At 41.9% G+C, this 80775-nt stretch carries 56 protein-coding genes and 1 pseudogene; 35 read left to right on the top strand and 22 right to left on the bottom strand.

The genetic code is table 11. The features are described 5' to 3' along the window. From ettA to Q1W14_RS18905, 5 genes are all read left to right on the top strand, one after another. Positions 1 to 1205, top strand: a 1205-nt coding sequence (gene ettA / locus Q1W14_RS18925; protein WP_300704238.1) for an energy-dependent translational throttle protein EttA, incomplete at its 5' end; no start/stop codon positions are given. 225 nt (positions 1206 to 1430) lie between these two features. Then, complete coding sequence (locus Q1W14_RS18920; RefSeq protein WP_300704237.1) at positions 1431 to 4151, top strand: TonB-dependent receptor; 2721 nt, start codon at positions 1431 to 1433, stop codon at positions 4149 to 4151. Between the two features lie 23 nt (positions 4152 to 4174). After that, positions 4175 to 5497 (top strand): hypothetical protein, encoded by a 1323-nt coding sequence (locus Q1W14_RS18915; protein WP_300704236.1) that lies wholly within the window; start codon positions 4175 to 4177, stop codon positions 5495 to 5497. Between the two features lie 401 nt (positions 5498 to 5898). Then, positions 5899 to 8169, top strand: coding sequence for a HAMP domain-containing sensor histidine kinase (locus Q1W14_RS18910; RefSeq protein WP_300704235.1), 2271 nt, complete (start codon positions 5899 to 5901; stop codon positions 8167 to 8169). A 127-nt stretch (positions 8170 to 8296) separates the two neighbouring features. Further along, positions 8297 to 11686 (top strand): TonB-dependent receptor, encoded by a 3390-nt coding sequence (locus Q1W14_RS18905; protein WP_300704234.1) that lies wholly within the window; start codon positions 8297 to 8299, stop codon positions 11684 to 11686. 520 nt (positions 11687 to 12206) lie between these two features. On the opposite strand, the gene Q1W14_RS18900 is transcribed toward Q1W14_RS18905, so the two are convergent. The 5 genes from Q1W14_RS18900 to Q1W14_RS18880 form a co-directional block, all read right to left on the bottom strand. Further along, on the bottom strand, positions 12207 to 13292 hold the full coding sequence (locus Q1W14_RS18900; RefSeq protein WP_300704233.1) for an endonuclease/exonuclease/phosphatase family protein: 1086 nt from the start codon (positions 13290 to 13292) through the stop codon (positions 12207 to 12209). A 5-nt stretch (positions 13293 to 13297) separates the two neighbouring features. Next, positions 13298 to 14254: a D-2-hydroxyacid dehydrogenase gene (locus Q1W14_RS18895; protein WP_300704232.1), complete on the bottom strand. Its 957-nt coding sequence runs from the start codon at positions 14252 to 14254 to the stop codon at positions 13298 to 13300. Between the two features lie 36 nt (positions 14255 to 14290). Next, the gene (locus tag Q1W14_RS18890) at positions 14291 to 15553 is read right to left on the bottom strand and encodes a replication-associated recombination protein A (RefSeq protein WP_300704231.1); all 1263 of its coding nucleotides are present in this window, start codon (positions 15551 to 15553) and stop codon (positions 14291 to 14293) included. 27 nt (positions 15554 to 15580) lie between these two features. Beyond that, positions 15581 to 18166, bottom strand: coding sequence for a DUF5686 and carboxypeptidase-like regulatory domain-containing protein (locus Q1W14_RS18885; RefSeq protein WP_300704230.1), 2586 nt, complete (start codon positions 18164 to 18166; stop codon positions 15581 to 15583). Between the two features lie 247 nt (positions 18167 to 18413). Then, positions 18414 to 19496, bottom strand: coding sequence for a UDP-N-acetyl glucosamine 2-epimerase (locus Q1W14_RS18880; protein ID WP_300704229.1), 1083 nt, complete (start codon positions 19494 to 19496; stop codon positions 18414 to 18416). Between the two features lie 81 nt (positions 19497 to 19577). On the opposite strand from Q1W14_RS18880, the gene Q1W14_RS18875 reads away from it, so the two are divergent. The 7 genes from Q1W14_RS18875 to Q1W14_RS18845 all read left to right on the top strand — a co-directional run bounded on the left by Q1W14_RS18875 (position 19578) and on the right by Q1W14_RS18845 (position 29217). Further along, the gene (locus tag Q1W14_RS18875) at positions 19578 to 20204 is read left to right on the top strand and encodes a trimeric intracellular cation channel family protein (protein ID WP_300704228.1); all 627 of its coding nucleotides are present in this window, start codon (positions 19578 to 19580) and stop codon (positions 20202 to 20204) included. A gap of 350 nt (positions 20205 to 20554) precedes the next feature. After that, entirely contained in the window at positions 20555 to 21061 is a 507-nt protein-coding gene (locus Q1W14_RS18870) for an RNA polymerase sigma factor (RefSeq protein WP_300704227.1), read from the top strand. Positions 21062 to 21256: 195 nt separating this feature from the next. Further along, complete coding sequence (locus Q1W14_RS18865; protein WP_300704239.1) at positions 21257 to 23029, top strand: oxaloacetate decarboxylase; 1773 nt, start codon at positions 21257 to 21259, stop codon at positions 23027 to 23029. Positions 23030 to 23214: 185 nt separating this feature from the next. Then, complete coding sequence (locus tag Q1W14_RS18860; protein ID WP_300704226.1) at positions 23215 to 23901, top strand: response regulator transcription factor; 687 nt, start codon at positions 23215 to 23217, stop codon at positions 23899 to 23901. After that, complete coding sequence (locus Q1W14_RS18855) at positions 23898 to 25265, top strand: HAMP domain-containing sensor histidine kinase (protein ID WP_300704225.1); 1368 nt, start codon at positions 23898 to 23900, stop codon at positions 25263 to 25265. The genes Q1W14_RS18860 and Q1W14_RS18855 overlap by 4 nt, the downstream gene beginning before the upstream one ends. 205 nt (positions 25266 to 25470) lie before the next feature. Continuing rightward, the gene (mgtA, locus tag Q1W14_RS18850; RefSeq protein ID WP_300704224.1) at positions 25471 to 28119 is read left to right on the top strand and encodes a magnesium-translocating P-type ATPase; all 2649 of its coding nucleotides are present in this window, start codon (positions 25471 to 25473) and stop codon (positions 28117 to 28119) included. A 24-nt stretch (positions 28120 to 28143) separates the two neighbouring features. Next, entirely contained in the window at positions 28144 to 29217 is a 1074-nt protein-coding gene (locus tag Q1W14_RS18845) for a carbohydrate porin (protein WP_300704223.1), read from the top strand. 68 nt (positions 29218 to 29285) lie between these two features. Here the strand turns inward: Q1W14_RS18845 and Q1W14_RS18840 are convergent, their stop codons facing one another. The 3 genes from Q1W14_RS18840 to Q1W14_RS18830 all read right to left on the bottom strand — a co-directional run bounded on the left by Q1W14_RS18840 (position 29286) and on the right by Q1W14_RS18830 (position 34484). Continuing rightward, positions 29286 to 31952, bottom strand: a complete 2667-nt coding sequence (locus Q1W14_RS18840) for an ATP-binding protein (RefSeq protein ID WP_300704222.1) — start codon at positions 31950 to 31952, stop codon at positions 29286 to 29288. 20 nt (positions 31953 to 31972) lie between these two features. Further along, entirely contained in the window at positions 31973 to 33163 is a 1191-nt protein-coding gene (locus Q1W14_RS18835) for a glycosyltransferase family 2 protein (protein ID WP_300704221.1), read from the bottom strand. A 127-nt stretch (positions 33164 to 33290) separates the two neighbouring features. Further along, the gene (locus Q1W14_RS18830) at positions 33291 to 34484 is read right to left on the bottom strand and encodes a BamA/TamA family outer membrane protein (protein WP_300704220.1); all 1194 of its coding nucleotides are present in this window, start codon (positions 34482 to 34484) and stop codon (positions 33291 to 33293) included. Positions 34485 to 34634: 150 nt separating this feature from the next. On the opposite strand from Q1W14_RS18830, the gene Q1W14_RS18825 reads away from it, so the two are divergent. The 7 genes from Q1W14_RS18825 to nqrF all read left to right on the top strand — a co-directional run bounded on the left by Q1W14_RS18825 (position 34635) and on the right by nqrF (position 42257). Then, the gene (locus Q1W14_RS18825) at positions 34635 to 36035 is read left to right on the top strand and encodes a C1 family peptidase (RefSeq protein ID WP_300704219.1); all 1401 of its coding nucleotides are present in this window, start codon (positions 34635 to 34637) and stop codon (positions 36033 to 36035) included. Between the two features lie 334 nt (positions 36036 to 36369). Beyond that, a complete protein-coding gene (locus tag Q1W14_RS18820; protein ID WP_300704218.1) occupies positions 36370 to 37719 on the top strand; it encodes a Na(+)-translocating NADH-quinone reductase subunit A in 1350 nt (449 codons plus the stop codon). Between the two features lie 32 nt (positions 37720 to 37751). Continuing rightward, complete coding sequence (locus Q1W14_RS18815) at positions 37752 to 38936, top strand: NADH:ubiquinone reductase (Na(+)-transporting) subunit B (protein WP_300704217.1); 1185 nt, start codon at positions 37752 to 37754, stop codon at positions 38934 to 38936. Positions 38937 to 38950: 14 nt separating this feature from the next. Beyond that, the gene (locus Q1W14_RS18810) at positions 38951 to 39640 is read left to right on the top strand and encodes a Na(+)-translocating NADH-quinone reductase subunit C (protein ID WP_300704216.1); all 690 of its coding nucleotides are present in this window, start codon (positions 38951 to 38953) and stop codon (positions 39638 to 39640) included. A gap of 4 nt (positions 39641 to 39644) precedes the next feature. After that, the gene (locus tag Q1W14_RS18805; protein ID WP_300704215.1) at positions 39645 to 40283 is read left to right on the top strand and encodes an NADH:ubiquinone reductase (Na(+)-transporting) subunit D; all 639 of its coding nucleotides are present in this window, start codon (positions 39645 to 39647) and stop codon (positions 40281 to 40283) included. 56 nt (positions 40284 to 40339) lie between these two features. Further along, complete coding sequence (gene nqrE / locus Q1W14_RS18800; protein ID WP_300704214.1) at positions 40340 to 40966, top strand: NADH:ubiquinone reductase (Na(+)-transporting) subunit E; 627 nt, start codon at positions 40340 to 40342, stop codon at positions 40964 to 40966. Positions 40967 to 40985: 19 nt separating this feature from the next. Continuing rightward, positions 40986 to 42257: an NADH:ubiquinone reductase (Na(+)-transporting) subunit F gene (gene nqrF / locus Q1W14_RS18795; RefSeq protein ID WP_300704213.1), complete on the top strand. Its 1272-nt coding sequence runs from the start codon at positions 40986 to 40988 to the stop codon at positions 42255 to 42257. A gap of 105 nt (positions 42258 to 42362) precedes the next feature. Here nqrF and Q1W14_RS18790 read toward each other — a convergent pair whose 3' ends face one another. Then, on the bottom strand, positions 42363 to 42863 hold the full coding sequence (locus tag Q1W14_RS18790; protein ID WP_300704212.1) for a DNA-binding domain-containing protein: 501 nt from the start codon (positions 42861 to 42863) through the stop codon (positions 42363 to 42365). A 281-nt stretch (positions 42864 to 43144) separates the two neighbouring features. On the opposite strand from Q1W14_RS18790, the gene Q1W14_RS18785 reads away from it, so the two are divergent. The 9 genes and pseudogenes from Q1W14_RS18785 to Q1W14_RS18745 all read left to right on the top strand — a co-directional run bounded on the left by Q1W14_RS18785 (position 43145) and on the right by Q1W14_RS18745 (position 62057). Beyond that, a complete protein-coding gene (locus tag Q1W14_RS18785) occupies positions 43145 to 45007 on the top strand; it encodes a tetratricopeptide repeat protein (RefSeq protein ID WP_300704211.1) in 1863 nt (620 codons plus the stop codon). A 306-nt stretch (positions 45008 to 45313) separates the two neighbouring features. Continuing rightward, positions 45314 to 46081: pseudogene (locus Q1W14_RS18780) on the top strand (transposase); the annotation flags it as partial. 654 nt (positions 46082 to 46735) lie between these two features. Continuing rightward, a complete protein-coding gene (locus tag Q1W14_RS18775; protein WP_300704210.1) occupies positions 46736 to 48163 on the top strand; it encodes an SIR2 family protein in 1428 nt (475 codons plus the stop codon). A 7-nt stretch (positions 48164 to 48170) separates the two neighbouring features. Continuing rightward, a complete protein-coding gene (locus tag Q1W14_RS18770; protein WP_300704209.1) occupies positions 48171 to 53174 on the top strand; it encodes a leucine-rich repeat protein in 5004 nt (1667 codons plus the stop codon). A gap of 108 nt (positions 53175 to 53282) precedes the next feature. Continuing rightward, on the top strand, positions 53283 to 54638 hold the full coding sequence (locus Q1W14_RS18765; RefSeq protein WP_300704208.1) for a DEAD/DEAH box helicase: 1356 nt from the start codon (positions 53283 to 53285) through the stop codon (positions 54636 to 54638). 274 nt (positions 54639 to 54912) lie between these two features. After that, positions 54913 to 55980 carry a 3-phosphoserine/phosphohydroxythreonine transaminase gene (gene serC, locus Q1W14_RS18760; protein ID WP_300704207.1) on the top strand — a complete coding sequence of 356 codons (1068 nt, stop codon included), beginning with the start codon at positions 54913 to 54915 and terminating at the stop codon, positions 55978 to 55980. Between the two features lie 114 nt (positions 55981 to 56094). Next, positions 56095 to 57018, top strand: coding sequence for an NAD(P)-dependent oxidoreductase (locus tag Q1W14_RS18755; protein ID WP_300704206.1), 924 nt, complete (start codon positions 56095 to 56097; stop codon positions 57016 to 57018). Positions 57019 to 57039: 21 nt separating this feature from the next. Further along, entirely contained in the window at positions 57040 to 58287 is a 1248-nt protein-coding gene (locus Q1W14_RS18750) for a DUF1015 domain-containing protein (RefSeq protein ID WP_300704205.1), read from the top strand. A gap of 83 nt (positions 58288 to 58370) precedes the next feature. Further along, on the top strand, positions 58371 to 62057 hold the full coding sequence (locus Q1W14_RS18745) for a DUF4062 domain-containing protein (RefSeq protein WP_300704204.1): 3687 nt from the start codon (positions 58371 to 58373) through the stop codon (positions 62055 to 62057). Positions 62058 to 62061: 4 nt separating this feature from the next. Here Q1W14_RS18745 and Q1W14_RS18740 read toward each other — a convergent pair whose 3' ends face one another. Together Q1W14_RS18740 and Q1W14_RS18735 are read right to left on the bottom strand one after the other, a co-directional pair. Further along, positions 62062 to 62433: a hypothetical protein gene (locus tag Q1W14_RS18740; RefSeq protein ID WP_300704203.1), complete on the bottom strand. Its 372-nt coding sequence runs from the start codon at positions 62431 to 62433 to the stop codon at positions 62062 to 62064. Next, positions 62430 to 62978, bottom strand: coding sequence for a sigma-70 family RNA polymerase sigma factor (locus tag Q1W14_RS18735; protein WP_300704202.1), 549 nt, complete (start codon positions 62976 to 62978; stop codon positions 62430 to 62432). The genes Q1W14_RS18740 and Q1W14_RS18735 overlap by 4 nt, the downstream gene beginning before the upstream one ends. 142 nt (positions 62979 to 63120) lie before the next feature. Between Q1W14_RS18735 and Q1W14_RS18730 the strand changes: the two genes are divergently transcribed. From Q1W14_RS18730 to Q1W14_RS18720, 3 genes are all read left to right on the top strand, one after another. Next, positions 63121 to 63516 (top strand): DUF6249 domain-containing protein, encoded by a 396-nt coding sequence (locus tag Q1W14_RS18730; RefSeq protein WP_300704201.1) that lies wholly within the window; start codon positions 63121 to 63123, stop codon positions 63514 to 63516. Between the two features lie 131 nt (positions 63517 to 63647). Continuing rightward, positions 63648 to 64049: an FKBP-type peptidyl-prolyl cis-trans isomerase gene (locus Q1W14_RS18725; RefSeq protein ID WP_300704200.1), complete on the top strand. Its 402-nt coding sequence runs from the start codon at positions 63648 to 63650 to the stop codon at positions 64047 to 64049. A gap of 57 nt (positions 64050 to 64106) precedes the next feature. After that, complete coding sequence (locus Q1W14_RS18720) at positions 64107 to 64301, top strand: hypothetical protein (protein WP_300704199.1); 195 nt, start codon at positions 64107 to 64109, stop codon at positions 64299 to 64301. Here Q1W14_RS18720 and Q1W14_RS18715 read toward each other — a convergent pair. Then, positions 64298 to 65455 carry a glycerate kinase gene (locus Q1W14_RS18715; RefSeq protein WP_300704198.1) on the bottom strand — a complete coding sequence of 386 codons (1158 nt, stop codon included), beginning with the start codon at positions 65453 to 65455 and terminating at the stop codon, positions 64298 to 64300. The two genes, Q1W14_RS18720 and Q1W14_RS18715, sit on opposite strands and share 4 nt — an antisense overlap. Before the next feature lie 95 nt (positions 65456 to 65550). Here Q1W14_RS18715 and Q1W14_RS18710 point away from each other — a divergent pair, with 95 nt between their 5' ends. Further along, positions 65551 to 66153 (top strand): YigZ family protein, encoded by a 603-nt coding sequence (locus Q1W14_RS18710; protein ID WP_300704197.1) that lies wholly within the window; start codon positions 65551 to 65553, stop codon positions 66151 to 66153. Between the two features lie 20 nt (positions 66154 to 66173). On the opposite strand, the gene Q1W14_RS18705 is transcribed toward Q1W14_RS18710, so the two are convergent. Continuing rightward, on the bottom strand, positions 66174 to 66392 hold the full coding sequence (locus Q1W14_RS18705) for a CDGSH iron-sulfur domain-containing protein (protein WP_294589836.1): 219 nt from the start codon (positions 66390 to 66392) through the stop codon (positions 66174 to 66176). Positions 66393 to 66515: 123 nt separating this feature from the next. On the opposite strand from Q1W14_RS18705, the gene Q1W14_RS18700 reads away from it, so the two are divergent. Further along, the gene (locus Q1W14_RS18700; protein WP_300704196.1) at positions 66516 to 67640 is read left to right on the top strand and encodes an HpaII family restriction endonuclease; all 1125 of its coding nucleotides are present in this window, start codon (positions 66516 to 66518) and stop codon (positions 67638 to 67640) included. A 152-nt stretch (positions 67641 to 67792) separates the two neighbouring features. Here the strand turns inward: Q1W14_RS18700 and Q1W14_RS18695 are convergent, their stop codons facing one another. From Q1W14_RS18695 to Q1W14_RS18675, 5 genes are all read right to left on the bottom strand, one after another. After that, positions 67793 to 70123 (bottom strand): TonB-dependent receptor, encoded by a 2331-nt coding sequence (locus Q1W14_RS18695; RefSeq protein WP_300704195.1) that lies wholly within the window; start codon positions 70121 to 70123, stop codon positions 67793 to 67795. A gap of 231 nt (positions 70124 to 70354) precedes the next feature. After that, entirely contained in the window at positions 70355 to 70723 is a 369-nt protein-coding gene (locus Q1W14_RS18690) for a GntR family transcriptional regulator (protein WP_300704194.1), read from the bottom strand. A 3-nt stretch (positions 70724 to 70726) separates the two neighbouring features. Continuing rightward, positions 70727 to 71494 carry a hypothetical protein gene (locus tag Q1W14_RS18685; RefSeq protein ID WP_300704193.1) on the bottom strand — a complete coding sequence of 256 codons (768 nt, stop codon included), beginning with the start codon at positions 71492 to 71494 and terminating at the stop codon, positions 70727 to 70729. 20 nt (positions 71495 to 71514) lie between these two features. Continuing rightward, positions 71515 to 72339: an ATP-binding cassette domain-containing protein gene (locus Q1W14_RS18680; RefSeq protein WP_300704192.1), complete on the bottom strand. Its 825-nt coding sequence runs from the start codon at positions 72337 to 72339 to the stop codon at positions 71515 to 71517. A 132-nt stretch (positions 72340 to 72471) separates the two neighbouring features. Continuing rightward, positions 72472 to 73125, bottom strand: a complete 654-nt coding sequence (locus Q1W14_RS18675; protein WP_300704191.1) for a hemolysin III family protein — start codon at positions 73123 to 73125, stop codon at positions 72472 to 72474. Between the two features lie 145 nt (positions 73126 to 73270). Between Q1W14_RS18675 and Q1W14_RS18670 the strand changes: the two genes are divergently transcribed. Beyond that, complete coding sequence (locus Q1W14_RS18670; protein ID WP_300704190.1) at positions 73271 to 75016, top strand: thiamine pyrophosphate-dependent enzyme; 1746 nt, start codon at positions 73271 to 73273, stop codon at positions 75014 to 75016. Positions 75017 to 75246: 230 nt separating this feature from the next. Here the strand turns inward: Q1W14_RS18670 and gcvP are convergent, their stop codons facing one another. The 4 genes from gcvP to Q1W14_RS18650 all read right to left on the bottom strand — a co-directional run bounded on the left by gcvP (position 75247) and on the right by Q1W14_RS18650 (position 80345). After that, entirely contained in the window at positions 75247 to 78093 is a 2847-nt protein-coding gene (gcvP, locus tag Q1W14_RS18665; RefSeq protein ID WP_300704189.1) for an aminomethyl-transferring glycine dehydrogenase, read from the bottom strand. Between the two features lie 30 nt (positions 78094 to 78123). Then, the gene (locus tag Q1W14_RS18660; RefSeq protein ID WP_300704188.1) at positions 78124 to 78762 is read right to left on the bottom strand and encodes an MBL fold metallo-hydrolase; all 639 of its coding nucleotides are present in this window, start codon (positions 78760 to 78762) and stop codon (positions 78124 to 78126) included. Positions 78763 to 78823: 61 nt separating this feature from the next. Next, complete coding sequence (gene rsmG / locus Q1W14_RS18655) at positions 78824 to 79444, bottom strand: 16S rRNA (guanine(527)-N(7))-methyltransferase RsmG (RefSeq protein WP_300704187.1); 621 nt, start codon at positions 79442 to 79444, stop codon at positions 78824 to 78826. A 43-nt stretch (positions 79445 to 79487) separates the two neighbouring features. Continuing rightward, positions 79488 to 80345: a DUF3298 and DUF4163 domain-containing protein gene (locus Q1W14_RS18650; protein WP_300704186.1), complete on the bottom strand. Its 858-nt coding sequence runs from the start codon at positions 80343 to 80345 to the stop codon at positions 79488 to 79490. 147 nt (positions 80346 to 80492) lie between these two features. Between Q1W14_RS18650 and Q1W14_RS18645 the strand changes: the two genes are divergently transcribed. Further along, positions 80493 to 80775 (top strand): hypothetical protein (locus Q1W14_RS18645; protein WP_300704185.1); only part of this gene is annotated, 283 nt, incomplete at its 3' end.

Below are 80775 nucleotides of genomic sequence, written 5' to 3'. Positions count from 1 at the left end.
CGCCCGAAGATCAGTCGGTAGAACATCTCTCCGGTGGTGAGCGTCGTCGTGTAGCTCTATGCCGATTGTTGTTGCAAAAGCCTGATGTACTTCTTTTGGATGAGCCTACCAACCACCTCGATGCCGAATCTATCGACTGGTTGGAACAACACTTGCAACAGTACGAAGGTACGGTAATTGCCGTAACCCACGACCGTTACTTCCTCGATCACGTAGCCGGATGGATTCTTGAATTGGACCGTGGCGAAGGCATTCCTTGGAAAGGCAACTATTCCAGCTGGTTGGAACAGAAGACCAAACGTATGGAGATGGAAGAGAAGACTGCCAGCAAGCGTCGTAAAACCCTTGAACGAGAGTTAGACTGGGTGCGTATGGCTCCTAAAGCTCGTCAGGCTAAAGGTAAAGCTCGTTTGAATTCATACGATAAGTTGATGAACGAAGACATCAAGGAGAAAGAAGAGAAACTGGAAATCTTCATCCCCAACGGTCCGCGTCTAGGTAACAAGGTGATCGAGGCTAAGCATGTGGCTAAAGCATTTGGAGACAAGCTACTCTTTGATGATCTCAACTTCATGCTTCCGCCTAACGGTATTGTAGGTATCATCGGTCCTAACGGTGCCGGTAAGACTACTCTTTTCCGTCTTATCATGGGATTGGAGAACGTGGATAAAGGTGAGTTTGAAGTAGGAGAGACTGTAAAGGTGGCTTACGTAGACCAACAGCATAAAGATATTGACCCTAACAAGAGCGTTTATCAAGTTATCTCCGGTGGTACGGAACTCATCCGCATGGGTGGACGTGACATCAATGCCCGTGCTTACTTGTCACGTTTCAACTTCTCGGGTGGCGATCAGGAAAAACTTTGTGGAGTACTTTCCGGTGGTGAACGCAACCGCTTGCACTTGGCACTCTGCCTGAAAGAAGAAGGAAATGTGCTTCTGCTGGACGAACCTACCAATGATATTGACGTGAATACCCTTCGTGCTCTCGAAGAAGGTTTGGAAGATTTTGCCGGATGTGCCGTAGTAATTAGCCATGACCGCTGGTTCCTCGACCGTATTTGCACACATATTCTAGCTTTTGAAGGGGACTCAAATGTCTTTTTCTTTGAAGGTTCTTATTCTGAATATGAGGAAAATAAACAGAAACGTTTGGGTAAGGAAGAACCCACCCGTGTGCGTTACAGAAAGCTTATGAACGATTAATTTTCGTGAAATACGGAAGTTAGGCTATTTGAACATATTGACAAAACGAAAGCTCCGCATGAAAATGCGGGGCTTTTTTTGTTTAAAAAAGTTTCAAAGATGCTTCAAAGCGCTAAAAAAATGTAGCATATTTGTAATATATATGTGGTTTATATTAACTATATTTGCGACTCGAAACATAATTTAATCTTTAATTAACACTATCTATTAACAAAAAACAGAATTATGAGAAAAAATCTAATTCAATTCCTGTTGGTTGCTGTATTGTCGGTATTTTGTACCGCTGCAATTGCGCAGACAGCAGTGAGAGGTCAGCTTGTTGATTCAGAAACGGGAGAACCGTTAGTGGGTGCTGCTGTAATGGTAGACGGTACTTCACAAGGATCGGTGACCGATATTGATGGCTATTTCAAGCAAAGTGTTGCTCCAAATAGCACATTGGTATTTAGGTATGTAGGTTATAAAGACCTTAAACAAAAGGTAGCACAGAAGGGCGCTTCTGTAGATTTGGGCGTAATCAAAATGCAGCCCGATGCGGTAATGTTAGCGGACGTTACAATTACTTCTTCAGTAGCTGTTGCTCGTAAAACTCCGGTGGCTGTATCTACAGTAGATCCGGTATTCATTGAAGAAAAGTTGGGTACAAAAGAATTTCCTGAAATCTTGAAATCTACTCCGGGTGTACACAGTACGAAAGATGGTGGTGGTTTTGGTGACTCTAAGACTGTAATCCGTGGTTTCAAGCAGGAAAATGTAGCCGTGATGATTAACGGTGTGCCGATGAACGGTATGGAGAATAATAAGGTGTATTGGTCCAACTGGGCTGGTTTGTCTGATGTTACTCGCTCTATGCAGGTACAACGTGGTTTGGGAGCTTCCAAAGTTGCCTCTCCGGCTGTAGGTGGATCTATCAATGTTATCACGAAGGGAGTAGAAGCCAATAAAGGTGGTTTTGCTTCTTACGGCATGGGTAACGACGGTTATAACAAGATTCTGTTCGGTGTATCTTCTGGTCTGAGCAAAGACGGATGGGCATTCACTTTGATGGGTGGAAAGACTTGGGGTGACGGTTATATTCAAGGAACCGAGTTCGAAGGTTATAACTGGTTTGTAAGCATTGCCAAGCGCTTCAACGATAATCATCAGTTGACTTTGAGCGCTTTTGGTGCTCCGCAGAGTCACTATCAACGCAGCAGTTACGATGGTCTTACTATTAAAGGATGGCAGCAAGTTAAAAACTATATGGGAGGAGACAGTCCTTATAAATATAATGCTACCTATGGTTTCGGCAAGAACGGCGAACGCAAAACTTCGGGCTATAATGAATATCATAAGCCTCAGATTTCATTGAACCACTTGTGGCAGATTGATAGTAAATCAAGTTTGAGTACAGCTCTGTATATGTCTATCGGTCGTGGTAACGGTTATTCCGGTCAGGGCGACGCGGCACACTCAAGTGGTTGGTATGGCTCTTCAAATGGTATGTTAAATACGACTTATCGTAATGCTGACGGTACATTTGCTTACGATCAGATTCAAGAGATGAATGAGCAGAGTACTACCGGTTCGAAAATGGTGATGAGTAAGAACCTGAACAACCATATATGGTATGGTTTGCTCTCTACTTATACCACTAAGATTGGTGAACACTTAGACTTCTATGGCGGTATTGACTTCCGTTACTACAAAGGTTTGCATCAGAATAAGATTATCGATCTTTACAATGGTGCCTACTACATTGACCGCAATCGCGCCATGGTAAAAGACGAAAACTTTGCAGGTGCAGGAACCAATGAATTTAAATACAAGAAACTGGGTGTGGGCGATGTGGTATATCGTGATTACGATGGTTTCGTTATGTCCGAAGGAGTTTTTGCGCAATTGGAGTACAATCAAGACAAATTGAATGCATTCGTTTCCGGTTCTATCTCTAATACTGGTTATTGGCGTTATGATCGCTTCTACTACGACAAGGCACATGCTAAGTCAGATACAAATAACTATTTAGGCTTTAATGTCAAAGGTGGTGCGAATTACAATTTGACAGAAAATCACAATGTTTTCTTCAACTTGGGTTATATTACCCGTGCTCCGATGTTTGAAGCGGCTTTCATTAACTCTCAAAACAGTCATGCATTGAATCCCGATGCAAAGAATGAAAAGATTTTGTCGTTCGAATTAGGATATGGCTATCGCAGCCGTTTCTTTACAGCCAATGTGAATGCATACTACACCACTTGGATGGATAAGACCATGTTCAAGCCGGGAGATTTTGACTATACTGATGAAAGCGGACAGAAGATTCAAGACCGATGGACGGTGAATATGCAGGGTGTAGACGCACGTCACATGGGTATAGAACTAGATTTTGCGGTGAAACCTTTCAACTGGTTGGATATTACTGGTATGTTCTCTATTGGTGACTGGCGTTGGGACTGTGATGCTAACGGTTATTTCTATAACACAGCAGGCGAGCCGATGAAAGACCTGAATGGTGGTATTGCTTCCGCTGCCGGAGCCGAAGATCACATGAAGGCGAATATAAAATTGGATGACATCCACGTAGGTGGAGCCGCACAAACAACAGCTGCTTTAGGTCTTAATGTACGTCCTATGAAGGGTGTGCGTGTTGGATTGGATTGGAACTTCTACGGTCGTAACTATGCCGACTATAATATTAATGCCTCTGATTTGTCACCAACTAAGCCATTGGTAATTAACGAACCTTGGAGAATTCCCTCTTATAGTACAGTAGACTTGAACGCCGGATATACTTTCGACTTCGGCAAAGTACGTGCTACTTTGAGTGGTAACATAGATAACCTCTTCGATCAGGAATATATTGCCGATGCTTTCGATGGTTCGGGCAGCAATTGGGAAACAGCTTACCGTGTGCTCTATGGCTTTGGCCGTACCTATTCTGTAAGATTGAAGTTCAATTTCTAAACCTTATTTAAAGAAGTACGATTATGAATAGAAAAATGATATTTAGTTTGTTTGCGCTGATGCTTCTTTTGGCAGGTTGCGACTATAATGATAAGTATTTTGATGGTTACGATGATAACCCGATAGCTGATATTATTCAGTATGAAGGTGAATTTACAGGAAAGTATCCTGCTGAAGGGTATTTCAGCGATCGGGCTGCGCTTCAGACTGAGTTAAACAGCATGCTGAAAGGAATTTATCCTTATTGCGATAAAGGTTCTACAGCTAAAGTGAATGTGCAATACGGAGATATTACGCAAGACTATGCACCGGTTGCAGCCGATGAAGAATATACATTAGTTAAGGAAGATTACGATTCAATGGGTACAGAACCTGGTCAGCCGGGCAAGTATGATAACTTCGATGCCAACATGGATGTAGATGCTTTTCTGACAGCGTTCTGTGATGTGAAGTATGCTAGCCTTGCCGCTGGTAAGATTGTCAGCGTTACTTATAAGTTTTATGGTGGTGGAAAAACTTCCGACTTAGTGAAAACTTATAAGAAAGTGTCTGACGGATGGGAAGAGTATAGCAGTTTTGCACCCGACAAGGAACTTACATTAGCTACCGAAGACTACGACGCTATGGGCACTGAAAGCGGTCAGCCGGGTAAATACGATAATTTCGATGCCAATATGGATGCAGATTTCATCTTAGGCATTTTCTTGAAGCAGAAATATGCATACGCTAAAGCGGGAACTACTTGTGAGGTGACTTATAAGTATTATGCTAATAAGGTGACTTCGGATGTAAGTGCATTGTATAAGTACGACGGAAATGCGTGGACTGCATACGATCCTTTTGCTGAAATCCTGACGGTATCTACAAAGATTGCAGAGCTTTCTTTCGATGGTACTGCTTGGACTGTACTTCGTTTATTGGGTGGTACAAAGACTATTACTTTTGCTGCTGCTGACTATCAGGCATTGGTGGACTGGGTTATTGCAAACAAACCGGCTTTCTTGAGTGACCAGAATCCTACTCAGGAGGAATATTACTTCGGTTCATCCGGTAAGTATGGTAATATCAACAATAAGTATAGCACATGGAAGAGTTTTTATAATGTCGACGGTTATCTGACTGGTAAGTCTGATGAAGAGATACAGGCTATTATGGATGAACATTTGGCTTTCGGTATTGCTGAAGTTCTCCTTCCTACTTGGATTGACAAACCAGATTCGGGCTTGAGCTATGTGGTAGTTTACAAAATGTACAGTGGACGTGGTGATGGTAACTACGCTATGTCCTTCATGTTCAATGAAGAACTAGGTAAGTTTGAAAAAACGGGAGGTCCGGTAGCTCGATAAGAGTAGTTGGATTTTATAATAAAATAAATTAGGAGAGGGGCGTCATCCGGCAAGGATTGACGTCCCTCTTTATTTAGTGGTTTTACCTCATTCAATAGTATCTTAATTATAAATAAACATCCCGTATATTTTTCAAAACGATAAAAGCGGTCTTGATGAAAATAAATGGTATCTTGTCATTTAATAGCTTTTCTATGCTTTCTTCTTTTTGATATAGGTACAATGAAAGGAAAACCATGTTGCTATAGATTACATCGTTTTAAATCGATTATCAAATTTTATAATCAGTGCTTTTAAATAAGATTTCTTTAACACCGTGCAATCAGTGATGATTTTTGCAGCATATTTTTCCAAACATTCCTATCTTTGTCTTTGTTTATGGCAAACACAATTTAAATATAATGAAGACATCTTGCGCTGTAATATTTACCCTTATCGTTTTACTCTGCCTTGCCGGTTGGGTTTGTCCGACTTATGCGGGGCGATATACTAAGATTGCTTTGGTGCACTCTTATGAAGAAGGAAATGTAGACGCTGAAAGGACACTTAAAATATTGAAGAAGGAACTGCAAAATGTAGGTGTGAATAGTGAAATTCGGGAGTATTACCTTGATTGCGATGAATATGGTGCAAAGTCTGAAGAAGAACGTGCTTCGCTCATCATAGATGATCTTACGGAATGGGGTGCGGTGCTGGTGGCGGTGCTTGACGATCAGGCTACTTATTCGATAATGGCATGTAACAATCCTCTAATTCGTGATATACCGGTGGTTTTCAGTGGTGTGAATTATCCCAATGAAGAATTGTTGCAACAATATCCTAACGTAACGGGTTACGTAGATATACCAGACTATCTGAACACCGTGCGCATGGTGGAACGTATTATGGGCAAATCGCGTATTTGCGTACTAAATGGGCAGACGTTTCTCGACCATATTATCTGGCAATCGTTGTGCGAACAATGTGCCGGTCATGGTTACGAAATTTGTGATGGAGGTTTAGACCTGCATGTGTATAATCACCGAACGGTGAGAGGAGGAATCGTTTCGCTTTCTATGAAGAGCATACTGGAGAATGAAAAACTGGATACTACTGCAATCGTTAGATTGGAAACAAATGCCTTGTCTTTGCAGAAAGTTACTTGGGCAGGACGTGGCAGTCGTACGCTGTTTCTTTTTACCAAACGCGATTTTACTACAGTAAATTCTGCCGCACTTTTTCGGAATCCTTGTTTTGAAACAATCAACGAGGGTTTTGGAGTACTCGATCATAAGATGGGTGGTTACTTTGCACCGCTCGAAACACAGTTGAAAGATATGGCGGGAGCCATTGTACAGCGGCTTCATGGGCAAATGCCGGAGTGGCAGGTGCAGCAATCCGCCAAGCAGTATGTGCTGAATTGGCACACTTTGCACCGCTATAATATCCCTCTTGGCAATATCCCGTCGGAATATATCGTTATGTATATTCCCTTCACGGAGCGTTATCATTATCATATTCTGTTCATTTCCTTTTTTGGCGGTGCCGTACTGTTGGCGCTTATCTTCTATCTGTTTCGCAGTCTCAGACTGGAACGCCGTCGTAAGCGCGAGGCGCAACGAAACCTGCGATATGAGCATGAGACGTTATCTCTTGCCATTGAAGGTGCAGCCACGTATGCTTGGCGAATGGATGGGGAGGATATTATATTCGATTCCCAGTTCAATGACCTGATACATCATCCGCATAAGCTTATCGAATTGAATGAAATTCTCCGCTTCATTCATCCCGACGACCGCTCGGAATTCCTTCATAGCTTTAAGAGGATTCAGTATACATCACGCCATAAGGGACAATACCGTTGCAATTTTACCGGTAAGTATCAGTGGTGGGAGTTCCGTTATAATACTATCCATACGGACAGCAAGCCGGTTATCACCGGTCTGTTGCAGAACATACAGGATGTGAAGGATTGGGAAGATGAGTTGATACAAGCCCGTAAGCTGGCCGAACATGCAGAATTGAAACAATCGTTCCTCAACAATATGAGCCACGAAATCCGTACGCCGCTCAATGCCATCGCCGGATTCTCCAATATGCTGGTTTCCGATGTGGAACTTTCCGGAGAAGAGAAGCAGGAATTTGTGGACATCATTAACCTGAATACCCGTTTATTATTAAAGCTTGTAGACGATGTGTTAGAGTTAGCGCGTATTGAGTCAGGCACTCTTCCCTTTAATTTGCAGGATGAAGATGTGCGTACGATGCTTGAGAACATTTACCTGACTCACCAGCTGTTAATTCATTCACCTTTGCAATTCCTCAAGGACTTTCCCGATGAGAACGTCAGCGTGTATGTTGATTCCATGCGCCTGACTCAGGTACTTACCAACTTCCTGAACAATGCCAATAAGTTTACGTCCGCAGGTTATATCAAGATAGGGTATTCCTACGTGCCCCAATTACATGAAGTACGTATCTATATAGAAGATACGGGAATCGGTATTTCTGCTGAAGAACAGAAAATTATCTTTGAACGTTTTTATAAGCATAGCGAATTTTCGCAAGGGGTAGGATTGGGTCTATCCATCTGTATGCTTATTGTCGACAAGATGGAGGGACGTATTGAAGTAGAGTCGGAAGTGGGCAAAGGCAGCCGTTTTACTGTGATCCTACCATGTGCTGATAGATAGCAGATTGTAATGTTTACTCTAATCTTAAATATTGTAATATATATGTAACATAAATACATTTTATTTTGCGTATCTTTGTGTCGGTTTTGAGAAAAATAACATATAAGAAAACTAATTAAAAGGTATTATGTTAAAAAGAGTAAGACTCATACTTACGGTTGCATTACTTCTAATGGCCGTAGGTGTAAATGCGCAAATTACCACAGCTTCTTTAGCTGGTAAGGTGACAGATGCTAGCAAAGAGCCGATTATTGGTGCGACTGTTCAGGCTATTCACATGCCTTCAGGTTCGCAGTATGGTACAGTGACTAACGTTGACGGACGCTATTCAATTCAGGGTATGCGTACAGGTGGTCCTTATAAGGTTACTATATCCTACATCGGTTATCAAACAGTGGTATATCAAGATATCACCCTCCAATTGGGTGAAGTTTACAACTTGGATGTAGAGATGACTGAATCTTCCGAACTTTTGGGTGAAGTAGTTGTAACGGGTACCAAAACAAAATTCTCAGCAGAAAAGACGGGTGCTACAACCAATATCAATTCTGCACAGATCAATCAGCTTCCTACTGTAAACCGCAGTATCAGTGACATTGCCCGCCTTTCTCCGTATGCTAATGGCATGAGCTTTGCCGGTGGTGACGGACGTTCTACAAACTTCACTATTGACGGTGCAAACTTCAATAATAACTTCGGTTTGAGTTCTAACCTTCCGGGTGGTGGTAACCCCATCTCTATGGATGCTATCGAAGAAGTACAGGTAGTTGTTGCTCCGTTCGATGTACGCCAGACGAACTTTATCGGTGGTGGTATCAATGCCATTACCAAATCGGGTACAAACTCTTTCAGAGGTACTGCTTATACTTATTACCGTAATCAAGATATGCGTGGTAATCGTATCAATGGCGAAGACTTGGGCGCACGTGCCGATGAGTCCAAAACGACCTACGGTTTTACACTGGGTGGTCCGATTATCAAGAACAAGCTGTTCTTCTTTGTGAATTATGAAAAAGAGACAACTCCGGGTGAGGTTATTAAGTATCGCGCACGCGAGGCTGGCGAAAAAGTGGATGGTATGGTATCTCGTACTTTGAAGTCGGATATGGAGAAAGTATCCAAACACCTGATGGATAAATACGGTTACAATACAGGTTCTTACACGAGTTTCCCTGCCGACGAAGAGAATACGAAACTGCTGGCTCGCATCGACTGGAACATTACAGACCGTCACAGACTGAGTCTACGCTATAACAATACGAAGAACATCGCTTGGAATGCTCCTAATGGTAATTCTTCCGATACAGGTAAACGATTGAGTGACAATCGTGTGGGACCTAATTCTATGTCATTTGCCAACAGTATGTACTCTCAGGATAATAAGGTACAATCTTGGGCAGCCGACTTGAACAGCCGCTTCACGGATAAAATTTCTAATCAGTTGCTGTTTACTTACACCAGCATTGAAGATATGCGTGGCACAAACTCTTCTCCCTTCCCCTTTATTGACATTATGGCAGGTAAAGGAGAAGACGGTAAACAATTGATGGAATCTTATATTAGTGCCGGTTATGAGTTGTTTACCTACAATAACGGTGTAAACAACAAGGTTACGAGTATCATTGATAACTTCACTTTCTTCACCGGAAACCATAAGATTACTGCCGGTATTAGCTACGAACACCAGTTTGCCAATAATGCCTATATGCGTAATGGTACAGGATATTATCGCTACAACAGCCTTGACGACTTCTTGAATGGTGCCGCTCCTGAATCTTTTGCCCTTACATACGGTTTCAATGGCAATGCTAATCCCAAAGCACAGGTAACCTTCAACCAGCTAGGTTTCTATGCTCAGGATGAATGGAACGTGAACAATCGCTTGAAACTGACTTACGGTATCCGCTTTGACAACTTGATGTTCGACGATAAAGACATCCAACGCAATGACGCCATTTACGCTCTAGACTTCGGCGGCAAGAAGATTGATACTGGCAAATGGCCCGGTAGCAACATGCAGTTCTCACCGCGTATAGGTTTCTCTTGGGATATATTAGGTGACAAATCTCTGAAAATGCGTGGAGGTACGGGTGTATTCACTGGTCGCCTTCCATTGGTATTCTTCACCAATATGCCTACCAACTCTAACATGTTGCAGAATTCAGTGACCTTCATTACTGATTATGGAAAAGGTATCGTGGATCCTCGTTTGGCTCAACTGGCTGGTGGTATGATTACAGATATGAATCAGGTTATTGAAAAATTCAATCTGCCTACTACAATAGAGAAACACGTGGCAGGTAGCAAAATCTCCGGTGTTGTTGAAGACTTCAAGATGCCGCAAGTATGGAAGTCATCCATTGCGCTCGACTATCAAGTGCCGGTATCTTTCCCTCTGACTGTGACGGGTGAATTTATGTTTACTAAGAACATCAATGCCGTAACCATCAATAACATTAATATACAGAATCCGGATGCTTGGAAGTATAACAAAGTAACTACTACTAAGGGGCCTGATGGAAAGGATGTGAATACGACGGAACTACTACATACGGGTATGCAGCGCTTCAATGGTGCGGACAATCGTATGATTTATTCTTATTCACCTATTAGCAATACAGATAAAAATGTAAAATACACTGGTGACTATGTTTATTACAGTGGTAAGAATGCAGTTGTAATGGACAATACATCCAAAGGATATGGTTATACGGCAAACATTACAGTGAATGCCCAACCCGTTGATAATTTGATGGCAATGTTGGCCTATACACATACTGAATCTAAAGAGCTTTCCGGTTTGCCGGGTAGCGACCCTGTTTCTACATGGACAAACTTGAATACGATTGATGGTCCTAATTTTGTGGATGCACAGCGTTCACAGTACGTAGTGCCCGATAAGGTGATTGCATCTGTTAGCTATTATATTCCTTTCAGACATAAAGGTCTGCTTCGAGGTACACACTTGAATTTGTTCTATGCAGGCTACTCTAGCAATGGTTACAGCTTTATGTACTCCAATGATATGAATGGTGATGGTAGTGCCAACGACTTGATGTACATTCCGAAAGATGATAGCGAAATCAAATTCAAGACTGATGATGACCGTGTTGCTTTCTGGAATTTCGTAGAACAAGACTCTTACTTGAAGAACCACAAAGGAGAGTATGCCGAAGCATACGCTGCCCGCGCTCCGTGGGTACATCGCTTTGACTTCCGTCTGATGGAAGACTTTGAATTCAAGATTGGAAAAACTAAGCATAATATCCAGTTGAGTTTTGATATTATGAACGTAGGTAACTTGATTAATTCAAAATGGGGTATTTCCAAAACTAACACTGTTTCTAACAATAATAGAATCCTGAAGTATGAGGGAGTAACCAGCGATAAGGATTTGACTCCGGTATACTCTATGTATAAAGTGAATGGTGAATATCCTACTAAAACATACGATACTTATCAGAACTACAGCGAATGCTGGAAGCTGCAAGTAGGTATCCGCTATATTTTTAATTAATAATTCTCGAAACACTTGACATCGCTTTCGCAATGTTGTATATTTGTAAAGTGAATTTATAGATACTTCAATTTTAAATTAGGATAAACGGAGAGGCTTTGCTTCTCCGTTTCTTTTGTCTCTCCACGTCTTCTTATTTGAAATACCTCATGTTTGCTCTCCTAATGCTGCACTTTAGCTCCCTAAACCTCAGGTTTAAGCAGGTGAAATGGCTGGCATTTGCCTTGAAAACCTCTGTGGTTTTGGCGAAAAGCCCCGGCATTTCGGACGTTGAGGTGTGGCAAAATGGATGGTCTGTTCAGAGTAAACAGATGATGCGTTTGAGGTAAACAGACGGTCTGTTTTGGGTAAACGCATCATGCGTTCCGATAACACAAATGAGAGGCTCTAGCCTCCCGTCCGTTAATCTTCCGTAAATCTGCTCTTGACAAGGAATATGACAAGGGCTGTTCTGAAATTGTTTCGGAACAGCCCTTAGTGTTTTGTGCTTCTCTTCGGTATTATGATTAATTATTTGGATTTATTGAATTTCCACCTCCATTATTGCCGGATTATGGTCACTGCAAAATTCCTGAGTGGGAGAGTAGTAACTCATTCCTTTTAGATCAGGAGAATGGAATATATAGTCGATGCGCAATAACTTCTTGCCGTAGCGGTATGTATACATATACCCGTTTCCTGCTGTACGGAAACCGTCTTTAAGGAAATCATTCAGGTAATGATACGTATAAGAAGAAGGGATGGAGTTGAAGTCACCGCAAACCAGCACCGGATAAGGACTGTTCTTTGCAAAATAACCGATGGTATAGGTTTGTGAAGCACGTTTCACGAAGTTTTCATGCAATGTTTCAGCTGCATCTTTGGCTACTTGGGCTTCGCGGCGTGTATCGTCCGTTGCCATTTCACGTTCCCATTTGCTGCGCTTTTGGCTGACGCTGGTAGTCTGTAGGTGATTGTTAATCAGGCGTACGGTATCTGCCCCCAACACAACATCGCACAACATGCTACAGTTTGCACTGTTCGGATAAGAAATGAAACGTTCGTGTATCAACGGATAACGGCTGAATACGGCAATGGGTAATACCCCTTTGATAGAATCTTCGGTCGGAATAAGGGAATATTGCCAATGTGAGAGCGCTTTGCGTATACTATCAATCGGGAAGTATTGATTAGCTCCGAACTCTTGGAAACAGAGTACATCCACCTGTTCTTGCTGCATGTATTTGGCAATCTCCTTGCAGGAATATCCGGTGATTTCATTGCCGAAGCTATGGATGTTGTAAGTGGCAATCTTCAAATACTTGCCGTTAGGCGTTCTTTCTTTGCTGGAATGGAATTGGATGACGGAAGTCAGGTAATTCCAGTTGCAGAAGAATGCTATCAAAGGGACAAATGCCCAGCACTTGCGAGCCAAGCCCCAGCACAGAGCTACGATCAGGTTGCAGATTAATAGTACCGGAACAGCCAATCCCAGCAATGGCATTAAGACCGAATCAAGCGGCGCTACGCTCCCTGAGAATGCTGCTACTATGGTGATAATTGCCAGGATGAAGGTGGCAATTATCAAACAAATCTGAAACAGGCCTTTAACTGCTGACTTTCCCATGTCTTTTACTTGGCAACATTATTGATTGTTTTTCCTCCCAGATAGGCTTTGATATTTTCAAGCATGATAAGCATCAGGCGTTCGCGTGCAGCGGTACTTGCCCAGGCAATGTGTGGGGTGATGTAGCAGTTGCGTGCACTCAATAGAGGATTATCGGCACGAGGAGGCTCTTGGGAGAGTACATCCAGTCCGGCAGCATAGATTTCGCCATTGTTCAGGGCATCGGCAAGGTCTTGTTCGTTGATAAGCGGGCCACGTCCGGTATTAATGAGAATGGCGGTATGCTTCATCATTTTAAGGCGCTCTGCATTCACCAGTTCACGGGTGGAGTCGGTGAGGGGGCAGTGCAGGCTGATGATATCACATTCACGAAAGAGTTCGTCCAACTCCATTTTGCGAACTTCGGGCGGTAACTGGAAGTTGGTCTTTGAAGTGTAAGCACAAACTTGCATGCCAAAGCCAATAGCGATACGTGCGGTAGTGAAACCGGTATGTCCTAAACCGACAATACCAATCTTCTTACCACGCAGTTCAATGAGCGGAGTATCCCAGAAACAGAAGTCCTTATTGCTGGACCAGCGTCCTTTGCGTACTTCCTCAGAATGGTGTTGTACTTGTTGGGTTATGTTCAGTATATGAGCAAAAACCATCTGTGCCACAGAGTCTGTACTATATGCGGGAATATTGGTGACAACGATGCCTCGTTCTTTGGCAGCGTTCACATCTACAATATTGTAGCCGGTAGCAAGTACGCCGATGTACTTCAGTTCGGGCAAGGCAGCCATATGTTCGGCTGTAAGCACTGTCTTGTTGGTAAGCAGAATCTCTGCACCGGATGAACGTTCTAATACTTCTGCAGGGGCGGTACGGTCGTAGATGACACACTCGCCCATGGATTGCAGTTCGTCCCAACGAAGGTCGCCGGGATTGGCGGCGTAACCGTCTAATACTACTATTCTCATCAGTTATATATTATTAGTTATGAGTTATTCGTTTAGTTATTCCCTTCCCCAAAGCTGCTGCATCCGTTCTTTATGTTTTTGTTCGGCAGCATTTAGTTGAGGTTCCCAGATACGTCGGTCTTTCAACTCATCAGGCAAGAATTGTTGCTTGACGAAGTTGCCCGGATAATCATGGGCATATTTGTAATTCTCGCCATATCCCAATTGTTTCATCAACTTGGTGGGAGAATTGCGTAGATGCAGAGGTACGGGAAGATTGCCCGTTTCGCGTACAAGAGCCAACGCACTGTCGATGGCAAGGTATGCCGAGTTGCTTTTGGGACTGGTAGCAAGATATATAGTTGCTTCTGCCAAGGGGATACGTCCTTCGGGCCAACCTATCTTCATCAGGGTATCGAAACAGGCATTAGCTATGAGCATTGCATTAGGATTTGCCAGTCCGATGTCTTCGGAAGCGGAGATTACCAGTCGGCGGGCTATGAAAGCAGGATCTTCACCGCCTTCTACCATTCGAGCCAGCCAATAGATGGCACCATCCGGATCACTTCCACGAATGGATTTTATGAATGCAGAGACAATGTCGTAATGCATTTCTCCGTCTTTATCGTAGGCGAGGGGATTCTGTTGCAAGCGCTCAGTTACCATTTCGTCGGTAATGACCACTGTGTTCTCTGTTTCAGATTCTACTACCAGTTCGAGGATGTTCAGTAACTTGCGTGCATCTCCTCCACTAAAGCGGAGCATGGCGGTAGTTTCTTTCAACTCTATCTTTCTCTCCTTCAATACGATATCGGTAGTAATAGCCCGTTGCAACAAATCCAGCAAATCATCTTTCTCCAAAGACTTCAGCACATAGAGTTGGCAGCGTGACAATAGCGGACGAATGACTTCGAATGAAGGGTTTTCGGTAGTTGCACCTATCAACGTCACTACCCCTTGTTCCACCGCCCCCAGCAAAGAGTCTTGTTGCGACTTACTGAAGCGGTGTATTTCATCAATGAACATGATAGGACTCGATTGCGAAAAGAAGCGGTTGCTCTTGGCTCGCTCTATCACATCGCGTACATCCTTCACCCCACTGGTAACTGCACTAAGCGTATAGAAAGGAGTCTCCAACTTATTAGCAATGATCTGTGCCAACGTCGTTTTTCCAACTCCCGGAGGTCCCCACAGAATGAATGATGAGATTCGTCCTGCATCAATCATCTTGCGTAACACCGCATTCGGTCCCACTAAGTGTTTCTGACCGATATACTCATCTAATGTCTTGGGCCGAAGCCGCTCTGCTAATGGAGGCATGGGATTTAGTGATTAGTTATAACTATTTTAGAATATCATCATTATCATAAACCGTATACCGTCATTCTTCACACCGGGAATATCGGTGTAAGTCAGTCTTCGTACATATTCGATGTGCAATAGTTTGAAGATGTTGTAGATACCTACGCTGGCTTCGATATAGGGTGTCTTGCCCATTATATAACTGGTAGGCATGCCATCGCGCATGGGGAAGAGGAATAAATCGGGATTGCTACTCTTGTAGGGATTGTTCTTATCGGTCAGTGTACCCCAAAGGCCGCGGATGCGGAACATTTCGCGCCATTTCAATTTCTTGATAAGCGGAATGCGGTTGAACAACTTACCATTCATGTCGTAGCTCAAGTTGAGGGAGGCATAACGGTCGTTGAGGAACTCCATATTATTAATAAGATTGAAAGATTCGTTGTTCTGCGAGATGTACGAAAGATTTGCCATGGGCAGGTTCAGCAAGGGGAAGGGAACGGTGTTCCACTGGGCACCGGCACGAGCCGTAACATCCAGTTTACCCCAAGAGCCAAACCAGAAACGCTTGCGTATGCTGGCTTCCGTCAGGTTGAAATTGTATTCTCCTCCCAACACGCCTTTGAAACCGGCCGTGTGAGAGAGACTAAATATAGGCGCATCCAGTGATACCGGTACACGCCGTTGCTTGGTGTTGACGTATGTTTCACCCGGAGCATAACGCAAAGTTACTCCCAGCTCGGTGGTGGTGATGTCGTGCACCAACGTATTCTTTTCTCCCCATTCGCCGGGTGTCGTGCCATTGTTCTTCCAATATTGCAATTTACCCGCAGGCTGATCGTTACGGTGGCGTGCCATGGCTTGAACGGAGAATCCGGTATTGGTTTCCAATTCATACGTAAGGGTAGCGTCGCGCATGTAGGACATCTGGTCGACCGTAGTCCACTTCCAGCCGACAAACAAGTTGTCCTTGTCCGTAGCCAGATACTTGTCCATGGGCGACATGACGTCGTAAGTATATTTAAAGGCGATATAATGCTTCGGGAACTCCCACAAAACGTATTCACGCTTATTGAAAGAGTAAGCTACTTGGCCCGAATAGAACCATTTCTTGTCCTTTGTACCGTAAGCGCCATAGCCACTCATACTCCAGTGCGGGTCAAGATTACCGGTAGTCATACCGCTAAGACGGAAACGGGTACCATTGACGTAATTGCTGGTAATGGCTGTATTGATAGGTCCGAAGTCAAACTTGCTTGGATGCTTCTTGGAACCTGTTTCTACAAAGTTTTCAATCAATGCCTTAGCGCCAAAGATAACGTATTTGAAACCCGGTATCTGTTCAATACGGTTCATAAATACGTCCATATTGCTTTCTTTCTTGGTTAGCGGCACTTGGCGTACTTTTGCCCAGTATTCATCGCCTTTGTTGAGCATGTTTGCGTCCTTAATGACGTTTCCTTTCAGACGGAAAAGCCGTGGCTCTATATCATCGAATTGATAATCGGTGTATTTGGTACTTCGTTGTACTTCCAAACCTTGGATACCTTTCACGAAAGCCAGTTCTACAGTCATATCGTCGTCGGTCAATACCCAGTTACCGTCGGGCATTTCTTCGAATTGTTGCACAATGTCGAGGTTTTCTACAAAGTTGACTCCTGTCTTTTTGGGCAGGTTCATCGTAGCTTTTTTCACGGCGTATGTAGAATCCTTCACCACGTAAAGATGCCCCGTAAACCCGAAATCCTGTGGGTTCTGAGGTACGAAGGTGAGGTGCACGCACTCTTGCTTGTCTACCATCAAGGTATCCATGAGGTAGTATTTGTAGAAACTGATGGCTCCGCGTCCGATGGGACTGACAAAGCGGCGTTGTAACAGACGGATGTCGTCGTCATATATGTTAACCTCTGAGAATACGTCCGTCAGGATAGTCCCCAGCATATCACCTGTACTGAAAAACTCTTCAATACCTGAGGAATTCATACCTTCAACAATGGTCTTTTCGCTTTTGGGACTTTTACGATAGATGGTTTTGGAGGCTGTTTCCTTGATGGAGATGGGGAGAATCATCTTGTTGGTCTTGGGAGACAACTCCACTTGGTCTTTGAAGAACGAGAATTTTTTGTAGATGCCTTTTTCCATCTTCTCAGGAGTTACATCGTTGATGGACATCTTCATCTTTTCGTACTTCTGGTACTGATAGTAATCGTTTTCCTGCAATTTAAGGGCCTTCTTGTTCTCAATGACCTTCTTCATAAACTCCACAGCAGGATTGTTCTTGCGTGAATATTTCTCCTTTTGTGGTTTTACTATGACTTCGGAAAGCATGATATCGTCGGATATCATTTTTACATTGAGCACTTTAGTGCCGGGTGCGAACTTTACTTTCTTGGTAATATAACCTACTGCTGAAAAGGTCAATTCATCCCACCCTTTACGGGTTTCAACCTGATATTCTCCTTTAGCATTTGAAATTCCACCTACTCCTTTACCCTCGTATTGTACGGTAATATACATCAATGGCTCGTGGGTGAGAGAGTCTGTTATGACCCCTTTTATCTGTGCAGATACGCCGATAGAGGCGAATAAGGAGAGCAGAAAGAGAATGAAAAATATATATTGTCGCTTCATAAATTATTCGTAAATGAGGTTGCAAAGTTAACAAATTACTGTGAATCAAGAAGCAAATATAAATTAAAGAAAGATGATAAGTTCTTAAGCCTGTATGTAGAAGGGGTATTTATAAGCTATTAATATCGTGCAAACACGAAGTTAACATTGCGTTTACACGATATTAATAGCTTGTGATACACGAAGTTAATTCTTTGTTTGAGGTAAATGCATTACTCTGAATCAACTTCGTGTAAAGGCTTGTTTGTCATCCCAGCAAGGTTTGTACGATGCGTTCCGCAGTCCGTCCATCCCAACGGTCGGGCAGGGTAGTGTGTTTCCAATTGCCTTGAAACAAATTATCCAATGCGGCAGAAAGGGCGAAGGAATTTTCTCCTACCAGTTCGTTGGTTCCGATACGCCAAGTTTCCGGATGTTCGGCGTATGTGTTGAGCGTAATGCAAGGCACATCGAGGAAGGTGGCTTCTTCGGCAATGTTACCGGAGTCTGTAACAATTCCTTTCGCCTGGTTTATAAGAAATCCGAAGTGTAGATAACTCTGTGGAGGCAGAATGTGCAGGTTGGGAGCATTCAGTTCCAATGATTTCACGGCTTTCTCCACGTAAGGATGCAGCGGGGCAACAATAGGCATGCCATTCGCTTTATCCAATAATGTTTGCATCAGAGAGTGCAGCACTGCTTTTTTCTCTAACAGGTCGCGGCGGTTGAGGGTAAGCAATAAGTAGTTGCCTTTGCGCAAACCAAGAGTGGAGAACCACATCGGTTGTATCAATCTATGGCGGTTATAACGGATGGTATCTATCAGAATATTGCCTACATAATGGATATACTCCGGTATCATGCCTTCCTGATTGAGGTTACGATTGGCTACCATACCGGCTGTAAAAAGATAATCGGATATAGCATCTACGATGGTGCGGTTTACCTCACGCGGCATATTCATATCAAAAGAACGGGTTCCGGCTATGACATGTGCTACTTTCAAACCCCGTTTCTTGGCTACGATGGCACAACTCATGGTTGCTGTCATATCATCCACCACCAAAACAACCTGTGCCGGATTAAGATCCAGCTCTTTTTCGAAAGCAAGCATAATGGAAGCCGCCACCTGTGAATGATCATGTCCGCTTATACCTAAATAAGCATCCGGTTTTCTCATAGAAAGATCAGAGAATAGAGAAGCATCCAAACTTGCATCATCTTCCCGTCCGGTATAGACCAGACGGTATGAAACATTTTTTCCTGCATCTTTGGCCAAATCGATGGCACGGCAGATGGGGGCTATTTTCATAAAGTTGGGGCGTGCGCCCGATACGATGGTTATTTTCATTGTTGACGGTTTAAAAGATGAGACAAAAATACGTTTTCTTAAGGAAATTATTTGTTACTTTGCCAATAAATTAACTTAGATATGCCAACATTTGTTCAGATACTCGATTTCATTGGTACGTTTGCGTTCGCTATCAGCGGTATACGTTTGGCTTCGGCAAAACGGTTCGATTGGTTTGGAGCCTATGTCGTAGGTTTTGTGGTAGCTATAGGTGGCGGTACGATACGTGATGTGCTGCTGGATGTTACTCCCGGCTGGATGACCGATCCTATTTACCTTATTTGTACCGGGCTTGCTCTGCTTTGGGTTATCCTCTTCGGCAAGTATCTTATTCATTTAAATAATACGTTCTTTATTTTCGATAGTATCGGTTTAGCGCTATTTACGGTGGTTGGTGTGGGTAAGAGCATTGCCCTGGGGTATCCGTTTTGGGTAGCTATCATTATGGGTAGTATTACCGGCGCCGCGGGTGGTGTAATCCGTGACGTTCTTATCAATGAAATTCCGTTGATCTTCCGAAAAGAGATTTATGCCATGGCGTGTGTGGTAGGTGGAACAGTCTATTGGTTTTGCGATTTTATAGGACTGGAATCATTCTTATGTCAGACTATCGGCGGTGCATCCGTGTTTGTTGTGCGCATTTTGGCAGTAAAATACAATATCTGTCTACCCATACTTGCCGGGCATGAGGATGAATCATCGTCCTGATGGTAAACCTCAGTCATTTCAAATAGAACCCCCTGGCATTTCAAACGAATATTCCGGGCATCATAACTGAAAATCCCAAGCATTTTAATAACAAATGCTTGGGATTTTCGTTTAAATTTTACCGAATTATTTAAATTAAGTGTTTTCATCTAATTCACATATTATTAGAAAAAGATCGCTTTTATTTAAAAATAAGACCTAAAAACTATCAATATGAGGGGGGAAATCTATCAAATGATAGTTTTTGCCCTCAAGAAAAACCGTAATCCGTCCCCCTGATAGTGAAATCTTCCTTATACTTGCAACCGAGAAACCTAAACCATTATTAACTATTAAAAAACGAGACAAGTATGAATACTTACAGTTTTAGAAAAGATTTGCTTGCAGTGCAAGAAGAACTGCTTCGATTTGCATACAAGTTGACCGCCGACCGCGAAGAAGCGAATGATTTGTTGCAGGAAACGTCTCTAAAGGCTTTAGATAATGAAGATAAATATGAACCCGATACTAATTTCAAGGGTTGGATGTATACCATTATGCGCAATATCTTTATTAATAATTATCGTAAAATAGTTCGCGAACAAACTTTTGTTGACCAAACTGATAACTTATATCATTTGAGTATGCCCCAAGATTCCGGTCTGGCAACTACCGAAGGTGCATACGATTTAAAAGAGATGCACCGTATTGTTAATTCTCTACCACGTGATTATAAAGTTCCTTTTTCCATGCATGTTTCAGGTTTTAAATACCGCGAAATTGCCGAACGCCTTGATTTACCTCTCGGAACCGTAAAAAGTCGCATCTTCTTTACTCGACAAAAATTGCAAGAAGAATTGAGAGATTTCGTATTATAATTAATGTATTACATTATAATGCTACATAGTATTAAACACTAAGTATAAAATATTGTTTTAATTATCAATATGATATAAAACATATCTTTAGTGCTAAATATTTAAGGATTGTTCTTGACTATATGTCAGAATAATCCTTTATATTTGTATATGTTAAGTTAACCGAAATGAAAGAATCACTTATTACTGACTATGATGAAAAAGGAAATTAAATTCAGTCTTGTATACCGGGACATGTGGCAGTCTTCCGGTAAGTATCAGCCTAGAGTAGACCAGTTAGAACGTATTGCTCCGCTGATTATTGAAATGGGCTGTTTTGCTCGGGTAGAAACGAATGGAGGTGCATTTGAACAAGTGAACCTGTTGTACGGCGAGAACCCCAATAAAGCCGTTCGAGCCTTTACTAAACCTTTCAATGAAGCGGGTATTCAGACGCACATGCTGGATCGTGGTTTGAATGCGTTGCGTATGTTCCCCGTTCCTGCCGATGTCCGTCGGTTGATGTATAAAGTAAAGCATGCGCAAGGTGTTGATATCACCCGTATATTCTGCGGACTGAATGAGACGCGAAATATTATTCCTTCCATCAAGTATGCCCTCGAAGCAGGTATGATTCCTCAGGCAACGCTGTGTATTACCTATTCTCCTGTTCATACGGTGGAATATTACACCCGCATTGCCGAGAAACTGATAGAAGCCGGAGCACCCGAAATCTGTTTGAAAGATATGGCAGGTATTGGTCGTCCGGGAATGTTGGGCGAATTAGTCAAGGCTATTAAAGAGAAGCACCCCGAAGTGCTGATACAATATCACGGACATAGCGGTCCCGGACTTTCCATGGCTTCTATCCTCGAAGTCTGCGAGAATGGTGCCGATATCATAGATGTGGCTATGGAACCTCTGTCTTGGGGTAAAGTCCATCCGGACGTAATCTCTGTGCAAGCCATGTTGAGAGACAAAGGTTTCCAAGTACCCGATATCAATATGAAGGCTTATATGAAAGCCCGTGCCATGACGCAGGAATTTATTGACGACTTCCTGGGCTATTTCATTGATCCTACCAACAAGCACATGTCTTCACTTCTGCTGAAGTGCGGTCTTCCAGGTGGTATGATGGGCTCCATGATGGCCGACTTGAAAGGTGTTCACTCCGGCATCAATATGATATTGCGAGGAAAGAACGAGCCCGAACTCAGCATTGACGATTTGCTTGTGATGCTTTTCGACGAAGTAGAGTATGTATGGCCTAAACTGGGATATCCTCCTTTGGTAACTCCTTTCAGCCAGTACGTCAAGAACGTAGCGTTGATGAACGTCATGCAACTGGTGAAAGGTGAGGAGCGTTGGACCATGATCGATAACCATACCTGGGACATGATTCTCGGTAAGAGCGGACGTCTGCCCGGAACACTTGCACCGGAGATCGTAGAGTTGGCTAAATCCAAAGGATATGAGTTTGTCGATACCGACCCGCAGTTGAATTATCCCGATGCATTGGATACATTCCGTAAGGAAATGGATGATAACGGTTGGGATTATGGAGAGGATGATGAAGAACTTTTCGAACTGGCTATGCACGACCGCCAGTATCGTGATTATAAATCGGGCGTTGCCAAGCAGCGTTTCGAAGAAGAGCTTCAACGGGCCAAAGATGCGGCTATGGTAAAGGGTGGTTATTCGGATGAAGAGATCAAAAAACTGAAGCGTGCCAAGGCCGATCCGATCATTGCTCCTGCCAAGGGGCAAGTACTTTGGGAAGTATCTGTTGAAGGTCCTTCAGTTGCACCTTTTATAGGACGCAGGTATCTGCACGACGAAGTGTTCTGCTACTTGTCCACTCCGTGGGGAGAATACGATAAGGTGTTGACCGGATTTACAGGTCGGGTAGTTGAAATCTGTGCTCAGCAAGGAACTAACGTTAATAAAGGAGAAGTAATAGCCTATATTCAACGCTGCGACATCTTCTGATAATCCTCTTTATAAAAATAGGAAAGAGGCTGAACTTTGAAGATTCTTCTCAAGGTTCAGCCTCCTGTTTTATGGACTTCTTGCAATAGAATTTCATGATTCTTTTTTGTGCGGGCATCTTTTTTTCATACATTTGTTGAGTTGAATATTTAGGTTCCGCAAATCAATTTGTAATCCAAGGCGTTATGTATCAGATATTAGTAGTAGAAGACGAGCAAAGAGTAGCCAACCTTATCAAGATGGGGCTGGAAGAAATCGGTTATCAGGCAGAGGTGGCATTCGATGGCTTATTGGGCTTGCGTTTATTTAAGTCCCATCATTTTGATTTAGTCATTTCAGATGTCATCCTCCCCAAACTGAATGGCTTTGAAATGAGCAAGGAGATACGGAAAATTAATCCCGGTGTTCCCATTCTGATGCTTACAGCCCTGGGTACTACTGACGATAAACTCGAAGGATTCGATGCCGGAGCCGATGACTATATGGTGAAACCGTTTGACTTCAGAGAACTGAATGCCCGCATCAGCGTATTGCTGAAACGTAGTCAGGAAATTGTTCGCCAACAACCGGAAAAGCTCACTTATGCCGATTTGGAGATTGATTTGAATTCAAAGAGCGTATGGCGTAGCGGTCAAGCCATCAAGCTTTCTCCTAAAGAATACAATCTGCTGGTCTATATGGTTGAAAATGCAGAAAGAGTGCTGAATCGTATCGAAATTGCCGATAAAGTATGGAACACACATTTCGATACCGGTACTAATTTTATTGATGTCTACATCAACTATTTACGAAAGAAGATAGATAAAGATTTCGAAACGAAGCTGATTCATACCAAGACTGGCATGGGGTTCATGCTGACAGATAAGCCATGAAGATTCGCACCAAACTGACTATACGCTATACAGCGGTGACTGCTGTATTGTTTTTACTCTCCATGTTGGCGGTATACTGCTTTAGTGAGCATACCCGTAGCGATACCTTCTTTCGTACACTGCGCAAAGAGGCGATTACCAAAGCCCATCTGTTTCTCAATAACCAGGTGGATGCCAAGACTATGCAATCCATTTACTGGAATAATCGCAACTTTATCGACGAAGTAGAAGTGGCGGTCTATACTCCCCGGTTCGATATGCTCTATCATGACGCTTTGCAGAGTGATATCATAAAGGAAAACAAAGAAATGATAGATAAAATCAGGACGAAAAAGGCCATCGAATTCTACATCAACGATTATCAGGGCATTGGTATGGTATACACTTTCCAAGGCAAAGACTATGTAGTTACAGCCGCTGCCTATGATGGACATGGATATATGGCACAGGCGGCATTGAAAGAAGTCTTGTTCGCCTTGTCACTGATTGTTCTGAGTGTATTGGTTATAGTCGGCTATCTGCTTGCCCGTAGTTCGTTGGCTCCGGTGGCATCTATCGTGAAGAAGGCAGAGGAGATCACTGCCTCCCGGATAGACAAACGCCTTCCGGTAGAGAATGAAACAGACGAACTGGGCGAACTCAGCATTGCCTTCAATGCACTGTTGGACAGACTGGAGAAAGCTTTTTCTTCCCAAAAGATGTTTGTCAGCAATGTGTCCCACGAACTGCGCACGCCAATGGCTGCCTTGACTGCCGAGTTGGAACTTATTCTGCTAAAGGAACGTACTCCGCAGCGGTACGAGGAAGCTATTCGCAACGTACTACAAGATGCCCATCGCATTGTGAAGCTGATTGAAGGATTGTTGAATCTGATGAAAGCCGATTATCTGCCCGAACAAATCAAGATGGACGAAGTCCGTTTGGATGAGTTGCTCCTCGATGCCCGTGAGGTAGTTCTCCGTGCCAATCCGAACTATAAAGTTGATTTGATTTTTGAACAGGAAGCTGATGACGATTCTGTGCTTACCGTATCGGGCAATACTTACCTGTTGATAACTTCTTTTGTAAATCTCATAGAGAATAACTGCAAATATTCCGATAATCATTTTTCGCAAATTCATATATCCTATTGGCAAGATATGTCTGTACTTCGCTTCTCTGATACCGGAATAGGTATGACCGAAGAAGACAAGAAGCGGCTTTTCGAACCTTTCTACCGAGGTGCGAATAAGCAGTCTGTACAAGGATATGGCATTGGCATGACACTGACTCAGAAGATAATATCCCTGCACCGGGGGATGATAGAAGTTTATTCCCATCCGGGTGAAGGAACCATATTTATAGTAAAGCTGCCACATGTGTGATCAATGATTAATGTTTAATGTTATGTTGCCGTAATGCGCAGCCCATTAAACATTAATCATTATTTCTAATCCTTTTCTAATATTACTCTAATAATTCTCTAACGTTCTTTCCGGAGGACACCTCCTACCTTTGCAGCGCTTAAAGGTAAAGAGAGTACTAACTATTAGAATGTGAACGTATGTTCGCAAAAGAAAGGAGGAGACAATGATGTGGAAGAAGAAAAAAACGAATGCCCATTATCTTTTTAATGCTGAAAAGGTATTTCTGGCTGCAACACAAACTAAAGAATCCGTTTATTCTTATTTTCAGACTACAGCTTGCGGCTTATTACCCGAAGATGTAAAGAGCAGGAGGGAGCAGTATGGATTAAATGAAGTTGTTCACGAACAAAAGAAGCGTCCTATACTTCTTTTTATTAAGGCTTTTATCAATCCATTTATCGGAGTGCTGACAGCTCTAGCCATCATATCGCTGGTTATTGACGTGGGAATGGCCGACCCGGGCGAGAAGGAATGGACGGGTGTCATTATTATTGCCTCCATGGTCATATTCAGTTCCATACTAAGATTCTGGCAAGAATGGAAAGCAGGTGAAGCCACCGATTCGCTTATGAAAATGGTAAAGAACACCTGTAGCGTCAAGCGGGTGGGGCAGCAAGAAGAAATAGATATCCGCGAACTGGTTCCGGGCGATATTGTCTACATAGCTGCCGGTGATATGATTCCTGCCGATATACGTATCATCGAATCCAAAGATCTGTTTATCAGCCAATCGTCCCTAACCGGAGAATCCGAACCTATTGAAAAATACCCCGAGATACACGATAAGCTGAATCGCAAAGGTAGTGTAGTCGAACTGGATAATATCTGCTTTATGGGTTCAACTGTAATCAGCGGTTCGGCTTTGGGTATAGTATTTGCAACGGGTGGTTACACTTATTTAGGCACAATAGCACGGAGTATTACTGGTGTAAGGGCTACCACCGCTTTTGACAAAGGTATCAGTAAAGTCAGTTTCCTACTGATTCGCTTCATGTTGGTCATGGTACCGTTTGTCTTTCTGGTGAATGGATTTACTAAAGGAGACTGGTTCGAAGCATTTATCTTTGCTGTATCGGTGGCCGTTGGTTTGACTCCCGAAATGCTTCCTATGATTGTTACAGCCAATCTCTCGAAAGGAGCGGTGGCCATGTCGAAGAAGAAAACGATTGTCAAGAACTTGAATGCCATTCAGAACTTCGGAGCAATGAATATTCTCTGTACCGATAAGACGGGAACTATAACCTGTGACAATATTGTTCTCGAAAAGTATATCAATGCCGATGGAACTTCCGATTCGGGCAAGCGCATACTGCGTCATGCCTTTTACAACAGCTACTTCCAGACAGGATTGAAGAATCTGATGGACAAAGCCATCCTGTCTCATGTACGCGAACTGCAACTGGAGCATCTGAAGGACGATTATTTCAAAGTAGACGAAATACCTTTTGATTTTTCCCGCCGCAGAATGTCTGTTGTGGTGGAAGATAAGCAGTCTAAAAAGCAGATTATCACCAAAGGAGCCGTAGAAGAAGTGCTCGCTATTTGTTCGTTTGCCGAGTTTAACGGTGAAGTTCACCTTTTGACAGACGAATTGCGTATACAAGCTACAGCCATCAGTGAAGAAATGAATCGCGAAGGCATGCGTGTATTGGCCATTGCCCAGAAAAGTTTTATTGATAAAGATCATGATTTCGAGGTAGGCGATGAAAAAGAGATGGTATTAATAGGCTATCTTGCTTTTCTTGATCCTCCCAAACCATCGGCTTCGCAGGCTATCAAGCAGTTACACGAGAATGGGGTGGAGGTGAAGATTCTTTCGGGCGATAACGATGCCATTGTTAAGACAATTGCCCGCCAGGTAGGTATCAATGCAGCCTCTTCATTGACAGGGTCGGAAATAGAACGTATGACTGATGAAGAGTTGATACCTTTGGTAAACCGTACCACCCTGTTCTCCAAACTGACACCTTTACAGAAGACGCGTATCATACAAGTATTGCAGGGACAGGGCAATACGGTCGGTTTTCTCGGCGATGGCATTAATGATGCATCCGCTTTGCGTCAGTCCGATATCGGCATTTCAGTCGATTCGGCTGTTGACATTGCCAAGGAAAGTGCTGACATCATCTTGCTCGAAAAAGATCTTATGGTACTGGAAGATGGTGTGATCGAAGGACGGAAAACATTTGGAAATATTACCAAATACATCAAGATGACAGCGAGTTCCAATTTTGGGAATATGTTCAGTGTGATAGCGGCCAGTGCGTTCTTGCCTTTTTTGCCGATGCTGCCTATTCATCTGTTGATTCAGAATCTGCTGTACGATGTGTCACAAACCACGATACCTTTCGACCGTATGGACCCGGAATATCTGAAGAAGCCTCGTGTTTGGGATGCTTCCGATTTAAGCCGGTTCATGATTTATATTGGACCCATCAGCTCCATCTTCGATATTGTTACTTATTTGGTGATGTGGTATGTGTTTAGCTGTAATAGTCCGGAACACCAAACCTTGTTTCAGACGGGATGGTTTGTGGAAGGATTACTGTCGCAAACATTGATTGTGCACATGATCCGCACCCGTAAAATTCCGTTTATCCAGAGTCGTGCCACTTGGCCTGTGATGGGTTTGACTTTCCTTATCATGGGTATAGGCATAGCTATTCCGTTTACTGCTTTCGGGCGTTCAATTGGATTGGAACCGTTGCCACTCAGTTATTTCCCTTGGTTAGTCGGTATTCTGCTTGCTTACTGCGTGTTGACGCAATTCGTGAAACAATGGTACATGAAAAGATTTACAAGATGGTTGTAGAAATAGTGGAAGGGAGTTGTAAACATGCTCAAGAAATGGATTTTATATCTGAGTTTTGCAGGGGGAAATCTCTGCGGCTCAGCACAAGTAGTTGATGCTATATATACTACAGAGGTACAATATGCAGGAGATAATAAATATAACTGGGTCAATCTTCTTCGTGTAGAAGCCTCTTTGCCGGTAAAGAATGGCTCGTTTGATCTTGTATCTCAGCATATCTATAAGCTGAGAAAAGAAAATGTAGCCGATGATTGGCAGGTGTTTTCAAATATAGAGGAGGATAACCTTCCATTTGCTATTGCTGTATTAGGATATAGGCAGAATTGGCGGAACATGTCACTGTTTGTAGGAGTGCGTAATGTTAACGAGGACTACTTCGATTCATCTGTCACTTCTTTGTTTACAAATAGTTCTTGTGGGATATTTCCTACCTTGTCTGCCAACTATCCATTGCCCAATTATCCGTTATCGGCACTATGTCTGGATTATAAGTTACAGGCGGGTAATTGGTCTTTAGAGAGTTCTTTGTACAATGGAGTGGCACATTCAGCCTTTTGTGGTGATGGCGGTGTTTTTGCGCTTAATCCCCGAAGGGATGGAGTTTTTAGTATTTCATCTTTAAGTTATCAATCGAATGTTGGGAATTATTTTTTCGGTTTTGCTCTACATAATAGGATGTATTCTAGTAATGTGGATGGAAATCCGATTCAAAATCCGCCGATACAGGCGGAAGAAGTGAACCATCAGATGAATGTAATGTGGTGGTGGTATGCAGAACAGCTGCTTTACAAAGTTGAAAATAAGCGCATTGATTTGTTGGCGCAGTATTCGGAAAACCGCTCTGTTACTATTGGGTGCAGGCAGTATGCAGGCTTAGGAGCAACTTATTCTGCAACCACTTTGGAAGGTAAGAAACGGGAAGCAGGAGTGATTGTAGATTATGCGCGTTTTACTTATGGCTATGAAGTAGCTTGTGAAGTTACTTATAAATGGCACTTGACAGATCGTTTGTCTTTGCAACCTGCATTATATTGGATTAAGAATTCTCAAAGAACCTATTGCATTGGTATGCTTCGGGCTAGTTGGATGATAAAGTAATTCGTTCGAATGGAAAGCTTTTCTAGAGGCTGATATCTATTTTGTTGATACAGCCTCTTCACTTTTTTCTATTTCAACCATTTCTTTAAAGCCTCTTTCAGTACTTCCTGAGTGAAAGGTTTGGTCAGGAAATCGCTGCAACCTACTTCAAATGCGGCTTGTTTGTCATGCTCATAAGCATAGGCGGTAAGGGCTATGATAGGAATGTCCGGTGAGAGTTCACGGATAATCCGTGTGGCATCCAGTCCGCCGAGGTTGGGCATTTTCATATCCATCAGGATGAGGTCGGGCTGTAACTCTTCGAACATGGTGACGGCTTCCATACCATCATTGGCACGTTTCAGATTATAGCTGTGGCCTAGTATGGCTTTTATCAAGGTATAATTGCTGTCTGTATCTTCGGCTACCAGAATGGTTTTGCAAGAAGAATTCTCATCTTGTTCTTCAATTTTGTTATCTGGCTGGGTGGAAATACCTTCAGCGCTATCGATAGTGGGATTCATCTTTTCTTCATCCTCACTTTTCGATTTGTTACCTTCCTTTTTATCTGCTGGAAGGGTGAAAGTGAATGTTGTTCCCACTCCGTATTCCGAACTGACTGATATAGTTCCTCCTAAACGTTCGATGATTGTTTTGCAGATCGACAATCCCAATCCTGTGCCTTGTGCAAAGCTGTTTACTTTAACAAAACGTTCGAATACACGGCCTACCTTGTCCGCTGCAATACCTATACCTGTATCGGTGACGTGGAATACAATATTGTTTCCATCTTGATGATACCCGTAACTTACCTTTCCGGTGGTAGTAAATTTAAAAGCATTTCCAATTAAATTGGAGATTACCTGGAAAATGCGGTTTTTGTCTCCCTCGATAACAATGTCTTCGTCCGAAGGTTCGTAGATGAGTTCTACTCCGTTAGGGCAACGGAAGATATGTGCATCGTGTATTTCTTTGCAAAGAGGATGCAAACGTACCGGAGTAATTGTAAACTCAACGATTCCCGATTCTATTTTTGACAAGTCGAGAATCTCATTGATGAGCTTTAGCAGACGTTCGTTATTTGCTTCTACGATATCATAATAGCCTAGGCGCTCTTCGGTATCATCACTTTCGGCAATGATGCGCGAGAAACCAACGATGGCATTGAGTGGAGTTCGTATTTCATGGCTCATATTAGCTAGGAAGGCAGATTTCAGTTGATCGGAAGTCTCGGCTTTTTCCTTGGCAATGAGTAACTCACGTTTCATGCTTTCAATTTCAGTAATGTCCCATTCAATGCTAAGTAGGATGGGAGGAAAATCACTACTCTCAATCTTTATTTTACGCTTATCAAGGAAGATGGACTTGTCGTTTATATCCCGTTCTTCTGATACCCAGTGCATTTCTTTACCGTTTTCGGCTATTTCGACGTCTTGTGCTCTTTTTTCTTGTGCTATTTCCAAAGGATAGAAGTCGAAATCGTCTTTCCCTAATACCTCATGTATGGTGGAGATATTGCGGTTATACGATTCGCGGTTACGATATAAATACTTAAAACCATTTTCTATGTCTTTCACTACGATACCAGCCGGAAGATGTTCAATGATTTTGTCCAGAACCTGATTGAAGCGCTTGATTTGCTGTTCATGATTGATGCGTTGGGATATATCCCGTCCAAATACCCACATCGTTTCTATACCTTCATCGCTGGTTACCCAATAGGCATTTCCTTCGTATGCCAGTATTTTGGGATAATCCTCCAAAGGGTGGTAAATGATGTAATTATTGTTTTCCGTATCTTTTCTGGCGGAAGAGATCATCTCTTTCCATACTCTTTCACCTTGGTATGGATCGATAGTATATAGATTAGCGAATTTCAGTTGAGTAATGTCTTCGGTATTTCCTATACGATGATGTTCCTTAAAGCTACGATTGGCAAAAACCAACGTTCCGTCTTCGCGAGCGGCAAAGATGTCTTCGATGGAGTTGTTGATGGCATGTGTCAACAGGTTGATATCGTTGCGTCTTTGTTGAATATCAGTTATATTCTGTATGTATCCTTCGAGAATGATATTTCCATTTTTGTGCCGTTCGCGTGAGAAAGCTTGCAAGCGAACATAAAAAATCTGATTATCAAAATGGATGCGATAGTCTACAGAATCTTCAATATCCCCTTTCAGGTTCCGTTCGAGCCAATTATTAAAGGTATCCCAATCTTCGCGGAGAATGTGTTGCAGATACATATCCATTGCGATATTTTGCTCAAATTCACTGCACATGATGCCGGTATGCCCTTGATAACTGAACATGTGAGTGGCGGATTCGTACTTCCATCTTCCTATGAGGGCTGCTTTTTGAATCTCGTTAAGTTCGTGGTTTTTCTTTTCGAGTTCCAGTTTACGTTGGCTACGTTCGGTGATGTCGCGGTATTGGCAAAGTACCATATCATCGTAGGGGTACATGATGCATTTGAAATAATAGATTCGTTTCCCTAAGAACAATTCATAATTCTGGGTGGAGCGGACTTTACGAGTCAATACTTTTTTGAATTCAGGATATATTTGTTGGTAAGTAGAAGGAGGTATTAACTCGAAAAGATTCTTTCCCAGTAAATTATCTTCTTTCAAGAACCAAAGATCTACATTGTAGACTGCGATATCCACGCAGATTCCCTCTTTATTCAAGAGAATCATTGTATCTGAGGTTAGCGTTAACAGCCTCTCGGCGTTATTTGCATTTTTCAGAATATTTTCCATTTTGCTTTAAGGTATTAAATTTATGCCCTTTTAGCCTTCTCCCATGCTCCGCTTTTATTGCCTTTTCGTTTTCGCAGGTAGTTGAATCCTCTTATGACATTGATATTCATAAAGAGGAAATAGTAAGGTATAAAGAGTATTTTGTTTTTTATTTGCTTCGTTGAAAGGTAGTAGCCCCAACTTCCCATGAGGTAAAAAATCGCTTGTAGTAGCCAGATAACAGCGTACAGTAAAGGAGTGTTTGTCGTGAAGATGAGAATTGTGTTGAGGGGAAGCAATAGAAACAGTAATATGGGTGTGAGCGACCAGCGCAGTACCCGGTGTGATATATATTGGAAACTGAATATTCCGTAACGGAAAATATTTAAGAGAGGACGTAGTCGCCAGATGGATTGCAAGCCACCGGCAGCAATACGTACTTTGCGCTTTTCTTCTTCGCGCATATCCGCCGAACCGCTTTCAACGGCGTATGCACCGGCACAATAAGCTATGGTGTAACCATGCATCACAATGCGCAGCGATAGGATGAAATCATCAAGTAAAGTGTCTGTTTTCATCTTCTCGAACAATTCGCGGCGGATGGCAAATAGTTCACCTGCTGCACCTACTGCCGAGTATAAACGTGCATCCAATGCTTTGAGAGTGGATTCGTATTTCCAATACATTCCTTCACCACCGGAGGCGGCATTGTCTTTGGTTTGCATGGCAATACGTTTTTCGCCTGCTACACACCCTACTTTAGGGTCGGTAAAGGCATATACTATTTCCCGTAAAGCTTCGGGGTTCAAGTGAGTATTGGCATCGGTAAACACCACTAGCGGAGTTTTCACGAATTCCACGCCCCGGTTAAGAGCAGCTGTTTTGCCTTGGCGTTCGGGTTGATGAAGAACGGTAGCTTGCGCCCAACGTGCAAGATACTCGTTGGTGTGGTCATTGCTGCCATCGGTTACCCATAAGATATGAAGTTTGTCCGCAGGATAGTCCAGTTCAAGGCAGTTGCGCATTTTTTCATCTACAACTGCTTCTTCATTATATGCTGCTATAAATAGGGTTAGTTCTGGTAAGTCTGCATCAGCAGGCATAGGACGACAAGAAGGTTTGCGAAAAGATTCTTTTATCTTAACGAGGATGTATAACAGAATTCCATATCCTATGTAGGTATAGAAAACTATAAAGACACTTACCCAAAAGAGTATCTCACAGACTTTCATTGTATCAGATTATATTGTTTTTTGGTGCTATAAATAATTATTGCTCGCCAAAAGTATGGATAATCTTTTTCTGATGCAAGAAAATGTTTGAAAAAACTTTGCAAATCGGTGCAAACCTTTGCGTATGTTAAAAAGCTTCAGTCATATTGAAATAGAATAGCGTTTGGTTGTTGACGGTATTCTTTCCTAAATCCAGACGAACATTCATGCGGGGCTGTACCTCAATACGTAGTCCAACGCCATAGTTGGGCAATACTCCTTCTATTTTTCCCGGTGTGGGACCCATAAAACCACAGCCCGTCCAGGCTACGAAACCAACATGATTGAGCATACGTTTTATCCAGGTACTCTTGTCAGTGTTAATCATCTGGCGGTATTCCGCCATTACTATGTGCGAAGACTTGTCGCGATATTGTCCCATGTAATAACCGCGAAGGTCGAAAGGAGTGCCTGTGAGGGCGTATTGATTCAGAGGGATGTCACCAAATACATTTTTAGACTGTGCAGTCCAGGCAATCACTTTACGCTTTCCTACGGATTTGTATTGACGGTAATCTAATTCCAATCGGTAGAAATTATTATTACTGCCGATGATTTTGGAATACATCATTCCTCGGAAATCGAGATAAAGCCCCTTGTAGGCGTTTGCCGGAAGGTCACGACTATCGTACGTCAGCAGGAAACCGACACCGGAATTGAAATTCTTATATCCTTTGTCCGTTCCTCCGGCTTCCTGATAGAAAGGTTGCTCTATCAAATGCTTGGCAGGGTCTGTGATATGGTCATAATTGATGTCGATCTGAGGTCCTGCAAAAAAGTTGCTGTGCCCTAAACGGAACAAGAACGACGGGTTTATTTGAACGCCACTGTATCGGTATTGGCTGGTGGTATCGCTACGGACATAATCTTTGTTGGTAGAATAACCAATTCCATAGATGTTTTCTTGTGTATTCTTATAACTGAATTTTCCGAAAATACGGAAGCGGTCATCTTTGAAGAACAGTTGAGGTTTTGCCATCAGATTGATTCCTCCATTAAACATCAATGCGATGGCAACGGGTACAACAGAACGCAATTGGGTTGTATCGCTCGGATTCATACGGAAAGTCATCAATGAACTTCCGCCTATCAACACTCCAAAGTCCGGAGTATAACTGGGACCACCTAAAATGTTATAATGGAAATTTCGTTTGGCTACTTTCTGCTTACGTAATTCGCTTTTAGTCAATGTGCGAGTCGTGTCGTTTGTTTCTGAAACTTGGGCAGAAACGGTGGTTGCTACTATTAGCAACGCAATCATACCTATTATATATCTTTTCATATTCGCTTGAATGTGGGTGCAAAGAAAACTATTATTTTTGAATTAGTTTTCAACTTGATGTACAATAAATCTAAAGATTTTACTAAAAGTTTCAAAAAAGCAACTAATTTTGCACATTGTCAAATTACATTTCTAAACATTTTATCTAATATGAATAAACGAATAATCTCAGTAATTGTTTTTAGTGTCACTCTGTTTTCTATGTACGCGCAAGGCGGAAAAGGGGGGATCAGTGACGCGATGCTGAAACAGATTCAGCAAAGTTATCAGGGTACAGCATCCGATAAAGCTATTCGTAATGCTATTTCTAATAATGACATCCGTAAGTTGGCTGTAAACTTGGATAATCAGAAAGGAATGGATACTAATTTTTCTATTAAAGTAGACTCAAAAGGCATTACAGACCAGAAATCTTCCGGTCGTTGCTGGTTGTTTACAGGGCTGAATGTAATGCGTGCCAAGGCATTGGCTAGTTATGGTTTCCCGACTTTCGAGTTTTCTCAGATATATCCGTTCTTTTGGGATCAATTGGAAAAGTCCAACCTTTTCTTGCAAGGCATTATCGATACGAGTGATAAACCATTGAGCGATAAAACCGTTGAATGGTTGTTTAAGAACCCATTGAGTGATGGCGGTACATTTACGGGAGTTGCCGATATTGTAACGAAATACGGTTTGGTACCTAAGGAGGCGATGCCTGAAACCAATAGTAGCGAAAGTACTTCTCGTATGGCAAATCTTATTTCTCTGAAATTGAAAGAGTATGGTTTGCAACTGCGTGAACTGGCAGCTAAGGGCATTAAAACCGCAGCTTTGGAGAAAGAGAAAACGGCTATGCTCGGTACTATCTATCGTATGCTGGCGTTAAATCTTGGCGTACCTCCTACGGAGTTCGAATTTGTTCGTAAGGACGCCAAAGGCAATCCTGTTGAAACGGAACATCATACCCCGATGTCCTTTCTCGATAAGTATGGCGACAAACAATTATTGACCAACTACGTAATGCTTATGAACGATCCCAGTCGTGAGTATTACAAATGTTATGAGATAGATTACGACCGCCACCGCTACGATGGCAAGAACTGGACATACGTCAATCTTCCCATTGAAGATATTAAGGAAATGGCGATTGCTTCTTTGAAAGATAGTACCATGATGTATTTTTCTTGCGATGTAGGCAAGTTCTTGGATTCGGATCGTGGACTGCTCGATGTGAAAAACTATGATTATGAATCATTGATGGGTACATCCTTCGGAATGGACAAGAAACAACGTATTGAAACCTTCTCCAGTGGCTCGTCACATGCAATGACGCTGATGGCTGTAGACTTAAATAAAGAAGGAAAACCCGTGAAGTGGATGGTTGAAAATAGTTGGGGAGCCGGAAGCGGTTTTCAGGGCCACCTCATTATGACTGATGAATGGTTCAATGAATACATGTTCCGTCTGGTAGTGGAAAATAAATATGTCCCTGCCAAGATTATGGAATTATTCAAACAAAAGCCTATACGTCTGCCGGCATGGGACCCTATGTTTGCGGAAGAAAAATAAGAGAATATCAATCGGGGAAGAAAACCCCTGGATTCACCTTTAGAAATGCCTCGCGTTTGCTTCGGAAACGTGAGGCATTTCCGTTTAAAATCCCTGAGGTTTGTGGGATAAATGCGAGGCATTTTAGTTGCAAACATGAGGCGTTTTACCTGCAAACATGAGGCTTTTCAGTAGCAAATACGAGCCCTCAGAAGGCGGTATTTACTTTCCGTGCTCGCAAACGGTGTGAATTGCGGAAATTTATCCGTAATTCCTTTCTTTTTTCCTCTTTATTCACATTATTATTTATTACTTTTGCGGGCAAATTAATGAAACCATTATTTTATATAAACGCATGGCAAATGTAATTAAGTTACGCAAAGGCCTTGACATTAACCTGAAAGGCGCTGCTGCCCAAGAGTTTATGTCTGTAGAAGAACCGGGATTTTATGCATTGATTCCCGATGATTTTACAGGTGTCACTCCGAAAGTGGTGGTGAAAGAGCAGGAGTATGTGATGGCTGGGGGACCCTTGTTTATCGACAAGAATCATCCTGAATTGAAATTTGTTTCGCCCGTAAGCGGCGTAGTGACAAGCGTAGAACGTGGTGCCCGTCGCAAGGTGCTGAACATCGTCGTAGAAGCTGCCGCTGAGCAAGACTATGAAGAATTCGGCAAGATGGACCCGTCTAAGATGAGCGCTCAACAGGTGAAAGAAGCACTGCTGCAAACCGGTATGTTCGCTTTTATCCGCCAACGTCCGTACGACGTAGTTGCTGATCCGACGGTAACCCCGAAAGCAATTTTTATCTCTGCTTTCGACAGCAACCCGCTGGCTCCCGATTTCGAATTCGCTCTGAAAGGTGAAGAAGCAAACTTCCAAACAGGACTCGACGCTTTGTCCAAAATGGCAAAGACGTACTTAGGTATTAGTGTAAAACAAAAAGCAGCCGCTCTGACGCAGGCAAAGAACGTTACTATCACTGCTTTCGACGGACCTAATCCGGCAGGTAACGTAGGTGTACAAATCAATCACATTTCTCCTATTGTAAAGGGTGAAACGGTATGGACTATCAGTCCGGAAGCCGTTATTTTCATCGGAAGACTGATGAATACCGGTCGTGTAAACATGACTCGTACAGTGGCTGTAACCGGTTCTGAGGTGTTGAAACCTGCTTACTGCAAACTTCAGGTTGGTGCATTGGTAACAAACGTGTTCAAAGGTAATGTAACTACCGACAAAGATCTCCGTTACATCAGTGGTAACGTGCTGACCGGTAAAAAGATTGCTGCGAATGGTTTCCTTGGCGCTTTCGATAGTCAACTGACGGTGATTCCCGAAGGAGATGAAATTCATGAAATGCTGGGTTGGATTATGCCACGTTTCAATCAGTTCAGTGTCAATCGCTCTTATTTCAGCTGGTTGATGGGTAAGAAAGAATATGTGATCGATGCCCGTATCAAAGGTGGCGAGCGTCACATGATTATGTCTAACGAATACGATCGTGTATTCCCGATGGACATCTTCCCCGAATATCTGGTGAAAGCAATCATTGCAGGCGATATCGACCGTATGGAAGCTCTGGGTATCTACGAAGTAGCTCCCGAAGACTTTGCACTTTGCGAGTTTGTGTGCTCTTCTAAAGTAGAAGTACAACGCATCGTACGTGCCGGACTTGATATGCTTCGTGCTGAAATGGCGTAATTCAATTAAAAATATTAGAATTAAAATTAATAATGAAAGCGTTAAGAAATTATATCGATAAGATAAAGCCGAACTTTGAAGAGGGCGGCAAATTCCACGCATTTCAGTCTGTGTTCGACGGATTTGAGACATTCCTGTTCGTCCCCAACAAGACTTCGAAATCGGGAGCGCATATTCACGACTCCATTGACAGCAAACGCATCATGTCAATCGTGGTTATTGCGTTGATACCGGCATTGTTGTTCGGTATGTATAACGTAGGTTACCAGCATTTCCACGCTACCGGTGCTGCCGGCGGCTTTGTAGAAATGTTTGCGTACGGTTTTCTGGCAGTATTGCCTAAAATTATAGTATCATACGTAGTGGGTCTCGGCATTGAGTTCGTAATTGCTCAATGGAAGAAAGAAGAAATTCAAGAAGGTTTCTTGGTTTCGGGTATCTTGATTCCGATGATCGTTCCCGTTGATTGTCCGTTGTGGATTCTGGCGGTTGCTACTGCATTTGCTGTAATCTTTGCGAAAGAAGTATTCGGTGGTACTGGTATGAACGTGTTCAACGTTGCTTTGATTACCCGTGCATTCTTGTTCTTCGCTTATCCTACAAAGATGTCCGGTGATGCCGTATGGATTCCGGGTGATACTATTTTCGGTTTGGGTGGTGAAACATTCGTGGATGGTTTTTCCGGGGCTACTGCACTTGGAGTGGCGTCTACGGCTACCGATCCTAATGGGTATCTACCATTTTCCTGGGATATGGTGACTGGCTTGATTCCGGGCTCAATCGGTGAAACTAGTGTGATTGCTATTGCCTTGGGTGCTATTCTGTTGTTATGGACAGGTATTGCAAGCTGGAAGACCATGTTCTCCGTATTCGTAGGCGGTGCATTCATGGCATTTATATTCAACACTATCGGTCCTAATACTGCTATGGCTCACATGCCTTGGTACGAACATCTCGTGCTGGGTGGTTTCTGCTTCGGTGCTGTATTTATGGCTACCGACCCTGTAACTTCAGCTCGTACAGAGACAGGTAAATACATCTTCGGATTCCTGATCGGTGCAATGGCTATCATTATCCGTGTACTGAACCCCGGTTATCCCGAAGGTATGATGCTTGCCATCTTGCTGATGAACATCTTCGCTCCGCTAATTGACTACTGTGTAGTACAGAGCAACATCGGTCGTCGCGAAAAACGTGCAATCAAGTCTAACAATTAAAATACCGGAAAGAAATGAATACCAATAGTAATAGTTATACTATCATTTATGCTTCGGTAATGGTTGTTATCGTTGCATTCTTGCTGGCATTCGTAAGCTCTTCTTTGCGTTCCATTCAGAACAAGAATGTAGAACTCGACACGAAGAAGCAAATTCTTGCTGCCTTGAACATCAAGGACGTGAAGGATGCCGAAGCAGAATATAATAAATATGTAAAGGGCGATATGCTGATGAACGTTGACGGTACATTGGCTGAAAACACAGGAGCTTTTGCCACTGGTTATGAAAAAGAAGCCAAAGAATACCAACGCCTGCATGTATTTGTAGCAGAGGTAAATGGTGAAACTAAATATGTATTCCCTGTTTATGGTGCCGGTCTTTGGGGTGCAATCTGGGGATATATTGCTCTGAATGCTGATAAAGATACAGTATATGGTGTATACTTCTCGCATGCAAGTGAAACTCCGGGTCTGGGTGCTGAAATTGCAGGTGCACAATTCCAAAATGAATTCTTAGGTAAGAAAACATTGGAGAATGGCGAAGTTGCTCTCGGCGTTGTAAAGAATGGAAAAGTAGATAAACCTGAATATCAGGTGGACGGAATCTCGGGTGGTACCATCACTTCTGTAGGTGTTGATGCTATGTTGAAGGTTTGTCTAAGTAACTACAAGAATTTTTTAACTAATAATGATGAGGAGAAATAAGAATATGGGATCATTGTTTTCAAAGAAGAATAAAGAAGTATTCTCAACTCCGCTTGGATTGAATAACCCCGTTACCGTACAGGTACTGGGTATTTGTTCTGCCTTGGCTGTTACTGCTAAACTGGAGCCTGCTATCGTGATGGGTCTTTCGGTAACTGTGATTACAGCATTCTCTAATGTAGTGATTTCATTACTGCGCAAGACAATTCCTAACCGCATCCGTATCATCGTTCAGTTGGTAGTGGTTGCTGCGTTGGTAACTATTGTAAGTGAGATTTTGAAAGCATTTGCTTACGACGTGAGTGTACAGCTTTCTGTTTACGTAGGTCTGATTATTACCAACTGTATCCTGATGGGACGTCTCGAAGCGTTTGCTATGCAGAATGGTCCTTGGGAGTCTTGTCTCGATGGTATCGGTAACGGTTTGGGTTATGCCAAGATTTTGATTATTGTAGCTTTCTTCCGCGAGCTTTTCGGTTCAGGTACATTGCTTGGTTTCAATATCTTGAACTATGAACCATTGCAGAAGATAGGTTATGTGAACAACGGCTTGATGTTGATGCCTCCTATGGCGTTGATTATCTGCGCTTGCTACATTTGGTATCAGCGTGCTCATCACAAAGAGTTGCAAGAAAAGAACTAATCAGTAGTCAAGAATTCAGTAATTTAACTACTTGCTACTTTAACTACTTAAATAGTATGGAACATTTATTAAGTTTATTCGTCCGCTCCATCTTTGTGGACAACATGATATTCGCTTTCTTCCTCGGCATGTGTTCTTACCTTGCCGTATCGAAGAATGTGAAGACTGCTGTAGGACTGGGTATTGCTGTAACCTTCGTATTGGTGGTTACTCTTCCGGTCAACTACTTGTTGCAGACCAAGGTGCTTGCTGCTAACGCAATTATTGAAGGCGTTGACCTCAGCTTCTTGAGTTTTATTCTTTTCATTGCCGTTATTGCCGGTATCGTGCAGTTGGTGGAAATGGCTGTTGAACGTTTCAGCCCTTCACTTTATGCTTCATTGGGTATCTTCTTGCCGTTGATTGCTGTAAACTGTGCCATCATGGGTGCATCTCTGTTTATGCAACAACGTATCAATGTAGGCGAAAGCGATCCGAAATACATCGGTGACGTATGGGATTCAATTTCTTACGCATTAGGTTCAGGTATCGGTTGGTTACTGGCTATTGTCGGTCTGGCTGCTATCCGTGAGAAGATGGCTTATTCTGACGTACCCGATGCACTGAAAGGTTTGGGAATCACATTCATTACTGTAGGTCTGATGGCTATTGCGTTCATGTGTTTCTCTGGTTTGAACATCTAATAAAGAAAGGAATAAGACAATGGATATGAATTTGATATTAGCGAGCGTTGCGGTATTCCTTGTGGTTATCGTTTTGCTTGTTGTTATCCTGTTGGTTGCCAAGAAATTCTTGGTTCCGTCGGGTAATGTAAAAGTGACTATGAACGGCGATACTGTACTGGATGTAGAATCCGGTTCTACGCTGCTCAATACGCTGTCTGTAAATGGTGTATTCCTTTCTTCCGCTTGTGGTGGTAAAGGTTCTTGCGGACAGTGCAAATGCCAGATTTTGGATGGTGGTGGCGAAATCCTACCTTCCGAAACTCCTCACTTCAGCCGTAAGCAAGTCCAGGATCACTGGCGTTTGGGTTGTCAGGTGAAGGTGAAAGGCGACATGGATATTAAGATTGACGAATCAATCTTGGGTGTAAAAGAGTGGGAGTGCGAGGTTATCTCCAACAAGAACGTAGCTACGTTTATCAAGGAGTTCATCGTTGCGTTGCCTAAAGGCGAACACATGGACTTCATTCCCGGTTCTTACGCACAAATCAAGATTCCTAAATTCAAAATGGATTATGATAAGGATATTGATAAGAGCTTGATTGGCGACGAATATCTGCCTGCATGGAAAAACTTCGGTTTATTCGGCTTGAAGTGTACAAATGACGAAGAAACCATCCGTGCATATTCTATGGCTAACTATCCTGCTGAGGGAGACCGTATCATGTTAACAGTACGTATTGCTACGCCTCCTTTCAAACCGAAAGATCAAGGTCCTGGTTTTGTTGACGTAAATCCGGGTATTGCTTCTTCTTACATCTTCACACTGAAACCGGGTGATAAGGTAATGATGAGTGGTCCTTACGGAGACTTCCATCCTATCTTCGATTCTCAGAGAGAGATGATGTGGGTAGGTGGTGGTGCCGGTATGGCTCCGCTGCGTGCACAAATCATGCACTTGACTAAGACGTTGCATACCACCGACCGTAAGATGTCTTACTTCTATGGTGCACGTGCGCTGAATGAAGTATTCTATCTGGAAGATTTCTTGCAGATTGAAAAAGACTTCCCGAACTTTACATTCCATCTTGCATTAGACCGTCCGGATCCGGCAGCCGATGCAGCAGGTGTGAAATATACGGCAGGTTTCGTTCATCAGGTAATCTACGAGACTTACTTGAAGAATCACGAAGCTCCCGAAGATATTGAATATTATATGTGTGGTCCTGGCCCCATGTCGAAAGCAGTTGAGAAAATGCTCGATGATCTCGGTGTTCCAGCACAGAACCTGATGTTTGACAACTTCGGTTAAGCGACGATTGTTTTCGCTTAATTTTTAGAAATAGAAGCGGCAGTTGATGAGAATCAACTGCCGCTTTGCTCTTTTTATAAAGTAGACTCTTTTTTTAGAAACAGTTTACTTGTCACTACCTCCTTTTTTATTCGTACTATTGGAGTTAACCATGTCATCAACTTCTTCAATAATATTATCTGCAGCCTGAGATGTTTGGAGGGGAGTGTTTTTAAACCCTAACACTTTTACTTCTATAAAGCCCATAGCACGTTGCATTTCAGGCGATAGAGTACATTGTGCGGAACATTTATATTTGGTAGAATCGAACTCCAGAGAGTCTATAGACCAATCTTCAGAGAGCTCAGGAGTGAAGAGTACATTATTGGTCTTTACTGTATAGCCTTCACATATCAAGTCACGTACGGTTCGATCGTACTGGTCTATGATATAAGTTAGTTTGCCATAACTTATTTCTACCCCTTCTTTTATAAGTCGTTCGGCTATGTCCTTATGGCTTTTTACGATCTCTTGAGTAGATAGCTCTGCGGATTGTTTTGTCGTACTCTCTTTTTCGGACTGGTTTATCCACAGCCATATTTTCCAAAAATAATAGGATGCGCCCATTTGTTTGTTTTTAATTTAGTATTAGTAAAATCTGTTTATATCAAATTTTCCTTCTCAGAGGAATCTTCTTTCTTTAAAAAACGCTGTGCAAAAATAGCATATCATTGTTTATCAAGACTAAATATAGGAGGGGACAAAAAGTGGACATTTGGATATATTTGGGGGGACATGAAGTAAGACGTTGATTTACAAGAGCTCGTGATATATAGATTCTGAAGATATTTATGTATGTTTGTCTCCGTTTTATTAAAAACACTTATTTTTAATATATAAATATGTGTATGAACCTGATGAAAGTAAAGAAAATACTACTGCTATTTATTTTGTTGCTTCCTGTCTTGGCAGGAGCAAATACTCAGCAACATGAAGTTGATAGCCTTGAAAGTATCTTAAAAAAACATACTACTGAAGATACAACTAAAATAAATCTACTTAATAAAATTGCCTGTGTACTTTCCAATCATAATGCAAAGAAATCGAGAAGTTATGCTGAACAATCCGAAGGACTATCTAAAAAACTTCATTATCAGAAAGGAGAAGCCGAAAGTCTTTGGATAATAGGACTTGCCATTCGAAAAAGTGACAGAAAAAGAGCACTTGAGTATTTTGGAAATGCTATTGAAATAGCCAGAAATACAAAAAATGATGAACTAATAATGAAGTTGCTATATAATGTCACCCGAGAACTGAGTAATGATGGTGGTGACTCCGAAGATATGCGACGGCTTCATGAAGTTGTTGATCTTGCAAAGAAAAACGGAGATAATGCAATGCTTGGGGCCGCATACAGGCAGTTAGGGTTCATTCATGGCCGTCAGAATAATTTTCCTGCTGCAGCCGAATATTATCTATCTGCTCTGAAAATCAATGAACAAATAAAAAATCAAACAGGCATATTTTATAGTCTTCTAAATGTTGCTGCTGTTCAAGCCGATCAGAAAGACTTGGATGCAGCTGTCCAAACAAGTCTGAAAGCATATCTACTGGCCAAGAAAGAAAATAACCGGAAATGGATAATTCTTAGTCATATACGACTTGGGGGATTATATATAGGTAGAAACCCCTCTTATGCACTTCAGCACCATCAGAAGGCTTTAGCCTTGACCAATGATAGTGATGTTTCCGACCGTGCTATTATTCTCACGAAAATAGGAAGGATCTATATTAATAAAGGTGACTATGATAAAGCCATGACTGTTTTCGACGATGCTTTAACCTTGGCTACTAAGAAAGGTCTAAAGCGCACTTGTAGCGAGTTATGGCATGCTATGGGAGTTATCTATTTAAAACAGAAAGACTATGATAAGGCGATAAGTTATACACTTAAATCACTTGCATTGGCTGAAAAGACGAAGCTCCCGGATCTTGAAATCAAATGTTACGAACAACTATCCACTCTCTATGCCGAAACAGGAGCATTCAACAAGGCTTATCAAAATCAGGTACTGCTTAAAGCGTTAAATGACAGTATCTTCAATGAAAAAAACACTCGGAAAATAGCTTTTCTGGAAAGTTCGTACAAATATGACAAAGAGCGACAAACTTATGAAATGGAGAAGGCAAGCCAGAGTATGGCAATCAGGAATCAAAAGCAAATTATACTTTTTCTTATCATCGTTTCAAGCCTTATACTTTTTCTGGCATTTGCTATTTATTGGTTCAATAAGTTGAAGAAGAAAGTACTTCAACTCAAAATTGAGAATATCAATCATGAACTTGAAATGAATCAGAAGGCAATGGCTGCTGCTACGCTCAAGCTGGTCCAGAATTCTGAGCGCGATGCTAATTCCATTAAGATACTGGAGAATGTAGAAAAGAATACAGTAGAAGAGAGTCAGAAGGAAATCAAATCATTGATAGCCGATTATAAATTTAAATCCTATAATTCGAATTGGGAAGAGTTTGAAATCATGTTCGAGAAGATTAACACCTCATTTTATGAGAAACTTAACACAAGATATCCAACGCTCACACCTAATGAGAGAAAACTGTGTGTGTTCCTTAAATTGAATATGAGCAATAATCATATATCCCAAATTACTTTCCAATCGGAGGAAGCTCTTAAGAAGGCACGTTTACGACTACGGAAGAAACTAGAGATAGATCGTGATGTAAACCTGACTGCATTTATACAAAGCTTATAAAGAATGAAGAATACTGGATAACTTTTTTCGTGCAAGCATGAAAGTTCTGCGTTCTATTTGTGTTATCTTTGCCGTAAATCAGATTATTCAAGTTTCGCAAGTTAAAAAGAAGAGTTCACATGCGGGCATAAAAAAGGCATAGGGATTTCTGTATGTTGCAGAAAATGAGTATCTTTAAAGTGCTCAAACAATACAATACTCAGCCCTATGCCGTTGCACAAAGTTACAGACTTTCTTTCAGAAATTAGCACATTCTTTAAAAATAATGATGCGCATAAAGCAATGTATTCCATGAAAAAGACGGATCTCATGATTGACATGATCAGAAGAGCCATCAAAAGGGGCATCAAGTTCAGATATGTTCTGGCTGACAGTTGGTTTGCCAATAAAGAGATCATCCGTTTCATTCATTCCCGTCACATTAAGTGTGATTATTTGGGTATGATAAAGATAGGTGAGAAAGGAAAGACCACTTACGTTTTTGAACGAAAGTGTTTTACTGCTCCTGCATTGATCAAATTGCTTGTCAAGCGCGGTCAGAAAAAGTACAGCAGAAAACTTCGTTGTTATTACATAACCGCTGATGTGACTTTTGCCGATACTCCCGTACGTCTGTTCTTTGTAAAAAGAAGCAAGAACGGTGTATGGAACGGCTTGATTACAACCGATACTGTACTTGGCTTTTTTGAAGCTTACAGAATTTATTCCCAAAGATGGGCTTTGGAAGTCGTATTTAAGGAATACAAAGGGTTGCTTGGGCTGGGCAAATGTCAAGCCAACAACTTTGCTTCGCAGATTGCAGCCACTTCCCTGATCGTATTGCAGTATAACATTCTCTCTATTGCAAAGAGATTTACAGCATACGAGACAATGGGAAAACTCTTTGAAGCTGTTTCCAAGGATTCCTTGGAACTGTCCATTACTGATCGCATTTGGGGTGTTCTGCAAGAAGTCATCATAGCAATAGCCACACTCTTCGGATTGACTGATGAGGACATCTATGAGGCTATTATCAACAGATCGGAAGAGATGAAACATATTTGTGATATTTACAAATTAAAACTTGCAAGTTGAACTTGCGAAACTTGAATCAGATTACATTATGAAACCTGCAGATATTCTTCGCAATTTAAAGACCATCCTTATCTGTAGTCTGCGCCAATCCATGACGGGGCGTTACATCATTTGATAGAAACAGTTTTTGCCAACATGTAGTAAACCATAAAATGTTGATTGTAAGAACTGAAGATACTGGTATTATTTATACGAAAAAGACAGAGGGAGAGGATGAGTGTGACTGTACTTACACCAATATGCTTCTCCAAAGAAAGGTGGTGGAGCAAGTTCCTCATACTGAATTGACTGAACGAGGTACTAGGTTATCATTCGTTACATCTTTATCACTTAAAACTTTTGTCGTCTCACTTAAATTCTCTATTTTTGCTTCCATAATCATCTCCTTTTGATTATTGTATATTAGTCTTTTAGCGATAGCTAATATATGAATAATTATCGAGAAACTATTGTTTACGTCTTCTATTTAGGGGTGAAAAACTTTAGTAGCTATATTGATATCAGGCTTGAGTTTGAAAAAGTATAGAATAATATAGAAAGAGTGAAATGGAAATACACAAGATAATTACCAAACTGGGTTTTGAAATGCAAAATAAGTAGTGGATTACTCGTGAGAGGTAGTAGGTTGTATTACGTATAATTAAGAAATAGCATATGGAAAATTGGGCGAAACAGATGGCTTACCCGATTGATGATATCATTCAAGAAGTCTATCAGAATATAGCAAATAAGAATGTAATTCCTGTGATTGGTGATGAGATGGTCTATGTGGTCAATGCGAAGGGTAAAGGAGAAGCACAATCTTTTCAGACGGCATTAGTCGATTGGCTCTTTAACAAGTTCCCAATGCTTTGTGATAAGGCTCATCAAGAAGATTATCGTAGCATATGCAAAATGGGCTTGAAAGGTATGTCCTTTCTAAATAAATTGTTTAGCAAATGCAATGATAACCTCAAAACGGGTATTCGTGCTTTCCTAAATGAAAAAGGAAATTTACTTCGGCTGCACCCTCAGGTGGAGCAATTGCTTTTGCATGCCGATTTTCCATTGATTATCACTACCTCTTATACTAATGCTATTGAGCAACTGTTGGAAAATAGATACGAATCGCTTTCTTATTATAAAGAGAAGTCGAAACAGGATATTGGTAATATTGTCATCAACCAAGATGATTGTGAAGTGATTGATAAACGAACTATTTATCATTTGTTTGGAAAAATCAACTCCAATCTGCCTTGTGTAATCACTGAAATTGATTTTCTTTCTTATCTTCACTGCCTTCACGACAAACAGACACAACCAGAACGTTTGATGAACTATCTAAAGAATCGTTATTTGGTGGCATTGGGATGTAATATGCCTGATTGGACGTTTCGTTTTCTGCTTTGTTCGTTTAAAAATCTGACCAAAACTAATTCTGAAAGTAAAAGCAACAAGTATAATGGCGGGGTACTACAACCAAAGATTGATGAGGATATGGTAGAATTTCTGTCCAATATCGATTACTATTCCGGTTGTCAGATTGATAACTTCTTGGAAAAGTTGAATCAGAAACTCTCTGAACGTGTTAAAGTCAGCGTGTTCCTTTCTTATAGCGAGAGTCCACAAGCTACTACTTATCAAGCCATTTTAAATGCCAAACAGCAGTTGGAAAATTATTTTGATGTTTACTTCTTTCCGGATCGTCCTAGTGAGTTGACCCAACAATATTGGAATGACATCCGGAATGGATTGGAAAAGGCGAGGTATATTATCCCCGTGATCACTCCTAAGTTATTGCGTGTTATTGAGCGTTCACCCAGGCTTGCTGTAGAGCCCCAGCCCGATGATAAGCAGGAGAAAGGCATTATCACAGAGTGGAAATATGCTATGGAGATTTATGAGAAGAAATACAAACCTACTCTTTATAGTTTACCCCTTTTGCTGGATGGTTTGACTGTTGATGATACGAAGGATACTTTTATGGATTCTAACAATCCCGGTATTGTACGAATTAGAGAACTTATTTTTCCCTTAGGAGGTAGTCAGCAAGCTGATTCTATCGACCAAATAATAAAAGTGATTCAAAATATTAGTAGATAGTTATACTATGAACGCTCTTGATTCTAATACAAATCCTTGGAAAGATATAGCCGCCTATACAGTGGCAGATGCTGCGAGTTTTAAAGGAAGAGACTTTGATATTATTCGTTTTGCTGAATTGATAGAAAGGAATGTCTGTTCCACACTGTATGCGGAATCGGGTATCGGTAAGACTTCGTTTCTACATGCGGGTATTGTACCTCGTTATATTAAGAAGAACTATTTAGTTAAAACCATTGTCTTTAACGATAGTTTTTGGAGTATGATGCACCAGACTTCAATGGAGTGCCAGAAGCTAGAAAGTGAGCCTACGAAGAGTAGGGAGGTGTTGAAACTGCAAGTACTGAAGCATAAAGCCGAGCTGTGGATGATAGAGCAACTGTTGGGATTCCCTGATTTAAAGCTTTCATATCGTTATCAGAAAGAGGTGGATGAAGAATGGGTATTGCCATTTCGGAAGCAATCGCTTTGGTGGTTGTTGCATGCTTACACTTTCCGTAGCGGGAGTGACAAGCAGAGTAAGGAGCAGATGTGGTTGTTGCTCTTCGATCAGTTTGAAGAAGTATTTGTCAAAACTAGCGATGAATTGATTCATCAAGCTCTTTTTCAAATCTTTGATGAACTTGCCAGTACCTTGCCGCCTGCTGAAGTGATTTATAAGTTAGAGGAGTTGGAGAAGCAGCATCAATATCTGGAAATAGATACAACCCCTAACTACCGTATCGTTTTTTCGATGCGCAAAGAGTATCTTGCAGACTTTGACTATTGGACCAATCAATTCTATTCCATCCCCGAACTACTTTATAGTCGCATGCTACTTCTACCCTTTACGGTAGAACAGGCATTGGAAGTAGTGACGGAACAACAGCAAGGCGGACGGCGTGTGGTCACATTCGATGATATTGCTGAACAGGTTGTTATGCGTCTGCAAAGTCACAACCAACGGCAGAAGTCCGGTGATGGTAGTACTAATGTAGTGGAACCGTTTATGCTTTCAGTAATCTGTAGCCGCCTCTATGCCTATGCGAATAAACAACAGAAGGCGATGTTGCATCAGGATGATTTGGAGGCAATAGACATCTCTAACCTGCTTTTTGATTTCTATTTGGAACGTACCGGTCGTTTGAAAATATCTGCTCGCCATCTGCGTAAGATAGAGCATGAGTTGGTAGATGAGCAGGGGGCTCGCAATCGTGTGAAGCCTGATACAGGAGCACTCCGTAAGATAAATTTTAAACAGCGTTATCAACAGTCGTTGGAGAATGAACATCTGATTCGTGGTGTGGATGGTTATGTGGAGTTGATTCATGACCGCATAGTGGAGGTCATTGCTCGCAAGCGAAAGACTGAGGAGGAACATAAACGAAAGCTTGGGTGGCGCAGCCTGCTTGTAGGAGTGATTGGTTTGTTCATCGCTTTTACAATCGGTAATGAGTTGTTCACTTTCAATTCGTCTGATCCGCGACCTATGTTGAAGAAGTATATTCATCTGGATGAGTATTGGAATTGGAAGCGGGATTTGGAGGATAATAAAGAAATCTATAAGGATTTGGTTGTCCGGATGGTGGTGGATTCGGTAGGTGATGATCGTTATGTCTCAATCAATGGTTATCCCAACCTGGAGCATCTGATTGTGCGGAGCCGTAAACAGATAAGATTGGGTATTGGTAATTGTCCACAACTTAAGACCCTTACATTGTCTGATTCTATCCGAGGGCTTAGATTGTCTGATTGTCCCCAATTGCATCATTTGCGTTTACCCTCCAAACTGCAGGATTTTTGGAGAACAAGTGGCTTGGAGTTGACATCTATAGATGTAGGTGATAATCCTTGCTTTGCTTGGGAAAATGGTCTCTTGTGGGAGCTTGACCGTAGGATAGAGAGGGGTAGAATTATAAATGATGCTATAGTTTATGCACTTCCTCAAACAGATACTATAGTGCCTTTTCCTGCAGTCTATCAGGAGGTGGATGTCGCGGAATATGGAGGACAGCGTTATCACAATGCCTTAAAAGGAGTGGACAACTATCGCCTTGTGCAACGGGATGGTATTTTGGAGAAGATTTGGTTTAAGCACTGGGTTGATACGCTTGATTTGAGCCAAGAGCTTCTTATTGATTCGATAGCAGACGATGCGGTGCGTCAGTCCAACTATTTCCGAGTACTGTTGCTACCTCCCCATCTGAGAGGGATAGGCAGAAATGCCTTCGCGGCTTGTGACAGTTTGCGGGAAGTACGTTTTCCGTATTCACTTCGGACTATCGGCTATTGTGCCTTTGCGGCTTGTCATCAGTTGCAGGAGATAACACTTCCCAGCCGACTGCAGCAATTAGGAGATCGTGCCTTTGCCGATTGTACCGGCTTGCAGCAGGTGGGATTGCATGGAGTATCTAAATCCTTCTATTTCCATAACAGTCCTTTTTATGGAGCGGATAATATCAGAGAGTTTATTACGCCGGCTGATTCTTCCTGCTATAGGGTAGAGAATAATGTAGTTTATTATAGAGACGTGCCTGTGGTAGGCCACCTACCGTTACCTCTTGAACGTACTGATACTATTGCCCGGCGGGGCAGTGTTGCCTATTACTATCAGAAAGGTCGTATATGGGAAGAGGGGGATGATTATAAAGGCATTCTGTGTAATTCGCAGACCTCACTTCGTACTTCATTGACATCGTATCGAGGTGGGTATTATCTAAAAGGTTATGCTAGTTTAATTTGTAACCGGACAGGCCAAGCTTTAGAGTGTCTCTACCTTGTACCATACAGGAATAATTTTGCTATTGATTATTATTTTGAGAAGACTCCTTGCGGATTGCGGGAGATTCACTCTCCTTTTGTTTTTCCAAATAATAAGATATTATTGGATGATTCGTTGAAAGCTCAGATCACACTCTATGTACCTTCCGGATGTAGTCAATACTATTTAGAGAAGAAAGCCTATCAGGGATTCAAAGAAATCAGAGAGGATGGTTGTATGGAGCGGTTATGGACTTTGGTCCATTTTTATGCTATTAGTCCTCTGAACTTTTTTGTGCTCTATCCATTGTGGGGTACAGCTATAATCATTGGTGTCTGTATCGCTATTATTGTTGTGTTTGGGTTGATTAGAAGAAATTTGATGCGGAGAACAGATCAATCCTTGGAATTTAATCGTCGAAAAATCAATCGGTATGCCTTTTTCACAACTCTCTGCTTGCCTGTTTGTTGGTTCATCTTTTACTGGACTGCTCTTTTAACTTTGAATTTGGGATGCATTGGTGCGAATATCATAGCTATTCCGTTGACATTTTTCTTTACTTGGGAGCTGATTTACAGCAAACATGCCAATGTGCTCCAAGATATACAATTGGTTTTCAAACGTTTGTCCCATTTCTATAGAGATTTACGTAAACGGGAGTTTCGTCAGCAACTCTATCATCATTGGAAAGTCAGTTTGTTGCATCGAATAAAAAGATGGCATCTTTTAACAGCTTTGGGATTGTTTTTGTTGATTGGTGGCAGTTATGAACTTTATCAGATACGCAAGACTTATCGGCAAACTATTGCCTCGGCTACTGTATGTCGGGATAAAGGAGATAATGAGCGTTTGCATGCTGCGCGCACTTTAACCACTTTACGTCCGTCATTCTTATTCCTGTTGCCCGATGCAGAGGTGCATTTGTTGGATAGCCTTTGTACGGATTATATCGATCAGTTCGACAATGGCAAACCGATTACCTATAGGGATGTCAAGACTTTCGATGTCAGCGAGGATGAACAAACCCTGGTGACGGTTTCCGCCAATGGTGATGAACGGATGTTATGTGTTTGGTCATCAAAGGATGTTTCGGTAAAGCATCAGATGTATTGTGGTTCATCGAACCGTTCCATTACTTCTGTCCGTTTGAACTCCTCTGGAGATAAGCTGTTGGCACTATCGGATGATGCGGTTCTACAATGGGACATAGCCACTGAAACCTTATTGACGCAATTGACGCAGAAGGATGCTAAATTTAAGACGGCAGTTTATACTCAGCGAGGAGCTCGGGTAGTTTCTGTGGCGGATAGTCTCTATCTGTGGGATGTCGATCGAAAACAACATAGAGGTATCTTGCGCATAGCGGATAAGGATAAAGTACGGGGAGTAACGATCTCGCCCGATGCCAGCTTGCTGTTTGTGGCTTTTGAAGATCAACCCGCTATACTTTGTGAAGTAGAGAGCGGTCACTGCTCCGCTTTGTCCGATGCCTTGGATATAACAAAGGCAGTCTTTAGTCCCGAAGGTGGGATGTTGGTTACTCTCGGGAAAAGCGGCACTGTGCAGATTCGTAACCTCTATACCGGCAAGATAGAGAAAGAGGTGGATGACGTGCAGGCATATAGTGAGCGTTTTGGATCATTTAATCGGTCAGGGGATAAATTGGTTTTGCAGCGTAGTAATAAAGGAGTTAAGATCGTGGATTTGATGTCATACAATGTATATTTTCATTATATTCCAGAATATACCAATGAGCCTGTTTTGGGTCGTAACTCCGACGTGATTTATCTGCAGATAGGACGGAAACTCGCTAAGTATAGCCTTTCCAAACAGAAAGTTTTGCAAAGCTATGAGTCTGGTGGGCATGGAAGTTATACTCTGCAGAGTGTAGATGTCAGCAAGGATGCTCGATGGCTTGTAACCACCTCAGGGGATAAAAAGGCACGCTTCTTTGATCTGCAAAAAGGAGTGTATATTGATGAGACAGAACAAGCAGACAGTATTACAGATAGGTTCGCGGTCTTTTCGAAAGTCCCCAAACCACAACTTACCTGTGATGATGGAAAAATGGTTTATATAGCTTTAGATTCGGTCAATAGAAAACCATTGCGACGTATTACTCAAAGTCAACCTAATTCTATGGCTCTATCTCCTGATGGAAAGTGGCTTTTTACTTGTTCTGGTTTGGATGTATTCCAATGGTACCTTCCACATACTTTGAAAGAGAAACTTCTCTTTTTGCGAAAGATTGTGGAAAAGGAAGAGCCCTAAGTGTCTCTCTGAATAAAATGTTCCTCGGAATATAGAATGCCGAATTGTCGTGGAAAGGTAATAGCCATTCTTGCAGGAATACCTATATTTGCAACAAAAAAAATGATTATGCTGGAAATAAAGACAATTCTTCAATCTTTGAACATTGAGCAGCTTACTCCCATGCAGGAAGCCACTTACAAGGCTTACACTAAACAGTGTGACCTAGTATTGCTCTCACCTACAGGTTCGGGCAAGACACTTGCGTTCCTGCTTCCGCTGGTACAAACATTAAAAACAGATGTGCAAGGTGTGCAGGCTGTAGTATTAGTTCCCTCTCGTGAGCTTGCTTTACAGATTGAAACTGTATTCAAAACTATGAATACCCCCTTTAAAGCTATAAGTTGTTATGGAGGTCGTCCTGCCATGGAAGAACATCGTACAATGCGAGGTGTCAATCCTGCAGTCATTATAGGTACTCCGGGACGAATGAACGATCATTTGAAGAAAGAAAATTTCAATGCTCATACAGTAACTACATTGGTTATTGACGAGTTTGATAAATGCCTTGAGTTTGGATTCCACGATGAAATGTCTGAGGTAATCGGGCAATTGCCCTCATTGAGAAAACGCATACTGCTTTCTGCTACAGATGCTGAAGAAATTCCACGGTTTGCAGGCATTGGCAGGAAGGACGAGTCTTCGGATGTTGATTCTTCACAAGCCAATTTGATAAAATTGAACTTTCTTTCTACAGAACCCGTTTCTTCACGATTGAATTTGCAGAAGGTTATTTCACCTGAAAAAGATAAACTCGAAACACTATATCGTCTGTTGTGTACATTGGGAGAGTCTTCGACTTTGGTATTCGTCAACTACCGCGAGAGTGTGGAACGAGTAACTGACTATCTGAAATCAAAGAAATTCCCCTGCGATGCCTTTCATGGAGGTATGGAGCAACCCGACCGCGAACGTGCCCTTTATAAGTTTCGTAATGGTAGCTGCCCCGTATTGGTATCTACCGATCTTGCTGCTCGCGGATTGGATATTCCCGGCATAGACAACATTGTTCATTATCATCTTCCCGTAAACGAAGAAGCCTTTACTCATCGTAACGGGCGTACTGCGCGTTGGGAAGCAAGAGGCTCTTCTTTTCTTCTTCTGCATTTCGAAGAACAGTTGCCCGATTATATAGCCGAAGATACTCCTGTCTTTGAATTGCCGGAACAAACCCCGAAACCTACCAAATCCCATTGGACTACTATATATATAGGTAAGGGCAAAAAGGATAAACTAAACAAAATAGATATTGTAGGTTTCTTATATAAGAAAGGTGGTTTGGCAAAAGAAGATATCGGGCAGGTAGATGTAAAAGAGCACTATGCTTTTGTGGCAATTCGGCGTGGCAAAGTAAATCAACTTCTTACCTTGATCCGCAATGAGAAAATCAAAGGAATGAAGACCATTATAGAGGAGGCAAAATGACTTTTCTTATAAATATTCATTTTTATTTCACTTTTTCTACCGAATAAAAAGCAATCAATCTTATTAGCTTTCAATTTACCTTTTATTATGGTTCATGATAAGTAAAGATAACAATTTGGTGTATATTTCTTGTATATACCAATAAAAAGTAAGGTAAATGAGTGTGAATAGTAGAATTTAATAGGGAAAGATTTGTAATGCAGAAATATTTCCGTAATTTCGCCAAGTCGAAAGACACAAACTAACGAAATTGTATAACCAAAACAAACTTCAAATGAAAAAGCATAATTTCAATGCAGGACCTTCAATTCTTCCGCGTGAGGTGATAGAGGATACAGCGAAGGCTATTTTAGATTTCAATGGATCCGGTCTTTCTCTCATGGAGATTAGCCACCGTGCTAAAGACTTCCAGCCCGTAGTGGACGAAGCCGTAGCATTATTTAAAGAACTACTCAACATACCCGAAGGTTATTCGGTACTGTTCTTGGGTGGTGGTGCTAGTCTGGAGTTTTGCATGATACCTTTCAACTTCCTTGAAAAGAAAGCTGCTTATCTGAACACTGGCGTATGGGCCAAAAAAGCGATGAAAGAAGCCAAAGGATTAGGAGAAGTTGTAGAAGTTGCCTCTTCTGCTGAAGCCAACTATACATATATTCCTAAAGACTATACTGTTCCGGCTGATGTAGATTATTTCCATATTACAACAAACAATACAATTTATGGTACTGAGTTGAAGAGTGATCTTGACGTAAATGTACCGATGATTGCCGATATGTCTTCTGATATATTCTCACGTCCGATTGACGTTTCCAAATATATTTGTATCTACGGTGGTGCTCAGAAAAATCTGGCTCCCGCAGGTGTTACATTCGTTATCGTGAAGAATGATGCACTGGGTAAGATGTCACGTTACATTCCTTCCATGCTGAACTATCAGACACATGTAGATAACGGTTCTATGTTCAATACTCCTCCGGTTGTTCCTATTTATACTGCTTTGCAGACTTTACGCTGGATCAAGAAAGAAGGTGGTGTGAAGGAAATGGAACGCCGTGCTATTGAAAAAGCTGATATGCTGTATGCTGAGATCGATCGTAACAAGATGTTTGTAGGAACTGCTGTCGAAGAAGACCGTTCACGTATGAATATCTGTTTCGTTATGGCTCCCGAATATAAAGAACTTGAAGCTGACTTCATGAAGTTTGCTCAGGAAAGAGGCATGGTAGGTATCAAAGGACACCGTTCAGTAGGTGGTTTCCGTGCATCCTGCTACAATGCGATGCCAAAAGAAAGTGTACAGGCTTTGATAGATTGTATGCAAGAATTTGAGAAACTCCATTAATAATTAATTTTTCGCCACAGATTACACAGATTATAACAGAGTGTTTTTTAGATAAAAACCTGTGTTCATCTGCGTAATCTGTGGTGAGTCGTTTTTAATAATACCATAAGAAATATGAAAATATTAATTGCAACAGACAAACCGTTTGCTAAAGTAGCTGTAGACGGTATTCGCAAAGAGGTTGAAGCAGCAGGTTATGAACTTGCCTTATTAGAAAAATATACAGAAAAAGCACAATTGCTGGATGCTGTGAAAGATGCTAATGCTATTATTATCCGCAGTGATATTATAGATGCAGCAGTGTTGGACGCAGCCAAAGAATTGAAGATTGTAGTTCGTGCAGGTGCCGGCTATGATAACGTAGATCTGGAGGCAGCCACTGCTCATGGAGTGTGTGTGATGAATACTCCCGGACAAAACTCTAATGCTGTGGCAGAACTAGCTTTCGGTATGATGGTTATGGCAGTTCGCAACATGTATAACGGAACTTCCGGTACAGAATTGATGGGCAAGAAGCTTGGTATTCACGCCTATGGTAACGTAGGTCGTAATGTAGCTCGTATTGCAAAAGGTTTCGGTATGGAAATTTATGCTTTCGATGCCTTCTGCCCGAAGGAAGTGATAGAGAAAGACGGTGTAAAAGCTGTAGCTTCTGCCGATGAACTTTACTCTACTTGTAACGTAGTATCTTTGCATATTCCTGCAACTGCCGAGACTAAGAATTCTATCAACTATGCTTTGGTGAACAAAATGCCAAAGGGTGGCCTTTTGGTAAACACAGCTCGTAAGGAAGTAATCAACGAAGCCGAGTTGATCCAATTGATGGAAGAACGTCCTGACTTGAAGTACATGACTGATATCATGCCTGCTGCTAATGAAACTTTTGCAGCTAAATTTGTAGGCCGCTATTTCTCTACACCGAAGAAGATGGGTGCACAAACTGCGGAAGCTAATATCAATGCAGGTATTGCAGCAGCTCAACAGATTGTTAGCTTTTTCAAAGACGGTTGCGAAAAGTTCCGTGTGAATAAGAAATAATTTCTTCATAATCTAATTACCATGGCAATAATTAAACCTTTCAAGGGCGTTCGCCCTCCTCAAGACTTAGTAGAACAAGTTGCTTCTCGTCCGTACGATGTACTCAATTCTGAGGAAGCCCGCGAAGAAGCAGCAGGAAATGAAAAGTCATTATACCATATTATTAAACCTGAAATTGATTTTCCCGTAGGTACTGACGAACATGATGAAAGTGTTTATCGGAAAGCTGCTGAGAACTTTAAAATGTTTCAGGAAAAAGGCTGGTTAGTGCAGGATGAAAAAGAAAACTATTACGTATATGCCCAAACAATGAATAGCAAGACGCAATATGGTTTGGTAGTAGGAGCTTACGTTCCCGATTATATGAATGGCATCATCAAGAAGCATGAATTGACCCGCCGCGACAAGGAGGAAGACCGTATGAAACATGTTCGTGTGAACAACGCCAACATTGAACCGGTATTCTTTGCTTACCCCGATAATGCTACACTTGATAGTATCATTGCACGTTACACCGCTGTAAAACCCCTATATGATTTTATAGCTCCGGGCGATGGTTTCGGTCATACTTTTTGGATTATCGACCAGCAGGCAGATATAGATATTATCACCCAAGAATTTGCTAAAATGCCGGCTCTTTATATTGCCGACGGCCATCATCGTAGTGCCGCCGCTGCTTTAGTGGGCGCAGAGAAAGCCAAACAAAACGCTAATCACAAAGGTGATGAAGAATACAATTACTTCATGGCTGTTTGTTTCCCGGCTAACCAATTGACTATTATCGACTACAATCGTGTTGTGAAGGATTTGAATGGCCTGACTCCCGAACAGTTTTTAGCTGCTGTCAGCCAAAACTTTACCGTGAAAGAAGAAGGTACAGAAATATATAAACCAACTGGCTTACATAATTTCTCCCTATATCTGGATAGTAAATGGTATAGCCTGACTGCTAAACCGGGTACCTACAACGATAATGATCCTATCGGAGTATTGGATGTAACCATCTCTTCTAATTTGATATTGGATGAAATTCTGGGTATCAAAGATCTTCGTTCTGATAAGCGAATTGATTTTGTGGGTGGTATTCGTGGTCTTGGCGAACTGAAGAAGCGTGTAGATAGTGGTGAAATGAAAGTTGCTTTAGCTCTCTATCCAGTCTCTATGAAGCAGTTAATGAATATTGCTGATACCGGTAACATCATGCCTCCAAAGACTACTTGGTTTGAGCCAAAGCTGCGCTCGGGACTGGTGATCCACAAACTTGACTAAATAAATTATTTATTTTAATAATAAATTCCCTTATTTCATTTCTTAGCAATAAAGATGAAATAAGGGCTTTTTTCTTTAATACTATGAGACTAGAACCCTGGAAAGTCATATCGATATTTGTGAGTAGTACTTTTGTTGATATGGAGGCAGAGCGTGATTATCTTCAACGAGTAGTAATCCCGGAACTAAATGAGTATTTCGCTCTGCGGCAAGTACAACTGAATATCATTGACCTTCGTTGGGGAGTTAAGACCAATGATCTCAAAGCTTTAGAAGAAAGAGAAAAGCTTGTATTGAAAGTTTGCTTGAATGAGATAAAGCGAAGCCGTCCATTCTTTATTGCTATGTTGGGAGATAGATATGGATGGATTCCATCTGTCAACCGCTTTCACTCCATTTGTGATTCCCTCTCGGAAAAAGAAAGAAACTTCCTCAGCTGTGGAGAAAACAAAAGTGTTACCGAACTGGAAATCTTCTTTGGAGCTATAAAGGCTGAAATCCCTGTTTCACATTGCCTGTTCTATTATCGAAGTGAGGCCTCTTATCAGAATATGGATATTGAAACAGCCTCCAAGTATAGAGATGTATGCTCTTCCTTACCTGACGAGGAAAAAAGAAACCGTATCAGACAATTGGCGGAGCTGAAGACAAATATACGTAGCTTCTGTGATGCCAATGATTTGAAAAATAACATCAATGAATATACTATCTCTTGGAACAATGACCATTTCGAAGGTCTTGAAAGATGGGGAAATATAATAAAGGAGCAACTTAGAAAAGAGATTGAGGCAGAGTTGCAGACGCACGAAGCTGTCGATTCATCGGAATGGAATTGGTATGATGATGAAGAAAAAGCGTTATCAGCATTTGTATCAGCCAATGCACAAAGATTTGAAGGCAGAAAGAAGTTAATTTCTTCTTTAAAGTCATTTGCCCTTTCGGAAGATTCGGATACGGATTCTCGGGTTAAAATCCTTACTGCATTTTCTGGTGCTGGAAAGAGTGCTGTGATGTGCCGCCTGTATGCTGAGTTATTGCAAGAATCAGCAGATGATACCATCTTTTTATTCGCTAGTGCCGGCATAACCCCTATTTCCACGAACATAGTACACATTCTTCAGCGTTGGAGTTTGCAGCTTTGTAGTAAGTTGGAGATTGAATATAGAGAGGAGCCTGAAGTAAGTCCCGGTCAGGAACCTTGGGCGGAACGGGTCAGGAAGCAATTTCTTTATTTAGCGACTGTAGCTCAATCTCAAGAATTGAAGATAGTTATTCTGCTCGATTCTTTAGATTCGCTATTGTATACTTCTATGTTGGCTCATCTCACTTTTTTGCCTAAGGAAGCCACCACCCTCATAACTTCCTTACCCGAACATCTGGATGAGTATCGGCAACTGGGATATGAAGTAGAAGACATGGACATTTTTTCTGTTGACGACGCTACCTCTATGATTCAAGCCACTTGCCGTATGAATTACAAAGATTTGCATCAGAGTGTTCTTTGTAGGTTACTGGAGAAAAGGAAGAAAAAATATTTTGCTCATAGTTCTCCTCTTTGGTTATCATTGGCTACCCAAGTACTTTTCTCATTAGATACAGATGATTTTGAGGCAATACGTAAAAGAAGTGAGGATAATAATGAAGACAAGATAGAGAATTACCTATGCAGTTTAATTGATTCATTTCCGGTAGATGCCGGTGAGCTATTTCTGTTTTTAGTAGAGAAGGCTGCGGCTTACTTTGGCGAAGACTTAACGAATTTAAGCCTGCAATACATTGCATCCTCTCAAAATGGATTGAGAGAAAAAGATTTATCTGCACTGTTGGGCGACAAGTGGGACGAACTGAAGTTTGCTTCGCTACGCCGTTGGTTGGGAAGCCTTATGCGTGAGCAAGGACATGATAAACGATGGAACTTCACACATCGCTTGTTATCTAAGGTATTGGATCAAGGGATTGCTAATCATCGCACTATAAGTAGCTATTTGTTCTCTTTGCCAGAAAATGATCCGTTGAGAGTGAATGAACTTATGTATCATCTGCTGAAAGGAAATGATAGAAAAGGAGCAGCCGATTACTATTCAAGGTTATCAGGAGCAGCGTTGATACAGGCATCAGAAGATTTGGCTGAGTATATGCTGGCTAATGAGGAGCAGAAGAAGTGGGTTATGACCATGTTGGAACAAAACATCGGTCAGAAAGCTTTCTTGCAACGTAATGTAAGCGAAGGTTTGGTTCGCGCATTGAATAGTAAGGGAGAATTGTCAACCAGTTCTGAAATATTGAAGTCGTATCTTGATAAAATAGAAAAGAAAGAACAGCTCGAAAAAGAAGAGGTCAAAGAAGCATATAAGATATGTAAGTTATTAATAGATAACGGACTTCACGAGGGACTAATTTCATCTATTCCGTATATCAGTCATTTGCCTATTTTAATAGCCCAATGTATTGCGGTACAAGATTCTTATCTATGGTTGCTTATGCAGCAACTCCGTATTCATGCGAGTTTGGCTACGGGGAATTTGAAGGATTTATCCAAGAATATCGTAAGTCTGTTTGAGAAGAGCAAAGAACTGCATAATAATGGTGTTGAAGCAGAAGGGACTGAGTTGCTTTATATAGATGCCTATTATTGTATGGCCCAACTAGGTCGGAAGCAAGAAGCTTGGGACAATGTTCTGGCAAATTATGTCCATTATATGAAAGCGGCAGTAAACTATATTCAGCGTGTACCGGATAACAAGGTTTTCTTTGTCCAACTACTTGAAGTGTATAGTAAGTCTGCACGTATTTACCTCTCTCAAAAAGAAGATGTGGAGAAAGCTAAAATATGTGCTAATCAATGCGTTAATTGGGCTTCTAAACTTTATGTGGAAGACGCTCGCAATATTGAGTGGATACATGCTTTGTCCGAGGCTTACTTGATTTTGGGAGATTGTGCATTGCGTAATGGCAATATTGATGAAATGATAGAGCACTGGAATATAGCTTTCAAGTACTATAAGATGGTGGAAACTGTTACGGCTTTAAAATTCCATATGTTGGCATTGCGCAATAAACGTAATCAGGCAGCATTACTATTTATGGAAGACTATAAGAAAGGATTGGCTGCTTATGATAAATTCCGTTTTCTTTCTCTTGCGTTAGCAACGCAGTGCATGGATGTGGAATTGTATGCATTGGTTATGGAAATTCAGGAAGGCTTACTGAACTTCTATAAAGAAAATCAATTGTATGGAAAAGCTTTTTCGTGCATTAGTAATATCGTTGTGTGCTTGCAGGGAATGGGTGTGATGACGAGACAATTGAGCAAATGGAAGGAGCGGAATGCGCAACTACGTAATGAAAAAGCTGAATTACGAATCTTGAGGACAAGAGAAAGACAAGCCAATAAATATATGCAGTTTTTGAATGAACAAAGTGACTTCCCCCTTGATGAGATATTTAATGAATATGCTAATCGGGAAGACCTTCTAAACATAGAACGCACAGTTATGGCTATTGCTTTTCTTCGAAGTGGTGATACGCACAAGGCGGAAGAGGAATTCTTGTCTCTTTACGGGCAGGATGAAATCTTTTTTCCTTTGCAGATACTCTGTTTGAAGAACCTGCTATACTGTCTGTTGCTTCATGACAAGCGGGATGATTTTGCAGCGATATATGAAGAACTGGGCAGTGAAGAAAGTAGAGATGAAGAGGTAACACAACTCCAGCATATCTATGAACAAGGAGGTAACCTCCCTAAAATGGGAGGTTATTGCCAAATCTGAGCCCTTATGAGTGTCGTTTAAAATATTGCTTCCTCATCCAGCGGTCAAACACAAAGAATAGGGGAACTGCCAATATTAGTAGAATATAGATTGAAGGAATCTGTATTTCTTTGATGTTCAATACTGTATTCGGTGTAAAAGCTTCTCGAATACTGTCTCCAAAATAAATAATCAATCCCGCAATGCTACCTCCTACCAAAAGAATGGCAGCAACAATCATGGCAAAGAAGGTTCTGCGCTCTACTTTCTTCTCATGCAGACGTATAGCCTCTTCTATTTTCTGCATGGTTTGGTAGGCAAAGTTAGAAGGTAGTTTGAAATTATATGCTCCCTTCACTGCCTTTTTCAATCCTTTATCTTTTACTTCTTGGTTCATACTTCCTCCTGTTTCATAAGAACATAAATCTTTTTACGTATGCGGTGCAATTTTACTTTGGCATTGCTTTCTGTCAAACCTAAAATAAGTGCAACCTCGTTCAGTGGTTTCTCCTCGTGATAGAATAGAGTGATTAATGCCCGTTCATCCGAGTTGAGTTGTTCTATAGCCCTGTTTAGTTCTAAAATTCGTTCTTCTCCTTCTTCATTCAATGCTTGGTCTACTTGCTGGTCGGATATATTGGCAAGTAGTGCATCATCCATGTTAAAGGTATCATATTTCTTTTTTCGTGCATGAGATATAGCCGTATTATAAGCAATAGAATATATCCATGTGGAAAAAGAACTGTTTCCTTTGAAAGACGAGAGATGCTGAAAGGCCTTTAAAAAAGTGTCTTGCGTCAACTCCTCAGCATCTTCTTGATTGGCGACGATACGGACAATCAAGGTAAAAACCTGTTGACCGTATGCATTCAGGAAATTCTCGTATAGAGCAGTTTCACCATTCAAGATTCGCTGGATAATATGTATATCGCTGTCTTTCATTTTGTCTATTAGACGCACGTATATTAATTAGGTTACATAATTAGAAGAAAAAAATATTTTCAGCAAAAAGTGTAACCTGATAGAAACCATTGCGTCTAAAGTGTACAAAGAAACGAAAATACTAACTTAAAACGAAACGAATATGATGGATTTTATTATGGTACCTGCGGTACTTACAGTTTGTATGATTGGTGTTTACAAATTGTTCGAGTTATTTGTTTGCAAGAAAGAAAGGATCATGCTTATTGAGAAAATGATCGATCAGTCTTGTCCCCCTAAATTGCCGACTTCACAATTCATGGGCAATTTCTCCTTTTCGGCTTTGAAAATAGGTTGTCTTCTTACGGGTATGGGATTCGGATTATTGCTTGGGTATCTTATTTGCTATGGTACAATACCCAATTATCCGGCAGCAAATTTAGATAATTGGACCAGTCGGGAGACTATCTCTTTGATTTATGGTGCATGCGTGCTAGGCTTTGGTGGGATTGGTCTTATTGCAGCTTTTATTACGGAGTTAAAGCTCAATAAGAAATAATAAGGATAACAATTGTGTGAGACGAGGTGTAACGATATAGGTTATGCCTCGTTTCTTATATATGAGTACATTCTTTATAAATTGAAAGAAAATACCGACCTTTGTTTCAGAAATTAGAAAAACAGTAAACAATGAGTCGCAAAGAAGAATATAAAAAGCAGAACGAGCAGTTTTTGGAAGCATTACGTTCAGAACAAGATATCAAAGAATTGGCAGCCGGTGTACTTTATCGGGTATTGGAGATGGGACAAGGAAATAATACACCTCGTCTTAATAGCATCGTTTCTGTACATTACAAAGGAACATTGATCAATGGGCGTGAGTTTGATAATTCCTGGAAAAGGAATTGTCCGGAAGCCTTCCGTTTGAATGAAGTGATTGAAGGATGGCAGATTGCTTTGCAGCAGATGCATACAGGAGATCATTGGATTGTCTATATTCCTTATACTGTGGGATATGGCACACGTACTAGTGGTCCCATTCCAGCCTATTCAACTTTAATATTTGAGGTGCAATTATTGAGTATTGCCTAAAGTGAACAATATTTCTTCTTCCCTTGTTAGCATAGCAGAAACTAAAATTCAATAGGTATGAAAACAGAGAAGAATGAAAAGAAGGTGAATACTCAGGAGGCATCACCTCAGTCTGTCAAGCCACAGGCTAATGAAAAAGGTCTTGTTCCGGGACAACAGATCGGATTGTACAGCAAAGCAAATCAGAAAGAGATTCGTCAAGTCGTCAAGATCTTGAATCCTGATATGAGTAGCATGGAGAGCAGAGGTTAATCGTATTGAATAATCCGGCAAATCTGTTCGGCAGTTCTTCTGATGTTTGCTTTGGCAACCGTAGGTATCATAGCTTGTTTTAATGAAATGGGAGAGGGGGTAATGGAAAATACCCCCTGAAATCCTGCATTATTCAATTCATGCACATCTTCTATACTGCCGGACAAGAGTATAACAGGAATCTTTTGTTTCCGAGCTTCTTCCAATATGCCCCAAGGTACTTTTCCCATTAAGGATTGTCGGTCAGACTTTCCTTCTCCGGTAATAATAAGATCGGCATCCTTTATCTTTTCCGAGAAATGAAGGGTATCTAATAGTAATTGAATACCGGGTTTAAGTTCAGCATTTAAAAAAGCTAATAAACTGCCACCCATACCGCCTGCTGCACCTGCACCTTGGTGAAGGGATATATCCTTCCCGGTATGTTTACGTATAACTTCGGCGAGTTGTTGCATTGCAGAATCCAGTCTCAGCACCATTTCCTGATCCGCTCCCTTTTGTGGAGCAAAGATAAATGCCGCACCATCTTTACCATAGAAAGGGTTTTGTACATCACAAGCTGCCATAAACCGTGATTCCCTTATTGCGGGATGGATATTAGAAGAATCAATGGAAGCAACATCGGACATGGATGCTCCGTTCATCGGAATTTTTCTTTCGATACATCCTATCTTTTCTCCGTCTTTGTTCAGAAATTGGTAGCCTAATGCTTGCAACATGCCCAATCCGGCATCATTGGTAGCACTACCTCCCAACCCTATAATAAAATTACGGCAACCAAGTTCCAAAGCATCCAGTATGAGTTCTCCTGTTCCGTATGTAGTAGTCAGCATAGGGTTGCGCCGGTCTGCCGGAACTAGAGGCAGTCCGCTGATAGCAGCCATCTCTATAAGAGCAGTACGGCCATCACCGGAGATTCCATAACGGGCATCTTGCATTACCATTAAAGGATCATGTGCAGCAATCACCCTATATTTTCCATTGGTTGCTGATATCAGTACATCCAGCATACCTTCACCACCGTCTGCTACTGGCAGGACGATTGTTTTACATCCGCGGCAGGTGGCATGAACTCCTTTTTCGGCAGCTTTTCCGGCTTCAAGGGAGGTGAGGCATCCTTTAAAGGAGTCTATGGCAATTACGATCTTCTTCATATAACAAAACTTATTCTCAGGCAAAGATATGCACAAAATATATAGGAACCATTTATTTGCCGGACGAACCTAAAATAATTTTATATCTTTGCTGCATGAGCGAAGATATGTATAAAACCATTGCTGCCCCTTCCGAGGGCATTTATACAGAGAAGCGTAGCAAGTTTATCGCTATCGCTTTGCCGGTGCGTACGGTAGAAGAGATAAAAGCGCACCTGGAAACTTATCAGAAGAAATATTACGATGCGCGCCATGCATGCTATGCCTATATGCTGGGACACGAGCGCAAAGACTTTCGTGCCAATGATAACGGAGAACCTTCCGGTACGGCAGGAAAGCCCATTCTGGGACAAATCAATTCCAATGAACTGACGGATATTCTGATCATTGTAGTCCGTTACTTCGGAGGTATCAAACTAGGTACAAGCGGACTGATTGTTGCCTATAAAGCTGCTGCCGCTGAGGCTATTGCTGCTGCCGATATTATAGAAAAGACGGTTGACGAAACTGTTACCGTACTTTTTGAATATCCTTTTATGAACGATGTAATGCGTATTGTTAAAGAAGAAGAACCGGAAATGTTGGAACAATCCTACGATATGGATTGCCGGATGACACTTCGCATTCGAAAGTCAATGATGCCCAAATTGCAAGCACGTTTGGAAAAAGTAGAGACTTTACGTTTTGAGGAAGCGTAAAGTCTCATATATCAAGAAGATTATTCAGTTTCTTTCAGAGATAAATCACTGAAGTATATTTTTCGGTGAGTGCCATCACAAAATGGTTGTTTATAGGAACGTCCACATCGGCATAAGGCAATTCTGCCTTTTTTTATTTCCGTCTTTCCTTCTCTGTTTATCAACTTGAATTTACCTTCTACTATAAAGGGACCATTTGGTGTAGCTGCAATAGCTACTACATTATCTTCATTTTCCATAATACGAGTGTTGAATTTTACTTATTTGTTTAAACAGACCCTTATGGAAATAGTTTATCAATTCCCTTTCTTTTGTATGGATTTACTTATCTTTGTGCGCATTTAATAAAAATTCAAGTAGATATGGCATTTGAAGCGACCAAACGTGAATTGGGTGAACTCTATACGTTCTTCCGCCTGTTGGCAGATGGAAAAGTTTCTTTGGGCACACCGAAAGCTCAGAAGGATGAAACAAAGTGTTGGCCCATTGCGCTGATACAGAGAGAAGAACATGACGATACACGCCGTTATTACATAAACGAAGAAGAAGTGCGTATTCTCAGCGGTACGACGGAAAAGAATGGTGCTTTCCTACCATCGGAAAAGGAACCGCTATCCATTCCCCGAGAAGATTTTGCTGCTGCCGCAGAGATTGTCTTCCATCATTTAAAGAACATCCCCGGTGAGGAAATCGAAATATCCGAAGGTTTGGAGGCTTTTCTCGATGCAGTCAACATCTTCGACCTCGAAGCTAAAACTGAAGATCGTACCGATTTCTCTGTTGCTTTTTGGCACTCTGACGCTCCGTTGACGGGCTTCAATGTCCGTTGCCGTCTTAGTCCTATGAATCCTTTACTGGATGGTGGTCGTACGGCCAATCTGAAACTGGAACAAAGTGGTGTCAAATTTGCTGTTCCCACTGTCAATAAAGTAAATGCTCTGCCGGAATCTCCTACGGAAGTTGCTGAGCGCATGATGATGATAGAACGTTTAGGAGGTGTTTTGAAATACTCTGATGTAGCCGACCGTGTATTTCGCAGTAATCTATTGATGGTAGACCTTCACTTCCCCCGTATGTTGGCAGAGATGGTACGCATCATGCATTTGGATGGAACAACTCGTGTCAGCGAACTGACGGAGCGTATCAAAGAGATGAATATTCTGAAAATAAAAGACGAACTGATAAATAAGCATGGCTTCTATGAGTTTAAAATGAAACAGTTCCTTTTGGCGCTTGCCCTTGGCATGCGACCTGCAAAGATATATAATGGTACGGACTCTGCCGTAGAAGGCATGTTCCTTACAGATACTAACGGTGAAGTACTTTGTTATCACCAATCCGAGCGCCGAACTTTTGCCGACTTCCTTTTCCTAAATACCCGCTTCGAGAAAAGTTCTGTAGATAAAGATAAGTACGGTTTTCTGGAACGTGAAAATGGAGTTTATTACTTTAAATTGAATGTAAAGATAGGATTGATAAAACGATGAGAAGTAGTTTGCGGAAGGTACGGTATTGATCGTTAAGTACTAAATACCCGAAGGGAGGTGCCATATAGGTAATTAATCATACATGAGTCAATCTGTATAATTCTGCACCTTCTCCCTCGGGGCACTCTTCACAGAGTGGAATAACTGCAATCTTATTTCTGCAAATTGATAATACCGCTATCTGTATCGCTGTTGTCCAGTGTCTTGTTACCTGCTTTGTGTTTGCGACCGAATTCAAACGTATAGCCAACACGGAGCACGAACATTTGCCCCGTCTCTCTTACAAATGTTTCCGATCGGAAAGGAGCAACTGAACTGATTCTTTCTTTTCCTACTTTATAGTTGTTGGTAAATGGGAACATTACTCCCAGTCCTGCCTGAAAATTCTGTTTGGTATACATTGCCATAAGTACTGTTTGATTCTCACTTTTCTTGATGGTTTCACCGTACAGATAATTTTGTACTTTACGGAATTGTCCTCCTAAAGAGACATTTTTATATTGCAGTTGTACCATCAAATTGTAGTAAAAGTCGTTGTATGTATGGCTATATTGCAAACCTTCCGACCAAGTGCGGGTACAGCCTACTGAGGCATAGAGCGTCAGAAAATCTTTCAGACCGAAAAGGTTGGCTCCGTTGGTTCCGATCATCAACTCCCCATTAAGACTTTGATAGGACTTCTGATTTTCGTCCATCAATATCAGCTTGCTGTTTTCTACGAATACACTCTCCATGATGGGATTGTCATAGTATTGGTGACGTATGCTCAGATTAGCATTGAACTTCTTCTTCGAGTAGCTGTAAGACAAAGAATTCGTGAACTGTTGGTAAGTTTTCAGCAGCGGATTACCTCGTACTATTTGCAGAGTATCTATTGCCTGCTCCACATCCGTCAGCGCCCCCAAAGACGGTATGGCCGGACTGATATTGAAACGATAGCGCAAGAAACCTGCTTTCTTCAAGTTATAACTCAATCGTACGGTAGGGGTAAAGGTATAGTAGGTATGATCCTCATCTCCTTCTTTGAACCAGGCACGCGTCATGCCCACACTGCCTGCATAACTGAAATCTTTCACTTTGCCTTGCACTTCGAAAAAGGCAGATGTTTGTGTCTGATCCATTTTAGATATGGTGGGATTCGAACCTTTGTATTCATTCTCTGTTCTCATCTGGTAATGACGGACGCCACCACTTAATTTCACATCATTGAAACTCTTATCGTAGATGGCTTCACCAATGACCGATTGTTTGTCACCATCCACAAGTGTCAGGATGTCTGCCAGCGGTTCGCTTTCTTTTTGGTATTCTTTATATTTCCGGTTGTTTTTGGTATGTATCAATGTTCCTGTTACGTTTAGTTGTATGCTTTGCTGGTGAGGCAGGGTGTGCTGGAAGTAAAGGTCAAGTGCCGGAGAATAACTGGATGTATGATTATGGGTATAGGAGAAGATGGATTCACTGCTTCCTACCGCCCACATCTTGTTCAGTTCGTTTTGATAAGGCGCGTTGTTGATGTTGTTCCGGAAGATTGCATTGAATACATACTTTTCTGGTTTGGTTAAGTTGTAGGTAAGGTTCAGATTATTAATCAAGCTAAGTGTAGTCGATTCATCTTGAATACCTTCTTTGATCCGGTCTATGGTACGGTCTCCCAGAAAGAAGGTCTCCTGAGATTCTAAGCGACTATGATATTTTCCGTTTTTATTGAAAAAATCAATTCCCCATTCAGAGTTTTTATAATTGAATTTCGCAGCCAGGAAATTCTCTCCCCAAAGTGTATGGGGTGAATCTGAAAATTGAAAGTTCACAATACCTCCTGTCTCACGGCGTTTTAGGATGATATTGACAACAGCACCCAATTCTTCATCACCATATTGTTTTCCGGGATCTTCAATGAACTCCACACGTAAAATATCTTTCGCTCTTATGGCAGCCAGTTCTTTATCTGTTACTTTGATACCGTTGACACGGGTTTGTACAGTTCCACCGCCGCTGATACTCATGTTATTGGTGAATTTATCCACCTGGAGGCGGGCAATTCCCAGATTGTCCAATAGGTCGTATGCACCGAAAGAGCGTTTCAGTTGACTTTCCGAAGGCAATATTATTTGTCTGTCGACTCGTTGCAGTACATTACTTGCCGACACTGTGACTTCTCCTAAACTTACTGCATCTTCCTGAAGGGCGATATCTCCCAAGTCGATATTCTTATTCAGATTCAACAGAAGGATTTCACTCCGGTAGCCAATGAAAGAGACGGATAATCGATAATTGCCTTGTTTTATTTTGTGAAGGGCAAATTTACCTTGTGCGTCCGAAGTTACTCCCGTAACCAGGGTAGAATCTGTTGCCCACAAAGATACATTAGCGGCTATGATTGCTTCTTGAGAGGCATCTGTAACACGTCCTTTTATGGATAGCGTTTGAGCCTTCGTACTGAGTACGGAGAAGAACACCAGTAGTAAAAAAAGTTTTGTTTTCATATTTATTCGTATTAGTATATTATTATTGTTGTAGGGATGTAAAGGTTACTCCTCCCTGTAGGGGAAGATTCTATGTGTTGTATTTCAGATGTTTACTCTTTCTTCGGCTATGCGATGAATACTATGACTGTACGAAGGAATTAATATTGTACATCAGTGTAACTACTTTTACAATAATAAGCCCAAAGAGGAGTCCGAAGGTTATCCATAGCGCAATCTTTGCATATCTCTTCATGAACTGTTTTTTTTAAGATTATTATATCGTTCTATTATTTCGTCTATGCTGATACCGAGTAGCTCCATATGCCGGAAGGTATCAGCAAGTTGATTATCAAAAAACTCTTTCTTCTGTATCTTCATCACCTTTTTCACGGCATCCTTTGAGAGATAGAAACCCATGCCTCGTTCAGGATAGATGATATTTTCTGCTTGTAGGTATTCGTAAGCTTTCAGTACAGTACGCGAGTTTACCGCGAGTTGTGCAGATAGCTCTCTGACCGAGACAACTCGCTCTTCCGCATGCCATTCGCGGGTGAGTATCTTGCTGAAACAGAAATCAACAATTTGCTGGTATATCGGTTTGTTGGCCTTGAAATCCATAGCTTATAGTTGTTTTTCCTTTAACAGGAAGTAGCTTGATATCCATGAGCCGAGTACAAAGCAGATAGGAACTGCATAGTTACAGAAGTTCACAATAGCCAGTGTAGTGGCTGACAGAGGATAGTTGGTACGTGGCCAAGTGCCTAAGTTGTCCACCCAATAACCTTCCGGTGCATTTTCGGGCATTAAAGTTATTATTAGCAATATGATTCCCATACAGATTGAGAAAATGGCAACTGATATTGCTAAACTTTTCAGTAGCAACTGCCGTTTAAAGCCGAAGTATCCGATGAAGAAAGTAGCTTGCAGAATACTAAAGGTTATTATATAGTCTTTGGATATTATATAGGATGCGATATCTCTAGAGAAAATCTTTAAATAAGTGATGTCGGTTAATGAAAACAAACCTTTTAAACAGAGTATCAGTAGGGCACAGAAAGCAGGAAGCAGTAACAGGTATTTTATCCAGATGTGCAGGAACTTTTCAAATACTGAGGCTGGCAGTAGTATATAGAGGGTGGAATTGCGCTTAGTGAGGTTTGATTCCAACAAGCAGGGAGCAATGAGGAGAAACCAAATGGTATATTTCACAAAGCTGGTGGCAGATGATTGTTTGCTTAAATAGGCTGCCCCGTGATTGAGGTCGAACAATATACATAACAGGCAGATGCTAAAGACTATACAAGCACTCCATAGCAGATGCTTGCAGGTTTCTTGCAGGTTGTATTGTTCCAGCAAAAGGAAGCGTTTCAGATTGAGAGTTGCGTTCATTTACTTAGTTTGTTGAGTTCCTATTTGAATAATTCTTTTATCTTGCCGGGTTGTTGCATCACGGCTTTGTATAATAGTTCGATGTCAGGTGTGTTCTCTTCTTCCTCTTCATTGGGCAAGATGGAGAAGTAACCCGACAAATCTTGTTCGCTGTAAATGCATTCTTCGGGCAGTTGGCTGGTGTGGACAAACAGCAACCGGGAACTAATTTCATCCAGCGAGCGGTTCAGAAGTATTTCGCCTTTTCCCAAGATAATCAGGTGGTCGAGTAGATTTTCTATATAATGTGCCTGATGGGTAGAGATAAGCAGTGTACCGTCATCGTCTGCACTGCGGCTGATAATACGTTTCAGACTTTGGCAGGCAGTGATATCCAGTCCATTGGTCGGTTCATCGAGAATGGTGAGCGGAGTATGCAAGGCGAGGGCATAGGCAAGCATGGCTTTCTTCTGCTGACCGAAAGAAACAGTGGTGAGTTTCTGATCTCCGTCAATCAGTAGTTCTTCCAGGTTCTGCTCGAATTCTTTTCTGTTGAAACGAGGATAGAATACAGAATGTGTGGCGGCAAATTTACGGATGCTCTTGTCCGGTATCTGCATTTCTTCGGGCAGAAAGAAGTAATTACTCAGGACTTCGGGCTTTCGCTCTGCTGTGTTTTTTCCGTTTAGGATGCATTCACCTTTCCACGGGAAAAGTAGTCCGCAAAGTAGATGTATCAATGTTGATTTTCCTATACCGTTTTCTCCTAGAAGTCCATAAATTCCAGTACCTATTTCAAGAGATATACTGTTGAAAATAGGATACTTAGACTTATAACCGTAGCTTACGTTTTCTATCTTTATCATAATTTGCTTAGTGTTGCACTGATGTACAACACTGCAAACGTAAAAGAAGAAAAAGAAAGATACAAGGAAAGTAGGAAAAGATTAATGTTTTTTAGCAAATCTACCTGTAAGCAATTCTTGTAGTGGCTCAATCTACATCAGTATATGCCACAAAGCTACTATATGACAAACCGACCCACCCAATACAAAGATGTGGAATACGGAATGTGTATATCGTATGTTCCGTATAGAAAAGAAAATTGCTCCTGTAATGTAGCATACGCCTTCGGCTATAATCCAATAGCAGGCAATGGGTGCAACATTAAATAAAGGTTTGAAGGCAACCAGTATAGATAAACCCATAACAATAAAGCAGACCGTTTCCACATAGCTATGTTCCTCCATTTCACGGAAGCTCACTATGGTACCCGCAATGGCACATAACCAACTGAAGCAGAACAATCCCCATCCCCAAACTCCTACATCACGGAGCACGGTGAGCGTGACGGGTGAAAAGCTGCCTGCAATGTGCCAATATATGGCTGCATGATCCCACTGGCGCAATCGCTTCTTCCACGGATTATGATGTTTTTGTGTATGATAGAGAGTAGAAGCGAGGTACGAACCGCCCATTCCGAAGAAGTAAAGACAAACACCGAAAGCCCCCCAAAAGTCTTCGTTTTGATAGCAGTTTACGAAGAATAGTGTACATACGATTAATCCCATCCCAAAGCCAAGACCATGAGAAATGGCATTGAATTGTTCTTCTCTTTTAGTATAGAATAGTCCGTTTCGTTTTCTGTTCATCTGGTTACTGATTTTAGAATCGCAACTGCAAAGGTAAGCAAAAAGTAGAAAAAAAGGGTAGAATTCAGTCATTAAGATAGTTTGATATTTATGCTCAAACTTTTCATACTACTGCGTGTTGTTCTTTCCTAACTCCTAACTATGAATGGATATGGCAACAAAAAAAGTAGCAAAACAGTTGGTCGAAACATTGGTGAATGCCGGTGTAAAACGCATTTACGCTATTACTGGCGATAGTTTGAATGAAGTAAATAATGCCGTAAGACAGAATGGTAATTTAGAATGGATACATGTCCGACATGAAGAAACCGGAGCATACGCTGCCGGTGCTGAAGCCCAACTAACAGGTAAACTGGGATGTTGTGCCGGTAGTAGCGGTCCGGGACATGTACATCTTGTCAACGGATTATACGATGCCCATCGTTCGGGTGCTTCGGTGTTGGCTATCGCTTCTACAATTCCTACCTCGCAATTCGGTACGGACTATTTTCAGGAAACTCATCCCATTCATCTTTTTGATGGATGCAGTTACTATAATGAAGTAGCGGAAACGGCTCAACAATTCCCCCGCATGCTACATTCGGCTATACAGAATGCGATATCCAGAAGAGGGGTAGGAGTAATAGGCTTGCCCGGTGATTTAGCTGCTTCTCCTGTTGCTGAAGTAGATTCTTCTGAGGATAATTACCGTATAGAATCACAGATTGTGCCTTCACCCGAAGAATTGACAGAACTGGCAGGATTGCTGAATGGTTCTAATAAGATAACTTTGTTTTGTGGCATTGGATGTGAAGGTGCCCATACGGAGGTCATTGAACTTGCCAATATATTGAAGGCTCCTGTTGCATATACATTCCGTGGAAAGATGGAGGTGGAATATGATAATCCTTATAAGGTGGGCATGACGGGTTTGCTTGGTGTTCCGTCGGGTTATATCAGTATGCATGAAGCTGAGATATTGGTGATGCTTGGTACTGATTTCCCGTATTCTGCTTTTCTGCCTAAAAATAGTAAGATAGTGCAGATAGATATCAATGCCGAACGCTTGGGAAGAAGGGCTAAGGTAACCCAAGGGCTATGCGGAGATGTGAAGTTGACATTGCAGGCATTATTGCCTTTATTGGTAAAGAAGACCGATGACAGTTTCCTTCATCGGCAATTGAAGATTTATGAAAAAGTATGTAAAGCTCTCTCAGAATATGTTCTCGATAAAGGTAGTGAGGGGAAGATTCATCCTGAATATGTGATGTCGGAGATTAGCCAATGGGCTACACAAGACGCTATCTTTACGGTAGATACAGGCATGACTTGTGTCTGGGCAGCTCGCTATCTGGCGGCTACGGCCGGGCGTTCTATGTTAGGATCGTTCAATCATGGTTCTATGGCCAATGCACTTCCACAATCGATAGGTGCAGCTTTGGCTTGTTCCGAAAGGCAGGTATGGGCATTGTGTGGAGATGGCGGTTTGTCAATGTGCATGGGCGATTTGGCGACTGTTGCCCAGTATAAACTTCCGATTAAAATTATCGTATTCAATAATCGGGCTTTGGGCATGGTAAAATTAGAAATGGAAGTAGCAGGTTTACCAGACTGGCAGACGGATATGTACAATCCCGATTTTGCCATGATAGCCCGTGCTATGGGAATGCGTGGACTTACGGTGGGGCATCCGGATGAAATGGAGGTTGCCTTGCGGGAAATATCGCTTACCGAGGGTCCGATATTAGTGAACGTATTGACTGATCCCAATGCACTTGCCATGCCTCCGAAAGTTGAATTTGAACAAATGGTCGGATTTACCAAGTCTATGTCCAAACTGATGATAATGGGGCGGTCTCAGGAGGTGATTGATACAGTGGAATCGAATATCAAACATATTGTTATACCATAGCGTTTGAGTATATCTATAGGTTTGTTCATTATGCTTTATTCTTAGTATTTATTTTTTCAGCACGAAAGAGTGCTGTTATTGCAGTTGGCATTCCGGCAGGAGGGTAATAGTAGGCAGAGGGCTGCCAAGAGGAGTAGGGGATGAGTGTTTTTCATATTGTTATATTCTTCCTTTTACAAATATTCCCCCGGGGAGACCGGGGGAATATAATGATAAGAGTTATGATCGTTTTAGAAGCACCCGTAGCACGTAGGCAGCAATTTACGGTCACCCAACGTGTTATCAATGCGTGCCACGTTCACCCAGAACTTGTTTTCGCGTACGCTTTCAATGGGATAAGCGGCTTTTTCGCGAGAGTAGCTATGGTTCCATTCGTTAGCAACTACTTCATATTCGGGATGCGGAGCATTTATCAGCACATTGTCTTCCTTACTTGCTTTACCTTCTTTCACTTCCTGAATCTCTTGCCAGATAGTAAGCATTACAGTAATGAAGTTATCCAATTCAGCAAGGCTTTCACTTTCCGTAGGTTCTATCATTAAAGTGCCATGTACGGGGAAGGAGAGGGTAGGAGCATGATAACCGTAGTCCATCAGACGTTTGGCAATGTCTCCTTCGTTGATACCTGTTTCTTCGAAGACTTTGCGGCATTCCAAGATCATTTCATGACCTACAAAACCATTGGCTCCTCTATAAACGATGCCATACGTTTCGTTGAAATAGCTAGCCATGTAATTGGCATTCAATATCGCAATCTTGGTGGCACGTGTCAGCCCTTCACTTCCCATCATGCGGATGTAACCGTAAGTAATGGGCAGAACACCTGCACTTCCAAACGGAGCAGCAGATACTTCATTGGTAGAGTTGCCGAACAGACCGTGTCCCGGTAAGAACGGAACCAAATGCTCAGCTACGCAGATAGGACCAACACCGGGACCACCACCACCGTGAGGTATGGCAAACGTTTTATGCAAGTTCAAGTGGCAAACATCTGCACCGATAAAGCCGGGATTGGTCAAACCAACTTGTGCATTCATATTGGCACCATCCATATAGACTTGTGCACCACAAGCATGGATAATATCACAGATTTCTACAATTTCAGTTTCAAAGATACCATGTGTAGAAGGATATGTAATCATCAATGCGGCGAGATCCTCTTTATTCTCTTCAGCTTTGGCACGAAGGTCATCCATATCTACATTTCCATGATCGTCGCAAGCGCAGATCACAGTTGTAAATCCGGCTTGAATAGCCGAAGCCGGGTTGGTTCCATGTGCCGAAGCAGGTATCAGAACCTTACTACGATGTCCTTGTCCGATGCTTTCTAAGTAAGCACGAATGACACGTAAACCTGCATATTCACCGGCTGCACCGGAATTGGGTTGCAAGCTGACACCTGCAAATCCTGTAATTGTTTTCAGCTCTTCACTCAGGTTACGAATCAGTTCGCGGTAGCCTTCAGCCTGGTCTTCCGGAACCAGCGGATGTATGCTCGTAAATTCGGGACGACTGAGGGGAAGCATTTCGGCTGCTGCATTCAATTTCATGGTACACGAACCGAGTGAAATCATGGAGTGGGCCAGCGAAATGTCCTTGCGGTCCAGACGCTTGATATAACGCATCATCTCTGTTTCCGTATGGTACTTATTGAACACCTCGTGTGTCAGATAAGCACTTTCACGTTTTAAAGCTTTCGGTAAAGTGCAGCAATCGGGGATTTCATTCGTTTTGGTATAATCTTGTCCGGCAGCAATGGCAAAGATAGAAAGCAATACATTAACAGCAGCTACATCGGTAGTCTCATCAATACTCATGCCTACATCTCCATTCTTAAAGTAGCGCAAGTTTACTTCTTTGCTCAAAGCTATGGTACGGATTTGTTGTGCCGATACCGTATCGGGCAGCGCAAAGCGGAGAGTACCGAAGTATTGCTTGTTGATTTGTTTATAACCCAACTTATTAATGGTCTTTTCCAGATAAGCGGCAATGCTGTGAATACGTTCGGCAATGGCACGAATACCTTCCGGTCCGTGATATACGGCGTAGAAGCCTGCCATTGTAGCCAGTAAGGCTTGTGAAGTACAGATATTGGAGGTTGCCTTTTCGCGCTTGATGTGTTGTTCGCGGGTTTGCAGAGCCATGCGGTAACACATCTTGTCGTATTTGTCCTTGGACCATCCTATGATACGTCCCGGCATATTACGTTTATACTCATCGCGGGCAGCGAAGAATGCGGCTGACGGACCTCCATAGAACATTGGCGTACCGAATCTTTGTGTGGTGCCGAATACAATATCCGCTCCCCATTCTCCCGGAGGAGTGAGTAAGGCAAGGCTTAATATATCGGTGGCAACAGCTACTTTGCAATTAGCATCATGCGCTTTTTCTACGAAAGCACGGAAGTCTTCCACGTTTCCGCTGGCATTGGGGTACTGCAATATGCAGGCGAATACATCCGGAGTGAACTCCATTTCTTCAAATTTGCCGGTACGTAGCTCGATGCCTTGTGGAATAGCACGGGTAGTCATTACTGCCAATGTCTGCGGGAAGATATTTTCATCCACGAATACCACGTTAGCTCCCGACTTCTGCATATCACGCGGGCGGAGACTATACATCATCGCTACAGCTTCAGCGGCAGCGGTAGCCTCATCCAACAAGGAGCAATTAGCAAGTGGCATAGCGGTAAGGTCGCATACGGCAGTCTGAAAATTCATAAGTGCTTCCAGGCGTCCTTGCGAAACTTCCGCCTGATAAGGAGTATAGGAGGTGTACCATACAGGATTCTCGAATACATTCCGTTGGATAACGGCAGGAGTGATGGTATTGTACCAACCCATACCGATGTAAGTAGTGTAGAGTTTGTTCTTGGCAGCCAGTCCGGCTATATGTTGCCCGAACTCATATTCCGTCATAGCTTTGGGTAAAGCCAACGGCTCTTTCAAACGGATGTTTGCAGGAATGGTCTTGTCGATCAACTCGTCCAGACTTTTCACTCCGATTTTGCGGAGCATCTGTTCCTCATCCTTTGCACTGATGCCAATGTGGCGGTTTGCAAAAATATCGTTTCTCATATTGGTAAATATTTAAGTGATTTTTTGGTTCTAACGAAAAAACGGGTTCTCCGCCTTCTCTATTCCAATCGTAGTCGGTGCTCCATGTCCCGGGTAGACAATCGTGTCATTGGGCAATATGAACAGACGGCTGCAAATATGTTCTATCAGTTCATCGAAGTTTCCTCCGGTGAGGTCGGCACGTCCTATGCTTCCCTGGAATAATACGTCGCCGGAGAACATGCAGTGGTCTGCGGCACAATAAAATACCAAACTTCCCGGAGAATGCCCGGGCACGTGGATGGCTTCCAGACTAGTATTGCCAAAAGTAATAATGTCCCCATCATGCAAGTAGGTGCCCAATGGTACAGGAGCCTCTTGCAACTGGAAACCATACATACGGCTCTGCTTGGGTGCTTCATCGATCCAAAACTCATCTGCCTGATTGGCTTCCGCTTTTAAACCGAACTCCTTCAGCATAAAAGGATTTCCGAAGATATGATCCAAATGCAAATGCGTATTCAACAGATGCTTTACGTTCAGCTCATTATTGATAATAAAGTTCTTCAACGCTAGCTTCTCTTCTTCATAGAAACAACCAGGATCGATAACGGCTGCTTCGTTTGTTTCGTCCCAAAGTACGTAACAGTTCTCTGGGAACATATTAAATTCAAATCTCTTTATCTTCATGCTATAGAATTATGATTTCAGATTTATGACTTATCACCTTTCAACTCTCAACTTTTACCTCTCAACTAGCAACGTAGACTACTTTCTTGGTTTTGAAGAATTCTTCCTCGAAAATATCCTTTAAATCCCACATCGTAGTCTTGTTCTTGAAAGGCATGGCTTCATGTTCCAATTCGCCGCCCTTCAGGCAAATCAGCCCGTTGGGTATGGAGTTTTGTTGCTTGGGAGTGATATTCTTGCGGATTATCTTTAATAAGTCGGTCAGTGGCATCACTGCGCGACTTACAACAAAATCGAATAGCTGCTTTTCTTCTTCGGCACGTGCATGACGGAAGGTGACGTTTTTTAGTCCGATACTGTTGGCTACTTCAGTGGCTACTCTTACCTTTTTGCCTATGCTGTCTACCAAGTGGAAACTGACTTCGGGAAAGAGTATAGCTAACGGAATGCCCGGAAAGCCACCTCCTGTGCCGAGATCCATAATCTTTGTACCCGGTTTAAAGTTGATGACTTTGGCTATTCCCAAAGAGTGTAGTACGTGGTGTTCGTACAGATTTTCAATATCCTTACGCGAAATAACGTTTATTTTAGAGTTCCAGTCCAGATAGAGGTCATAGAGTGCAGCGAACTGCTTTTGCTGTTCCTCCGTCAGATCCGGGAAATATTTTAGAATAAGTTCCATGTGGTTGATTACAAATTACGAATTATAAATTACGAATTACAATTTATGAGTTGCGTACTTCATTAAGTACCATGCAGTCGTCACTCAGCAAGTGCTGCATTACATCATACGGCAGGGTAATTTTAATAGGACCCATTACGTAAGGAGCAATTTCATAAACATTATAATAGAAAGTGATACCTTCTTTGCTGAGGTAGAAGTTTTCGGTAGGTTCCAGATCGCCGGTAGTGGCATATCCCATATCTTCCAATTCCTGACGGGTGGTTACTTTGTTGTCAGCCATTAATTGGTTCCATAATAAATCGGTCAAAGATTCATTATAGTCGCTTATGAACAAGTCGTCCAGCCGAATGGGGCTAAGTGTCCGCAAATCCATATTGAGATAGGTTGCCATATAAATGCCATGAGCACCACCGGTATATTCGTTATAGTTTATGCGGTAAATGAGCAGATTTTTGAGATATAGCTGAACATGGCCTTCGATTCCTTTATAATAAGAATACCATGCTTCCATGGTAGCGTCATCTTCTTTCTCCTGTTCATCCTTTTGGTACATCGGTTCCAAATCTTTGAGATAATCACTGACGTACTTTTCGGCATATTTTTTTACGGCTTCCTCAGGCTTCATCGTAAGGTACTTTTCGCCGAAGCAGGCAGAAAGGAAGAAAGTGTTCAAACTATCTTTCAATTTTACGTCGGATGATTGGGTAGCATACGTAAAGTTGATGACAAGGTTACATGCCGGTTTGGCGGTATCTCCAAAGAGATGGGCTGTTTCATTCACTTGTATGCTATCAAACTCCAACGCTCCGGTATTTTTGTTCATGGTGTTACCGCAAGAAAAGAAAAAGCCACTTGTCGCAAGCAGAAGGACAAGTAAGCTGACAGTTTGCTTTTTCATATCGAATTTTGTTTATAAATCATCATATTAATGAAAAATCTTTATCGACAAATATAGAACTAATTAACGAACTGCACGCATAAAAAAAGAAAAAATAATTGCGTGGGACGGTTAAAACATTCTATCTTTGCGTTTGTTTAAAATGACATGAAGAAACTCCGCTACATACTTGCTATCCTGTTTTCCTCCCTTATTATTATAAGTGGAGTAGGGGTTTCTATTATGCATTATTGCTGTGCCGGATGCGAAACGACGCAAAGTTGTTGTTCTACCGGTTGTGACAAATGTGATAAGTCTCATCATGCTTCGCAAGAGAGTTGTAAGGATGTTGGTTGTACGGCTATTCATTATAAGGTAGATTTGGTAAAGTATGCGCAAGACACACTATCCATACTGCCTTACTTTACGTTGGTTTGCCAGCAGTTGCCTC

It is taken from the genome of Bacteroides sp. (assembly GCF_030151085.1).
GTDB lineage: Bacteria > Bacteroidota > Bacteroidia > Bacteroidales > Bacteroidaceae > Bacteroides.
The sequence above is the reverse complement of the archived record's forward strand: the minus strand, read 5'-3'. Positions and strand labels throughout refer to the sequence as shown.

Bases quoted from the DNA above. Each gene is read 5' to 3' on its own strand.
- Q1W14_RS18920 (WP_300704237.1), top strand. From the start codon at position 1,431: ATGAGAAAAAATCTAATTCAATTCCTGTTGGTTGCTGTATTGTCGGTA.
- Q1W14_RS18915 (WP_300704236.1), top strand. From the start codon at position 4,175: ATGAATAGAAAAATGATATTTAGTTTGTTTGCGCTGATGCTTCTTTTG.
- Q1W14_RS18910 (WP_300704235.1), top strand. From the start codon at position 5,899: ATGAAGACATCTTGCGCTGTAATATTTACCCTTATCGTTTTACTCTGC.
- Q1W14_RS18905 (WP_300704234.1), top strand. From the start codon at position 8,297: ATGTTAAAAAGAGTAAGACTCATACTTACGGTTGCATTACTTCTAATG.
- Q1W14_RS18900 (WP_300704233.1), bottom strand. From the start codon at position 13,292: ATGGGAAAGTCAGCAGTTAAAGGCCTGTTTCAGATTTGTTTGATAATT.
- Q1W14_RS18895 (WP_300704232.1), bottom strand. From the start codon at position 14,254: ATGAGAATAGTAGTATTAGACGGTTACGCCGCCAATCCCGGCGACCTT.
- Q1W14_RS18890 (WP_300704231.1), bottom strand. From the start codon at position 15,553: ATGCCTCCATTAGCAGAGCGGCTTCGGCCCAAGACATTAGATGAGTAT.
- Q1W14_RS18885 (WP_300704230.1), bottom strand. From the start codon at position 18,166: ATGAAGCGACAATATATATTTTTCATTCTCTTTCTGCTCTCCTTATTC.
- Q1W14_RS18880 (WP_300704229.1), bottom strand. From the start codon at position 19,496: ATGAAAATAACCATCGTATCGGGCGCACGCCCCAACTTTATGAAAATA.
- Q1W14_RS18875 (WP_300704228.1), top strand. From the start codon at position 19,578: ATGCCAACATTTGTTCAGATACTCGATTTCATTGGTACGTTTGCGTTC.
- Q1W14_RS18870 (WP_300704227.1), top strand. From the start codon at position 20,555: ATGAATACTTACAGTTTTAGAAAAGATTTGCTTGCAGTGCAAGAAGAA.
- Q1W14_RS18865 (WP_300704239.1), top strand. From the start codon at position 21,257: ATGAAAAAGGAAATTAAATTCAGTCTTGTATACCGGGACATGTGGCAG.
- Q1W14_RS18860 (WP_300704226.1), top strand. From the start codon at position 23,215: ATGTATCAGATATTAGTAGTAGAAGACGAGCAAAGAGTAGCCAACCTT.
- Q1W14_RS18855 (WP_300704225.1), top strand. From the start codon at position 23,898: ATGAAGATTCGCACCAAACTGACTATACGCTATACAGCGGTGACTGCT.
- mgtA (WP_300704224.1), top strand. From the start codon at position 25,471: ATGATGTGGAAGAAGAAAAAAACGAATGCCCATTATCTTTTTAATGCT.
- Q1W14_RS18845 (WP_300704223.1), top strand. From the start codon at position 28,144: ATGCTCAAGAAATGGATTTTATATCTGAGTTTTGCAGGGGGAAATCTC.
- Q1W14_RS18840 (WP_300704222.1), bottom strand. From the start codon at position 31,952: ATGGAAAATATTCTGAAAAATGCAAATAACGCCGAGAGGCTGTTAACG.
- Q1W14_RS18835 (WP_300704221.1), bottom strand. From the start codon at position 33,163: ATGAAAGTCTGTGAGATACTCTTTTGGGTAAGTGTCTTTATAGTTTTC.
- Q1W14_RS18830 (WP_300704220.1), bottom strand. From the start codon at position 34,484: ATGAAAAGATATATAATAGGTATGATTGCGTTGCTAATAGTAGCAACC.
- Q1W14_RS18825 (WP_300704219.1), top strand. From the start codon at position 34,635: ATGAATAAACGAATAATCTCAGTAATTGTTTTTAGTGTCACTCTGTTT.
- Q1W14_RS18820 (WP_300704218.1), top strand. From the start codon at position 36,370: ATGGCAAATGTAATTAAGTTACGCAAAGGCCTTGACATTAACCTGAAA.
- Q1W14_RS18815 (WP_300704217.1), top strand. From the start codon at position 37,752: ATGAAAGCGTTAAGAAATTATATCGATAAGATAAAGCCGAACTTTGAA.
- Q1W14_RS18810 (WP_300704216.1), top strand. From the start codon at position 38,951: ATGAATACCAATAGTAATAGTTATACTATCATTTATGCTTCGGTAATG.
- Q1W14_RS18805 (WP_300704215.1), top strand. From the start codon at position 39,645: ATGGGATCATTGTTTTCAAAGAAGAATAAAGAAGTATTCTCAACTCCG.
- nqrE (WP_300704214.1), top strand. From the start codon at position 40,340: ATGGAACATTTATTAAGTTTATTCGTCCGCTCCATCTTTGTGGACAAC.
- nqrF (WP_300704213.1), top strand. From the start codon at position 40,986: ATGGATATGAATTTGATATTAGCGAGCGTTGCGGTATTCCTTGTGGTT.
- Q1W14_RS18790 (WP_300704212.1), bottom strand. From the start codon at position 42,863: ATGGGCGCATCCTATTATTTTTGGAAAATATGGCTGTGGATAAACCAG.
- Q1W14_RS18785 (WP_300704211.1), top strand. From the start codon at position 43,145: ATGAACCTGATGAAAGTAAAGAAAATACTACTGCTATTTATTTTGTTG.
- Q1W14_RS18775 (WP_300704210.1), top strand. From the start codon at position 46,736: ATGGAAAATTGGGCGAAACAGATGGCTTACCCGATTGATGATATCATT.
- Q1W14_RS18770 (WP_300704209.1), top strand. From the start codon at position 48,171: ATGAACGCTCTTGATTCTAATACAAATCCTTGGAAAGATATAGCCGCC.
- Q1W14_RS18765 (WP_300704208.1), top strand. From the start codon at position 53,283: ATGCTGGAAATAAAGACAATTCTTCAATCTTTGAACATTGAGCAGCTT.
- serC (WP_300704207.1), top strand. From the start codon at position 54,913: ATGAAAAAGCATAATTTCAATGCAGGACCTTCAATTCTTCCGCGTGAG.
- Q1W14_RS18755 (WP_300704206.1), top strand. From the start codon at position 56,095: ATGAAAATATTAATTGCAACAGACAAACCGTTTGCTAAAGTAGCTGTA.
- Q1W14_RS18750 (WP_300704205.1), top strand. From the start codon at position 57,040: ATGGCAATAATTAAACCTTTCAAGGGCGTTCGCCCTCCTCAAGACTTA.
- Q1W14_RS18745 (WP_300704204.1), top strand. From the start codon at position 58,371: ATGAGACTAGAACCCTGGAAAGTCATATCGATATTTGTGAGTAGTACT.
- Q1W14_RS18740 (WP_300704203.1), bottom strand. From the start codon at position 62,433: ATGAACCAAGAAGTAAAAGATAAAGGATTGAAAAAGGCAGTGAAGGGA.
- Q1W14_RS18735 (WP_300704202.1), bottom strand. From the start codon at position 62,978: ATGAAAGACAGCGATATACATATTATCCAGCGAATCTTGAATGGTGAA.
- Q1W14_RS18730 (WP_300704201.1), top strand. From the start codon at position 63,121: ATGATGGATTTTATTATGGTACCTGCGGTACTTACAGTTTGTATGATT.
- Q1W14_RS18725 (WP_300704200.1), top strand. From the start codon at position 63,648: ATGAGTCGCAAAGAAGAATATAAAAAGCAGAACGAGCAGTTTTTGGAA.
- Q1W14_RS18720 (WP_300704199.1), top strand. From the start codon at position 64,107: ATGAAAACAGAGAAGAATGAAAAGAAGGTGAATACTCAGGAGGCATCA.
- Q1W14_RS18715 (WP_300704198.1), bottom strand. From the start codon at position 65,455: ATGAAGAAGATCGTAATTGCCATAGACTCCTTTAAAGGATGCCTCACC.
- Q1W14_RS18710 (WP_300704197.1), top strand. From the start codon at position 65,551: ATGAGCGAAGATATGTATAAAACCATTGCTGCCCCTTCCGAGGGCATT.
- Q1W14_RS18705 (WP_294589836.1), bottom strand. From the start codon at position 66,392: ATGGAAAATGAAGATAATGTAGTAGCTATTGCAGCTACACCAAATGGT.
- Q1W14_RS18700 (WP_300704196.1), top strand. From the start codon at position 66,516: ATGGCATTTGAAGCGACCAAACGTGAATTGGGTGAACTCTATACGTTC.
- Q1W14_RS18695 (WP_300704195.1), bottom strand. From the start codon at position 70,123: ATGAAAACAAAACTTTTTTTACTACTGGTGTTCTTCTCCGTACTCAGT.
- Q1W14_RS18690 (WP_300704194.1), bottom strand. From the start codon at position 70,723: ATGGATTTCAAGGCCAACAAACCGATATACCAGCAAATTGTTGATTTC.
- Q1W14_RS18685 (WP_300704193.1), bottom strand. From the start codon at position 71,494: ATGAACGCAACTCTCAATCTGAAACGCTTCCTTTTGCTGGAACAATAC.
- Q1W14_RS18680 (WP_300704192.1), bottom strand. From the start codon at position 72,339: ATGATAAAGATAGAAAACGTAAGCTACGGTTATAAGTCTAAGTATCCT.
- Q1W14_RS18675 (WP_300704191.1), bottom strand. From the start codon at position 73,125: ATGAACAGAAAACGAAACGGACTATTCTATACTAAAAGAGAAGAACAA.
- Q1W14_RS18670 (WP_300704190.1), top strand. From the start codon at position 73,271: ATGGATATGGCAACAAAAAAAGTAGCAAAACAGTTGGTCGAAACATTG.
- gcvP (WP_300704189.1), bottom strand. From the start codon at position 78,093: ATGAGAAACGATATTTTTGCAAACCGCCACATTGGCATCAGTGCAAAG.
- Q1W14_RS18660 (WP_300704188.1), bottom strand. From the start codon at position 78,762: ATGAAGATAAAGAGATTTGAATTTAATATGTTCCCAGAGAACTGTTAC.
- rsmG (WP_300704187.1), bottom strand. From the start codon at position 79,444: ATGGAACTTATTCTAAAATATTTCCCGGATCTGACGGAGGAACAGCAA.
- Q1W14_RS18650 (WP_300704186.1), bottom strand. From the start codon at position 80,345: ATGAAAAAGCAAACTGTCAGCTTACTTGTCCTTCTGCTTGCGACAAGT.